Annotated in this window: 92 protein-coding genes and 1 pseudogene (1 of these 93 running past the window's edge); 31 read left to right on the top strand and 62 right to left on the bottom strand. The window is 71.4% G+C overall.

Annotated features, from left to right (window positions below):
- Nucleotides 1-913 carry the final stretch of a 3-hydroxyacyl-CoA dehydrogenase NAD-binding domain-containing protein gene (locus ACFWZH_RS18200; protein ID WP_384431512.1) on the top strand. Its footprint begins 1,223 nt before the window's first position, so 913 of the gene's 2,136 nt are visible here — the last part of the coding sequence; its start codon lies off the left edge, out of view; its stop codon occupies nt 911-913.
- Nucleotides 914-1,007: 94 nt separating this feature from the next.
- A complete protein-coding gene (locus tag ACFWZH_RS18195) occupies nt 1,008-1,397 on the top strand; it encodes an NTP pyrophosphohydrolase (RefSeq protein WP_384431509.1) in 390 nt (129 codons plus the stop codon).
- Between the two features lie 86 nt (nt 1,398-1,483).
- Here the strand turns inward: ACFWZH_RS18195 and ACFWZH_RS18190 are convergent, their stop codons facing one another.
- The 10 genes from ACFWZH_RS18190 to ngcE form a co-directional block, all read right to left on the bottom strand.
- Nucleotides 1,484-2,350: a GyrI-like domain-containing protein gene (locus ACFWZH_RS18190; protein ID WP_384431507.1), complete on the bottom strand. Its 867-nt coding sequence runs from the start codon at nt 2,348-2,350 to the stop codon at nt 1,484-1,486.
- Nucleotides 2,351-2,651: 301 nt separating this feature from the next.
- A complete protein-coding gene (locus ACFWZH_RS18185) occupies nt 2,652-4,130 on the bottom strand; it encodes an amino acid permease (RefSeq protein ID WP_384431504.1) in 1,479 nt (492 codons plus the stop codon).
- 244 nt (nt 4,131-4,374) lie between these two features.
- Complete coding sequence (dxs, locus tag ACFWZH_RS18180; RefSeq protein WP_384431501.1) at nt 4,375-6,336, bottom strand: 1-deoxy-D-xylulose-5-phosphate synthase; 1,962 nt, start codon at nt 6,334-6,336, stop codon at nt 4,375-4,377.
- A 442-nt stretch (nt 6,337-6,778) separates the two neighbouring features.
- Nucleotides 6,779-8,101, bottom strand: coding sequence for a sugar ABC transporter permease (locus tag ACFWZH_RS18175; protein WP_384431498.1), 1,323 nt, complete (start codon nt 8,099-8,101; stop codon nt 6,779-6,781).
- Nucleotides 8,098-8,898, bottom strand: coding sequence for an ATP-binding cassette domain-containing protein (locus ACFWZH_RS18170; RefSeq protein ID WP_384431495.1), 801 nt, complete (start codon nt 8,896-8,898; stop codon nt 8,098-8,100). The genes ACFWZH_RS18175 and ACFWZH_RS18170 overlap by 4 nt, the downstream gene beginning before the upstream one ends.
- Before the next feature lie 178 nt (nt 8,899-9,076).
- On the bottom strand, nt 9,077-10,171 hold the full coding sequence (locus ACFWZH_RS18165; RefSeq protein WP_384431493.1) for a substrate-binding domain-containing protein: 1,095 nt from the start codon (nt 10,169-10,171) through the stop codon (nt 9,077-9,079).
- 140 nt (nt 10,172-10,311) lie between these two features.
- Nucleotides 10,312-11,511 (bottom strand): ROK family protein, encoded by a 1,200-nt coding sequence (locus ACFWZH_RS18160; protein ID WP_384431490.1) that lies wholly within the window; start codon nt 11,509-11,511, stop codon nt 10,312-10,314.
- Nucleotides 11,512-11,766: 255 nt separating this feature from the next.
- The gene (locus ACFWZH_RS18155) at nt 11,767-12,696 is read right to left on the bottom strand and encodes a carbohydrate ABC transporter permease (protein WP_384431487.1); all 930 of its coding nucleotides are present in this window, start codon (nt 12,694-12,696) and stop codon (nt 11,767-11,769) included.
- Nucleotides 12,697-12,707: 11 nt separating this feature from the next.
- Entirely contained in the window at nt 12,708-13,631 is a 924-nt protein-coding gene (locus tag ACFWZH_RS18150) for a carbohydrate ABC transporter permease (RefSeq protein ID WP_384431484.1), read from the bottom strand.
- Nucleotides 13,632-13,670: 39 nt separating this feature from the next.
- Nucleotides 13,671-15,107, bottom strand: a complete 1,437-nt coding sequence (ngcE, locus tag ACFWZH_RS18145; protein WP_384431481.1) for an N-acetylglucosamine/diacetylchitobiose ABC transporter substrate-binding protein — start codon at nt 15,105-15,107, stop codon at nt 13,671-13,673.
- 438 nt (nt 15,108-15,545) lie between these two features.
- On the opposite strand from ngcE, the gene ACFWZH_RS18140 reads away from it, so the two are divergent.
- Nucleotides 15,546-18,953, top strand: coding sequence for a GH92 family glycosyl hydrolase (locus ACFWZH_RS18140; protein WP_384431478.1), 3,408 nt, complete (start codon nt 15,546-15,548; stop codon nt 18,951-18,953).
- A 99-nt stretch (nt 18,954-19,052) separates the two neighbouring features.
- Here the strand turns inward: ACFWZH_RS18140 and acnA are convergent, their stop codons facing one another.
- Complete coding sequence (acnA, locus tag ACFWZH_RS18135) at nt 19,053-21,767, bottom strand: aconitate hydratase AcnA (RefSeq protein WP_384431475.1); 2,715 nt, start codon at nt 21,765-21,767, stop codon at nt 19,053-19,055.
- 431 nt (nt 21,768-22,198) lie between these two features.
- On the opposite strand from acnA, the pseudogene sigJ reads away from it, so the two are divergent.
- Nucleotides 22,199-23,082 (top strand): annotated as a pseudogene (gene sigJ, locus ACFWZH_RS18130) (RNA polymerase sigma factor SigJ).
- Between the two features lie 32 nt (nt 23,083-23,114).
- Here the strand turns inward: sigJ and ACFWZH_RS18125 are convergent.
- The 3 genes from ACFWZH_RS18125 to ACFWZH_RS18115 form a co-directional block, all read right to left on the bottom strand.
- Nucleotides 23,115-23,942, bottom strand: a complete 828-nt coding sequence (locus tag ACFWZH_RS18125) for a hypothetical protein (RefSeq protein ID WP_384431472.1) — start codon at nt 23,940-23,942, stop codon at nt 23,115-23,117.
- A 92-nt stretch (nt 23,943-24,034) separates the two neighbouring features.
- A complete protein-coding gene (locus ACFWZH_RS18120; RefSeq protein ID WP_384431469.1) occupies nt 24,035-24,394 on the bottom strand; it encodes a GntR family transcriptional regulator in 360 nt (119 codons plus the stop codon).
- A 1-nt stretch (nt 24,395) separates the two neighbouring features.
- The gene (locus tag ACFWZH_RS18115) at nt 24,396-25,391 is read right to left on the bottom strand and encodes a DUF1648 domain-containing protein (RefSeq protein ID WP_384431467.1); all 996 of its coding nucleotides are present in this window, start codon (nt 25,389-25,391) and stop codon (nt 24,396-24,398) included.
- Between the two features lie 97 nt (nt 25,392-25,488).
- Between ACFWZH_RS18115 and ACFWZH_RS18110 the strand changes: the two genes are divergently transcribed.
- Nucleotides 25,489-27,018 carry a helix-turn-helix domain-containing protein gene (locus ACFWZH_RS18110; protein WP_384431464.1) on the top strand — a complete coding sequence of 510 codons (1,530 nt, stop codon included), beginning with the start codon at nt 25,489-25,491 and terminating at the stop codon, nt 27,016-27,018.
- 238 nt (nt 27,019-27,256) lie between these two features.
- Here ACFWZH_RS18110 and ACFWZH_RS18105 read toward each other — a convergent pair whose 3' ends face one another.
- Complete coding sequence (locus ACFWZH_RS18105; RefSeq protein WP_384431461.1) at nt 27,257-27,589, bottom strand: hypothetical protein; 333 nt, start codon at nt 27,587-27,589, stop codon at nt 27,257-27,259.
- 312 nt (nt 27,590-27,901) lie between these two features.
- Complete coding sequence (locus ACFWZH_RS18100) at nt 27,902-28,708, bottom strand: VOC family protein (protein ID WP_384431458.1); 807 nt, start codon at nt 28,706-28,708, stop codon at nt 27,902-27,904.
- Between the two features lie 241 nt (nt 28,709-28,949).
- On the opposite strand from ACFWZH_RS18100, the gene ACFWZH_RS18095 reads away from it, so the two are divergent.
- Nucleotides 28,950-29,498, top strand: coding sequence for a hypothetical protein (locus tag ACFWZH_RS18095; protein WP_384431455.1), 549 nt, complete (start codon nt 28,950-28,952; stop codon nt 29,496-29,498).
- Between the two features lie 57 nt (nt 29,499-29,555).
- Here the strand turns inward: ACFWZH_RS18095 and ACFWZH_RS18090 are convergent, their stop codons facing one another.
- The gene (locus ACFWZH_RS18090; RefSeq protein WP_384431452.1) at nt 29,556-30,683 is read right to left on the bottom strand and encodes an acyl-CoA dehydrogenase family protein; all 1,128 of its coding nucleotides are present in this window, start codon (nt 30,681-30,683) and stop codon (nt 29,556-29,558) included.
- A 176-nt stretch (nt 30,684-30,859) separates the two neighbouring features.
- Between ACFWZH_RS18090 and ACFWZH_RS18085 the strand changes: the two genes are divergently transcribed.
- Nucleotides 30,860-32,458 (top strand): AMP-binding protein, encoded by a 1,599-nt coding sequence (locus tag ACFWZH_RS18085; RefSeq protein WP_384431449.1) that lies wholly within the window; start codon nt 30,860-30,862, stop codon nt 32,456-32,458.
- A 174-nt stretch (nt 32,459-32,632) separates the two neighbouring features.
- A complete protein-coding gene (locus ACFWZH_RS18080; RefSeq protein WP_384431446.1) occupies nt 32,633-33,481 on the top strand; it encodes a PaaX family transcriptional regulator C-terminal domain-containing protein in 849 nt (282 codons plus the stop codon).
- Nucleotides 33,482-33,496: 15 nt separating this feature from the next.
- Here ACFWZH_RS18080 and ACFWZH_RS18075 read toward each other — a convergent pair whose 3' ends face one another.
- The gene (locus ACFWZH_RS18075; RefSeq protein WP_384431444.1) at nt 33,497-34,261 is read right to left on the bottom strand and encodes an HAD family hydrolase; all 765 of its coding nucleotides are present in this window, start codon (nt 34,259-34,261) and stop codon (nt 33,497-33,499) included.
- Nucleotides 34,262-34,732: 471 nt separating this feature from the next.
- On the opposite strand from ACFWZH_RS18075, the gene ACFWZH_RS18070 reads away from it, so the two are divergent.
- On the top strand, nt 34,733-35,377 hold the full coding sequence (locus tag ACFWZH_RS18070; protein WP_384431440.1) for a TetR family transcriptional regulator: 645 nt from the start codon (nt 34,733-34,735) through the stop codon (nt 35,375-35,377).
- Nucleotides 35,378-35,424: 47 nt separating this feature from the next.
- Here ACFWZH_RS18070 and ACFWZH_RS18065 read toward each other — a convergent pair whose 3' ends face one another.
- The gene (locus tag ACFWZH_RS18065; RefSeq protein ID WP_384431438.1) at nt 35,425-36,444 is read right to left on the bottom strand and encodes an MDR family NADP-dependent oxidoreductase; all 1,020 of its coding nucleotides are present in this window, start codon (nt 36,442-36,444) and stop codon (nt 35,425-35,427) included.
- A 149-nt stretch (nt 36,445-36,593) separates the two neighbouring features.
- On the opposite strand from ACFWZH_RS18065, the gene ACFWZH_RS18060 reads away from it, so the two are divergent.
- On the top strand, nt 36,594-37,211 hold the full coding sequence (locus ACFWZH_RS18060; protein ID WP_384431435.1) for a ScbR family autoregulator-binding transcription factor: 618 nt from the start codon (nt 36,594-36,596) through the stop codon (nt 37,209-37,211).
- Between the two features lie 246 nt (nt 37,212-37,457).
- Nucleotides 37,458-38,372, top strand: a complete 915-nt coding sequence (locus tag ACFWZH_RS18055) for a ScbA/BarX family gamma-butyrolactone biosynthesis protein (RefSeq protein WP_384431432.1) — start codon at nt 37,458-37,460, stop codon at nt 38,370-38,372.
- 75 nt (nt 38,373-38,447) lie between these two features.
- Here the strand turns inward: ACFWZH_RS18055 and ACFWZH_RS18050 are convergent, their stop codons facing one another.
- Entirely contained in the window at nt 38,448-40,772 is a 2,325-nt protein-coding gene (locus ACFWZH_RS18050) for a bifunctional salicylyl-CoA 5-hydroxylase/oxidoreductase (protein WP_384431429.1), read from the bottom strand.
- Complete coding sequence (locus ACFWZH_RS18045) at nt 40,757-41,584, bottom strand: enoyl-CoA hydratase family protein (RefSeq protein ID WP_384431426.1); 828 nt, start codon at nt 41,582-41,584, stop codon at nt 40,757-40,759. The genes ACFWZH_RS18050 and ACFWZH_RS18045 overlap by 16 nt, the downstream gene beginning before the upstream one ends.
- Before the next feature lie 333 nt (nt 41,585-41,917).
- Here ACFWZH_RS18045 and ACFWZH_RS18040 point away from each other — a divergent pair, with 333 nt between their 5' ends.
- On the top strand, nt 41,918-42,382 hold the full coding sequence (locus ACFWZH_RS18040; RefSeq protein WP_384431424.1) for an ATP-binding protein: 465 nt from the start codon (nt 41,918-41,920) through the stop codon (nt 42,380-42,382).
- On the opposite strand, the gene ACFWZH_RS18035 is transcribed toward ACFWZH_RS18040, so the two are convergent.
- From ACFWZH_RS18035 to ACFWZH_RS17990, 10 genes are all read right to left on the bottom strand, one after another.
- Entirely contained in the window at nt 42,342-43,868 is a 1,527-nt protein-coding gene (locus ACFWZH_RS18035) for an amino acid permease (protein ID WP_384431421.1), read from the bottom strand. The two genes, ACFWZH_RS18040 and ACFWZH_RS18035, sit on opposite strands and share 41 nt — an antisense overlap.
- 200 nt (nt 43,869-44,068) lie before the next feature.
- Nucleotides 44,069-45,073 carry an ornithine carbamoyltransferase gene (gene argF / locus ACFWZH_RS18030; protein WP_384431418.1) on the bottom strand — a complete coding sequence of 335 codons (1,005 nt, stop codon included), beginning with the start codon at nt 45,071-45,073 and terminating at the stop codon, nt 44,069-44,071.
- A gap of 178 nt (nt 45,074-45,251) precedes the next feature.
- Entirely contained in the window at nt 45,252-46,487 is a 1,236-nt protein-coding gene (locus tag ACFWZH_RS18025) for an arginine deiminase (RefSeq protein WP_384431415.1), read from the bottom strand.
- Between the two features lie 417 nt (nt 46,488-46,904).
- Nucleotides 46,905-49,760, bottom strand: a complete 2,856-nt coding sequence (locus ACFWZH_RS18020) for a polynucleotide kinase-phosphatase (RefSeq protein WP_384431412.1) — start codon at nt 49,758-49,760, stop codon at nt 46,905-46,907.
- A complete protein-coding gene (locus ACFWZH_RS18015; RefSeq protein ID WP_384431409.1) occupies nt 49,757-51,385 on the bottom strand; it encodes a 3' terminal RNA ribose 2'-O-methyltransferase Hen1 in 1,629 nt (542 codons plus the stop codon). Before ACFWZH_RS18015 ends, ACFWZH_RS18020 begins: the two co-directional genes overlap by 4 nt.
- Before the next feature lie 165 nt (nt 51,386-51,550).
- The gene (locus ACFWZH_RS18010) at nt 51,551-52,474 is read right to left on the bottom strand and encodes an LLM class F420-dependent oxidoreductase (protein WP_384431406.1); all 924 of its coding nucleotides are present in this window, start codon (nt 52,472-52,474) and stop codon (nt 51,551-51,553) included.
- 438 nt (nt 52,475-52,912) lie between these two features.
- Entirely contained in the window at nt 52,913-53,368 is a 456-nt protein-coding gene (locus ACFWZH_RS18005) for a DUF6099 family protein (RefSeq protein ID WP_384431403.1), read from the bottom strand.
- A gap of 408 nt (nt 53,369-53,776) precedes the next feature.
- Nucleotides 53,777-54,136, bottom strand: a complete 360-nt coding sequence (locus ACFWZH_RS18000; protein ID WP_384431400.1) for a nucleotide pyrophosphohydrolase — start codon at nt 54,134-54,136, stop codon at nt 53,777-53,779.
- Nucleotides 54,133-55,557, bottom strand: coding sequence for a biotin transporter BioY (locus ACFWZH_RS17995; RefSeq protein ID WP_384431398.1), 1,425 nt, complete (start codon nt 55,555-55,557; stop codon nt 54,133-54,135). Before ACFWZH_RS17995 ends, ACFWZH_RS18000 begins: the two co-directional genes overlap by 4 nt.
- Before the next feature lie 55 nt (nt 55,558-55,612).
- Nucleotides 55,613-56,002, bottom strand: coding sequence for a cell division protein SepF (locus ACFWZH_RS17990; protein ID WP_384431395.1), 390 nt, complete (start codon nt 56,000-56,002; stop codon nt 55,613-55,615).
- Between the two features lie 220 nt (nt 56,003-56,222).
- Here ACFWZH_RS17990 and ACFWZH_RS17985 point away from each other — a divergent pair, with 220 nt between their 5' ends.
- Nucleotides 56,223-57,386, top strand: coding sequence for a magnesium and cobalt transport protein CorA (locus ACFWZH_RS17985; protein ID WP_384431392.1), 1,164 nt, complete (start codon nt 56,223-56,225; stop codon nt 57,384-57,386).
- A 166-nt stretch (nt 57,387-57,552) separates the two neighbouring features.
- Nucleotides 57,553-58,296, top strand: coding sequence for a phosphatase PAP2 family protein (locus ACFWZH_RS17980; RefSeq protein WP_384431389.1), 744 nt, complete (start codon nt 57,553-57,555; stop codon nt 58,294-58,296).
- Between the two features lie 17 nt (nt 58,297-58,313).
- Here the strand turns inward: ACFWZH_RS17980 and ACFWZH_RS17975 are convergent, their stop codons facing one another.
- The 24 genes from ACFWZH_RS17975 to ACFWZH_RS17860 form a co-directional block, all read right to left on the bottom strand.
- The gene (locus ACFWZH_RS17975) at nt 58,314-59,639 is read right to left on the bottom strand and encodes a glutamate-1-semialdehyde 2,1-aminomutase (protein ID WP_384431386.1); all 1,326 of its coding nucleotides are present in this window, start codon (nt 59,637-59,639) and stop codon (nt 58,314-58,316) included.
- A 7-nt stretch (nt 59,640-59,646) separates the two neighbouring features.
- Nucleotides 59,647-60,198, bottom strand: coding sequence for a dTDP-4-dehydrorhamnose 3,5-epimerase (gene rfbC, locus ACFWZH_RS17970; RefSeq protein WP_384431383.1), 552 nt, complete (start codon nt 60,196-60,198; stop codon nt 59,647-59,649).
- A complete protein-coding gene (locus tag ACFWZH_RS17965; RefSeq protein ID WP_384431380.1) occupies nt 60,195-61,502 on the bottom strand; it encodes a polysaccharide pyruvyl transferase family protein in 1,308 nt (435 codons plus the stop codon). Before ACFWZH_RS17965 ends, rfbC begins: the two co-directional genes overlap by 4 nt.
- Complete coding sequence (locus tag ACFWZH_RS17960) at nt 61,499-62,464, bottom strand: glycosyltransferase family 2 protein (RefSeq protein WP_384431377.1); 966 nt, start codon at nt 62,462-62,464, stop codon at nt 61,499-61,501. The genes ACFWZH_RS17965 and ACFWZH_RS17960 overlap by 4 nt, the downstream gene beginning before the upstream one ends.
- A complete protein-coding gene (locus ACFWZH_RS17955) occupies nt 62,461-63,750 on the bottom strand; it encodes a hypothetical protein (RefSeq protein ID WP_384431730.1) in 1,290 nt (429 codons plus the stop codon). The genes ACFWZH_RS17960 and ACFWZH_RS17955 overlap by 4 nt, the downstream gene beginning before the upstream one ends.
- 5 nt (nt 63,751-63,755) lie before the next feature.
- Nucleotides 63,756-65,030 carry a DUF4910 domain-containing protein gene (locus ACFWZH_RS17950; RefSeq protein ID WP_384431374.1) on the bottom strand — a complete coding sequence of 425 codons (1,275 nt, stop codon included), beginning with the start codon at nt 65,028-65,030 and terminating at the stop codon, nt 63,756-63,758.
- Nucleotides 65,027-66,052, bottom strand: coding sequence for an NAD-dependent epimerase/dehydratase family protein (locus ACFWZH_RS17945; RefSeq protein ID WP_384431372.1), 1,026 nt, complete (start codon nt 66,050-66,052; stop codon nt 65,027-65,029). Before ACFWZH_RS17945 ends, ACFWZH_RS17950 begins: the two co-directional genes overlap by 4 nt.
- Nucleotides 66,053-66,055: 3 nt before the next feature.
- Complete coding sequence (locus ACFWZH_RS17940) at nt 66,056-66,718, bottom strand: PIG-L deacetylase family protein (RefSeq protein WP_384431369.1); 663 nt, start codon at nt 66,716-66,718, stop codon at nt 66,056-66,058.
- Entirely contained in the window at nt 66,715-67,542 is an 828-nt protein-coding gene (locus ACFWZH_RS17935) for a glucose-1-phosphate cytidylyltransferase (RefSeq protein ID WP_384431366.1), read from the bottom strand. Before ACFWZH_RS17935 ends, ACFWZH_RS17940 begins: the two co-directional genes overlap by 4 nt.
- Nucleotides 67,539-68,783 carry a class I SAM-dependent methyltransferase gene (locus ACFWZH_RS17930; protein ID WP_384431363.1) on the bottom strand — a complete coding sequence of 415 codons (1,245 nt, stop codon included), beginning with the start codon at nt 68,781-68,783 and terminating at the stop codon, nt 67,539-67,541. Before ACFWZH_RS17930 ends, ACFWZH_RS17935 begins: the two co-directional genes overlap by 4 nt.
- Nucleotides 68,784-70,004 carry a glycosyltransferase gene (locus ACFWZH_RS17925; protein WP_384431360.1) on the bottom strand — a complete coding sequence of 407 codons (1,221 nt, stop codon included), beginning with the start codon at nt 70,002-70,004 and terminating at the stop codon, nt 68,784-68,786. It lies immediately after the preceding gene.
- 2 nt (nt 70,005-70,006) lie between these two features.
- Entirely contained in the window at nt 70,007-71,338 is a 1,332-nt protein-coding gene (locus tag ACFWZH_RS17920) for an O-antigen ligase domain-containing protein (RefSeq protein WP_384431727.1), read from the bottom strand.
- 1 nt (nt 71,339) lies between these two features.
- Entirely contained in the window at nt 71,340-72,866 is a 1,527-nt protein-coding gene (locus ACFWZH_RS17915) for a right-handed parallel beta-helix repeat-containing protein (RefSeq protein ID WP_384431357.1), read from the bottom strand.
- Nucleotides 72,867-72,875: 9 nt separating this feature from the next.
- Nucleotides 72,876-74,888: an alginate lyase family protein gene (locus ACFWZH_RS17910; RefSeq protein ID WP_384431354.1), complete on the bottom strand. Its 2,013-nt coding sequence runs from the start codon at nt 74,886-74,888 to the stop codon at nt 72,876-72,878.
- Entirely contained in the window at nt 74,885-77,074 is a 2,190-nt protein-coding gene (locus tag ACFWZH_RS17905) for a bi-domain-containing oxidoreductase (RefSeq protein ID WP_384431351.1), read from the bottom strand. Before ACFWZH_RS17905 ends, ACFWZH_RS17910 begins: the two co-directional genes overlap by 4 nt.
- A gap of 17 nt (nt 77,075-77,091) precedes the next feature.
- A complete protein-coding gene (gene asnB, locus ACFWZH_RS17900) occupies nt 77,092-79,026 on the bottom strand; it encodes an asparagine synthase (glutamine-hydrolyzing) (protein WP_384431348.1) in 1,935 nt (644 codons plus the stop codon).
- Nucleotides 79,027-79,029: 3 nt separating this feature from the next.
- Nucleotides 79,030-80,589: a Wzz/FepE/Etk N-terminal domain-containing protein gene (locus tag ACFWZH_RS17895; RefSeq protein ID WP_384431345.1), complete on the bottom strand. Its 1,560-nt coding sequence runs from the start codon at nt 80,587-80,589 to the stop codon at nt 79,030-79,032.
- Entirely contained in the window at nt 80,586-81,974 is a 1,389-nt protein-coding gene (locus ACFWZH_RS17890; protein ID WP_384431342.1) for a Wzz/FepE/Etk N-terminal domain-containing protein, read from the bottom strand. The genes ACFWZH_RS17895 and ACFWZH_RS17890 overlap by 4 nt, the downstream gene beginning before the upstream one ends.
- Entirely contained in the window at nt 81,971-83,251 is a 1,281-nt protein-coding gene (locus tag ACFWZH_RS17885; RefSeq protein WP_384431339.1) for a glycosyltransferase family 4 protein, read from the bottom strand. Before ACFWZH_RS17885 ends, ACFWZH_RS17890 begins: the two co-directional genes overlap by 4 nt.
- A complete protein-coding gene (locus ACFWZH_RS17880; RefSeq protein WP_384431336.1) occupies nt 83,241-84,557 on the bottom strand; it encodes a nucleotide sugar dehydrogenase in 1,317 nt (438 codons plus the stop codon). Before ACFWZH_RS17880 ends, ACFWZH_RS17885 begins: the two co-directional genes overlap by 11 nt.
- A 73-nt stretch (nt 84,558-84,630) precedes the next feature.
- Nucleotides 84,631-86,109, bottom strand: a complete 1,479-nt coding sequence (locus ACFWZH_RS17875; protein WP_384431333.1) for a sugar transferase — start codon at nt 86,107-86,109, stop codon at nt 84,631-84,633.
- A 666-nt stretch (nt 86,110-86,775) separates the two neighbouring features.
- Nucleotides 86,776-87,639 carry an ABC transporter permease gene (locus tag ACFWZH_RS17870; protein ID WP_384431330.1) on the bottom strand — a complete coding sequence of 288 codons (864 nt, stop codon included), beginning with the start codon at nt 87,637-87,639 and terminating at the stop codon, nt 86,776-86,778.
- Nucleotides 87,599-88,534, bottom strand: coding sequence for an ABC transporter ATP-binding protein (locus tag ACFWZH_RS17865; protein ID WP_384431327.1), 936 nt, complete (start codon nt 88,532-88,534; stop codon nt 87,599-87,601). Before ACFWZH_RS17865 ends, ACFWZH_RS17870 begins: the two co-directional genes overlap by 41 nt.
- On the bottom strand, nt 88,531-88,659 hold the full coding sequence (locus tag ACFWZH_RS17860; protein ID WP_384431324.1) for a hypothetical protein: 129 nt from the start codon (nt 88,657-88,659) through the stop codon (nt 88,531-88,533). Before ACFWZH_RS17860 ends, ACFWZH_RS17865 begins: the two co-directional genes overlap by 4 nt.
- Nucleotides 88,660-89,272: 613 nt before the next feature.
- Between ACFWZH_RS17860 and ACFWZH_RS17855 the strand changes: the two genes are divergently transcribed.
- Nucleotides 89,273-90,085 carry a hypothetical protein gene (locus ACFWZH_RS17855; protein WP_384431321.1) on the top strand — a complete coding sequence of 271 codons (813 nt, stop codon included), beginning with the start codon at nt 89,273-89,275 and terminating at the stop codon, nt 90,083-90,085.
- A 104-nt stretch (nt 90,086-90,189) separates the two neighbouring features.
- Entirely contained in the window at nt 90,190-90,723 is a 534-nt protein-coding gene (locus ACFWZH_RS17850; protein WP_384431318.1) for a hypothetical protein, read from the top strand.
- A 17-nt stretch (nt 90,724-90,740) separates the two neighbouring features.
- On the opposite strand, the gene ACFWZH_RS17845 is transcribed toward ACFWZH_RS17850, so the two are convergent.
- The 5 genes from ACFWZH_RS17845 to ACFWZH_RS17825 form a co-directional block, all read right to left on the bottom strand.
- Complete coding sequence (locus ACFWZH_RS17845; protein WP_384431315.1) at nt 90,741-91,343, bottom strand: CGNR zinc finger domain-containing protein; 603 nt, start codon at nt 91,341-91,343, stop codon at nt 90,741-90,743.
- A gap of 207 nt (nt 91,344-91,550) precedes the next feature.
- On the bottom strand, nt 91,551-92,675 hold the full coding sequence (locus ACFWZH_RS17840; RefSeq protein ID WP_384431312.1) for a 12-oxophytodienoate reductase: 1,125 nt from the start codon (nt 92,673-92,675) through the stop codon (nt 91,551-91,553).
- A 103-nt stretch (nt 92,676-92,778) separates the two neighbouring features.
- The gene (locus ACFWZH_RS17835) at nt 92,779-93,747 is read right to left on the bottom strand and encodes a zinc-binding alcohol dehydrogenase family protein (RefSeq protein ID WP_384431310.1); all 969 of its coding nucleotides are present in this window, start codon (nt 93,745-93,747) and stop codon (nt 92,779-92,781) included.
- A 62-nt stretch (nt 93,748-93,809) separates the two neighbouring features.
- Nucleotides 93,810-95,027: a PP2C family protein-serine/threonine phosphatase gene (locus ACFWZH_RS17830; RefSeq protein ID WP_384431307.1), complete on the bottom strand. Its 1,218-nt coding sequence runs from the start codon at nt 95,025-95,027 to the stop codon at nt 93,810-93,812.
- Between the two features lie 105 nt (nt 95,028-95,132).
- A complete protein-coding gene (locus ACFWZH_RS17825) occupies nt 95,133-95,942 on the bottom strand; it encodes an S-methyl-5'-thioadenosine phosphorylase (protein ID WP_384431304.1) in 810 nt (269 codons plus the stop codon).
- A gap of 385 nt (nt 95,943-96,327) precedes the next feature.
- Between ACFWZH_RS17825 and ACFWZH_RS17820 the strand changes: the two genes are divergently transcribed.
- The 5 genes from ACFWZH_RS17820 to ACFWZH_RS17800 all read left to right on the top strand — a co-directional run bounded on the left by ACFWZH_RS17820 (nt 96,328) and on the right by ACFWZH_RS17800 (nt 102,503).
- Nucleotides 96,328-97,533 carry a cytochrome P450 gene (locus ACFWZH_RS17820; protein WP_384431301.1) on the top strand — a complete coding sequence of 402 codons (1,206 nt, stop codon included), beginning with the start codon at nt 96,328-96,330 and terminating at the stop codon, nt 97,531-97,533.
- A 189-nt stretch (nt 97,534-97,722) separates the two neighbouring features.
- Nucleotides 97,723-98,787 carry a type III polyketide synthase gene (locus ACFWZH_RS17815; protein ID WP_384431298.1) on the top strand — a complete coding sequence of 355 codons (1,065 nt, stop codon included), beginning with the start codon at nt 97,723-97,725 and terminating at the stop codon, nt 98,785-98,787.
- Nucleotides 98,788-98,960: 173 nt separating this feature from the next.
- Nucleotides 98,961-100,853 carry a molecular chaperone DnaK gene (gene dnaK / locus ACFWZH_RS17810; RefSeq protein WP_384431295.1) on the top strand — a complete coding sequence of 631 codons (1,893 nt, stop codon included), beginning with the start codon at nt 98,961-98,963 and terminating at the stop codon, nt 100,851-100,853.
- A complete protein-coding gene (gene grpE, locus ACFWZH_RS17805) occupies nt 100,850-101,491 on the top strand; it encodes a nucleotide exchange factor GrpE (RefSeq protein ID WP_384431292.1) in 642 nt (213 codons plus the stop codon). The genes dnaK and grpE overlap by 4 nt, the downstream gene beginning before the upstream one ends.
- A 247-nt stretch (nt 101,492-101,738) precedes the next feature.
- Nucleotides 101,739-102,503, top strand: a complete 765-nt coding sequence (locus tag ACFWZH_RS17800; RefSeq protein ID WP_384431289.1) for a GNAT family N-acetyltransferase — start codon at nt 101,739-101,741, stop codon at nt 102,501-102,503.
- Between the two features lie 95 nt (nt 102,504-102,598).
- On the opposite strand, the gene ACFWZH_RS17795 is transcribed toward ACFWZH_RS17800, so the two are convergent.
- Nucleotides 102,599-103,360, bottom strand: coding sequence for a thioesterase II family protein (locus ACFWZH_RS17795; protein WP_384431286.1), 762 nt, complete (start codon nt 103,358-103,360; stop codon nt 102,599-102,601).
- Nucleotides 103,361-104,462: 1,102 nt separating this feature from the next.
- Here ACFWZH_RS17795 and ACFWZH_RS17790 point away from each other — a divergent pair.
- From ACFWZH_RS17790 to ACFWZH_RS17745, 10 genes are all read left to right on the top strand, one after another.
- Nucleotides 104,463-105,200, top strand: a complete 738-nt coding sequence (locus ACFWZH_RS17790) for a thioesterase II family protein (RefSeq protein WP_384431283.1) — start codon at nt 104,463-104,465, stop codon at nt 105,198-105,200.
- Complete coding sequence (locus ACFWZH_RS17785) at nt 105,191-105,322, top strand: hypothetical protein (RefSeq protein WP_384431280.1); 132 nt, start codon at nt 105,191-105,193, stop codon at nt 105,320-105,322. The genes ACFWZH_RS17790 and ACFWZH_RS17785 overlap by 10 nt, the downstream gene beginning before the upstream one ends.
- Nucleotides 105,322-106,692: a crotonyl-CoA carboxylase/reductase gene (gene ccrA / locus ACFWZH_RS17780; RefSeq protein WP_384431277.1), complete on the top strand. Its 1,371-nt coding sequence runs from the start codon at nt 105,322-105,324 to the stop codon at nt 106,690-106,692. The genes ACFWZH_RS17785 and ccrA overlap by 1 nt, the downstream gene beginning before the upstream one ends.
- A gap of 102 nt (nt 106,693-106,794) precedes the next feature.
- The gene (locus ACFWZH_RS17775) at nt 106,795-107,778 is read left to right on the top strand and encodes a response regulator transcription factor (protein ID WP_384431274.1); all 984 of its coding nucleotides are present in this window, start codon (nt 106,795-106,797) and stop codon (nt 107,776-107,778) included.
- A gap of 152 nt (nt 107,779-107,930) precedes the next feature.
- A complete protein-coding gene (locus tag ACFWZH_RS17770; RefSeq protein ID WP_384431271.1) occupies nt 107,931-108,398 on the top strand; it encodes an acyl-CoA thioesterase in 468 nt (155 codons plus the stop codon).
- Nucleotides 108,399-108,421: 23 nt separating this feature from the next.
- Entirely contained in the window at nt 108,422-109,975 is a 1,554-nt protein-coding gene (locus tag ACFWZH_RS17765; protein ID WP_384431268.1) for a class I adenylate-forming enzyme family protein, read from the top strand.
- An 84-nt stretch (nt 109,976-110,059) separates the two neighbouring features.
- Nucleotides 110,060-111,277, top strand: coding sequence for an MFS transporter (locus tag ACFWZH_RS17760; RefSeq protein WP_384431265.1), 1,218 nt, complete (start codon nt 110,060-110,062; stop codon nt 111,275-111,277).
- A 30-nt stretch (nt 111,278-111,307) separates the two neighbouring features.
- The gene (locus ACFWZH_RS17755) at nt 111,308-111,943 is read left to right on the top strand and encodes a disulfide bond formation protein DsbA (protein WP_384431262.1); all 636 of its coding nucleotides are present in this window, start codon (nt 111,308-111,310) and stop codon (nt 111,941-111,943) included.
- Nucleotides 111,944-112,078: 135 nt separating this feature from the next.
- On the top strand, nt 112,079-113,539 hold the full coding sequence (locus ACFWZH_RS17750; protein ID WP_384431259.1) for a lyase family protein: 1,461 nt from the start codon (nt 112,079-112,081) through the stop codon (nt 113,537-113,539).
- Nucleotides 113,540-113,659: 120 nt separating this feature from the next.
- Nucleotides 113,660-114,649, top strand: a complete 990-nt coding sequence (locus ACFWZH_RS17745) for a LysR family transcriptional regulator (protein WP_384431256.1) — start codon at nt 113,660-113,662, stop codon at nt 114,647-114,649.
- A 2-nt stretch (nt 114,650-114,651) separates the two neighbouring features.
- Here the strand turns inward: ACFWZH_RS17745 and ACFWZH_RS17740 are convergent, their stop codons facing one another.
- Nucleotides 114,652-115,134: a flavin reductase family protein gene (locus ACFWZH_RS17740; protein WP_384431253.1), complete on the bottom strand. Its 483-nt coding sequence runs from the start codon at nt 115,132-115,134 to the stop codon at nt 114,652-114,654.
- Nucleotides 115,135-115,343 lie beyond the last annotated feature (209 nt).

Here is a 115,343-nt window from a genome sequence, read left to right as displayed (position 1 = left end):
GGTGACCGGTGTGCTGGACAAGGCCGAGGGCTTCTCCGACGCGGACTTCATCATCGAGGCCGTCTTCGAGGAGATCGGCGTCAAGCAGCAGGTGTTCGCCGAGGTCGAGGCCGTGGCTCCGGCGCACGCGATCCTCGCCACCAACACCTCCTCGCTGTCGGTGACCGAGATGGCGTCGAAGCTCAAGCACCCCGAGCGGGTCGTCGGCTTCCACTTCTTCAACCCGGTCGCGATCCTCCCGCTGCTGGAGATCGTGCGCGGCGAGAAGACCGACGACGCCTCGCTGGCCACCGCCTTCGGTGTCGCCAAGAAGCTGAAGAAGACCGCGGTGCTCGTCAAGGACGCCCCGGCGTTCGTCGTGAACCGCATCCTGACCCGCTTCATGGGCGAGATCCAGAACGTCATCGACGAGGGCACCCCGGTCGAGGTCGCCGAGAAGGCCATCGAGCCGCTCGGTCTGCCGATGTCTCCGCTGGTGCTGCTGGAGCTGGTCGGCCCGGCGATCGGTCTGCACGTCTCCGAGACGCTGCACGGCGCCTTCCCGAACCGCTTCACGGTCTCCCCGAACCTCGCGGCCGTCGTCAAGGCGGGCAAGCGCGGCTTCTACGTCTACGACTCCGGCAAGCCGGAGCTGGACCCCGAGGTCGTCGCGCTGCTCAAGCAGGGCGACTCGGTGCTGACGGAGGAGCAGGTGCGCGACCGCGTCCTGGACGCCGTCGCACAGGAGATCGGCCTGATGCTGGACGAGGGCGTGGTCGCCGAGGCGCAGGACATCGACCTGTGCCTGATCACCGGCGCCGGCTGGCCCTTCCACCTGGGCGGCATCACGCCGTACCTGGACCGCGAGGGCGTCTCCGAGCGGGTGACCGGCAAGAAGTTCCTGGCCCCGGGCGTGGCGAGCGTGCCCGCGTAAGGGTGCGCGACTGACCGCGAAAGCGCGGGCCGGCTCGGCGGAGCCGGCCCGCGCTTTGGCGTTGCCGTCGAGCGCCCCATGGCAAGGTTGCGCCATGGATTCCTTGGTCATTGTCGATGCCGCGAATGTCGTCGGCTCGGTGCCCGACGGCTGGTGGCGGGACCGGCACGGCGCGGCGGAACGGCTGCGCGACGCGCTGCCGGGCTTCGCCGCCGCCGGGCTGCCGGGACTGGCCGAGCCGCCCCTGGAGATGGTCCTCGTCGTCGAGGGCGCGGCACGCGGGGTGGCCTCGGTCGAGGGCGTACGGGTGGTGCCGTCGCCCGGCAGCGGCGACGACCGGATCGTTCAGCTCGTGGCGGACGAGGGCGGCGGACGGGACTGCCTGGTGGTCACCGCCGACCGGGGGCTGCGCGAGCGCGTCCGGGCGCTGGGCGCGCGGGTGACGGGCCCGCGGGCGGTGTGGGGGCGGCGCGGCGGGGCGTAGGGGCCCGTTTCGGCGCGGAGGCGCGAGGAGCCCGTGCGGGGGTGCGAGGAGCCCGTGCCCCGGGTGGGACACCACCGCGCCGCCGCTCAGACCTCGGTCCGCTCCACGGGGATCCACAGCTCCGCGTCCGCCCGTGCCGCGTCCGGGGACAGGCGGACGCGCAGGATCTCCGGTCCCGGCCTGCTCTGGTACGGGTTGGACGGGAACCACTGCGTGAACACGTCCCGCCACAGGTGCTGGAGCGCCTGCGGGAACGGTCCGGAGTCGTCGAAGACGGCCCACGTCCCCGCCGGGACGGTGAGCGCGTCCAGGTCCTCCGGGACGGCCGCCCGGGTCACCACGCCGTGGTAGTAGTCGAGTTCGGTTCCCTCCGCCCTGCTCGGGTCGAGGTCGTCGCTCACCGCGACGATCCCCTCCGGCTCCTGATCGGACAGCGCGCCGATGCGCCGCACCGTCTCCTGGTCGATGCTCCGGATGAAGTCGGCGATCGCCGGGTTCGCCCCCTCGTGTACGAGCGGCACCCGGGCCTTCTTCCCGACCACACGGAACTGCTCCTTCTCCACGACCCGGTATCGCATGCTGCTGCTGCCTTCGATGATGAGACGGAAGGACATCCGCGGTTGGGAGCGCAGCGCGACACCGGTGCGCCGGGCCTCGCCCGGCCCCACCCCGTGCACGGCCCGGAACGCTCGCGCGAACGCCTCGCCCGAGCCGTAGCCGTAGCGCACCGCGATCTCCAGCAGCGTCCGCTCGCCGGTGAGCACCTCGGCCCCCGCGATGGTCAGCCGCCGGCGCCGGACGTACTCCGACAGCGGCATCCCCGCCAGCGTGGAGAACACCCGTCGGAAGTGGTACTCCGACGTCGTCGCGATCCGCGCCAGCTCGGACACCTCGATCCGCTGATCGAGGTGCGCCTCGATGTGTTCCAGGGCCTCGTTCAGCCGCTCCAGCACCTCGGTTCTCCTTCTCCTACGTCCAGCACGTTAGGAGGCCGCGCCCTGATCGGACCCGACATCCTGTGCCCGGTCCGATCAGGTCCGATCAGGTCCGACGGTCGCCGACGATCCCCCTGCACACGAACGCTACGCGGCTGCGGGCCACGACGCGGGGGCGGGCGGTGGGCCCCGTCCGGCGCGCACCGCCGTACGGGCCGACACCGCCGCACGGAAAGGCCCCGTACACCGCGGCCTGCGGGTGTACGGGGCGAGCGGAGGGACAGGAGCACGGGCGCGCGGCCGGGGCGGGGGCGGAGTCTCAGCCCTTCTCGGTCCGCCGGTTGCGGATGCCGAGGCGGCTGTGCGACCGCCCGTACAGGAAGTAGATGCCGAAGCCGGCCACCATCCAGACCGCGAACCGCGCCCAGGTCTCGGCGGGCAGATTGAGCATCAGCCACAGCGAGGCGGCCACCGACAACAGCGGCACCACGGGCACGAACGGGGTGCGGAACGAACGGGGCAGGTCCGGCCGCGAGCGGCGCAGCAGGATGACGCCGACGGCGACCACGACGAAGGCGAACAGCGTGCCGATGTTGACCAGTTCGGCCAGCTCGTCGATCGAGGTGAAGCCGGAGACCACGGCGACGACGACGCCCAGCGCGATGGTCGCACGGTAGGGGGTGCCGTAGCGGGGGTGGGCCCGCGAGAAGACCCGCGGCAGCAGCCCGTCCCGGCTCATCGCGAAGAACACCCGGCTCTGGCCGAGCAGCAGGATCATGCAGACCGAGGTCAGACCGACGGCAGCGCCGAAACTGATCACCCCCGCGAAGTAGGGCTGGTCGAGGTCCTTGAAGGCATCCGCGAGCGGGGCGTCGGTGGACAGCCTGCTGTACTTCTGCATACCGGTGACGACCACCGACACCGCGACGTAGAGGATCGTGCAGATGGCCAGCGAGCCGAGGATGCCGCGCGGTACGTCGCGCTGCGGGTTGCGGGTCTCCTCGGCGGCGGTGGCGACGATGTCGAAGCCGATGAACGCGAAGAAGACCACGGCCGCCGCGCCGAAGATGCCCATGACGCCGAAGTTGGACGGGGTGAAGCCGAAGAGCAGCTGCGCCAGCGGCGCGCCCCATCCGCCGCCGCCCTCGGTGGGCTGGCTGGGCGGTACGAACGGTTCGTAGTTGGCGCCGTTGATCAGGAAGGCACCGGCGATGATGACCAGCAGGACGACGGTGACCTTGATCCCGACGACCACCGCCGTCACCCGCGAGGACAGCTTCATCCCCAGCACGAGAATGCCGGTCAGCACCAGCACCAGGACGCAGGCGAGCAGATCGAAGCCGAACCGTCCCTCGTGGGTGCCGGACAGACCGACGGGCAGATGCCATCCTGCGCTGTCCAGCAGGGAGCGGATGTAGCCCGACCAGCCGACGGCGACCACCGCGCAGCCCAGCGCGAGTTCCAGGATCAGGTCCCAGCCGATGATCCAGGCCGGCAGCTCCCCCAGTGAGGCGTAGGAGAAGGTGTAGGCCGATCCGGCGACCGGCACAGTGGAGGCGAACTCCGCGTAGCACAGCGCCGCCAGCGCGCAGACCACGCCGGCGGCGACGAAGGACAGCGCGACGGCGGGACCGGCCTGCTCCTTGGCGATCTTTCCGGTGAGGACGAAGATGCCGGTGCCGATGACCACGCCGACACCGAAGACGGTCAGATCGAGGGCCGACAGGGACTTCTTGAGTGTGTGCTCCGGTTCTTCGGTGTCCAGGATCGACTGCTCCACAGTCTTCGTCCGGAACATACCGCTCTGTCGACGTGAATCATGTGGTGTGCCGTGCTGTGTGCTCATGGGCGAACCTCCGCCTGGACGACCCTCGCAACTCTCCTGAACTGACCGAGTCTCCGCAATGTCTGGAAACAGTCAGCTTTGGCGGGCCTCCAGGGGACGGTGATTCACCCGATGGGGTGTGGCTGCGGGTATGCCGATGGGCCGGGCGGAACATCCGTACGGATGACCGGCCGGCCCATCGGCAGGGTCTGCGCAATCAGTCGCGGGCGACCTCGGCCTGCGCGCGGTCGGGAGCGTCCGCGGTGGCCGCGGCGTCCTCCAGATCGGTCCGCGACAGACCGTCGATCTTGGAGACCAGGCCGGTCACCTGGCGGGCGATGTCCGGAGCGGTGAGCCCGATCTCCGCCAGGATCTCCTTGCGGGAGGCGTGGTCGAGGAAGCGCTCGGGGATGCCGAAGTCGCGCAGCGGCAGGTCCACACCGGCGTCCCGCAGCGCCTGGGCGATCGCCGAACCGACGCCGCCCGTACGGGAGTTGTCCTCGACGGTGATGACCACGCGGTGCTTGGCGGCCAGGCCCGGCAGCGCCTCGTCGACCGGCTTGACCCAGCGCGGGTCCACGACGGTCGTCGAGATGCCCTGCTTGTCGAGGAGGTCGGCGATCTCCAGGCACATCGGGGCGAGCGCACCGACGGAGACCAGCAGGACGTCGGGCCGCTTGACGCTCTCGTCGGGCGCACGGAGCACGTCCATGCCGCCGACCCGGTCCACGGCCTCGACGGCGGGACCGACCTTGCCCTTGGAGTAGCGCACGACGGTCGGGGCGTCCTTGACCTCGACGGCCTCGCGCAGCTGGGCGCGCACCTGGTCGGCGTCGCGCGGCGCGGCGATCCGCAGGCCCGGTACGACCTGGAGCAGGGACATGTCCCACATGCCGTTGTGCGAGGCGCCGTCGTCGCCGGTGACACCGGCCCGGTCCAGGACGAAGGTGACCCCGCACTTGTGCAGGGCGACGTCCATGAGGACCTGGTCGAAGGCGCGGTTGAGGAAGGTGGCGTACACCGCGAAGACCGGGTGCAGTCCGCCGGTCGCCAGGCCCGCCGCCGACACGGCCGCGTGCTGCTCGGCGATTCCCACGTCGTAGACCCGCTCCGGGAACGCCTTGGCGAACTTGCCCAGGCCCACCGGCTGCAGCATGGCCGCCGTGATCGCCACGATGTCGTCGCGCTCCTGGCCCAGCTTGACCATCTCCTCACCGAAGACGGAGGTCCAGCTGGCGCCCGACGCCGCCACCGGCAGCCCGGTGTCCGGGTGGATCACCCCGATGCCGTGGAAGCGGTCCGCCTCGTCCTGCTCGGCGGGCTTGTAGCCGCGGCCCTTCTCGGTGAGGCAGTGCACGATGACCGGGCCGCCGAAGCGCTTGGCGCGCTGCAGCGCGGACTCCAGGGCCTCCATGTCATGGCCGTCGATCGGTCCGACGTACTTCAGGCCCAGGTCCTCGAACATGCCCTGCGGGGCGATGAAGTCCTTCAGGCCCTTCTTCGCGCCGTGCAGCGTCTCGTAGAGCGGCTTGCCGACGACGGGGGTGCGCTCCAGGAGGTCCTTGCCGCGGGCCAGGAAGCGCTCGTAGCCGTCGGTGGTGCGCAGGGTGGCGAGGTGGTTGGCCAGGCCGCCGATGGTCGGCGCGTAGGAGCGCTCGTTGTCGTTGACGACGATGACGAGCGGGCGGTCCTTGGCGACCGCGATGTTGTTGAGCGCCTCCCAGGCCATACCTCCGGTCAGCGCACCGTCACCGATGACGGCGACGACGTGGTCGTCCTTGCCGCGCACCTGATTGGCCTTGGCCAGGCCGTCGGCCCAGCCCAGGACGGTGGAGGCGTGCGAGTTCTCGATCACGTCGTGGTCGGACTCGGCGCGCGAGGGGTAGCCGGACAGCCCGCCCTTGGCCCGCAGCTGGGAGAAGTCCTGACGGCCGGTGAGCAGCTTGTGGACGTAGGACTGGTGCCCGGTGTCGAACAGGACCCGGTCCTTGGGCGAGTCGAAGACCCGGTGCAGGGCGATGGTCAGCTCGACCACGCCGAGGTTCGGGCCGAGGTGTCCGCCGGTCTTGGAGACCGCGTCGACAAGGAAGGTACGGATCTCCCCCGCCAGCTGCTCGAGCTGCTCCGGGCCCAGTCGGTCCAGATCGCGCGGTCCCCTGATACGGGAAAGCAACGCCACCCCTGCCTCCTTGCTGCTGCTGTGTTCGAGCTTGCTGCTGTGATCGAGCTTGCCGATCAGATGAGTCTAATGTCGCCCCCGCTGCGCCGACGCGCGGGCCTCGCGATGTATGTCACTCGGGTGACGACGGCTTTCGGCCGGTCGGTTGCGCGGTGTGACACACACGGCACCGGCCCCCACCGGATCATGCCCGGTGGGGGCCGGTGCCGTCGAAGCGGCCGGGGCGACGCTGCCTCGGCCGAGTGACGAGCGGAGGACTTACGTGCGCCGGGAGCGCTGCCGCGGCCAGACGACGTCCCGCGCCCTACGTGCGCCCGGAGCGCTGCCGCGGCCAGACGACATCCCGCGCCCTACGTGCGCCGGGAGCGCTGCCGCGGCCAGACGACATCCCGCGCCTTACGTGCGCCCGGAGCGCTGCCGCGGCCAGACGACGTCCCGCGCCCTACGTGCGCCCCGCGGTCTTCTGCGTCCGCCGCGAAACCGAGTCGATCACGACCGCGGCGAGCAGCACCGCGCCGGTGATCATGTACTGGATCTCACTGGCCATGCCCAGCAGGTTCAGACCCTGCTGGATCGACTGGATGACCAGCATGCCCAGCAGCGCGGACCAGATCTTGCCGCGGCCGCCGAAGAGGCTGGTGCCGCCGATGACGGCCGCCGCGATGACGTTCATCAGGGTGTTGCCGGAACCCAGGTTCTTGGTGGCGCCACCGGAGAGGCTGGCGATGAACAGTCCGCCGAAGGCGGCGAGCATCCCGGAGATCGCGAAGACGCTGATCCGGATCTTGTTCACGTTGATGCCGGCCCGGCGGGCCGCCTCGGCGTTGCCGCCGACCGCGAAGATCTGCCGTCCGTAGGTGGTACGGCGCACCACGAAGTCGGCGATGACCAGCACCGCGAGGAACAGCACCAGGGCCAGCGGCAGACCGCGGGCACCGGCCGGCTCGTTGAGCACATAGGCGACCACGAAGCTGATCAGCGCGACCACGCCGGTGCGCAGCAGGACCTCGCTGAGCGGCCGGGAGGGCAGTGCGGCGGCCTTGCGGCGCTTGCTGTCCAGCAGGAGCGACGCGGCGTACGCGAGGACCGCGACCAGCGCGAGACCGTACGCGGCGGCCTTGTCCTCGAAGTAGTAGCCGGTGAGGCTCTCCACCACACTGCCGCTCGGCGTGTTGATGGAGCCCTCCTTGCCCATCATCCAGATCTGCAGACCGCTCCAGCCGAGGAAACCGGCCAGAGTGACGACGAAGGCCGGCACACCGATCTTGGCGAAAAAGAACCCGTGCAGGGTGCCGATGGCCACACCGGCAACGATCGCGATCAGGACCGCGAGCCAGTCGTTGACGCCGTTGGTGACGCTGAGCACGGCCCAGACGGCCGCGCCGACACCGGCCACCGAGCCGACGGAGAGGTCGATCTCGCCGAGCAGCAGCACGAAGACGATGCCGACGGCCATGATGCCGAGGCCCGAGGTGTAGACACCGATGTTCGCGAGGCTGTCCGCGGACAGGAAGCTGCTGTTCTTGAGCTGGAAGACGACCGCGATGACGATCAGGCCGATGATGACCGGCAGCGAGCCCAGCTCACCGCCGCGCACCCGGCGCTTGAAGTCGTTGAGGTAGCCGGCGATGCCCTGCTCACGGACGAGCAGACGGGGGTCGACGGCGGCCGGCTGCGGGGTGTCGACGGCGGCCGGGGCGGCCTCGGTCTCCTGCGGCGCGGCCTCGGCCTCCTGGCCCGCCGGCTCCTTGGTCAGGTCACTCACGCCCCGACCTCCTTCTTCACCTGGTCCGTGCGCGCCTTGCGGCGGGTGACGGCGTTGTCCGAGGCGCCGGTGATCGCGGCGATGATCTCTTCGTGGGAGGTGCCCTCGACGTCGAAGACACCGTTGTTGCGGCCCAGCCGCAGCACCGCGACCCGGTCCGCGACGGCCTGCACATCGGCCATGTTGTGGCTGATGAGGATGACGCCCAGGCCGCGCTCGCGCAGCCGCTCGACGAGGTCGAGGACCTGCGCGGTCTGCTCGACGCCGAGGGCTGCGGTGGGCTCGTCGAGGATGACGATCTTGGGGTCGCCGATCAGCGCACGGGCGATGGCGACGACCTGCCGCTGGCCGCCGGAGAGCGCGGCGACGGGGATGCGGACGCTGGGGATGCGGATGGACAGGGTGTCCAGCAGCTCCTTGGCGCGCTTCTCCATGGCGATCTCGTCGAGGACACCGGCGGTGCGGGTCTCGTTGCCGAGGAAGAGGTTGGCGACCACGTCGAGGTTGTCGCAGAGCGCGAGGTCCTGGTACACGGTGGCGACGCCGAGTTCCTGGGCGTCGTGCGGCTTGTTGATGCGTACCGCGTTGCCCTCCCACTCGATGGCGCCGTCGTCGACCGGGTGGACGCCGGAGATGGTCTTGACCAGGGTGGACTTGCCGGCGCCGTTGTCGCCTACGAGGGCGACCACCTCACCGGGGTGGATCTCCAGGGTGACGTCCGTGAGTGCTTGGACGGCGCCGAACCGCTTGGAGACTCCGCGCAACGCCAGCACAGGCGTAGCGGACACGTGAATCATCTCCTTCGCCGCCGTCACAACGGCGGGGATGGTGCGAAGAGCGGGGGGGCTCTGCGAGGGCATGGGGGTGGTGCGGGTACGGTCCCGCGCCCGCGCCCGGGACAGGTCGGCGCGGGCGGGGGAACCGGTACGGCCGGTGGTCGGCGGCCGGGAGGCCGGCAGCCGGTGGCCGGTGGCCTTACTTGATGCCGGCCGCCTCGCAGGCCTTCTTGACGTCGCCGGTGCAGATCTGGCTCGCCTTGTAGACCTTGTCCTTGATGATCGTGGAGGCGATGTTCTCCTTCGTCACGATCTGCGCGTCGTAGAGCTTCGCCGGGATGCCCTTGACCTCGCCGCTGAGGCTGTCGACCTTGGCGTCGGTCAGGGAGTCGATCTTCTCGCCCTTGAGCAGCTTGACGGCGATCTCGGCCGTGGAGTCGGCCTGCGGCTTGATCTGCTTGTAGATCGTGAACGCCTGCTCGCCCTTGAGGATGCGCTGCAGGCCCGCCAGCTCGGCGTCCTGGCCGCCGACCGGGACCTTCACGCCCTTCTGCTTGAGGGCGGTGATGATGCCGCCGGCCATGCCGTCGTTGCCGGAGTAGACGCCCTGGAAGCCGTCCTTGCCGAGCGAGTCGAGGGCCGCACCCATCTTCCGGTTGGCCTCGTCCGGCGACCAGTCCGGGATGTCCTGCTCGTACGCGATCTTCTTGACCTGCTTGTCGAGGACGCTGTGGGCACCCTTCTTGAAGAACGGCATGTTCGGGTCGGTCGGCGAACCGTTGACCATGACGACATTGCTGTCCTTGGCCTTGTCGCCCAGAGCCTTGACCAGCGCCTGTCCCTGGAGGCGGCCGATCTTCTCGTTGTCGTAGGAGACGTAGGCGGAGATGTTGCCCTCGGCCAGCCGGTCGTACGCGATGACCTTGACGCCCTTCTTGGCGGCCTGGTTCACCCACGACTTGGTGGCCTTGAAGTCGACCGCGTCCAGAATGATCACCTTGACGCCCTGGGTGATCAGCGCGTCGAACTGCTTCTTCTGGGTCTCGGTCTCCTGCGCCGCGTTGTTGTACTTCACCGTGCAGTCGCTGCACAGCTCCTTGATCTTCGCCTCCATCAGCGGGCGGTCGAAGGTCTCGTAACGCGTGGTCTTGTTCTCCGGCAGCAGCAGGCCGATGGTCTTGTTGTCGCCACCGCCGCCCTTGGCGCCGTCACCGGCCTTGCCACAGGCGGCCACGGAGAGCGCCATCGATACGGCGGCGGTTCCTATGACGACGCGACGCGTCCAAACGTTCATTGGGGTTGCCTCCCTGACGAGGCCGCGTCGTTGCGGCCGAGGTGGCTGGAAGTCAACTCGGCCGCCAGCCGACCGTCAAGAAGTAAATCCTTAACGAGATGGCAACGGTGCCATGCGTTAGCTGTGTGAACTCAGCGCGCTCACGCTATAGCGGGCGCGTCCACGCCCTGTACGCCGTCGAGCAGGGTCGAATCACCCATTTCGCTCAGCACCAGAGCCAGCGCGCCCAGCACCTCCGCGCGGCCCCCGAGCGTGCCGGGGACGATGCCCAACTGCCGTGCCGCGCTGGGGATCGCGTACCGCGACACCGACTCCCGGATCGGCGCGAGCACCAGCTCACCGGCCTCGGCGAGATCGCCGCCGAGTACCACTCTGCTGGGATTGAGCAGATTGCACAGATTCGCCACACCACTGCCGATATGGCGGCCTACGTCCGCAATCACCCGACGGCAGCCCGGGTCCCCCTCGCGGGCCAGCTGCACCACGCGCGGCATGGTCAGATCGGCGCCGTGGCTCGGCTGCAGCAGCGGCAGGACGTACCGGGCCGCGGTGAAGGTCTCCAGGCACCCGCGGTTGCCGCAGCGGCACACCGGGCCGGACTCGTCCAGGGTGATGTGCCCGATCTCGCCCGCGGTGCCGCCCGGCCCGCGGTAGATCTGCCCGCTGATCACCAGGCCGGCGCCGACACCGCTGGCGACCTTGATGTACGCCAGGTCGGAGGCTCCGCGACCGCCGCCCCACACCAGCTCGCCCAGCGCGCCGAGGTTGGCGTCGTTGTCGACGTAGACCGGCACCCCGAGGCGCCCGGAGAGCTCCTGGCTGGGGTTCGTCCCCGACCAGCCCGGCAGGATCGCGGTCGAGCCCAGCGTCCCCGATTCGACGTCGATGGGGCCGGGCACGCCCAGGCCAACGCCGATGACCTTCCCCGGGCTGATGCCGGTCGCCGCGATCAGCCGGCTGACCAGCCGCTCCGCCCGGTCGAAGCCCTCGGCGGCGGAGGCGTCCACATCGATCGGCTCGGCCTCCTCGGCGAGCACCTGGTGGGCCAGGTTGCCGACCGCCACCCGCAGATGGGAGTGCCCGAAATCGACGCCCACGACGATGCCCGCGTCACCGGAGAGCGAGACGCTGCGCGCCCGCCGCCCGCCCGCCGAGGTGGGGGTCACCTCGACGGTCCCGCCGTCCTTCAGCTCACGGACGATGTTGGAGACGGTGGCCGCGGACAGCCCCGTGCTCCGGGCGATCTCCGCCTGTGTGAGTGAGCCCGCCATACGCACCGCGCGCACGACCCGCTCCAGATTGGCCCGGTGCAACGAGGACTGCGACCCCGGAGTCTCCATCGACTCATCCACTCCTGTCTCGGGCCGGGGGTGCCTCCCCGCACAGCTGGGGAGGGCACGACCGCCCGCCGACCGCACCCACACCTTCGGGGGGCGGCTGTCGATTCAACATGTGAACTCTAAGCAGAACGCCCGTCGGGAAGTCTCGTCAAGACGTTGAGTCCGGGATGATCGGGAGGCGGCTCAGATGTGCGCGCCTCGGGGGCGGCTCCGCCGCGGCGGGGCCGCCCCCGAGGGCGGGGCACGTGCCGGGGTCTACTTGATCGCTCCGGCCGTCAGCCCGGCCTGCACCTGCCGCTGGAAGATGAAGTACACCAGCAGCACCGGCAGCATCGCGATCATCATGCCGGCCATCAGCCCGCCCCAGTCGCCCTCATAACCCTGCTGCAGCGCGATGTTGGCGAGGCCCTGGGTCAACACGTACTTGTCCTCGTCCTGGTTGAGGACCATCGGCAGCAGGTACTGGTTCCACTGCCCCAGGAAGTTGAAGATCCCGATGCTGATCAGGCCGGGCTTGGCCATCGGCAGCATCACCTGGAAGAACGTCCGCACGTGCGAGGCGCCGTCGATCATCGCCGCCTCCGCCACCGACGTCGGCAGGGTGCGGAAGAAGGACGTCATGAAGAAGACGGTGAACGGCAGCGAATAGGCGATATAGACCGCGATCAGGCCCTGGTACGTCGCCAGCAGCGGAATCCCCGGAAAGTCCCGCATCACGAAGAACAGCGGGATGACCAGCATGAACACCGGGAAGGACATCCCGGCCACGAACAGGTAGTAGATGAAGCGGTTCCCGGGGAACGTGAACCGTGCCAGGACGTAGCCGGCCATGGAGCCGAGCACCATCGTCCCGATGACCGAACCACCCACCACGACAAGGGTGTTGAGGAAGAACCTGCCGATGTTGGCCTTGTTCCAGGCGTTGGCCCAGTTCTCGAAGTGCAGCACGTCCGGCAGTGACCAGGGCGTGGTGAGAATGTCGCCGCTGCTCTTGAAGGAGCTCCACAGCACCCACAGCAGCGGCATTCCCACCATGAGCGCCCATACGATCAGCATGCCGTGCGAGAAGACATGGAGTATGCCGCCCTCGGCGCCCCGGCGCGGCCTCCCCGCGCTCTTCCCGCTCTCGGCCCGCCGCCCGGCCGTCGCCGGCAGCTTGTCCACCGCGTCGGTTTCCGTCGTCATGCGCCCTGCCCCTAGAACTCGATCCGCTCACGGCGCGCGAAGCGCATCGTGAGGACGGCGAACAACAGCGTGACGATGAGCATGGCGACACCCATCGCCGCCGCGTAGCCGAACTGACTGTCACGGAAAGCGGTTTGGTACAGCCGGAGCGGTACGACGTCGGTCGCGCCGTCCGGGCCGCCCATGTTGACCGACATGATCTGCACCAGTGCGAAGGCGTCCATCGCGATGATGCCCATATAGACCCAGCCCGTCTGCACGGTGTCCCACAGCAGCGGAAGGGTGATCCGGAAGAAGGTGTGGAAACGGTTGGCGCCGTCCAGCAGCGAGGCCTCGTAGATCTCCCGGGGAATGGAGGCCATGGCGGCGGAGAAGAGCACGACGTAGAAGCCGACGTTCGCCCAGACCATCACCACCATGATGCAGGCCAGGGCGAGGCTGCGCTCACCGAGCCAGGAGCTCTGCAGCGAATCCAGACCCACCGCGCCGAGCAGCGAGTTGAGCATGCCGTCGTGCGGATCCGGGTTGTAGATGTTGAACCAGATCACCGAGATGATGGTGATCGAGATGACCTGTGGGAAGAAGTAGACGAACTTGTAGAACGACGCTCCGCGGACGCCGGTGATGACCGCGCCGCGGCGGGCGCGTCCCCCGACGTTGAGCATGAAGGCGAAGAACAGCCCCAGTGCCAGCGTCGCGATCGGCACCAGCACCAGCATGACGACGTTGTGCCGCAGCGCGTTCCAGAACTCGTCGCTGTGCAGCAGCTTGTCGTAGTTGTCCAGACCGATGCTCTTGGCGGCGCCGCGCAGGCCGCTCCATTCCGTGGTCGAGATCTGGAATGCCTGGATGAACGGCGAGATCACGAAGATCGCGTAGATCAGCAGAGGCAGGGCCAGGAACCCCACGATGAATCGGTACTTGCCGTGTTGCATGCGCTCCCCGGCCCTCCCTCGTCAGCGGTGGCGGTGTGCTCAGGCCTCGCGGCGGAACTTGGTGACGGAATCGTCCTTGGCGAATTCGTCCGCGTACTGCTGGGCCTTTTTGATCCACTCCGCGGCCTTCATGTCACCGGTCAGCAGCTGGCTGGTGAGCCCGCCCAGCTTCTCGTCCGTCAGCTTCGGGTACCACTCCTGGAGCTGGATCATCAGCAGGTTCTCGCCACCCTTCTTGACGACCTCGGCGGCCGAGGAGAGGCCCGGTGAGAGCTGCATGCCGTCGGTCGCGCCCTGGACCGAGGTGAGCGACTTGACCTTCGTCGCGAAATTCTGCGCGTGCTTCTTCGACAGCAGAATGCGCAGCAGCTCCATACCGCCGACCGGGTTCTCGCCGCCCTTGGCCACGATGAACGGCTCACTGGGCTCGGCGCGTACGGTGCCGTGCGGCAACTTGTCGCCGCTGCCGCCGTCGAACAGCGGGCCGACGGCCATACCGAAGTCCTTCGGGGTGGTCGGCGCGGCCTCGTTCTCCACCCAGGATCCGTTGGGGATGAAGACGGCCTTCCCGCGGGTCCAGGCGGTCTGGGACTGAATGTGCGTCAGCCCCTGGCTGCCCTGAAGGAAGTACTTCTTGGCGGCGAGTTCCTCATAGTGCTCGACGACCTGCTTGACCGCGTCGTTGGACGTCCAGGCCTTCGGCTCCAGGTTGTCGATGGCGATCCACTTGTCGAGCCCGCCGATCTTGGCGATCTGCGCGAACATATTGAAGTGGACGTAGTAGGGGTACTTTCCCGGGTACGTCCAGGGCGCCACGTTCGCCTTCTTGATCTCCGCACAGAGCTTGATCATGTCGTCGAACGAGGTCGGGTACTCCCAGCCCCGGTCCTTCAGCAGCTTGCTGGAGTACCACGTGCCGTAGACCGTGAACGCGTAGTAGAGGACATCGAAGGCGTCCTTGTGCTTACCCTTCTCCAGAGTGCTGGGGTAGAGCGTGTCCCGGACCTTCTTCTTCGGGTCGTCCAGCGAAGGCGCGTCGAGCAGCGTCGTCAGATCCTGCAACTGGCCCTGCGAGGACAGCTTGTTCATGTCCAGGTGGTCGGATCCGGAGTTGTCGATGACGTCCGGGGGATTTCCGCCGGCGAACCGCGGCTGCAGCTTCGGGCCGACCTGCTGGGTTCCGGTGTGCTTGACCGTGACGCCATAGGTCTTGTGGTAGTCGGCCTCGGCGTCCTTCGCGTACTGGTCGCCCAGCCCGCCCTTGAAGATGAACGCCTCCATCGGCACGCCCTTCTTCACGCCGAGCGGGTTCTTCGCCGAGGTCTCGCCCTTGTTCTTGGTGCCGTTGTCGGTGTCCCCGCCACCGCCACCGGTGGCACACGCCGAAAGCGTCCCCATTGCCGGGACGGCGATGATGCCCAGAGCCGCGGCCCGCTTGACCAGATCGCGACGGTTGAATTCTGAGGTGGATCCCATGCTCAAGTCCTCGCCTTCTTCAGGACTCAGGCGGTGTACCGGAGCCACCCCGGCACCGCGGGTCAGATGAAGCTGAGTTGTACGGGATGTGCACCGGGCGCGCTAGGGATATGCGGGGAAATCATCCGTTCCCCGCCCTCCCCCCGGCTCCCCGCGGCCTTGGTCGTACGGCCGCTCGGACGCCGACAGGTATAGTCCACTTCCGGCCGAAGGGGCAAGATCGAATGCAGGGTTGGACAGCAGTCTTTCCCTAGTTGAGACCTCCCCGGTATGCGGACGATCCGACCGCCGTCACCCCGCCGGATCACCTTGGGACCCGGCCGGCCCATCGATCGCAGCGGCACCCTTGACACCAAAGTGCCCACGCACCTTACTTATCTCTGTTTATCGTCGCGTCGTTCAACTGACAACGATGTCAATCTGGTTGAGAGGGACCGCGTGCGGCTCAGACACCGGCACAGTCCACTGCGGGGCCTCCCCCGCCCGGTCGCCCTCGTGGCGGCCGCTCTGCTCGTCATCACCGCCCACGGCCCGGCCCTGGCCGCGCCGCCCCAAAAGCCCCTGGCGGCACCGGACTTCCGCTCCTCCTTCGAGTCCGGCGACCCCCGGCCCGACTGGACCGACGGCATCGAGACCGGGCCCGACGGACGGCCCCGGACCTCCGGCATCACCCCGCCGACCACCCCCGCGGCCCCCGGAATGAGCACCGCGCCCGGCACCGGCCCCGCCGACTCCCCCACCGCCAAGGCGCACGCCGGCTTCTCCGGAGGCCATGCGCTGCGCTACGCCGGCACCCACACCGGGGACGGCCGCGGCTACTCGTACAACAAGATCTTCGACGTCGACACTCCGGTCACCGCGTCGACGGCGCTCTCGTACGCGATCTTCCCGGAGATGGCGACCACCGACCTGGCCTACCCCGCGACCCATGTCGCCGTGGACCTGGCCTTCACCGACGGCACCTACCTCAGCGAGCTGGGCGCCGTCGACCAGCACGGCGCCGCGCTGACCCCGCAGGGCCAGGCCTCCTCCAAGACGCTCTACGTCAACCAGTGGAACCACCGCGAGTCGCGGATCGGCGCGGTCGCCGCCGGCAAGACCGTCGACCGGATCCTGGTCGCCTACGACGCACCCGAGGCGCCCCGGACCGCACCGGCCTTCCGCGGCTGGGTCGACGACCTCGCCCTCGGCCGCAAGGCCCCGGACAAGCCGCTCGCCCACCTCTCCGACTACGCCGTCACCACCCGCGGCACCCTCTCCAGCGGAAGCTTCTCGCGCGGCAACACCTTCCCCGCCACCGCCGTCCCCAACGGCTTCAACTTCTGGACGCCGGTCACCAACGCGGGCTCCTCCGACTGGCTCTACGAGTACGCGCGCCGCAACAACGCCGACAACCTCCCCACCCTCCAGGCCTTCAGCGCCAGCCATGAACCCAGTCCCTGGATGGGCGACCGGCAGACCTTCCAGGTCATGCCGTCCGTCGCGGCCGGCACCCCGGACGCCTCGCGCACCGGCCGGGCGCTGCCCTTCCACCACGCCAACGAGACCGCGAAGCCGCACTACTACGGCGTGACCTTCGACAACGGCCTCAAGGCGGAGATCACCCCGACCGACCACGCCGCGCTGATGCGCTTCACCTTCCCCGGCGACGACGCGAGCCTGATCTTCGACAACGTCAACAACAAGGGCGGCCTGAGCCTGGACACCGAGCGCGGTGTCGTCACCGGCTTCTCGGACGTCCGCAGCGGGCTGTCCGTCGGCGCCACCCGCCTCTTCGTCTACGGCGTCTTCGACGCACCGGTCACCGGCGGCGGCAGACTCCAAGGCGGCGGGGGCAAGGACGTCACCGGCTACCTCCGCTTCCGGCCCGGCGCCGACCGCACCGTGACGATGCGCATCGCCACGTCCCTGATCGGCGTGGACCAGGCGAAGGCGAACCTCTCCCGCGAGGTCCCGGCCGGCACGGCATTCGGCGACGTCAGGCGCCGGGCGCAGTCGCAGTGGGACGACCTGCTGGGCCGTATCGAGGTGCAGGGCGCCAGCCGCGACCAGCTCACCACCCTCTACTCCAGCCTCTACCGCCTCTACCTCTACCCCAACTCCGGCTTCGAGAAGGTCGGCTCGCGCACCCGCTACGCCTCCCCCTTCTCCCCGCAGACCGGCCCCGACACCCCCACCCACACCGGCTCCAAGATCGTCGACGGTGCGGTCTACGTCAACAACGGCTTCTGGGACACCTACCGCACCACCTGGCCCGCCTACTCCCTGCTCACCCCCGAGCGGGCCGGGAGGATGGTCGACGGCTTCGTCCAGCAGTACAAGGACGGCGGCTGGATCTCCCGCTGGTCCTCGCCCGGTTACGCGGACCTGATGACCGGTACGAGTTCCGATGTGGCCTTCGCCGACGCCTACGTCAAGGGCGTGGAATTCGACGCCGAGGCGGCCTATGCCGCGGCCGTCAAGAACGCCACCGTCGCCCCGCCGAACCCGGGAGTCGGCCGGAAGGGCATGAACACCGCCCCCTTCCTCGGCTATACCAGCACCGACACCCGCGAGGGAATGTCCTGGGCGCTGGAGGGCTACCTCAACGACTTCGGCATCGCCCGGATGGGAAAGGCGCTGTACGCCAAGACGCACAAGAAGCGGTACAAGGAGGAATCGGCGTACTTCCTCCAGCGCGCCCGGAACTACGTCAAGCTCTTCGACGACAAGGTCGGCTTCTTCCAGGGCAGGGACGCCCAGGGCGACTGGCGCCTGCCGCCCGACCGGTTCGACCCCCGCGTCTGGGGCCACGACTACACCGAGACCAACGCCTGGACCTTCGCCTTCACCGCCCCGCAGGACACCCGGGGCCTGGCCAACCTCTACGGCGGCCGCTCCGCCCTGGCCGAGAAGCTGGACGCCTACTTCTCCACCCCCGAGACGGCCGCCAAGGAATTCGCCGGCTCCTACGGCGATGTCATCCATGAAATGACCGAGGCCCGCGACACCCGCATGGGCATGTACGGGCACAGCAATCAGCCCTCGCACCACATCGCCTACACCTACGACGCGGCGGGCCGGCCCTGGAAGGCCCAGCAGAAGGTCCGCGAGGCGCTCTCCCGGCTCTACCTCGGCAGTGAGATCGGACAGGGATATCCGGGCGACGAGGACAACGGCGAGATGTCCGCGTGGTACGTCTTCAGCTCGCTGGGCTTCTATCCGCTGGTGATGGGGCAGGGCGAATACGCGGTGGGCTCACCGCTGTTCACCAAGGCCACGATCCACCTGGAGAACGGCCGCGATCTGGTGATCAAGGCCCCGCGCAACACCCCGCGCAATGTCTACGTCCAGTCCCTGCGCGTCAACGGCAAGCCCTGGAACTCCACCGCCCTCCCCCACAAGCTGCTCGCCCGCGGCGGCACCCTGGAATTCGGCATGGGCCCGAAACCGTCCGCCTGGGGCAGCGGCAAGAAGGCCGCCCCCACCTCCCTGACCCAGGACGACTCGATCCCGGCCCCCGAGGCGGATCTGACCCGTCCGGACGGCAGCGCCCTGTTCGACGACACCTCGGACACCGCGGCGGAATTCACCACCGCCGCGGTCGCGCTGACCGACCGGGAACGGGCGACGTCGTACACCCTCACCTCGGCGGTCAAGGGGGACGCGCCCACGTCCTGGGTCCTGGAGGCCTCCCGCGACGGCCGGCGGTGGACACAGGTCGACCGCCGCCGCGCCGAGTCCTTCACCTGGGACCGCCAGACCAGGGTCTTTCAGATCTCCCGGCCGGGTGCGTACCGGCACTACCGGCTGGTGGCCGACGGCAGGCCGACGCTCGCCGAGATCGAGCTGCTCGGGACGCCGTAGACCCGGTCGCCGGCGCCCGGAACGCGGAACGGGCCGCACCCCCTCGCTTCGGGGAGTGCGGCCCGTTGTGCGTCGTGCGGGACCTGCCTGCGGTGGTGCTTACTTACGGATGAGCGACCGCAGCACGTACTGCATGATGCCGCCGTTGCGGTAGTAGTCCGCCTCGCCGGGGGTGTCGATGCGCACGACCGCGTCGAACTCGACGCCGGTGTCGGTGGTGACCTTCACCGTGCGCGGCGTGGTGCCGTTGTTGAGCTCCTCGACGCCGGTGAAGGAGAAGGTCTCCTCGCCGGTCAGACCGAGGGAGTCGGCGGACTGCCCCTCCGGGAACTGCAGCGGCAGGACGCCCATGCCGATGAGGTTCGAGCGGTGGATGCGCTCGTAGGACTCGGTGATGACGGCCTTGACGCCGAGCAGCGCGGTGCCCTTGGCGGCCCAGTCGCGGGACGAGCCGGAGCCGTACTCCTTGCCGCCCAGGATCACCAGCGGGGTGCCCTGCTCGATGTAGTTGCGCGAGGCGTCGTAGATGAAGGAGACCGGCCCGTCGGCCTGCGTGAAGTCGCGGGTGTAGCCGCCCTCGGTGCCCGGCGCGAGCTGGTTGCGCAGGCGGATGTTGGCGAACGTGCCGCGGATCATGACCTCGTGGTTACCACGGCGGGAGCCGTAGGAGTTGAAGTCACGACGCTCCACGCCGTGCTCGGTCAGGTACTGACCGGCCGGGGTGTCGGCCTTGATCGCACCGGCCGGGGAGATGTGGTCGGTGGTGACCGAGTCGCCGAGCTTGGCGAGCACGCGCGCACCGGCGATGTCCTGGACCGGCGCCGGCTCCATCGCCATGCCCTCGAAGTACGGGGGCTTGCGGACGTAGGTGGACTCGGTGTCCCACTCGAAGGTGTTGCCGGTCGGGATCGGCAGCGCCTGCCACTGGGCGTCGCCCGCGAAGACGTCCTGGTAGGACTTGTTGAACATGTCCTCGCCGATGGCGTTGGCGACGACGTCGTTGACCTCGGCCTCGGTCGGCCAGATGTCGGCCAGGTAGACCGGCTTGCCGTCCTGGTCGGTGCCGAGCGCGTCCTTGGTGATGTCGACCTTCATCGAACCCGCGAGCGCGTACGCGACGACCAGCGGCGGGGACGCCAGGTAGTTCATCTTGACGTCGGGGTTGATCCGGCCCTCGAAGTTGCGGTTGCCGGAGAGCACCGAGGTCACGGCCAGGTCGTGCTCGTTGACGGCCTTGGAGACCTCCTCCGGCAGCGGGCCGGAGTTGCCGATGCAGGTGGTGCAGCCGTAGCCGACGAGGTTGAAGCCGACCTTGTCGAGGTACGGGGTCAGACCGGCCTTGTCGAAGTAGTCGGTGACGACCTTCGAGCCGGGCGCCAGGGTGGTCTTGACCCACGGCTTGCGGGACAGGCCCTTCTCGACCGCCTTCTTGGCCACCAGCGCGGCGGCGACCATGACGTACGGGTTCGAGGTGTTGGTGCAGGAGGTGATGGCCGCGACCGTCACCGCACCGTGGTCGATCTCGTAGGTCGAGCCGTCGGGGGCGGTGACCGTGGTCGGGCGGGTCGGCACGCCGTTGGTGGCGGCCGGGGCGTCGGAGGCCGGGAAGGACTCCTGGCCCGCCTCGTCGGCGTCCGACACGTAGTTCAGGACGTCGCGCTCGAACTGCGACGCGGCCTCGGCGAGGACGATGCGGTCCTGCGGGCGCTTGGGACCGGCGATCGACGGAACGACCGTCGACAGGTCCAGCTCCAGCTTCTCGGAGAAGTCGGGCTCGGCGGCCGGGTCGAGCCAGAGGCCCTGCTCCTTGGCGTACGCCTCGACGAGCGCGACCTGCTGGGCGTCACGGCCGGTCAGGCGCAGGTAGTTCAGGGTCTCGTCGTCGATCGGGAAGATCGCCGCGGTGGAGCCGAACTCCGGCGACATGTTGCCGATGGTGGCGCGGTTGGCGAGCGAGGTGGCGGCGACGCCCTCACCGTAGAACTCGACGAACTTGCCGACGACACCGTGCTTGCGCAGCATCTCGGTGATCGTGAGCACGAGGTCCGTGGCGGTGGTGCCGGCGGGCAGCTCACCGGTCAGCTTGAAGCCGACGACGCGCGGGATGAGCATGGAGACCGGCTGGCCGAGCATGGCGGCCTCGGCCTCGATGCCGCCGACGCCCCAGCCCAGGACGCCCAGGCCGTTGACCATCGTGGTGTGCGAGTCGGTGCCGACCAGGGTGTCGGGGTAGGCCTGGCCGTTGCGGACCATGACCGTACGGGCCAGCTTCTCGATGTTGACCTGGTGGACGATGCCGGTGCCCGGGGGGACGACCTTGAACTCGTCGAAGGCGGTCTGGCCCCAGCGCAGGAACTGGTAGCGCTCCTTGTTGCGGCCGTACTCCAGCTCGACGTTCTGCTTGAAGGCGTCGTTCGTGCCGAACTTGTCGGCGATGACGGAGTGGTCGATGACCAGCTCGGCCGGCGCGAGCGGGTTGATCTTCGCCGGGTCGCCGCCCAGCTCCTTCACGGCCTCACGCATGGTCGCGAGGTCCACGACACACGGGACGCCGGTGAAGTCCTGCATGATCACGCGGGCCGGCGTGAACTGGATCTCCTGGCTGGGCTGGGCCTGCGAGTCCCAGCCACCGAGCGCCCGGATGTGGTCGGCGGTGATGTTCGCGCCGTCCTCGGTGCGGAGCAGGTTCTCCAGCAGCACCTTCAGGCTGTACGGCAGACGGGCGGCGCCCTCCACCTTGTCCAGCCGGAAGATCTCGTACGACTCGTCGCCCACCTGCAGCGTGCTGCGGGCGTCGAAGCTGTTCGCCGACACGACAGTCTCCTTCATGCATGAATTCGCGCGTACCACCGCAATCCTGCCGTCACAGGTCCTTGCCCCATCCGCTAAGGTGAGCCTAAGTTAGGCATGCCTTACTGGCGCGGCAGCGGTACGCCTCTCGGCAGATATCTCGATGTCGAGATAACTCTAGTACATCGTCGCGGCGGGGTCATGCCCTGACGGGCGCCGATGACTCCCCGCGCAATCCGGTCACTGTCTCCTCGAACGCCGTCCAAAAGGACACGCCCGCGCCCGGAGATCTCCGTACTGACCTGGACGACCTGCCGGTAGGCCGCCGGAGCGGCGTCCCGCGCCTGGATGGCGATGTCGCGCACATCACCCTTGTCATGATCGTTGTCAGGTCACATCCGACCCGCCGCATACGTCATGGTGATGACGGATCATGACGGGGAGGCAGCAGACCGGTGAACGATCACGAGTGGCTGGCGGCGCGGTTCGAGGAGAACCGGAGTCATCTGCGGGCGGTGGCCTACCGCATGCTCGGCTCGCTCAGTGAGGCGGACGACGCCGTCCAGGAGGCCTGGCTGCGGCTGAGCCGGTCCGGCGCCGAGAACGTGGAGAACCTGGGCGGCTGGCTGACAACCGTCGTCGGGCGGGTGTGCCTGGACCAGCTGCGGATGCGCAAGGCACGGCGCGAGGACCCCTCGACACGCACGTCCCCGAGCCGGTCGTGAGCCGCCTGGACTCCGTCGATCCGGAGAACGAGGCGGTGCTGGCCGACTCGGTCGGGCTCGCGCTGCTGGTCGTCCTGGAGACCCTCACCCCCGTCGAGCGGCTCGCCTTCGTCCTGCACGACATGTTCGCGATGCCCTTCGACGAGATCGCGCCGATCGTCGACCGCACGCCCGCCGCCACCCGGCAGCTCGCCAGCCGGGCGCGCCGTCGCGTCCAGGGCACCGCCCCGGCCGCGGACACCGATCCCGCCCGCCAGCGGGAGGTGGTGGACGCCTTCCTCGCCGCCTCGCGCGGTGGCGACTTCGAGGCGCTGCTCGCCGTCCTCGATCCGGACGTGGTGCTGCGCGCCGACGCCGGTGCGGGGCCCGGCGGCCTGTCGAAGCTGGTCCACGGGGCACGGTCGGTCGTCGGACAGGCGCTGTTGTTCTCCCGGTTCGCCCCCTTCGCACGGCCGGCGCTGGTCAACGGCGCTGCGGGACTCGTCACGGTGGTGGAGGGCGAGCCGTTCTCCGTCATGGCCTTCACCGTCGCGCACGGGAAGGTCGTCGAGATCAACATCCTCGCCGACCGCGCGCGGCTGCGACGACTGGATCTGACGTCTCTCGACGACTGAGTCACGCGCGACCCATGACAGGCCGGACCGGCTCAGCAGCTGGGGACCGAGCCGCCCTTGGCCAGCGCGCGCAGCGCCTGCACCGCGCTCTTGAGGGTGGTGACGGGGACCAGCCGCAGCCCCTCCGGGGCCGGCCGCACCGCAGCGCACTCCGCTTTCGGCACGAGGAAGACGCTCGCTCCGTCGCGCCTGGCCGCCTGCGTCTTCAGCGCCGCTCCGCCGACCGCGCCCACCGTCCCGTCGGCGTCGATCGTGCCCGTACCGGCGATGCTGCGGCCGCCGGTGAGGTCCCCGCCGCTGCCGTCGCCGTCCAGCTTGTCGACGATGCCGAGCGAGAACATCAATCCGGCGCTGGGCCCGCCCACACCGTCGAGGCGGAGCTCCACCTTCACCCGGCCCGGGTCCTTCCCCAGCAGTCCGAGCGCGGCCGCGGTGGCGGCACGCTGGGAGGTCTTCATGTCCGCGAGGTTGTGCCGCGCTATCTCCGCATCGGACATCCCGGCCGGAAACACGGCGTCCTTGGGCATCACCGCGCGATCCGTACGGAACCAGCCGTCGATCACCTCTCCCCAGCGGACGGTGACCTGCGGCCCGGTCGCCTGGATCGCCGCCATCCGCAGCTGACCGGTGGTCCTGCGCACCGGTGCGCCGGTGATGGAGATGACCTCGCCACCACGGTCCGAGCCCAGCACATCCGTGGTCTGTCCGGGCCGTGCAACGGAGTACGGAAGCGGTGCCAGGCCGACGACGGCCAGCAGCACCACGAGCGGCACGGCGCTGAGCGCGAGGACCCGGGCACGGACGCGCGAGGGGCTGCCTGGGCGGACCGGAGTTCCGTCAGGGGAAAGGCGAGTGATCACGTAGTCAATCTAGGTCAGGGCGTATGACCGGGTTCGCGCGCCCTGAGGGCGAGGCCGGCGGAGACGGCGTACGGACAGGCCGCCGCCCCGGCTCACTTGCCCGCCAGGCCCACCCGTACCACCGTCACGATCTCCTCGTCGGAGAGCCCCAGATGGCGGGCCTGCGCGATCAGGCGCTGGGCGGCCTCGCCGAGGCGGGCGCGCGCGGGGGTGGCGATGCCGGTGACCACCGCGCCGCGGCCGCGGCGGAGTTCGATCAGGCCCTCCTCCTTGAGGCGCTGATAGCCGCGCAGCACGGTGTGGACGTTCACCCCGAGGGACGCGGCGAGTTCGCGGGCGGCCGGCAGCCGCTCCCCGGTGCCCACCGTGCCGTCGGCGATGGCGCCGCGGACCGAGGCGGCGATCTGGTCGCCGAGCGGGACGGACGAGCCGGGGTCCACCCGGAAAAGCACCTCAGCCTCCTTGCCGCGGGCGCGCGCGGTCCGCGTAGGTGTTGAGCAGCGCGGCGGCGGTCGCCGCGTCGTCCACCGTGACGACGAACTCCCGGCCGCTGGTCAGCCGTACCGCGATTCCCTCACCCGAACGCAGCACCAGGCCGCTGCCGCGGCCCCGGACACGGTAACCCCAGCCGCCGAACTCGCCGAAGCAGTCGACCCGGCGGCTGGTGGCCTCGGCCACGCGGTCCGGGCCGATGCGCCGGAACCTGATGCCGAAGGCCTGCGGCAGCGCCGGCGCGAGGGTCAGACCGCGGCGGTCGACGGTCACCCGTACCGACGTGACGGCGAGGCACACCGTCCCGCTGAGGACGAGGATCAGGCAGGAGAACCAACTGCCGAGGACGCCGGTGGCGAGCCCGCCGCAGAGCACCAGCCCGCCCAGCGCCATCAGCGGGGGCGAGCTGATGGTGCGTGACCAGCCGGCCGTCGTGCCCGCCGGGAGGTCGAGCCGGGGCGCGTCGCCCGCCGGCCGGCGGGGCGGGCGGGGTGCGGCGCCGGCGAGCAGACGGCCCAGCACGCCGGCGAGCAGGGCGACCGGGATCGTCAGCAGCACCTGCCACAGCGGCAGCCGTACGGCCGAGGCGTCGGCGGCGCCCGCGTTGCCGAGCAGGGTGAGGCAGAGCGCGTAACCGATACCGGCGGCGACGGCGTATCCGGTCGCGATCACCCACGGGGCCGCCGTGGCGAGCTTGGGCACCTCGCCGAGCAGGGTGAAGACGACGCCCAGGGCGAGCAGGGCGAGGAGAGGGCCCGTCAGAAAGCCGTGGGTGGCGGAGAAGCCGTCGGCCCGGCCGGCGGCGTCGAAATGGGTGGCGAGCGGGTCGGGCAGCCGGGTGGAGACGGAGGCGTGGACCGCGGTGGCCGTCGCGGCGGCGACGACGAAGGGAAATGCGGCAATAAGCGGACGAAGTATGGCCTTTAACGGCAGAGACGGACGAGGAGCGCGCTTCATATGCGTGGTGACCACCCTTCAGTTGTTTGCATATTAGTAGAACAATCTAGCCACCATCAATTGCGCATCCATCTCATATCTGAGATACGGTCGGCCCATGGCAGACGACTACCTCGTACGCATCGGCAAGCTCATCCGCGACGCCCGACAGCATCGCGGCTGGACGCAGACGCAACTCGCGGAGGCGCTCGGCACCAGCCAGAGTGCGGTGAACCGCATCGAGCGCGGGAATCAAAACATCAGCCTTGAGATGATCGCCCGTATCGGTGAAGCACTCGACAGCGAAATCGTGTCGCTCGGCTACGCCGGACCGATGCATCTGCGTGTGGTCGGCGGCCGCCGGCTGTCCGGCAGCATCGACGTGAAGACGAGCAAGAACGCCTGCGTCGCGCTGCTGTGCGCCACGCTGCTGAACGCGGGGCGCACCACTCTGCGCAGGGTGGCCCGCATCGAGGAGGTCTACCGCATCCTCGAAGTACTGGGCAGCATCGGCGTGCGCACCCGGTGGATCAACGACGGCAACGACCTGGAGATCGTGCCGCCCGCGGAGCTCGACCTCGACGCGATGGACACCGAGGCGGCCCGCCGCACCCGCAGCGTCATCATGTTCCTCGGCCCGCTGCTGCACCGGATGGACCACTTCAAGCTGCCGTACGCGGGCGGTTGCGACCTCGGCACCCGGACCGTGACCCCGCACATGACGGCGCTGCGCCACTTCGGGCTGGAGATCACCGCGACCGACGGCACCTACCTCGCCGAGGTCGACCGCAGCGTCGCCCCCAAGCGGGCCATCGTCCTGACCGAGCGCGGCGACACCGTCACCGAGAACGCGCTACTGGCCGCCGCCCGGCACGACGGCGTCACGGTGATCCGCAACGCCTCCTCCAACTACATGGTCCAGGACCTCTGCTTCTTCCTGGAGGAGTTGGGCGTCAGGGTCGACGGCATCGGCACGACCACCCTGACCGTCCACGGCACCGCCCACATCGAACGCGATGTGGACTTCGCGCCCTCCGAGGACCCGGTCGAGGCGATGAGCCTGCTGGCGGCGGCGGTCGTCACCGAGTCGGAGCTGACGATCCGCCGGGTCCCGGTGGAGTTCCTGGAGATCGAGCTGGCGGTCCTGGAGGAGATGGGCCTGGACCACGAGCGCAGCACGGAGTACCCCGCGGACAACGGCCGCACCCGGCTCATCGATCTGACCGTCCGCCCCTCCAAGCTCCAGGCCCCGCTGGACAAGATCCACCCGATGCCCTTCCCGGGCCTGAACATCGACAACGTCCCCTTCTTCGCGGCCATCGCCGCCAGCGCCCAGGGCCAGACCCTGATCCACGACTGGGTCTACGACAACCGCGCGATCTACCTCACCGACCTCAACCGGCTCGGCGCCCAGGTCAAACTCCTCGACCCGCACCGGGTCCTGGTGGACGGCCCGACCCGCTGGCGCTCCTCGGAAATGATGTGCCCCCCGGCCCTGCGCCCGGCCGTCGTGGTCCTGCTCGCCATGATGGCCGCCGAGGGCACGTCCGTACTGCGCAACGTCTATGTCATCAACCGCGGTTACGAGGACCTGGCGGAGCGACTCAACTCGATCGGGGCGCAGATCGAGATCTTCCGGGACATCTGACGAGAGGATTCCGCCGCGCCAGAGGCGGCGGATTCCCCGGTACGTGGCCACCTGACCGGTGCCACCTGCCCCGGGCCCGAACGACGAACACTGACCAGGATTCCCCCGGGAAGCCTGGTCAGTGGTCTTTCAGCTGCCCGTCAGGGGCCGGGCGAGGACGCCCGGCCCCTGACGAAGGGTGAAAGCGGGCCCTGGGCACCCGGCCGGTGACGCGGATACCCGGGGCCGTTGCGGACTCTTAGTAGTCCTTGTCTTCCTTGCCGTCCTTGTCGTCCTTGCCGCCGCCGTCGGCGAATGCGTTGTTGCAGCCCATCGACGAGCCCATGGTGGTGGACTGCGCGCCCGGGGAGCCCTCGCCGCCGAGCGCGTTGCCCAGCACGCCGTTGAGGATGCCGACCTCGCCGAGTACGTCGACGTTCAGGTCGTGCGACCGGCAGGAGCTGCCCTGCTTGATGTTGAACTCGTTGCCGCCCCTGTGCTTCCCGCCGTCGGCGGAGGCCGAGCCGGCGCCGAGGAAGGCGACGCTGCCGAGGACGGCCGCCACGACGGCAGCCTTACGAAGCTTGTGCATGTCATCTCCGGTGTTCTGAACGGATGCGATCAGTAATTGATCAACCTCGTACAGTTACGAAAGGCTAATCGGAAATTCCCAGTCCGCATTGAGCGACGCGCCGAATCTGTGCGCGGCCGCGGCAAGCCGGGCCGCGGCGGCCGGGCTGAACGCCGCTTGCGTCGCGCCGCGTTCGTGCAGCGTGGGATACGGGGGAGGTGCGGCCGGGTGCCGGTGCCTGTGAGCCTTTCGGCGGTGGGGCCTTCGGGGCGCGGTGTGTGAGGAGTCGGGGCGGGAGGGGCGTCGTCGAACGTCGGGGAGGGTGAAGGGCGGTCAGCCCAGCGCGCCCGCCTGCGGTGTGAGGACGACGAACTCCGCGCCCGAGGAGTCGGTGCAGACCGCCAGCCGGCCGACGTCCTCGGCGGTTTCCGGCCCCATCGACAGCGTGCCGCCGTTGCCCGTCACCAGCCCGACCGTGGCATCGCAGTCCTTCGAGACGAACACCGGGTGCCAGTACGGCTTTCCGCCGGGCCCGAGCAGATCGGCGGGGACGCCGATGAGGCCGCCGTGCATCCGTTTCTCGCTGCAGTTCGCGGGGCGGAGCAGGGTGTAGGTGCCGCCGCCCGCGGGGAGCTGCATGTCCTGGGTGTGCCAGCCGAAGACGGTCCGGTAGAAGGTCTGCGCGGCGGCCGGGTCGGTGGTGTACAGCTCTGTCCAGCCCAGAGTGCCCGGGGCGTCCGCGGCCTCGATACCGGGATATCTCGCCGGCTGCCAGACGGCGAAGTCCGCGCCCTGCGGATCCGTGAGCTGGGCGAGCCGGCCGTCGTCCGCCCCCACCGGGGCCGGCGCCGAGCGGACCGAGCCGCCCGCTGCCGCCACCGCCTCGACCGTGGCATCCGCGTCAGGGGTGTGGAAGTAGATCGTCCAGGCGGAACGGGCGCCGTCCTCGGTGAGCGGGCCGACCGCGCCGACCGCCTTCCCGTCGAGCCGGAAGAGGGTGTATCCGCTCGCGCCCTGCTCACCGTGCGGTTCGGCCCGCCAGCCGAACACCGCTCGGTAGAAGGCCGCCGCGACCTCGACATCGGGCGCGCCAAGATCGATCCAGCACGGGGAGCCAGGGACGAAGTCAGTAGTGATCATGACGATTCCCTTCGCGGATCCTTCGTGATTTCAGCCTGACATCCGCCACTGACACTCGCCCGTCGGCCGCCCACCGCCCGGGATTCGGCCTCCGGGCGTCCGCTTGCTAGCCTGACGCGCGCTCGTCAAGGAATTCCGTCGAGGAGACCGGCGAGCGCGTCATCATTCGGCTACGCGTACGGCTACGCGTACGCAGCGGCCGCCCACGGAGGCGGCCGCTTGTCACGGGGGAGAACTCGGGATGAAGATTCGCCATGTTCGCGCTGTCGCCGTCTGCGCACTGGTGGTCGTCGCGCTGACCGGTGCGCGCGGTTCGCACGGTGGCGGCTGCGGCGGCAGCCACAGCTCCAGCAGCAGCTCCAGCAGCTCCGGCGGCGAGTACAGCTCCGGCAGCACGTCCAGCGGCGGATACAGCAGCTCCGGCAGCACCACCAGCGGCACCACCACCACTGGCACGACCACCGGTTCGCCGTCCTCCGGATCCACCACCCCGCCCGAGTCGGACATCCGCATCACCGACTGCCAGGTCGACAGCGCGTCCTCCACGCTGACCGCCAAGCTGAGCGTGACCAACGGCAACACCACGAGCCCCGCGACCTACAACGGCAGCGTGCGGTTCACCGACGCCTCCGGCGGCTACGTCGGCGTCGTGCAGATCTCGTCGCTCAAGGTGGCCGCCGGCCAGACCCTGCCCACCACGGTGACCGGCACGTTCATCAAGAGCCCCAGCGAGCAGGGCACGTTGTCCGGCAAGTGCACGCTGGGCAGCGTGTGGAAGGTCAACGGCTGAGGCCGGCAGCGATCGGGCCGCGCGGCGGAGTCCGGTACCGGCACGGGCGGTTGACGTTCAGTGCCGGTACAGCTCCTTGGCGATGATGGAGCGCTGCACCTCCGTCGCGCCCTCGTAGATGCGCGGGGCGCGGACCTCCCGGTAGAGGTGCTCCAGGAGGTGGCCGCGGCGCAGCGCGCGGGCGCCGTGGATCTGGACCGCGGCGTCGACCACGTACTGGGCGGTCTCGGTCGCCAGCAGTTTGGCCATGGCCGAGCGGCGGGCGATGTCCGGGGCACCGGTGTCGTATGCGGAGGCGGCCGCGTACACCAGCAGGCGGGCGGACTCGACCCGGGTGGCCATCTCGGCGAGCTGGTGGCCCACGGACTGCAGGTCCTTCAGCGGACCGCCGAACGCGGTGCGCGCGCCCGCGTGCGCCAGCGCCGCGTCCAGCGCGGCCTGCGCCATACCGACCGCGAAGGCGCCCACGCTCGGCCGGAAGAGGTTGAGGGTGGCCATCGCGACGGCGAACCCGCCGCCCACCTCGCCCAGCACATCCGCCCTGGTCACCGGCGTACCGTCGCACACCAGCGTCCCGATGGGGTGCGGGCTGAGCATGTCCAGGTGCTCGCCGGTCAGTCCCGGCCGGTCGGCGGGGACGAGGAAGGCGGTGACGCCGCGCGCGCCCGCCGCGCCCCCGGTGCGGGCGAAGACGGTGGCGAAGTCGGCCTCGGGGGCGTTGGAGATCCAGCACTTCTCCCCGGTCAGCCGCCAGGCGTCCGGGCCGTCCGGCTCGGCGGCCAGGGACAGCGCGGCGGCGTCCGAACCGGCGCCGGGCTCGCTCAGCGCGAAGGACGCGACGGCGCGCCCGGCGGCCACCTCGGGCAGCCAGCGGGCACGTTGGGCATCGGTGCCGGCCTGGACGATCGGGTAGGCGCCCAGGCCCTGGAGCGCGAGCGCGGTCTCCGCCTCCGTGCACTCCTGGGCGAGGCACTCCCGCAGCAGACACAGATCCAGGGCGCGCAGCGCTCCGTCGGCGGGGAACAGGCGGCGCAGCAGGCCCAGTTCGCCGAGGGCGGCGACCAGCGGACGGTTGACCCGGCCCGCCGCGCCCTTCTCCGCCAGCGGACTCAGCCGTTCGGCCGTCATGGCGCGCAGCTCGGCGCACCATTGCCGCTCGTCCGGTCCCAGCGCGAATACAGTCACGAGGCGGCTCCCTGGTAGCGGTCCTCTATCGCGGTCTGTTGACTGCCGTCACCAACACGTTACGCTGACGAAGCATCCGAACGGCAGTCCTCGACCACTCGTCGCACCGGCCCCGGCCGGCCGGACGAGCAGCCAACCGAGTCGGCCACCCGGCCGCCCTAGGGGGCGCATCCGCCATGGAGCTACGGTCCTCGGCCCACGCCGACACCTTCGCGCGCGACCGGCTGCCGCCCCGCGAGCAGTGGCCGCACCTCACCGACCTGGGCTACCCCGACCGCCTGAACTGCGGCGCCGAACTGCTCGACGGCACCATCGCACGGCTCGGCGCGGACCGTCCCGCGGTGCGCGACGCGAGCGGGCCGGTGTGGACCTACGGGCAGCTGCGGGCACAGGTCGACGCGATCGCCCGGGTGCTCACCGACCGGCTCGGGGTGCTGCCGGGCAACCGCGTGCTGCTGCGCGGCCCCACCACCCCGTGGCTGGCCGCCTGCTGGCTCGCCGTGATGAAGGCGGGGGCGGTCGCGGTGACCGTCCTGGCCGCGCAGCGCCCGAAAGAACTCGCCACGATCTGCGAGATCGCCCAGGTGCGGTACGCGCTGTGCGACGCCCGCTGCGTCGACGACCTCGCCGCGGCCGGGGTCCCAGGGCTGCGGATCACGACCTACGGCGGGGACGGGCCGGACGATCTGCGCCGGCTCGCCCGGCCCGGCGCGCCGTACACCGCGGTGGCGACCGCGGCCGACGACGTCGCGCTGATCGCCTTCACCTCGGGCACCACCGGCCGCCCCAAGGGCTGCCTGCACTTCCACCGCGATGTGCTCGCCATCGCGGACACCTTCTCGGCACAGGTGCTGCGCCCGACCCCTGACGACGTGTTCGCCGGCAGCCCGCCTCTGGGATTCACCTTCGGCCTCGGCGGGCTGGTGGTCTTCCCGCTGCGGGCCGGTGCCTCGACGCTGCTCGCCGACTGGGGCGGGCCCGGACGGCTGCTCGCCGACATCGCGGCACACCGCGTGTCGGTGCTGTTCACCGCGCCGACCGCCTACCGGGCGATGCTGTCCGAACTCGACGGGCACGACGTCTCCTCGCTGCGCCGGTGCGTGTCGGCCGGCGAGAACCTGCCCACCGCGACCTGGCAGTCCTGGTACGGGGCGACCGGCCTGCGGATCATCAACGGCATCGGCGCCACGGAGCTGCTGCACATCTTCATCTCGGCCGCCGACGAGGCGATCCGGCCGGGTACGACGGGGCTGCCGGTGCCGGGTTTCCAGGCCCGGGTGGTGGGCACGGACGGCACGCCGCTACCGGACGGCGAACCGGGCCTGCTGGCCGTACGCGGCCCGACCGGCTGCCGCTACCTCGCGGACGCCCGGCAGACCGCGTACGTCCGCGACGGCTGGAACCTCACCGGTGACACCTATGTCCGCGAGCCCGACGGCTACTTCCGCTACGTCGCCCGCGCGGACGACATGATCATCTCGGCCGGCTACAACATCGCCGGCCCCGAGGTGGAGGACGCCCTGCTCCAGCACCCCGACGTGACCGAGGCCGCGGTGGTCGGGCGGGCCGACGAGGACCGCGGACAGGTCGTCGTCGCCCATGTCGTGCTGCGGGCCGGCGTCCCCGAGGGAGAGGACACCGTCGCCGCGCTGCGCGCCTTCACCAAGACCCGTATCGCGCCCTACAAATGCCCCCGCGAGATCGTCTTCCACACCACCCTCCCCCGCACCCCCACGGGCAAGCTCCAGCGCTTCCGACTCCGCACGCCCCTCTAGGGTCTGTCCGATGAGCCAGGGCCGGGTCCGCGACGTCTGGCACGGCACCTCGCGGCGTTGCCGAAACGTCCCGAGAGCTCCGCTATCGAGACGCTCCGGCGCCTTGCGATGCACCGCACCAGACGCCGCGGCCTTTCCGACCCTGACCCATCGGACAGACCCTAGAGTGACCCGGTGACCGACCAGCAAACACAGCACACCCCGCGGTCCCTGATCGTCACGTTCTACGGCGCCTACGGGCGCGGCGAGCCGGGCGTGACGGGCGAGACGGCTGTGGTGCCGGTCGCCGCGCTGATCCGGCTGCTCGGGGTGCTCGGGGTGGATCCGCCGTCGGTGCGCTCCGCGGTCTCCCGGCTCAAGCGGCGCGGGCTGCTGGTCCCCGCGCGTACGGCCACCGGGGCGGCCGCCTACGGACTGTCCGACGCGGCCCGCGAGCTCCTGGAGGACGGCGACCGACGGATCTTCGGCCGGCCGGCCGCGCGGACCTCGGACGGCTGGGTACTGGCCGTGTTCTCCGTCCCCGAGCAGGAGCGGCACAAACGGCACCTGCTCCGCTCCCGGCTGGCCCGGCTCGGCTTCGGCACCGCCGCGCCGGGCGTGTGGATCGCGCCCGCACAGCTCTACGAGGAGACCCGGCACACCCTGCAACGGCTGCAACTGGCCCCGTACGTCGATCTGTTCACCGGCACGCACGCCGGTTTCGCCGCCACGGCGGACGCGGTGGCACGCTGGTGGGACCTGGACGCCATCGCCGCGCAGTACCGCGCCTTCCTCGACGAACAGGAGCCGGTCCTGCGGCGCTGGTCACGACGGCGCACGGTGCCGCCGGAGGCTGCCTACCACGACTATCTGCTGGCCCTGGACGCCTGGCGCCACCTGCCGTACGCCGATCCCGGTCTGCCCTCTCCCCTCCTTCCGGAGGACTGGCCGGGTGGCCGCGCGGCAGAGGTGTTCAGCAGGCTGCACGGCATGCTGCGGACCACCGGCGCCCGTTACGCGCACCAGGCGACGGCCGGTCCGTAAGGCGCCGTCCGCGGTTCAGCGGCGGCGCTGCTGGGCCCCCACCGCGACGGCCGGCCGCGGCCTGGCAGCGGCGATCACCGAGACCACGTCCTTGAACGAACTGCACATCCGGGTGCCGGCGACCGCGGCGAGCTCACCGAACGTGCCGACGCCGTAGGTCACCGCGACCGGCGCCATGCGCGCGGTGACCGCCATCCTCATGTCCCCCACGGTGTCCCCCACATACGCGCTCTGCCAGGGCGCGACGCCCAGCCGGCCGGCCGCCCGCAGCACCATCTCCGGGTGCGGCTTGCCACGCCGGACCATGTCCTGGCCGATGACCGGGCCGACCAGGTCGCGGATGCCCATGACGTCGAGCAGCGCCTCGGCACTGCGGGTGGTCTTGGACGTGGCGACGGCGAGCTCGACACCATGGGCGCGCAGCGCGGACAGCCCCGCCGTCACACCGGGGAAGAGCAGCTGCGGCCCCTGGCACAGCACCTCGTAGGCGAACAGCTCGCGGTAGCGGGAGATGGCGGCCTGCACCCGGCCGTCGTCCTCGGGCTTGCCCAGCAGCCGACCGAAGGCCGGGCCGGGGGGTTTGCCGATGGCCGAGGCCGCCTGCCGCGCGGTCACCGAACAGCCCTGCTCCGAGGCAACCTTGACCAGCAGTTTGCTGATTGCGGGCAGGGTGTTTGCCAGGGTGCCGTCCAGATCGAAGACGGCGGCCCTGATCGTCTCGCCTCCTGCGCCCCGTGCGCCTCTCGCGGGACGTTCGCCGACTTCCATTGCTACGCGCATGGCTGGAGACCTTTCCGGATTCCGATGGGGGTGCGGGGTGCGGGGTGCGGGGATTCGGGTGACGTGGCCGGCTCTGCTGGTTGGGCGGCCTGCGGTCGGCGACGGGTAAGGGGCAGAGGCGGTCTCGCCATGGCGCACACGCTGTCCAAGGGCGGTACGCGACCGTCGCGGCGGCTACATCGGAACGGATCGTCCCGTTTACCGCCTTCGGAGATTTAAAAACCGCCTGCGCTGTTTGTCAATGTGCCTTTGTCACATCCTGACGGGTCGACAACGCTTCCCCGCAAGGCCAGACTGGCGACACAGGGCCCGCAGGCGCCACCGGAGGCCCGGAATCCGCGGCCGGACATCAGCTTCTCGCCAGGGCGCACCAGTTCAGGCCATTCACCCCGACCATATCGAACCGCATGGTTGGTTTTCTATGTAGACTGCAATCAGCTTCGCAGCCGTACTAGAGACGGGACGGACACCGTGCCCACCCAGCATCGCGCCATCCAGAGCCGCCAGGCACTCATCCGCTCGGCCGCAGAGACCTTCCTGGAGAAGGGGGTTCCCGCCGCGGGCATGGTCGAGATCAGCCGGCGGGCCCGGCTGAGCAAAGGAGCCCTCTACTTCCACTTCACGTCCAAGGACGACCTCACCCTCGCGGTGCGCGACGCCGCACTCGCCACCCTGCAGGAGATCGAGAACGGCTTCGCCCGCTCCCCGCGGCCGCTGGCGACCGCCGTGCAGGACTTCGCCGTCGAGCTGTTCAGCCGGGTGGAGTCGGACGCCGTACTGCGCGCCGGTTTGCGCCTGCGGCCGGAGACCGCACCGGGTCTTGGCATCTACGCCCTGGAGCAGCGCTGGTACGCGCTCTTCCTCGACAAGGCGGTGACCTGCGGGACCGGCGAGCCGGGCCGGCCGAGCGCGGCGGAGGCACCGGACGCCGAACCGCGCCGCACCGCCCAGCTGCTGACCTCGATCGTGGTGGGTCTGCTGCATCTGGGCGGCGAGGACGGGACGTGGTGGGACCGGGAGGCCGTGGTCGGCCTGTGGGGGCTGCTGTCGGCCTCGGCGGAGCGGCTCCCGGCCGCCGGCGTCCCGGAGCCGGCACACGCCCCGGCCGCCGGCTGACCCGGCGGGCCGTCAGGGGCCGTACGCCACGAGCGGGCGCGGGCGGATCACAACTCGACCAGCACGGCCCCGATATGGCGGCCCTCGGTGAGCTCGCACAGCGCCCGCGGGGCCTGCTCGATGCCCTTCAGCAGGGCGTGCGGGAAGACCAGGGAGCCGTCCCGCAGGCCCTGACCGAACTCCTTCGCCCACTCCTGCGGCAGATCCGGGTGTGCATGCAGCCCGAAACCGCGCAGCGCCACCCGCCGCGTGATGATCAGCGCCGTGTCCAGCTCCACCGGGGCGGTGCTGCCGCCGGTCGCGCCCAGCTGGCTGGAGAGCGCGCCGACCAGCGCGAAGCGGGCGTCGGGGCGGGCCACCGCGAGTGCCGCGGTCAACTGCTCGCCGCCCACGGTGTCGAGCAGTACGTCGATGCCGTCCGGGGCCGCCCGGCGCAGCTGCCGCTCGATCGGGCCGGCGCCGCGCACGATGGTGTCGTCGTACCCCAACTCGGCGCGCAGCCGGGCGGCCTTGCGCTCCGAGCCGGTGCTGCCGACCACCCGGGCGGCGCCCAGTCGGCGCGCCAGCTGCCCGGCCATACTGCCCACGCCGCCGGCCGCGCCGGAGACGAACACGGTGTCCCCCGGGCGGACTTCGGCGGCCCGGCGCAGCGCGCCCCAGGCCGTCGCGCCCTGGGAGAGGTGCGCGGCGGGATCCGGTAGCGCGTCCAGGTCGAGCCGGCGTACCTGCGACTCGTCGACCACCGCGAACTCCCGCCATCCGTAACGGTGGTGGACCAGTTCGCCGGGCGTGAAGCCGCCGCCGGGCGCCGCCACCACCTGACCGATCGCGGAGCCCCACAGCGCCTGACCCGGTACGAAGGGCGGCATCGGCTTCGAGTCGCCGGACATCTGCATCCGCATCGCCGCGGTCACCGCCATCAGGCGCGTACGCACCAGGACCTGCCCCGGCTGCGGTTCGGGCAGCGGCACCTCGGCCACCACGAAGTGCCTGCTGGTCAGCTCTCCTTCGGCGTGGCGGGCGAGCCGGATCTCGCGCTGCGCGGCAGGCAGAGCGGTGGGGGACATCGGACAGCTCCTAGAAGTCGTCGTACACGCCACGGCGCGCAGATTCAATACCGCCTGGTTGGCTTCTTTATGATGCCGAAAGAGACTGCGCGGCCAAGGCGACGGGTCGCACTCGGCGCAACTCCAAGAGAGCATACGGAGGCTGTTCGGTGGTCAAGCAGGAACGTGCAGTGCGCACCCGGCGCGCGGTCCTCGAAGCCGCGGCTCACGTCATCGGCAGCCGGGGGTACCAGGCCGCCACCATGGCCGAGATCATCCAGCGTGCCGGGGTCACCAAAGGAGCCGTGTACTTCCACTTCACCTCCAAGGGCGCACTGGCCCGCGCGGTCATCACCGAGCAGGCCGACCCGTTCCTTCCGCAGGTCAGCGACTCCCGGTTGCAGGACGCCATCGACTTCACCCACCGGGTGGCGCTGGCGCTGCGCAGCGACCCGCTGCTGCAGGCGGGCACCCGTATCGCGGTCGAGACGACGTTCAGCGACGAGCCGCTGGTCCCCTACCAGGCCTGGACCGACATCATCAGCACGATGTTCCGCGAGGCCCGGGACAAAGGGGAGTTGCTGCCCGGTGTGGTGCCGGACCGGGCCGCCGAGTTCTTCGTCGCCGCCTATATGGGCGTGCAGTTGTTCTCCCGCGCCGCGACCAACCGCGCCGATCTCCCCGAGCGGGTCACGGCGCTGTGGAAGCACACCCTGCCGGGTCTCGCCTCGCCGGGCGCGATGAGCCATCTGGACCCGCACGGCCGCGCGGCACGGGTCTCCGTCTGACGTCCGCCCGTCCGGTTTCGCCGCCCTTCCGAGCCTGGCCGAGGAGCGCCCCTTAGCACTGGTGAACCCACCGCATGGTCCGTATCTTGGAGCCGCGGGGACCGCCAGCGCGGCTCGGCCCTTCCGGGCGCCGGGAGCCGCACTTCAGAGAGGACACCTATGGCCAGAGCCATCCTCGTGCCGTCGTCTCCGGATCAGCGCCACGACGGCAGAGGCGGGTTCGCCGACGAAAACCGAACGTCCCCTTTGAGTACCACCGCACCGCAGGGGTACGGCCGTCGTGCGGCGGTACCCGAGGTGTTCCTGACCAACTGGCGACGGGACACCGCCGACGGCTGGGTCGTCAGCGCCCGATGGCCGCGCGCACACGGCTTCTACGGACCGGTCGACGGGCGTGAGCGGCTGCACGACCCGCTGCTGCTGGTCGAGACCGTGCGGCAGGCCGGGATACTGCTCAGCCATCTCGCCCACCGCGTACCGCTCGACCACCCGATCACCTGGCAGCGGATCCACTACGACCTCGCGCCGCAGGCGCTGAGCACGGCCGCCGCGCCGGCGGAGGTGGAACTGCACGTCACCGACCATGAGGTGGTCCGCCGCGGCAAGCGGCTGCTCAGCGCGCGCCAGGAGTTCCGGGTGCGGTGCGACGGCGCCGAACTGGCCTCCGCGACGCTCGACTACGCATGCCACAGCCCGGCGGTCTACCGCCGGCTGCGCGGCAGGTACAGCGAGCTCACGCCGGCCAACGCCCGCAGGCTGCCGCTGCCCGCGCCCGTCTCCCCGCAGCTGGTCGCCCGGGCCCGCGAGCACGACGTGGTGCTCTCGCCCACCGGCCGCCCCGACCTGTGGCGCCTGCGGGTGGACACCTCTCATCCGGTGCTCTTCGACCAGCCCGCCGACCACGCCCCCGGCATGCTGATGATCGAGGCCGCCCGCCAGGCCGCGCAGGCGGCGACGCCGGGGGTCACCGTGCCGATAGCGATGGAGTGCACCTTCGAGCGGTACGCCGAACTGGACGCGCCGTGCTGGGTACGGGCGCGGACCGCCACGGAGCCGGCCGCGGCGCAGGACCGTGACGGCCGCATGCCGGTCGACGTGGCCGTGGAACAGCACGGCAAACCGGTGATCGCGGCGCGTGTCACCAGCCTGCCGATTCCCTGAGGCGCCGCCGTAGGGACGCCGGAGGTCCACCGTGTCCTCCACGGACGGCCCCGCCCCGCTGCCCGTGTCTCCCCGTCACCGCAGCGTGAGGCGGGGCTTCGGCGCGTCGGTACGACCGGTGGGCGGGGTACGGCTGCCCGCCTGGTACGGCGGCGGCCACGGGGCGCCCGGCCCGGTGTACCCCTGCTCCGCGGCGGCGTGCAGCGTCCAGTGCGGGTCGTACAGATGGGGCCTGGCCAGCGCGCACAGGTCCGCGCGCCCGGCGAGCACCAGGGAGTTGACGTCGTCCCAGGAGGAGATCGCGCCGACCGCGATGACCGGCACCCCCAGGGTGTTGCGGATGCGGTCGGCGAACGGCGTCTGGTACGAGCGGCCGAAGTCGGGGCGCTCGTCGGCCACGACCTGCCCGGTGGAGACGTCGATGGCGTCGGCACCGTGCTCGGCGAAGGCCGCCGCCATGGCCACGGCGTCCTCGGCGGTGGTGCCGCCCTCCGCCCAGTCGGTCGCGGAGATGCGGACCGTCATCGGGCGGTCCTCCGGCCACAGTTCGCGGATCGCGTCGAAGACTTCGAGGGGGAAACGCAGGCGCCGGGAGAGGGAACCGCCGTAGGCGTCGGTGCGTTGATTGGTCAGCGGGGAGAGGAATCCGGACAGCAGATAGCCGTGGGCGCAGTGCAGTTCCAGCAGATCGAAGCCGCAGTCGACGGCGCGGCGCGCGGCGGAGGTGAACTGGCTCCGGATCGTGGTGAGTTCGCCCGCGGTCAGCTCGTGGGGGCGCTGGCTGCCGGGCTTGTACGGAAGGGGGGATGCCGCCACGAGAGGCCAGTTGCCGTCGTCGAGGGGTTCGTCGATGCCGTCCCACATCAGCTTGGTGGAGCCCTTGCGGCCCGAGTGGCCGAGCTGGAGGCCGATCGCGGTGCCGGGCGCCTGGGTGTGCACGAAGTCGGTGACGCGGCGCCAGGCGGCTGCCTGATGAGGGGTGTAGAGCCCGGCGCAGCCCGGTGTGATGCGCCCCTCTTCGCTGACGCACACCATCTCGGTCATCACCAGGCCCGCCCCGCCCAGGGCCCGGGCGCCCAGGTGGACGAGGTGGAAGTCCCCGGGGACGCCGTCCCGCGCCGAGTACATGTCCATCGGCGAGACGACCACGCGGTTGCGCAGGGTCAGCGAGCGCAGCCGGAAGGGCGTGAACATCGGCGGGGTGCCGGCGGGCGTGTCCGCCTCGCCCTCGACGGCCGCGACGAATCCGGGGTCGCGCAGCCTCAGGTTGTCGTGGGTGACCCGGCGGCTTCGGGTCAGGAGGTTGAAGGCGAACTGGCGGGGCGGCTGGCCGATGTAGGTGGCCAGCTCCTCGAACCAGGCCAGGCTGGCGCGGGCGGCGCGCTGGGTGGAGGCGACGACGGGGCGGCGCTCCGCCTCGTAGGCGGCCAGCGCACCGGCGGTGTCGGGCTGCTCCTGGAGGCAGGCGGCCAGCGCCAGCGCGTCCTCGACGGCGAGCTTGGTGCCGGAGCCGATGGAGAAGTGCGCGGTGTGCGCGGCGTCGCCGAGCAGCACCGTATTGCCGTGTGACCAGCGGTCGTTGACGACCGTGCGAAAGGCGGTCCAGCTGGAGTTGTTGGAGCGCAGCGGTCTGCCGCCGAGCGCGTCGGTGAAGGTCTTGGCGCACCATTCGGCGGATGCGCGCGCATCGCAGCGGTCCAGTCCGGCCGACCGCCAGACCTCCTCGCGCATCTCGACGATGACGGTGCTGGCGCCGCTCGGGCACGGCGTTCCGGAGGGCGGGAGGTCGGCCGGCGGGCGGGCGTAGGGGTAGGCGTGCAGCTGGGCCACACCGTGCTCGGTCTCGGCGATCTCGAAGCGGAAGGCGTCGAAGGCGAAGTCGGCGGCGAGCCAGATGTAGCGGCAGCGGTGGGTGGTCAGCCGCGGCCGGAAGGCGTCGGCGTGCGCGGTGCGGGTCGCGCTGTGCACCCCGTCCGCGGCGATCACCAGGTCGTGGGCGCGGGCCAGCTCGGCGGCGGGCGGCGCCTCGGTGCGAAAGCGCAGGTCGATGCCGAGGTCGCGGCAGCGCCGGTGCAGTACGGCCAGCAGCCGGCGCCGTCCGAGCGCCGCGAAGCCGTGTCCGCCCGAGGTGAGGGTGCGGCCCCGGTGCACGATGTCGATGTCGTCCCAGCGTACGAACTCCGCCTGGAGTGCGCGGTAGACCTCCGGGTCGGCGTGCTCGATGCCGCCGAGGGTCTCGTCGGAGAGCACGACGCCGAAGCCGAACGTGTCGTCGGGGGCGTTGCGCTCCCATACGGTGATCTCGCGGCGGGGATCGAGCCGTTTGAGGAGCGCCGCCGAGTACAGCCCGCCCGGTCCGCCGCCGATGACGGCGACCCGCACGGCTACTTCCCCTGCCACTTGGGCGCCCGCTTCTCCATGAAGGCGGCGTGGAACTCGGCGTAGTCGGCGCTGTTCATCAGCAGCGCCTGGGTGGCGGCGTCCATCTCCACCGCGGCGGCCAGCGGCAGATCGAGCTCGGCGGTGAGCAGCGCCTTGGTCTGGGCGTGCGCCAGCGCGGGCCCCTCGGCGAGCCGGCGGGCGAGCGCGGCGGCCGCCTGGTCGGCGTGGCCCTCCTCCGCCAACTCGCTGATCAGGCCGAGCCGTTCGGCCTCGGGCGCGCGTACGGCGTCGCCGAGCATCAGCAGCCGGGTGGCGTGGCCCAGCCCGATGACGCGGGGCAGCAGATAGGCCGCGCCCATGTCGCCGCCGGACAGTCCGACCCGGGTGAAGAGGAAGGCGAAGCGGGCCGAGGGGTCGGCGACGCGGAAGTCCGCGGCCAGCGCCAGCACCGCGCCGGCGCCGGCCGCGACGCCGTGCACGGCCGCGATCACCGGGAACGGGCACTCCCGCAGCGCCCGTACGACCTGGCCGGTCATCCGGTTGAAGTCCAGCAGCTGTGCGGTGTCCATGCCCAGGGTGGCGCCGATGATCTCCTCGACGTCACCGCCGGAGCAGAATCCGCGGCCTTCCCCGGCGAGCACCAGGGCGCGTACGGAGCGCTCCCTGGACAGCTCCGTCAGCAGGTCGCGGAGGTCGGCGTAGGCCTCGAAGGTGAGTGCGTTGAGCTTCTCCGGGCGCGCCAGGGTGACCGTGGCGATCCCGTCCTTCCTGGTCACGCGGATGTGCTGCCAGGAGTCTGTGCTGCGGGCGGATCCTGTGAACGGGCTCATCGGACTGCCTGCCCCCTTTGGCGGGTCGGCCGGTGGATGCTCTTCCGGATGCCCTTCGAAGTTATCACCGCTTTGTGACTGTCGTCACGATGGCGCGATACGCCGTTTCTCGGCCATGGACCGGCCGAAGGTCCCGTCCGCCATGGGCCATAGGTCCCGCCGACTCCGGCCGCTCGCCTCTGCCCCGGGCTTGCCCGCGCTTCCTACGGTGGACGTATCGGATCCGGCCGGCAGGCACCCGGGCGCGGGCCGCGGCCACCCGGCGCGGGCCTTCGGCACCCGATCCGGTCCCAGGTATTCGATCCGGCCTTCCGCGAACGGAACGTACCGCTCATGTTGGCACCGCCCACCCCCACGACCTGGCATATCGCCCTGCCGCGGGGCGCGACCGCGGTCCCCATCGCGCGGGCGATGGTCCGATGCGCCATGCAGGACCTGCAGGCCACGGCCGACCGGACCACCGCTCAGCTGCTGGCCGCCGAGCTGGTCGCCAACGCCCTCAAGCACACCCGCGGCGCCGACCCCGTCGAGCTGGTGGTGGAGCTGGGGGCCGGGGGCTGCCGGGTGGAGGTGCACGACGGGGACGGCAGGCACCTCGACGGGCTCGGGGCGCCTCCCCCGGCTCCGTCCGCTCCCCCTCCCCCGGGCGACGGCAGCGCCGCCCCGGCCTGTGCCCGCGGCCGTGGTCTGCTGCTGGTCCGGTCCCTCAGCTCCGCGTCCGGCTGCCGCCCGACGCCGCGGGGCAAGGCCGTCTGGTTCACCCTTCCCGAGCTGCGGCAGCGGCGCCGGAGCCGCTGACGGCCGGTTCACCGGTCGGCTGCGCGGCCGCCGCGAGCCTGGAGTGGCGCCGCCCGTAGAGCGCGTAGACCAGCGCGCCGACCACCAGGAAGCCGGCGAACTGCAGCCAGGTCGCCGGGCCGGTCCCGTACATCAGGTAGAGGCAGAAGGCGATGCCCAGCAGCGGGCTGGCCGGGAAGAGCGGGACGCGGAAGCGGCGCGGCAGATCGGAGCGGGTGCGGCGGAGCACCATCACACTGAGGTTCACCGCCGCCATGACCGCCAGCGTCCCGATGGTGGTCAGGTTCATCACCACGTCCAACGGGACGACCGCCGCCGGCACGGCGAAGACGGCCGCTACGATCCAGGTGTTGGCGACGGGGGTGGACGTACGGGGCGAGACCCGCTCGAAGACCCGCGGGATCAGGCCGTCCCGGGACATCGACATCAGGATGCGGGTCTGGCCGTACATCACGGCGAGGACGACGGAGGCGATGGCGACGACCGCGCCGAAGGCGATCACCCCGCCGCCGAGCGCCGAGTCGGTGACCCGGTTGACGATCAGCGACAGCGCGGCGGGCCGGCCCGCGACCTGGTCGGAGGAGAGCGCACCGATGGCGGCGAGCGCGACCAGGCAGTAGAGCACGGTGACCACACCGATGCAGACCATGATCGCGACGGGGATGTTGCGGCGCGGGTTCTTCACCTCTTCGCCGGCCGTGGTGATCGCGTCGAAGCCGATGTAGGAGAAGAACGCGAGGGAGGCACCGGAGGTGATGCCCGCGATGCCTTCGGGCGCGAACGGCGAGAGGTGGCCGGCCCGGAAGGCGCTGAAGCCGATCGCGCAGAACAGCACCAGGATCGCGAGCTTCAGCACGGCCATCGCGGCGGTCGCCCGGGCGCTCTCCCGGATGCCGCGGACGAGAAGCAGGGCGGCGAGCAGGATCACGACGACGGCCGGGATGTTGACGATGCCGCCGTCGCCGGGCGGGTTGGCGAGCGCGGCCGGCAGCTGCCAGCCGATCAGGCTGCCCAGCAGCTCGTTGAGGTACTGGCCCCAGCCGACGGCGACCGCCGAGACCGAGACGCCGTATTCGAGCAGCAGGCACCAGCCGACGAGGAAGGCGGTGCGCTCGCCGAGGGTGGCGTAGGCGTAGGAGTACGAGCTGCCGGACACCGGTATCGCACCGCCCAGCTCCGCGAACGAGAAGGCGGTGAACACGCAGGTGACGGCCGCCAGCACAAAGGAGACCAGGACCGCGGGGCCGGCCTCGGCGACGGTGTCGGACAGGCCGACGAAGATGCCGGTGCCGACGATGGCGCCGATGCCGAAGCACACCAGCTGGAAGAGCCCCATGCTGCGCTTGAGGCCGTTGCCTTCGAGGTCCGCGCCCGATTCGGCGACGAGGACGTCGGGGGACTTGATGCGCGGTCCGGACGGACCTGGCGCGCCGGGTGCGGCGCGCAGCGCCTCCTGGAGACGGTGGCGGGAGACGGGCGGGCGCATGCGGGTGGTTCTCTTTCTGGTGGTGCGGTGCGCGCGGCGGGGTGGGCCGCACACAGGAGCGGGGTCCGGACCGGTGGGTCCGAACCCCGCGAGCGGCTCGATGGTAGCCGCTCCATCCGCATGATCGCCCATTCGGACGTATGCCTATGCAACGTGATCTTTCATGCGATGCCACCGCACACGGCGGATACCGCCGCCGCTCAGCGGGCCAGCGTCGCCACCAGCACCGCCTTGATGGTGTGCATCCGGTTCTCCGCCTCGTCGAAGACGACGGAGTGCGCGGACTCGAAGACCTCGTCGGTGACCTCCAGCGACGTAAGGCCGTACCGGGCCTGGATCTCCCGGCCGACCGCCGTACCGAGGTCGTGGTAGGCGGGCAGGCAGTGCAGGAACTTCACGTCCGGCTTGCCGGTGGCGCGCAGCACGTCCATCGTGACCGCGTACGGGGCCAGCAGCGCGATCCGCTCGCCCCACACCTCCTTGGGCTCGCCCATGGAGACCCAGACGTCGGTGGCGACGAAGTCCGCGCCGCGCACGCCCTCGGCGACGTCCTCGGTGAGCGTGATCCGGGCACCGCTGCCCTCGGCGAGCGCCTGCGCCCGGTCGATCACCGACTGCTCGGGCCACAGCTGCCGCGGGGCCACGATCCGCACGTCCATGCCGAGCAGGGCTCCGGTGACGAGGTAGGAGTTGCCCATGTTGTTGCGGGCGTCGCCGAGGTAGGCGAAGGCGGTCTCCTCCAGGGGGCGGCCGCCGCCGTGCTCGACCATGGTGAGCACGTCGGCGAGCATCTGGGTCGGGTGCCAGTCGTCGGTCAGCCCGTTGAAGACCGGTACGCCGGCGTGGGCGGCCAGCTCCTCGACGTCGGACTGCCGGCTGCCGCGGAACTCGATCCCGTCGAACATCCGGCCCAGGACCCGGGCGGTGTCCTTGACCGACTCCTTGTGCCCGATCTGCGAGCCGGACGGGTCGAGGTAGGTGGTCGAGGCACCCTGGTCGGCGGCCGCGACCTCGAAGGAGCAGCGGGTCCTGGTCGAGGTCTTCTCGAAGATCAGGGCGATGTTCCTGCCCTGGAGGCGGGGGACCTCGGTGCCGGCGCGCTTGGCCGCTTTGAGCTCGGCCGCCAGGTCGATCAGTCGGCGGAACTCCTCGGCGCTGAAGTCCAGCTCCTTGAGGAAGTGGCGGCCCCTGAGATCTATCGCCATGGGTGGGCTCCTGGTTCGCGGCGGTGGGACGGGGGTGCGTACGGAAGGCGTACGGTCGCACGACGGGAGGGGCACACGGCCCCACACCCTGGAAGTGTATACGAACAACCGTATCTATATACGGAGCGCCCGGCGTTCCCTCCGGACGCGCGGCCGGTCGCGTCGGCGGGTGCCACGCTCAGGCTGCCCCGGGCACCGCGTCCCTCGCCACCGGGCAGCTCATACAGCGCGGGCCGCCGCGGCCCCGCCCCAGCTCACTGCCCGGGATCGTGATCACCTCGATGCCGCGCTTGCGCAGAAACGTGTTCGTGGTGACGTTCCGCTCGTACGCCACGACCACCCCCGGCTCGACCGCCAGCACATTGCACCCGTCGTCCCACTGCTCGCGCTCCGCGGAGTGCACGTCCTGGGTCGCGGTCAGCACCCGGATGTCCGACAGGCCCAGCGAGGCCGCTATGGCGCGGTGCATATGCTCCGGCGGATGGTCGGTGACCTTCAGGTCCTGGTCGCCCGAGCCCGGCTCGATGGTGTACGAGCGGAGCATGCCGAGCCCCTCGTACTGGGTGAAGGTATCCCCGTCGATCATGGTCATGACGGTGTCGAGGTGCATGAACGCGCGGCGCTTGGGCATGTCGAGCGCCACGATCGTGCGCGCGGAACCGGCCGCGAACAGCCCGCGCGCGAGCAGCTCGACCGCCTGCGGGGTGGTCCGCTCGCTCATCCCGATCAGCACCGCGCCGCTGCCCAGCACCAGGACGTCGCCGCCCTCGATCGTCGACGGGAAGTCCGCCTGCCCCTCCGACCAGACGTGGAAGTTTTCGTCGCGGAAGAGCGGATGGTGGCGGTAGATCGCCTCGTAGTGCACGGTCTCGCGCTGCCGGGCCGGCCAGCGCATCGAGTTGATCGACACCCCGTCGTAGATCCACGCGGAGGTGTCGCGGGTGAAGAGGTGGTTGGGCAGCGGCCCCAGCAGGAAGTCGTCCAGATCCATCACATGGAAGCGGACCGAGGTCGGCTCCGGGTGGCGTTCGAGGAACTCGCGCTTGGTCATGCCGCCGACCAGCGCCTCGACGAGTTCCGGCACCGGCAGCTCGTCGAAGGCGGCACGCAGATGGTCGGTGGCCAGCGGCCCGTACTCCTTCTCGTCGAAGACCCGGTCCAGGACCAGCGTCCGGGCCTCGGGGATCTGCAGGCTCTCGGCCAGCAGGTCCCCGAAGAGGTGCACCTCCACACCCCGGTCGCGGAGCACATCCGCGAACCCGTCGTGCTCGGCCCGCGCCCGGCGCACCCACAGCACGTCGTCGAAGAGCAAGGTGTCCTTGTTGGACGGTGTGAGCCGCTTCAGCTCCAGGTCGGGTCGGTGCAGGATGACCCGGCGCAGCAGCCCGGCCTCGGAGTCAACATGGAATCCCATCCACCCATCTTGGCCGCTTCCGGTGCCCGGGGAAGGGAGTCGGACGATCTCGGCTCGGTCGGGTCCGGGGCGGCGGAGCGGTGGCGGGGCCGCCCCGCGCCCCGGGGTCGAAGCACTGGGCGGGCCCGGGGCACCGGGCGGACCGTCGTAGATCACCAGGTCGGACCACCGCAGGGTCGGCGCTGCCACGACCGCGGCCGCCGAGGTCACCGCGAAGGTGAGCCGGCAGCCCCGCAACCCCCCGATACCCGGGCTCTGCTGACCACCCCTCACAGCGCTCGCCACGGTCACGCCGAGCGCCGTACCGACCCGCCGGGCGACCATCGCGAGAGCCGACGCCGCGACGGGCGGCACGGGCGGCATGACGGAGGAGGCGGAGGGAGGAGCGGCAACCACCCCTCCCCCGCCGCGGCCGGCCTACAGCCTCGGGTCCACCGGCTCCGACTCCAGCGCCAGCACCGCGAAGACCGCCTCATGCACCCGCCACAGCGGTTCGCCCTCCGCCAGTCGTTCGAGCGCCTCCAGGCCGAGCGCGTACTCCCGCAGGGCCAGCGAACGCTTGTGCCCCAGATGGCGTACGCGCAGACGCCTGAGGTTCTCCGGGCGGGTGTACTCCGGACCGTAGATGATCCGCAGGTACTCGCGGCCACGGCACTTGACGCCCGGCTGGACCAGCCGCCCGTCCGCCGTCCTTACCAGCGCCTGCACCGGCTTGACCACCATGCCCTCACCGCCGTCCGCGGTCAGATCCAGCCACCACCGGACACCGGCCGCGATCGACGCCTCGTCCTCGGTGTCGACGAGGATGCGCCGGGTCGTGGCGAGCAGCCCCGGACGGCCCCCCGCACCGTCCCGTGGCGCGGCACCGCCGCGGGAGGCCACCGCGTCCTCGGCCGCGACGATCCGGTCGATCAGCGCCAGCTGCTCGGTGTGCGCTAGCCCCGCGAGGCTGCGCCCCTGCACGGCGAGGATCTGGAACGGCGCGAGCCGGACACCCTCCAGATCGCCGAGCCCGCCGGACGGATCGGCCGCGGCCGCCTCCGTGCCGCCGCCCGCCGCATCCGCCCCGGCCGCCGCCCCCTCCGCTGCGCCTTGCGCCGTCCCCTCCGCTGTCCCTTCCACCGCTCCGACGCGCCAGCAATAGCGCCGGTACGCCTCGGTGAACGCCGCGGCGTCCGCCGCCCGGTCGCGCTGCCGGTCGAGCAGCGGCCCCACCTCGACACCGCGGGCGGCGGCCGCCTCCAGCGCGCCGAGCACGCTCGGGAAGGCCGCGCCGGACGCCGCGCCGACCGCGGCGTACTGCTTGCGCAGCAGGCCCGTCGCCTTCAGGGACCACGGCATCAACTCCGCGTCCAGCAGCAGCCAGTCCGTCTCCAGCTCCGCCCAGAGGCCGGCCTCCTCGACGCACGCCCCGATCCGCCGCAGGATCCGCTCGGTCGTCTCCGGGTCGTCGAAGAACGGCCGGCCGGTGCGCGTGTACAGGGCGCCCGACACGCCCTTCGGAACGCCGATGGGGGTACCTCCCATGCCTTTAGGGCTATGGGGGAGCTCGCCGGCCACCGACTCGTCACGGCACACCAGGACCACCGCGCGCGATCCCATGTGCTTCTCCTCGCACACCACTTCCCGTACGCCGTCCGCCCGGTATCCGGCGAACGCCTCCACCGGGTGCTCCAGGAAGCCCTCGTCACCGGCTCCCTCACGGGTCTGCCCCGTCGAGGTCGCGCAGGGCGCCATCGTCGGCGGGAGGTACGGCAGCAGCCGCGGGTCGACGGCGAAGCGGCTCATGACCTCCAGCGCGGCCGCGGCGTTCTCCTCCCTGACCGCGAGCCGGCCCATGTGACGGGTCTCCACGATCCGCCGGCCGGCCACGTCCTCCAGGTCGAGGGGACGGCCGTCCGCCCCGCCCGGCGCCTCCGTGGCGAGCGGCTTCGCGGGCTCGTACCAGACCCGCTCCGCCGGGACGTCCACCAGCTCACGCTCCGGCCAGCGCAGCGCGGTCATCGCGCCGCCGAAGACACAGCCGGTGTCCAGGCAGATGGTGTTGTTGAGCCAGGTGGCCCGCGGGGTGGGCGTGTGGCCGTAGACGACGGCGGCGCGGCCTCGGTAGTCCTCGGCCCACGGGTAGCGCACCGGCAGGCCGAACTCGTCGGTCTCGCCGGTCGTGTCGCCGTACATCGCGAAGGACCGCACCCGGCCCGACGTCCGGCCGTGGTACTTCTCCGGCAGCCCGGCGTGGCACACCACCAGCCCGCCGCCGTCCAGGACGTAGTGGCTGACCAGGCCGTGGACGAACGCCCCGGCCTCGGCGCGGAAGGCGTCGTCCTCCTCCCCCAGCTGCGCGACGGTCTCGGCGAGCCCGTGGGTGTGCTGGACCTTGCGGCCCTTGAGGTAGCGGCCGAGCTTGTTCTCGTGGTTGCCGGACACGCACAGCGCGTGCCCGGCCCCGACCATGCCCATCACCAGGCGCAGCACTCCGGGGCTGTCCGGTCCGCGGTCGACGAGGTCGCCGACGAAGACGGCCGTCCGGCCCTGCGGGTGCGCCGCGTCCACGGCCCTGCCGAGCTCGTCGCGCACCAGCGCATAGCCGAGCCGGCCGAGCAGCGTCTCCAGTTCGGAACGGCACCCGTGGATGTCGCCGACGATGTCGAACGGGCCGGTCAGATGGCGCAGATCGTTGAACCGCCGCTCCAGGACGACCTCGGCGGACTCCACCTCCGCCTGGCCGCGCAGGACGTGCACCTTGCGGAAGCCCTCACGCTCCAAGTGCCGCAGGGAGCGGCGCAGTTCGCGCTGGTGGCGCTGGATGACACGGCGCGGCAGCCCGGCCCGGTCGGCGCGCGCCGCGTTGCGCTCGGCGCAGACCTGCTCGGGCACGTCCAGCACGATCGCCACCGGCAGCACATCGTGCTCCCGGGCCAGCCGCACCAGCTGCGCCCTCGCCTCGGACTGCACATTGGTGGCGTCGACGACCGTCAGCCGCCCGGCCGCCAGCCGCTTGCCCGCGACGAAGTGCAGTACGTCGAACGCGTCGCCGCTCGCGCTCTGGTCGTTCTCGTCGTCGCTGACCAGCCCCCGGCAGAAGTCCGAGGAGATCACCTCGGTCGGCTTGAAGTGCCGGGCGGCGAAGGTGGACTTACCGGAGCCGGTGGCCCCGATCAGCACCACCAGCGAGAGGTCGGGCACGCCGAGCGTGCGCCGCACCGCCTCCCGGCTGTCACCGTGCCCGTGCGCCTTCCCGTCCTGGTTCTCCGTACGATCCGCGTCCGTCATGCCGCGACCTCCTTCCCACTCACCGAACCACCGTCACCACGCGCACCGCTCCCCGGCGCGCCACCGTCCCGTGCGCCGCCGTTCCGTGCACCACTGCCATGTGCACCACTGCCAGGTGCACCACTGCCACGTACGCCGCTGCTGCGGGCGCCGCTGCCCCCTGCCGCCTTGCCGTCATCGGCGTCGTCGCCGGAGATGCGGAAGTGCGCGAGCTGGGTGGGCGGGCCCACCTCCGGGTCGTCCGGCCCCACCGGGCCGAAGACCACCTCGTAGCCGTGCCGCGCGGCAACCCCCTGCGCCCACTGCCGGAACTCCTCGCGGGTCCACTCGAAGCGATGGTCCGCGTGCCGCACATGACCGGCCGGCAGCGACTCCCAGCGCACGTTGTACTCGACGTTCGGCGTCGTCACGACCACCGTCCGCGGCCTGGCCGACCCGAACACGGCGTACTCCAGGGCCGGCAGTCGCGCGGGATCGACATGCTCGACGACCTCGCTCAGCACCGCCGCGTCGTACCCCTTCAGCCTGCTGTCCGTGTAGGCCAGCGACCCCTGTACGAGCCGCACGCGCCCGGCCTGCCGCTCGGACATCCGGTCCAGCCGCAGCCGGCGGCGCGCCTCGTGCAGCGCCCGCATCGACACGTCCACGCCGACGACCTCGGTGAACTGCCCTTCCTTGAGCAGCGCACCGATCAACTGGCCCTGTCCGCAGCCCAGATCGAGCACCCGTGCCGCCTGATCCCCGCGCAGCACGGCGAGGATCGCCTCCCGCCGCTGGAGGGCGAGCGGCACCGGCTTCTCCTCGGTATCCGCCTCCTCGTCCACCGCGTTGTCCATGTCCTCGGCCGCCACCCCGTCCGACTCGGCCAGCCGCTCCAGCTCCAGCCGCTCCATGGCCTGGCGCGTCAGCGACCAGCGCCGGGCGAGATAGCGTCCGACGATCACCCGCTGCTCCGGGTGGTCCTCCAGCCAGCCCTCGCCGGCCCGCAGCAGCTTGTCGACCTCGTCCGGCGCGACCCAGTAGTGCTTGGCGTCGTCCAGCACCGGCAGCAGCACATACAGATGCCGCAGCGCCTCGGCGACCGTCCGCTCGCCCTCCAGGACGAGCCGGACGTAGCGGGAGTCACCCCACTCCGGGAACGTCTCGTCCAACGGCACCGGCTCGGCCAGCACCGTCCAGCCCAGCGGCCGGAACAGCTTGCGCACCAGCTCCGCACCGCCCCGGGCGGGCAGCACCGGCACCTCGACGCGCAACGGCATGGCCCGCGCCACCAGCTCGGGCCGCGCCGTGCACTGTCCCTTCATCGCGCTCGCGAAGACGCTTCGCAGCGCCACCGCCAGCAACGAGGAGGCCGCGTACGGTCGGTCGTTCACGTACTGCCCGAGCGCCGAGTCCGGAGCGCCGCCGCGGCCCTTCCCCCGGCCCCGTCGGACCAGGGCGATGGGATCGACCTCCAACACCAGCGCGGCCGTGCACCGTTCCGCATCCGCCTCCGGGTAGAGGACGTGTGCGGTGCCGTGCGACGTCGAGAACTGCTGCGACCTGTCCGGATGCTTGTGCAGCAGAAACCCGAGGTCGGTCGCGGGACGGTCGGCGCTGCCGGTGGTGGTTATCGTCAGGAACACACGTCCGAGTATTGCCGCAATCCCTCCCGTTTCCCCACCGGTTTTCCCACAGCACCGCCCACCGCCCCGGCCCCGGCTGGCCCGGCCCGGCCGGCCTCACCAGCCCTGGCCCGACACGCCTCACCTCACCTCACCTCGGCTCACCTCACTTCACTTCATCTCATCTCACCTCACCTGCGACTGGACCTGCTCCGAGATCAGCTCGAGGTGGTCGAGATCATCGAGGTCCAGGATCTGCAGGTAGACGCGGGAGGCACCGACGGCGGCATAGCGCCCGATCTTGTCGACGACCTCGGCGGGTGAGCCCGCCAGGCCGTTGGCCTTCAGTTCGTCCACGTTCCGCCCGATGGCGGCGGCGCGGCGTGCCACCTCGGCGTCGTCCTTGCCGACACAGGCGACGAGGGCGTTGGAGTACACCAGCTCATCCCCTTTCCGCCCGGCGGCTTCGGCGGCCGCCCGCACCCGTCCGAACTGGGCTTCGGTGTCCTTGAGCGAGGCGAAGGGAATGTTGAACTCATCGGCGAACTGCGCCGCAAGGCGCGGGGTGCGCGTCTTACCGTGTCCACCGATCAGCACCGGCACCTTGCCCTGAGCGGGCTTGGGCAGCGCGGGCGAATTCTCCAGCTGGTAGTAGGCCCCGTGGTAGTTGAACTCCCTCCCTGCGCCTGTGGCCCACAGCCCGGTGATGACTTCCAGCTGTTCCTCCATTCGCGCGAACTTCTCCCTGGGGAAGGGGATGCCGTACGCCTTGTGCTCCTCCTCGAACCAGCCCGCGCCGAGGCCGAGTTCGACCCGCCCGCCGGACATCTGGTCGACCTGTGCGACCTGGATGGCCAGGACGCCCGGCAACCGGAAGGTGCCGGCCGTCATGAGCGTGCCGAGCCGGATGCGTCGGGTCTCACGGGCGAGGCCGGCCAGTGTGATCCAGGCGTCCGTCGGGCCGGGCAGCCCGTCGACGTTGCCCATGCTCAGGTAGTGGTCGGATCGGAAGAACGCGTCGAAGCCGAGATCCTCCGTGGCCTTGGCGACCGTCAGAAGGGTGTCGTAGGAAGCCCCCTGCTGGGGCTCGGTGAAGATTCGTAGGTCCATACCTCCATCCTGCACACCGAACGGCAAACCAACCGTTAGGTGTGTCGAGGCATCAAGTCGCGACGTCAGTTCGGGTCAGAGCTGGTCAGGGCCCGGGTGAATTCGGGTCAGCCTCTGTCACGGTGATGGCGTGGGCGGCGCGGCGGCCGTCGACGCGGGGTGGCGCGACATGGCATGGCGCGCGGCACGTTGGGGGCCGGCCCCCAGTACGTAGGGCGGCTGCGAGGGCGCGAAGGCGGCGATCACTGGCATCAGTGGCAGATGAGACGGAAGCGCAAGCAGCCGCGCAGTGGCAGTGGCAGTGGCAGTGGCAGTGGCAGTGGCAGTGGCAGTGAGGACGGTAAGCACGGCGGTGGGCCTGCCGTCACCTGTCGGCGGGCGTGACGTCGCACCGTCGACGTGTTGGGCGTGAGCATTCCTGTCTTGTCCGATCCCCGCTCAGGCCGGGTTCCGGTCGCGCACCTCCAGCTTCTCCAGGATTCCGGCGACGCGATCCCTCGCTTCGTCGACCGTGTCCATCGCCTCGACGCAGGTCCAGTACGCTCCCTCCTCGTCTGCGAGCAACACCACTCCCACCAGCGCCTCGCACACCTCTCGCAAGAGCCGACTCAGGCTCGTCAAGGCGGCTCTGACGTCGCGCACCTCGGTCAGTTGAGCCGCTCGCAAGCCGCCGGTGACCGATGCCGGGCACAGCAGTCCCCCGCTGAACCGCCCGCCCGCGTCGCCCAGACTCTGAGCCCTGGACCGCACTTCGTGCGGCCCGAATATCGCGAGATGGCTTCCTATCGCCTCCGCCAAAGCTTGCGCCTGCCACGCCTCGACGATCACGTCCTGGACCGTCGTCGCCTCCGCCAGACCGCGTCGACCGGCCGCGATGATCCGCACCGCATCCATCCGTTCCCCTCCTTCCCGCTTCATTCGCTTGCACCCTGCACTTCTTCCACTACCCAGAGTGAGGGTGAACGCCCAAAAAAGCCAGGGGAATTCGCAAATCTGTGGACAACCAAGGCGCTGTGGAGAGATCAATCACTCCGGAGAGTGACGACTGGCGGGTACGGACTCTCCGCCCTCCCCTCCCGCCACAGCACTCCCACCTCTCACACGACGGACATAAGTCACGTAAAACACCCGAACGGCCTGAATCGCCGCGCCGGTACGGACCGAACGAGCCCGGAGCCCGCCGGGGTGAAAAGGCGGGGGTGGGAACGGATGCCGCTCCCACCCCCGCCCCGGCCCGGCTCCGGCCCGGCTCCGACCCGGCTCCGACCGGCGCCCCCTACTCCGCCGCGACGACTCCGCTCCCTACTCCTCGCCCTCCCGCGGCCGGTCCGGCCGCGCCCTGCGGACCGCGGGGAACCGCGACTCGTTGCGCTCGATCTTCGCGGCGAGCGCCGCCAGGGCGTCGATCCCCAGCGCCTCGCAGAACTGCAGCAGATACGCCAGCACGTCCGCGACCTCGTCCTCGACCCGGCCGGCCGCCCGCGGATCGGACATCACCTTCGCCGACTCCTCCGGCGTCAACCACTGGAAGATCTCGACGAGTTCCGCCGCCTCGACGCTCAGCGCCGCGGCCAGGTTCTTGGGGGTGTGGTACTGCTGCCAGTCCCGGGCGGCCGCGAATTCGGCCAGCCGTCGCTGCAGCGCATGAAGATCCTCGCTCATGCCCCTAGGTGTAGCACCTGGACACCGGGCAGCCCCTCGGCGACCGACGGATCCCGTACCGTCCCCAGCAACCGGACATGCCCCCGATCCGCCATGCGGACGGCCAACGACACCAGCTCGCGGGCCTGCCTGCGGTCCATGCAGCGGTCCATGCCGTCCGCCATCACCGTCATCTGCTGCTGGGCCGACGGGACCTCCCCGGCCGGGTCCATCGCCAGCACCCCCGGCCCGGTGAGCAGTACCAGCGCCAGCGCCAGAAAACGCAGCTCCCCGTCACCGAGCTGCTCGACGGGCATCTCCCCCAGGGCACCGCGGTCAAGGACGGCCCGTACGCCCGGTGCCCATGCCTCCTGCTCCTTGTGCCGAACGGCCGCCGGTCCACCTCGGCCGGGCACCGACGGGGCGGCGGGCGCCACCTCCATCGCGGCGCCCTCCTGGCGCGGCACGGCACGCAACCCGTCGACGGGCCCCGTACAGGCCTCCCTCACGGCCGCGACCAGCACCGCATGCCGCCGCGCGCACTCGCGGCTCGTACGCTCCAAGACCGCAGGCAGGTTGTCGCAGGACGACCGCAACCGTCCCTCGTCACGCTCCTCCTCCGCGTCCCGGCCCCAGCCACCGGCCTCGCCGCCCCCTCCGTTCCCCCTGCGCCCCCGTGTGCCCCCGCCGGCTTTGGTCGCACACCCTCCCGCGCTCCCCGCCCGGCCGCCCCGGGCCCCGCTTCCCCGCCCCGCGGCGCCGTCCGGACCCCGTCCACCGGAATCGCCGCCCCCGCTCGTCTCGCCCACCCCCGCCCCCCGCATGGCCTCCGGTCGCGGATCGCACACGAACGCCGACCGGAGCGCCACCACGACCTGTTCGGCCGCGGCCAGGACCAGCCGCTGGCCTTCCGTCTTCCCCGCTACGCGCAGCGGCAGCAGCGACGTGCCCAGCCGGTCGTCGGGCAGCGGCGCGCGGGTCACGGGGGTCGCGCCCGCGGTGTGCCAGGCCGCCTGGACGGCGGGGCGGGTGGGGTCGGTGAGCGCGGTGGACAGCAGCGTCTCACCGCCGCCGGTCAACCGCTCGCCGACGATGCGCAGTTCGGGCTCGGCCTGTACGGCGAGATCGAGGCTGACCGGACCGGCCGGGCCGTCGACCGTGCAGCCGATGCGGAACCCGCGCCGCCCCTGTCCGTCGGGGCGCGCCCCCGCCGGCACACAGGCCGACGGGCCGCCCACCACCTCCTGTACGGCACGTGCGAGCGGCTCCCCGCTACCGAGCCGGGCGAGCATCTCGTACGCCTGCAGCACACTGGACTTGCCGCTTCCGCTCTCGCCGCTCAGCAGCGTCAGCGGACCGAGCGGCAGGGTGACGCCGCGATGCGTCTTGAAGGCGGACAGCCGTAACTCGGTGACGGCCGGCCGCACACTGTCGGTATTCATGCGTGGACGCTATGCAGCAGCCCGGCCGGAGAACCGTTACGCCCGACAGCTCTTCCTACGAACGGGGGACGGCCCCCGTAGCGGCCTCGTCGACCTCCGTGCCCACCGGGGCCAGCAGGAAGACATTGGTGTCCACCCGGTGCATCCCGCTGCCGAGCCCGAAGACGACGCCGCTGGAGAAGTCCAGGATGCGCTTGGCGACATCGGTGTCCGCGCTGCTGAGGTCCAGCAGGACCGGGATCTGCGCCATCAAGTACTCGGCGACCTCACGGGCGTCCGCGAAGGTCTGGACGCGGATGACGATGAACCGCCGCATCTCCTCCGCCGGCTCGTCCTCGGGGAGAGCGCGGTGGTCGGGCCAGGAAGGCCATTTACTGCTGCTGCGGAGCGGGACGACCTCGGCGAGCCCTTCCCACTGCTCGTCGGTGGCATCGGGGCCGTTCACCGAATCACCTCACTCAGAGGAGCGCTGGCTATCTGCGGTATCTGCATCGCACAATTCTAGAGATAAACATACAAAGCCTGATGGACGCGACACACACCGCGCCGCGCCCGTTCCATCCTGCACCATGCCCCCTGACCTGTGCTGACATCCTCGGCAGATATCCTGCGTCGAGATTCTGTGTGCCCGTTCATCCCCCCTTGTGACGGAGGTCGGTTCTGTCGTGAGCACTGAACCTCCCGGTCGCCGGCCACGCGGCCTGCGCGGCCTGCGCAAACCCGCGAAGAAGAAGGGGGCCGCCGCGCCCCCGCCCGCCGAGTCCACCGACGGCGCCGAGATCCCCGAGCCGTCGACCGAGAACAACAACAGCAGCATCATCAGCGCCGCCCTGTATCGGGACGGACACCGTGTCAGCACCCACGACACCCTCGCCGACGCCTTCCGGCAGCAGCGCGCCACCGCCGACACCCTGGCCTGGATCGGGCTGCACCGCCCCACTCCGTCCGAACTGGTCACCCTCGCCTCGGAGTTCGACCTCCACCCGCTCGCCGTCGAGGACGCCCTGGAGGCCCATCAGCGCCCCAAACTGGAGCGCTACGGCGGCACCCTCTTCGTCGTACTGCGTGCCGCGCGCTATCTGGACGACCCCGAAGAGGTCGACTTCGGCGAGCTGCACGTCTTCGTCGGCCGCGACTTCGTGATCACCGTCCGGCACGGTGGCGCCCCCGACGTCTCAGCAGTGCGCCGCCGCATGGAGGACACCCCCGAACTCCTCAAGCGCGGCCCCGAAGCCGTGCTCTACGCCATCCTCGACGCGGTCGTCGACGGCTACGCACCCGTCGTCGCCGGCGTCCAGAACGACATCGACGAGATCGAGACCGAGGTCTTCGGCGGCGATCCCCGGGTATCCCGCCGCATCTACGAACTCTCCCGCGAGGTGGTGGAGTTCCAGCGCGCGACCCGCCCCCTCAACACCATGCTGGAGAGCCTCACCGCCGGCTTCGAGAAGTACGCGATCGACGCGGAGCTGCGCCGCTACCTGCGCGACGTGGCCGACCACGTGCTGCACACCACGGAGCGTGTGGACGGGTTCCGGCAGGCCCTGCAGGACATCCTCACCGTCAACGCGACGCTGGTGAACCAACAACAGAACGCCGAGATGCGCGCCCTGGCGGAGGCCGGCTTCGAACAGAACGAGGAGATCAAGAAGATCTCGTCGTGGGCGGCCATCCTGTTCGCACCCACGCTGGTGGGGACGATCTACGGCATGAACTTCGAGAACATGCCGGAGTTGGGGTGGGCGTTCGGGTATCCGTTCGCGATTCTGCTGATGGGCGTGGTGTGCGTGAGTCTGTACTTCGTGTTCAAGCGGAGGGACTGGCTGTAGCGGGGAACCGGGAGGCCTGGTCGACTTCACGTACGTGAGGGGCGCTCAACGCTTCGTCGAGCCTCTCGGGAGCGCGGCATCGCGGTAGCGTCGGGTGATACGGCGTCAACGGCCCCGGGGGGAGCGGAAGGTGCAGCGAAGGTCGACCGGACGCGGTGTTGGGCGGGTGACCGGTCGGCCGGTGCCCGCGGTGCTGCCCCCAGCGCTGCGCGCGTGGCTCGGGCTGATCGCGGTCCTCGCCGCGCTGGTGGTCGTCGTGCTCGGGGTCCGGTATGCCGACGCCGGCGAGCCCGGCAGGGTGGACGCGCGGATCTCGGCGGCGCTGGACGAGGTGGGGCCGCCATGGCGGTACGTCGCCCTGGTGACGGACTTCCTGGGGGAGCCCGTGGGAGCGGCGACGCTGGTCGTGGTCGCCGTGACGGGCTGCCTGCTGCTTCGGCGTCCGCGCGCGGCGGTGCTCGTCGTTGCCGGTGCCGGCCTGGCCGTGGGGGCGGCGACGCTGCTCAAGCACCTGGTAGGACGCACCATCCACGGCGCCGACAACCTGTCCTACCCCAGCGGGCACACCGCCTTCCTCACCGCGCTCGCCCTCATGGTGACGCTGCTCGTGACGGGGCGGTTCGGGCTTGGCCGGACGGCCGGGTTGTTACTCGTGCTCGCCGCGGCGCTGGTCGCCGGCGCCGCCATGGGCTGGGCGCAGGTCGCCCTGGGCGCGCACTACCCGACCGATGTCCTCGGCGGCTGGTGCACCGCGCTGGCGGGGGTCCCGGCGACCGCGTGGCTGGTCGACCGGATGGCCGACCGGATGGCCGATGGGCCGGTCCACGGGCCGGTCCACGGGCCTGTCGATGGACCGGTCGACGCGCCGGTTGATCGAACGGCCGACACCGGGCGGGGAGAGCTTCGCTGACGTTGCGTCAGGGCACGTCACGCCAAGCGGCGGAAGACGGGCTTCACCGGTCGCCCGGCCAGCCAGGGGGTGGGGTCGGCGGCGTCCAGTGCCTTCCGGTACACCGCACACGCCTGGGCCACCACCTCGACGGTGCGGTCGATGTCGGCGTCGTCGAGCGCGCTGCTCACCACGAACGACGGGGCCAGCACTCCGCCCGCGAGGAGTCGGCGCAGGAACAGGGTGCGGTACTGCTGCGACGGCTGCCGGTTCTCGTCGAGGGTGGCGAAGACCAGGTTGCTGGCCCGGCCCCGGACGACGACGTGGTCGCCGACGCCCATGCCGGTCGCGGCGTCGCGGACACCGGCGGCCAGCCGCTCGCCGAGGGCGTGCAGCCGCGCGGTGACGCCCTCCTCGACGTAGGTGGTCTGCACGGCCATCGCGGCTGCCAGGGAGTGTGTTTCCGCGCCGTGCGTGGTGGACAGCAGGAAGACGCGTTCGCCGGAGTGGCGAAGACCGCCCCGCTCCATCAGTTCGCGGCGCCCGGCGAGCGCGGAGACGGCGAAGCCGTTGCCCAGCGCCTTGCCGAACGTGGAGAGGTCGGGGACGACGCCGTACAGGCCCTGGGCGCCCGCCTCGGACCAGCGGAAGCCGGTGATCATCTCGTCGAAGACCAGTACGCAGCCGTGCCGGTCGGCCAGCTCGCGCAGGCCGGCGAGGTATCCGGGCGGGGGCTCGGTGTGGGTGGCGGGTTCGAGGATCAGGCAGGCGATCTCGTCCTGGTGGCGGGTGAGCAGGTCCTCGGTGGCGGCCAGGTCTCCGTACGGGAAGGAGACCGTGAGTTCGGTGGTCGCCGTCGGGATGCCTGCGGACAGCGGTGTCGTGCCGATGAACCAGTCGTCGACGGAGAAGAACGGGTGGTCCCCGCAGAGGGCCACCCGCGGGCGCCCGGTGACGGCGCGGGCGAGGCGCACCGCGGCGGTGGTGGCGTCGGAGCCGTTCTTCGCGAACTTCACCATCTCGGCGGTCGGCACCGTGGCCAGGAAGCGCTCCGCGGCCTCGGCCTCCACGATGGACGGCCGGACGAAGTTGCTGCCGCGGTCGAGTTCCCGCCGCACCGCCTCGATCACGCGTGGGTGGGCGTGGCCGAGGCTGACCGACCGCAGGCCGGAGCCGTACTCGATGTAGCGGTTGCCGTCGATGTCCCACACGTGGGCGCCGCGGCCGTGGCTGATGACCGGGGCCAGGTCCTCGGGGTACTGGTCGTCGCCCTTGGCGTAGGTGTGCGCGCCCCCGGGGATCAGGGCGTGCAGCCGCTCGTTCGCCGTCCGCGACCGGGGCAGGCTGAACTCTTCGGTTTCCACGCTGACTTCAGCTCTCCTTCTGCTTCAGGACCTCGGCGAGGCTCGGTGCCTCCCGGTCCCGCTGGGACATGAGGGTGGGCGGGAGCGGCCAGGGGATGGCGAGTTCAGGGTCGTCGAAGGCGATCGTCACGTCCTCGGACGGATCGTGCGGGCGGTCGATCCGGTACGAGGTGTCGGCGGTCTCGGTCAGCGCCTGGAAGCCGTGCGCGCATCCCGCCGGGATGTACAGGGTTGTCTGTGTCTCGCCGGACAGTTCGAAGGAGGCCATGTTGCGGTAGGTCGGTGAGTCGGGGCGCAGGTCGACGACGACGTCGAAGATCCGCCCGTACGAGCAGCGCACCAGCTTGGCCTCGCCGGCGCCGGAGCGCAGGTGCAGGCCGCGCAGCACGCCCCGGGCCGAGCGGGACACGCTGTCCTGGATGAAGGTGTCCGGGTCGAGGCCCACCGAGCGGACCACGTCGGCGTCGAAGGTGCGGCAGAAGAAGCCGCGCTCGTCGGCGTACGGGGTCGGCTCGAACAGGTACGCGCCGGAGATCTCCGGGACCGCGATCGCTTTCATGAACTCTCCTGCCGAGCTTGGGCATTGGCGGTGATGTCGGCGCTGGCGTCGGTATTGGTGTTGACGTTCGCGTTGGCGCCGGCTTTGGTCTTGGCGTTGGTGGTCGGTGGGAACAACGCCGTGGTCAAGGCCGTGAACTGGTCGTCGAGTTGTCGGGCCGCGGCCCGGTTCCGCTCGGTGAGGGTCTGCCGCAGCTCCGCCGATCGCTTCTCCAGCGCCCGGAACTGCTCAAGGAGCCGGTCGGCGTCGACTTCGCGGGCCGGATGGCAGTACGCGGCAAGGCCCATCCGGTCCATGAGGGCGTCGCTCTTCGCCGCGTAGGTGAGGGCGAGCGTCGGAGTTCCGGTCTTCAGCGCGCAGACCAGGTTGTGATAGCGGGTCGCCACCACGGTGTCGGCGGCCGCCGTCTCCTTCATCAGGTCGGCCAGTGAGGACGTCTCGGCCGCGGTGACCAGCGGTGAGTCCACCGCGTCGAGGATCGCGGCGACCACCGGCGCGTCGCACGTGTCGCCGGTGAGCAGCCGGACCGGCCTGCCGTCCTCGACCAGCGTGCGGACGAAGCGGGTCGTCCCGTCGAGGTAGCGCCGGTGGATCTCCTCGGCCCGGGCGCGGTCGTCGTTGCCGCCGTGGAAGGCCATGACTCCGACGCAGACCGGGCCGCCCGGGGGACCCGAGGGCGGGCTCGCCGGCGGCGTCGGCAGGGCGAAGGCGAGGTCCGGGTAGACCTCGTCGCGCGCGGTGTCCACGCCCATCGCCCGCATCGCGTCGCGGGACAGGGCGTCCCGGTACGACCGGTACGCGGCCAGCCGGGCCGACCAGCGCACCAGGACGCGGGTGGGGCGGTTGCCGATCTCGGCGGCGCCGACGCTGACCAGCGCGACCCGGGTGCGCAGCAGCCGACCGCTCGCGCAGAGCAGGAACAGCGCGTACGGGAAGCCCCACGGCCGCAGCGGCAGTGTGGCCTCCAGGACGCCCATGCCCGGCACGATCACCACGTCGTGCCGGCGCACCCAGGCGGCGGTGCGCACGGCGTCGACGAGTTTGCCCAGCCCCTTCGCCGCGATCGCGCCCGCGCGTGACGCGGTCCGGTACTCCGCGCGGTTCCAGTGCAGCCGCGTGGCGGGGATCCCGTACCGGGCCGCGACGACGTCGGGCCCGCCGCACAGCGCGTCCACGACCGCTTCCGGGTGCTCGGCGCGGAGGTAGCCGAGCACGGCCTCCAGCGACCCGTCGTTGCCGAGGTTGCCGGAGCCGAGCAGGCCGAAGACCCCGACGCGCACCGGGGTTTCGTCCGCGGACGTCATGTCTGCCTCCCTGTACGACCCTCACGTCCGGCGACGAGGTCGTCGACGGAGAGGCTGAGCAGTCCCGGGTCGACCGGTGCGCGGTCCTCGACCCGCTCCCCCGCGCCCGGCCGGGCCCGACTCGTCATCCACGTGAGCAGGTGCCGGTAGCACGCGCGCCGGTCGGCCGCGGAGAGCGGCGCCCGCTGAATGGCCGAGGCGAAGCCCCAGACGTACTCGGCGAGCAGCCGGGGCGTCGGGTGCAGCGGGCCGGCCCGGCGCGGGTCCAGGTTGACGCACCGGGAGCGCTTGGAAGGGTTCGCGCGTTCGGCGCGGGTGGGGTGGTCGCGGCGGAAGTACAGCAGCTCCGGCACCTGGTGGAAGGGCCCCTGGAGGACGAGCTGGGCGACGAACGTGCGGTCCGCGTGGTGGTAGCTGTCGTGCGGCTTCACCCGGCGCAGCACGTCGGCGCGCATCACCCCGTAGAAGTCGTCGCCGCCGGGCTCGAACAGGAAGCTGCGGAAGCGCTCCGGCGCGTGCGGCGAGGCGGTGGCGAGACCGTACGCGTACGGGACCTTCACCTGCCCTGCGCCGTCGATGACCGCCTGGTCGGAGTGCGCGAGGACCACGTCCGGCCGCTCGTCCAGCGCCTCCACGCAAGTCCGCAGCAGGTCCCGGGCGTAGAGGTCGTCGTGCGAGGCCCACTTGAACAGCTCGCCGCGGCACCGGGTGAACACGTAGTTGTGGTTCGGTGCGGCGCCGATGTTGCGGGGCAGCCGGAGGTAGCGGATGCGCGAGTCCTGCGCGGCGTACTTGCGGCAGATGTCCTCGGTCCCGTCGGCCGAGGCGTTGTCGGTGATGACCAGCTCGAAGTCCTCGTAGGTCTGGCCGAGCAGGGCGTCGAGCGACTCGGCCAGGTACTCCTCGCCGTTGTACACGGGCAGGCCGATGCTCAGCCGGGGAGGGCGGGGATGGTCGGTCATGACGTCCTCACTTCAGGAATGGGTTCTTTCAGACGCTGGCGCAGGGCGGACCGCAACTGGAGCCACCACACGGCCGAGCCGACCAGGGTCGCGGTGGCGATCCCCCAGGCCGAGCCGACCGGGCCGGCCAGGGCCGCCCCGCCGAGGCCGCCCGCGACGTAGCAGGCGGAGGCGAACAGCTGGCTGCGCAGGCTGCGCCGGGCCGCGGCGAGCGCGCGCAGCCCCGCCGCCGCGCCGGTGCCGAGGCCGGCGCCCGCGACGCCGAGGGTGACCGGCACGATGAGCTGTGCGGCGGAGTGCCAGACGTCGCCGAGCACGAGCTCGCCGAGCCGGTCCGGGATCAGCAGCAGCGCCCCGCCCCAGAGCAGCGCGGCGACGGCCTGCCCGCCGCCCAGCAGGAGGCAGAACGTGCCGAGGCGGTGCGGGTCCCGCCGCAGCACCCGCGCCGCCTCCGCGACCGTGACCAGCGACAGCCCCATCAGCACGGCGAGGAACGGGCCGAGCAGGAGCTCGGCGCCCCGGACCGCACCCACCGCACCGACCCCGGCGATCGCGCCGAGCCCGTACGCACGCAGCTGGCTCGCGCCGCTGAGGCTGACGTTCTCGACCAGGTACCGGTAGCCGAGGTCGCGTTGTTCGCGCAGCCACGCGCGTGCCCGGGCCGTCCGGGGCAGGATGCCGGACTGGACGTAGCCGTACCCCGCGGCCACCGTGGCGGACGCGCCCCAGGCGAGCACGAAGGCGGCCACGCTGCCCACGCGGGCCGCCACCACCATGGCCGGGACGAGCGCGACGCCCCAGACGACGTCGTTCACGAACGCCTTCCGCCCGGCGCCGGCGGCGAAGAACGCGTACCGCCAGGCGTCCTGGAGCAACAGCCCCGGCAACATGACACCGAGACAGGCGAACGCGGGCCCCACGCGCCCGCCGAGCGCGAGGCCGACCACCAGGCACGCCGCGCCGATGGCGGCTCCGAGGCCGAGCGCGGTACCCGACGACCGGGCCACCGCCCCGCGCCAGGACGCGTCCGACACGCCGCTGAAGCGCACCACGAGCGGATCGGTGGCAAGCCCCCGGGAGACGTTGAGCACCACGCCGTACGTCACCCAGGCGAGGCTGAACACGCCGAACGCGGTCACCCCCAGCGAGCGCGCGACATAGATCCCCACCGCGAAGTTGCTGATGCTGGAGGCCGCCTGGTCGGCCAGCCCCCAGGACAGCCGGCCGACGAAGGCGCGCCGGACGGATCCGGCCGGCGCCGTCGTCTTCTCCCCCTCGATGGCCATCGGCGTCATGCCTTGATCAGCCCGGCGCCGTGCAGGGCGTCGGCCGCGGCGGCGACGGTGTCGAACGGCAGGCCGGACCGCTCGGCGACGTCCAGCAGACCGTGCTCGCCGTCGGAGAGGTTGAGCACCCAGAGCATGGCCATCTGGGCCTGCTGGGTGTCGCTGCGGCCGCCGAGCGCGTCGTACAACCCGCGCCGGCCCAGCTGCGGTTCGCCGTAGGGGCTGAGGTTGACGTACCGCCGGTTGCGGTCCAGGACGGCGAAGGCCTCGCGGCAGACGGCGAGGGTGTCCGCCATCGCCTCCGGGGAGACGAAGTCCGGGTTGTCCGCCGAGGTGTGGTACTCGGGGTAGCCGGCGTAGGGGGTCCGGGTGAGCGAGCCCACGCCGAGGTCGAACCCGGGCGAGCAGTACTGCCGCTCGTCGTAGCCGTACGGAGTGAACTCGGCGATGCGGTGCGGGCGTTCGGTGGCGGTCAGCACATGCCGCAGCACCCGGTCGATCTCCGCGTCGCCGCGTCTGCTCTGCTTGTACGTCAACTGGCCCCGGTCGCCGGCGCAGGCCAGCACCAGACCGTGCTTGACCTGGTCGATCCGCTCCGCGTTGCGGGCCAGCCAGGTGATCGCGCCGATGGTGCCGGGTGCGTAGACGAACCGGTAGGTGTAGTACGGCGTCGTCTCCGCCAGCGCGCGGGCCAGGAAGGTCGCCACCGCGATGCCGGCCAGGTTGTCGTTGGCCAGCGACGGGTGGCAGACGTGGCAGGAGACGATCACCTCGTCCGGGACCTGCCCGGGGATCACGTGCTCGGCGTAGGTGAGGTGGCCGTCTTCGAGCGTGGAGTCGATGCGCACCTCGTACGCGCCGTCCGGTAGCGCGTCCAAGGTCTCCTGGGCCAGGCAGAACCCCCATTCCGGCTTGTAGTAGCTGGTGCGGTACGGCACCCACGTCGGGTGGTCCGGAAGGGTGTGCAGGTGCCCGCGGAGCTCGGACAGCGGCATGGTGGCCGACACCGGCACGCTGTAGCCGAGCACGTGCAGGCTGGACGCGGCGAAGTCGACGACCCGGTGGCCGGTGGGGTCGGCGATGTACGCGTCGCGGATGTTCCACTCCTGCGGCACCGTCCAGTCGAGCACCTGCGTCCCGGTCGGCACCTCGTGCACCTGCAGCGGGAGGTACTCGCCGACGATCTCCAGGGTGGCGCGCACACCGTCGCCGGTGATGCTCCGGCAGAGCGGGTACAGCCGCTCCACCAGCGCGTGCATCTCCTCGCCGGTCGCGGTCATCGGCGCCGCCGCAGGGTGTCGTCGACGGCGCCGGCGTCGGACGCCGCGCGCAGCACGGCGAGGCGAGTGAAGCGTCGCTCGAAGTCCTCCCGGGTCAGGTCGAACTTCCGGTAGGCGTCGGCGAGTTCGAGCGCGCCCTGCTTCACAGTCCACGCGCAGTCGAAGCCGGGGATCGCGGCGCGGAACCGGGAGAAGTCCACCCGGTAGGACCGCGGATCGGCACCGGTCTCCCCCGTGATCACCACCTTCGCGCCGGACACCGCCTCGGCGACCTGTTCGGCGATCTCGGCGACCGTGACGTTGTTGATCTCGCTGCCGATGTTGAACGCCCGGTCGTGCACCGCGTCCCGCGGCGCGGTCAGCGCGGCCGTGAAGGCCCGCGCGATGTCGGCGGCGTGCACCAGCGGGCGCCAGGGCGTGCCGTCGGAGAGCACCAGCACCTCGCCGGACAGGAGCGCGTGGCCCACCAGGTTGTTCAGCACGATGTCGGCGCGCAGCCGGGGCGAGTAGCCGAAGGCGGTGGCGTTGCGCAGGAACACCGGGGTGAAGTCGCCGTCGGCTAGCGCGTGCAGGTCGTCCTCGACCCGCACCTTGGACTCCGCGTACGGCGTCACCGGGCGCAGCGGGGCGTCCTCGGTCACCAGGTCGTCACCGCCTGCGGCGCCGTAGACGGAGCAGGTCGAGGCGTACAGGAAGCGCCGTGCTCCGGCGTCGCGGGCCAGCCGGGCCAGCCGTACGGAGGCGTGGTGGTTGATGTCGTAGGTGAGTTCCGGCGCCAGCGATCCCAGTGGGTCGTTGGACAGCGCGGCCAGGTGGATCACGGCGTCCACCCCGGCCACGTGCTCGGCCGTGACGTCGCGCAGGTCCACCCGGTGCCCGGACGGGTCCGCGGGCGGCTCGCCCAGCACGCAGTCGGCGAACAGGCCGGCGTCGAGGCCGACGACCTCGTGCCCGGCGGCCTTGAGGGCCGGGGCCATCACGGTGCCCAGGTAGCCCTGGTGTCCGGTCAGCAGTACGCGCAATGTTCAGTCCCCCACAGTGAAAGTGCCCAGGTTGAGCATGAGTTTGGTGACGGCGAACGCCTCGGCGTAGCGGGCGTGGCATTCGATACCGCGGATCCGGGCAAGGCCGAGGAAGGCCTCCCGGCCGTACCAGGGCCGGTGCCGCTGCGAGGGGTAGTGCTCCTGCAGCAGCCGCACCTTCTGTTCGGCGGTCTCGGGCGTCAGCGGCTGGTAGGCCGACGGGCGGCCGAGATCGCCGTCCCACTTGACGATCTCGTAGCCGAGGACGAGGTGGTCGCGGAACGCGGTGGGCAGCAGCTGCGCCAGGCCGCGGTGGTCCTGGTGCGCGTCGTCGGTGCGCGGGGCCAGGATCAGGTCCGGCTCGGTCCGCTCGCGCAGCTCCTCGACCGCTGCCTTGGCCTCCTCCCAGTGCGCGGGTATCCGCCCGTCCGGCAGCTTGAGCACGGTCAGCCGCAGGTCGGCGCCCGGGCAGAAGGCGGCGAGCGCGGCCTGCTCCTCCTGCTCCCGGTCGCTGCCGCCGCCGGAGAGCACCAGCGCGTCGACGCGGATACCCGGCCGCGCGCGGCACAGCGTCAGCAGCGTGCCGCCGGCGCCGATGGCGATGTCGTCGCAGTGCGCGCCCACCGCGACGATCCGGTCCAGGGGCCCGGCCCCGAGCCGGATCACGCGCCCGCTCCGACGCCGTGCCTGCTGCCGGTCGCGTGCGCCCCCGCGCCGTCCCGTTCCCACACGGCCCACGGGCGGTCGCCCCGGGCGTAGGCGTCGTCGAGCGCGGCCCGCTCCTTCACGGTGTCGGTCGGCTTCCAGAAGCCGCGGTGCTGATGCGCCACCAGCCGCCCGCGCTTGGCCAGTTGGGCACATCCGTCGGCGACCAGGTCCCCGTTCTCCGGTATGTGGTCGAAGACCTCCTGGCGGAGCACGAAGTAGCCGCCGTTCTCCCACAGCGGCAGTTCGCTCACCGCGGTGATGCCCCCCACCAGGCCGTCCTCGCCCAGCTCCACGCAGTGGAAGGAGGACTGCGGCGGTACCACCATCATCGACGCGCCGGCGTCACGCGCGGCGAACCGGTCGATCATCTCCGGCAGCGGGGCGTCGGTGAGCACGTCGGCGTAGTTGGCGAGGAACATCTCGTCGCCGTCCAGGTGGTGGCGCACCCGGCGCAGCCGCTCACCGATCGGTGACTCGATGCCGGTCTGCGCGAACGTGATCGTCCAGTCGGCGATGTCGGTGGACAGCAGCTCGGTCCTGCCGCCCCGCAGCACGAAGTCGTTGGACGTCGTCTCCTCGTAGGTGAGGAAGAAGTTCTTGATGTGGTGGGCCCCGTAGCCGAGGCACAGGATGAACTCCGTGTGCCCGAAGTGCGCGTAGTAGCGCATGACGTGCCAGATCAGCGGCCTGGGGCCGACCATCGCCATCGGCTTGGGCACATCGTCCGCGGCACCGCTGCGCATCCGCATCCCGTAACCGCCGCAGAACAGGACGACCTTCATCGCTCTACCTCGACAATGCTCAGTTCCGGGATGGGGAAGACCAGGCGGCCGCCCCAGTCGTGGACGAAGGAAAGCTGCTCGACCAGTTCGGTCCGCAGGTTCCACGGGAGGACAAGGACGTAGTCCGGTTTGTCGGCGGCGATCTGCTCGGGCGGCAGGATCGGGATGCGGGTGCCCGGGGTGAACCTGCCGTGCTTGTAGGGGTTGCGGTCGACCGTGTACGCGAGCAGGTCGGGCCGGATGCCGCAGTGGTTGAGCAGGGTGTTGCCCTTGCCCGGGGCGCCGTAGCCGACGACCGTCTCGCCGCGCTCGGCCGCTGTGACGAGGAACGTGAGGAGGTCCCGGCGCACCTTGGCCACCCGGGCGGAGAACTCGGTGTACCCGGACAGCTCCTGGAGCCCGGCGGCCTTCTCGCGGGCCAGCACGTCGGCCACCCTCTGGGACGGTTCACCGGCCGCCTCGGCCGGTCGGGCCCACAGCCGGATGGAGCCGCCGTGCGTGGGCAGCAACTCGACGTCCACGAGGGCGAGTCCGCCGCTCGCCAGGGCGCGGATCGCGGACGCGACCGTGTAGTACTGGAAGTGCTCGTGGTAGATCGTGTCGTACTGGTTCTCCTCGATGAGGGTCAGCAGGTGCTGCACCTCGATGGAGACCCAGCCGTCGTCGGCCACCAGGGCGCGCAGCCCCTGGGTGAACCCGACCACGTCGGGGATGTGCGCGTACACGTTGTTGGCCACGACCAGGTCCGCCGGGCCGTGCTCGGCGCGGACGGCCGAGCCGGTGTCCGGGGAGAGGAACTCCGTGAGCGTGGGCACACCCGCTTCCCGTGCCGCGGCGCCGACGTTCACCGACGGCTCGATGCCCAGGCAGCGGATCCCCCGGTCCACCACGTGCTTCAGCAAGTACCCGTCGTTGCTCGCGACCTCGACGACGAAGGCCTCGGAGCCGTCGGTGCCGAGACCCACCCGCTCTACGGCGTCGGCGACGAACGTGCGCGCATGCTCCACCCAGGAGGTCGAGTACGAGGAGAAGTACGCGTACTCCTTGAACGTCTCCTCCGGAGTGATCAGCGGCGGGATCTGCGCGAGCCAGCAGTCGGTGCAGACCCGCAGGTGCAGCGGGTACGCGGGCTCCGGCTCGTCCAGTTGGTCCGCGGCGAGAAAGCTCTCGCAGGGTGGTGTCGCCCCCAGATCGACGACGCTCGCCAGCGTCGCCGAGCCGCAGAGTCGGCAACTTGTCATTTACTGCCCCCCATTGATTCGGTCCCCGATTGATTCCGTCCGCCCCGCGATCGCGGTGCGGTACCCCTCCACCAGGCGCTCCAGCCCGACCTCCGGGCTGAAGCCCTGCTCGTAGCGGCGGCGGGCCGCCCGGCCCATCTCCCGGTTGCGGGCCGGCTCGGCCGCGATCCGGCGTAGGCAGGACGCGAGCGAGGCGGGCTCGCCCGGTTGGTGCAGCAGCCCGGTCACCCCGTCCTCGACGAGTTCGACGAAGGCGCCGTGACCGGCGGCGACGGTCGGGACCCCCGCCGCCATCGCCTCCACGACCACCAGGCCGAACGCCTCCAGCCACGTCGAGGGAGCCACCACGGCGACCGACCGCGCGACGGCCCGACGGCATTCCTCCGCGTCGTACAGGCCGACGTAGCGCACGTCGTCCCGGCCCGCCGCCCACGCGGTCACCTCCCGCTCCAGCGGCCCCGCGCCCGCGAGCACGAGCGGCACGCCCACACCGCCGCCCGCCGCGATCTCGTCCCAGGCGGCCATGAGCAGCCGCACGCCCTTGGCCTCCGCGAGCCGGCCGAGATAGAGCAGATGCTCGCCGGCGCCCGTTCGGCGGGCGTCCGGGTCGGGCACGAAGTTGTGCTTCACCGCCAGCCGCTCGGCCGGCATGCCGGCCCCCACCAGGACGTCGCGCTGCGCCGCGGAGATGCAGAAGAACCGCGCCACGCCGGACCACCAGCGCCGCCGGTTGACCGACAGGCTGACCGCGAGCGGCACCGTCGCCAGCCGGGAGCTCCGGTAGCAGCCGTGCCGGACGGCGGGCAGCGGCGCCGAGCCGACGCACTCGGTGCACGGCCGGCCGTCCCGCTGCAGCGTGCCGGGCGGGCAGACCTGGGTGTAGTTGTGCAGCGTGGCGACGGCGGGCACACCGGCGTCGGCGCAGGCCGCCAAGACCGCGGGCGACAGGAGCGGGAAGACGTTGTGGACGTGGACCACGTCCGGCCGTTCGCTGCGCAGCCGGGCGCCCAGCTCCTTGCGGACCGCGGGGTTCCACGGCACCAGCAGCGGTACGGCGACCTTGCCCGGCAGGGACCGGGCGGCGATGTCGTCGCTGCGCCGCTCGAACACCTCGACCCGGTGGCCGGCCCCGCGCAGCAGCGCCACCTCCTGGTCGACGACCTTGTTCTCCCCGCTCGGCTGCGCCGAGGCGTAGCGGTTGTGCACCACGAGGACGTGCATGCTCAGGTCACCTCCGATTTCCGGGCCCATCGCGGGATGCGTCGTCGGGGGACCTCGGGTGTCGAGAGTCGAGGGACCTCGGGCGTCGCACGGGGCGTGGCCGCGGCGGGTGCCGCCAACAGCGAGGCGGCCACGGCCAGATGCAGCAGATACGGCGAGGCGTCGCCCAGCCCGGCCTCGGTGTACGACGCGATCGCGCAGTAGCTGATCAGGAAGATCGCGCAGGCCCTCGGCAGCGACGGTGGCCGCAGCAACGCGACACCGCCGAGGACGATGATGATCGCCGCCACCAGGGCGACGCCGGTCAGCCCCTGCTCCTGGTAGACGGCCAGCCAGCTGTTGTCGATCGGCAGCCCGCCGAAGGACTTGTCGCCCAGACCCACGCCGAACAGCTGCTCCGCGACCGTCCGGGGGGCTGCCAGCAGGGCGTCCCAGACCTTTTGCCGACCGGTGAGGCTGGTCAGGTACTCCTGGCTCTGTCCGCGCAGGAACCACGCCCGTAGCGCGGAGCCGAACCCCACCGCGGCCACCGCGGCGCACAGCACCGCCCAGACGAAGAAACGGCGGGCGGCGGCGCTGGTCAGGACGAGCGAGCCGATCGCCAACGCCAACCCGATGAGCAGGCCGAGCGTGGCCGTCCGGGTATGGGTCAACGTGAGCAGGACGAGGGACGGCACGATGATCACCGCCGCGCCGGCCCTGTCGGCCCGGCGGCCCAGTACGAGAAGCACGGTGAGCCCGATGATCACCGCGGCGTACTGTCCGATCTGCGGCGGGGTGAGCGGCCACAACGCGCCGACCAGCCGCCCGCCGTAGAGCTCGGGCATGGCCGCGCCCGGTGAGACGACCGCGCCGGCGGCGACCGACCCGAGCACCGCGAAGTACATCCGGATGTGGTGCCGGACGAACGTCGGGCTGCCGTCCCACCAGCGGCTGAGCAGCCACAGCGTGCCGACGAAGAGCGCCAGCCGGGCGCAGCGGAACAGCGCGCCGAACCCGGACGTCAGGTGCACGCTGGAGAGCACGCTCGGCACCAGCAGCAGGGTGAGCAGGAACACGAAGGCGCTGGCCCGGATGCGCAGCCGGGGATTGAGCGCGAGCGCCAGTGCGAACGCGGCGGCCAGCGCGCCCATCGTGACCAACTGGATGAGGGAGCGGGGCAGCGGGATGATGGTCTTCGCCCCGGCGGAGCCGAGCGTGTTGAGGACCAGCAACCCCCAGACGATCCCGACGATCTTCGGTGTGCCGGCAGGGCGCGGTTCGGCGCCGGGCTGCGTGCCCGCCGTCGTGTCCGGTCCGCCCGGCAGCCCCCCGCGGCGCAGGTCCCCGCCCATCTCAACCACCGGCCCGTGGGTCGAGGGTGCTGCCCGCGTCCTGCTGGTAGGGCGTGCCCCGCCACTGCCCGAAGTCGAGCACCCGGCTCGGGTCGTGGGCGACGAACGTCCAGGGTCCGAGGTAGACGTTGTCGTGCCAGCGGTTGTGCTGCTCGTGGGTGATCGCCTCGGCCACCCGCTCGCCCTGGTACGGCGACCAGTCCGGATAGGTGCCGTAGTTGGCCAGCACCGCCATGCGGTCGCACTTGACCGTGCACTCGACGACGGACTTGTCCAGTACGAAGCGGTTGCCGTGGATGTCCACCCGCTGGGTCTTCCACCGGCAGTCGGCGTAGAGCGGCGCGGTGGCGATCGCCGGCCGCGCGCAGCGGTCGGAGTGCCGTGCCAGCAACGTGCAGTCACCTGACGAGGTGTTGGCCGGACTGTTGCAGAACCGGTCGGCGTTCTCCCACAGGGTGATCCCGGACCAGTTGTTCTCCAGCACGTTCCGGTAGATCTCGATCTTGTCCGTGCGGGCGCGGATCCGTGGTTCGCCGCCGGCCTCGGACAGGTAGACGGTCGCGAACGGGAAGCTGTCGCCGCGGTCGGCCGCCTTGCGGCCCTCGACCCAGTTGTTCCGCCGGATGGTGTTCTTCCGGACGACCGCGTTGTAGCTGGTCTCGTAGATCAGCGCGGCACCGTCGTTGGCCTCCAGCACGTTGTCCTCGATGCGGAAGTCGTTGTTGTTGGTGTCCGCCCACAACCCGGCTCCACGGTTGTCGTGCACCCAGTTGCCGCGTACGTCGGCGCCGTTGACGGCCCAGAACTTCACGCCCGCGGTGCAGCCGCAGCCCGGCCGCCGCCGCTCCCAGTCATCGGTGTTGTTGGCCACGATCTCGTTGCCCTCGACCACCAGGTCACTGAGGGGGTCGCCGGCCTTGTACGCGTTCATTCCGTACTGTCCGTTGCCGCGCAGGCAGCTGGCGCGGACCCGCTGGCGGGCCCCGGCCATCAGCCCGGCACCGGAGTTGTGCTGGATCGTCGCGTGCTCGATCACCCATCCGTAGGCCGAGTCATGGTTGACCACGCCCTCGTTGTGCGGTGCGACGAAACGCTGCACGGTCAGGTAGCGGATGGTGACGTCGCGGGCGGTACCGCCGAACGCGTACTGGTTGGTCTTCCGGCCGTCGAGCACCGCGCCCGGCGCGCCCAGGTAGCGGTCCCCCTTCTTGGGGATGACCTGGGAGTAGCGGTCCGGGTCGAGCCGGTGCCTGCCCGGTCGAAGCCAGAACGTGGTGTTCGGGGGGCTGCTCTTGGTCTTCGTAGCCAGGTCACCGACCACCGCGGGGTCGACCGTCACCGCGCCCGCCGGCGCCTTCGCAGGACCGGCCGCGGGCTTGGCGCACACCCGGGCCACGGACCGGGCCACGGACGTGGAGGGTGCGACGGTCGGCTCCGCCGCCGGGGTGCCCGGCGCGTTCACACAGCCGGTCGCCAGCAGGGCCAGCGCCGCCACCGGTAACGCCCAGTGCCGTCTCTTGATCACCACGCGTCCTCCCTAGCCGCGGAACCTGAGTACGGTGGTGAACCCCTGCGCGCCGTCGGCGCTGTGCTGTCCGAGGAGGGCGGTGCCGACCAGCGTGGTGGTGGGTTCCTTGCGCCCGAAGCCGGCGGAGTACCAGCCCAGGATGGGGTATCCCCTGCTCGAAGAGCTTGGGGAAGGGTCGCTCTCGCCGCGATGCGCCCGCCAGGACAGCTCCCCGGGCAGGTCGAGCACCGCGGAGCGGTCCTCGCCGTCCCGGGTCCAGGTGAGCGCCGCCCGGTTCCCCACCAGCTCCGCGGCGATCGCCGGGCCGAGGTGGAACGCCAGGCGCACGGCCCGGCGCGGGCCGCGCACCTCGTCGACGACCCGCAGCTCCCGGCTCGCGGCGGTCAGCTCCACCCGGCGGCGGTGCACGGAGCCCTGGTAGCCGTCGTGCTCGGCACACCAGCGGGCCGTCCCCTCGCCGGACGTCTCCGCGACCAGGACGCGGCTGCGGGCATGCCGGGTCCACAGGAACGGGCCGCCGGAGACGGACTGGTCGACGCCGTCCAGTTGCAGGGTGTTGTGGCCGAGCGTCGACCGGAAGTACTGCCGCCACTCGGGCTGACCGTGGTAGCAGTACGTCCCCGGGTCGGCGAGCACGTCGACCCCGTCGTGCCGGACCTCCACGGACAGCGCGTCCGCGTGGGCGTGCGCGGCGATGGACAGGAAGCCGTGCGGACCGCCGTCGCAGCGGCACCAGATCTCCCCCGTCCCTTCCGGACCACGCAGGATGGTCATCCCCGCGTCGGCGAAATGGGCCGGTCGGCTCGCCGGTCGGGTCACGGCCGGTGCGGTGGTGTCCTTCGCGTACGGCCGGATGAGCGCGGCGAGGAGCGGGGTGCGCACATCGGTGCCACCCGTCGCGGGCCACCAGTCGAGCCGGCCGAACACGGCGTCCCCGGTGGCCAGCAGCGAGGCCCAGCGGTCGGTGCCCGCGCCGTCCACGACCAGACCGTGCCCGTCGTCCGCGTCCCCCTGGCGCGGCGGCCGCAGGTGGCCGTCCACGACGGCCGCGAGCGCGTCGGTCATCCGCAGCAGCACCAGCCGGACCGACGCGGGTACCGGCACACCGGCGGTGTCCGCCTCGGCCACCGCGGCCAGGCCGAGCTCCAGCACCAGTCCGTGGTACTCGGTGGCCAGCTCGCGGTTGAGGCCGGAGCCGAAGGTGTTGCCGCGCAGATGCCGCTCCAGCGACCGCAGCGCGTCGGCCCGCCAGCGCGCCGAGGAGGGGAACCAGTCGAACGCGCAGGCCGCGGCGAACTGCCCGGCGGCCTCGGCGATGACGTGGTTGTTCGCCGAGGACCCCCGGCTGGGGAAGGCGGCGAGCCAGCGCTGGTGGTGCCAGATCTGGTTCCGCGCCACCGGGTTGCCCTCGAACAGCCCGGCCGCGCCCGGCCAGTCGTCGAGCAGCCGACGGATCCACACCCAGGACAACAGCCGGATCCCCAGCTCGATGCCGCTGATCCAGTGCACTCCGCGCAGCGGCGCGTTGGCCGCCCACCACAACCGCAGGTGCTCGGCCACGCGCTCGGCGTACCGCTCGTCCCCGGTGATCGCGTAGGCGGCGGCGAGCTGGGTGAGGTACTGATGCCGGGACGGCTCCCAGATCTGCTTGATGTCCCCCACCGCGTCCTCGCTGCGGTACGGCACGTCGAAGGCGTAGCCCCACGGGGCCCGGCGCCCGGTCTTCGGGTCGTACCACCAGTCCGGGTCGACCAGGTCGTCGCGGACCACCCCGAAGTACTCGGCGTGCCCGGCCATCAGGCGGTCGGCCTCGGCGAGGAGACGCTTCGCGGCGTCCGGTGGCACCGCGTCGACCGTTCCGGCCGGCAGTGCCGCGGTGAACCGTGCGCCGGTCACCCTCGGGCAGTCCGGCAGCGCCGACCGCCACCGCCGTCTGCGCACCGCGTCGCCCGCCCGGCCCGCGACCTCCCGCGGTCCCATCCGGGACAGCCGCCGCAGGTACCAGCCCGCGTTCATGGTCATCGCGTCCTCGCCAACGTCACCGGCGCGCCGCCGGCCAGGCCGGCCTGCACGGCGAGGGTGGCTGCCGTGGTGGCGACCAGGGACGAAAGCGGCACCGGCATCGGCCCGCCGGTCCGTACGGCCTTGATGAACGCGGCCAGTTCGGCGTTCTGGCCCTTGTCCCGGGCCTTGGGCAGCCGCGAACTGACCCACCGCTTGTGGCTGTACACCGAGGCGCGGACGAAGTCGTCGAGGCGCAGCACCTTGCCGTCCGCGACCAGGTCCAGCGTCTCCTTGGGGAAGCCGGGCGCGCCGGTGGTGACGTAGCTGAGGGTGGCGGTGGACCCGTCCGGGTAACGCAGGACGATCTGCAGGTCCTCGTTGCCGGCCGTGGCGACCGCGTACACCGAGACCGGGTCGGCATCGAGCAGCCAGCTCGCCGTGTCGATGAAGTGCCCGCCCTCGCCGGCGAACCGCGAGCCCTCGGTGCCCTGTTGGAGGTACCAGCTACCGTGCTGCAACCGGCCCGCGTTGACCAGGTAGCGCAGGCTCGCCGGACCGGTCCGGGCGCCGAACCGCTTCCTGGCCTCCTGCAGCAGCGGCGCGAACCGGCGGTTGAAGCCCACCTGCAGCCGGTCGTTGCCGGACTCCTCCACCGCGGCGAGCACACCGGCCAGCTCGTCCTCGGTGAGGGCCAGGGGCTTCTCCACGAACACCGCCTTGCCGGCGAGCAGCGCCTTGCGGGTCAGGTCGGCGTGCGAGCTGTGCCGGGTGACGACGAACACCGCGTCGACGGACTCGTCGCCGAGCACGGCGTCGAGGTCGGTGGTCGCCTCGGCGAAGCCGAACTTCCGCTGCGCGTTGGCCGCGGACAGCGCCGTCGTGGTGACGACGGTCGACAACTCGACGCCGTCGCGCCGGGCCAGGTGCGGCAGCAGCATCGACGTCGCGTAGTTCCCCGCGCCGACGAAGGCGAGGCGCACCGGCGTCTTGGCGGCCCGGGCCGGGGTGGGCGCCGCAGCACTGGGTCGCTTCACCGCGGGCACGGCCACCGCCGGGGCCTGCGCTTCCCCCGCCTCCGCGTGTGCGGGGTAGCGGAACAGTACGGCCACTGCCTTCAACTCGCCGTCCTTCAAGCGCCGGTAGGTCTCGACGGCGTCGTCGAAGTCGGCGATGTGGGACACCAGGGGCTCCACGTCGACGCGGCCGCGGGCGGCGAGGTCGAGGAAGCACGCCAGGTTGCGGCGCTCGGTCCAGCGCACGTAGCCGATCGGGTAGTCCCGCCCTTCGAGCTCGTACTCCGGGTCGTAGCGCCCGGGGCCGTAACTGCGGGAGAACCGGACGTCGAGCTCCTTCTCGTAGTACGCGTTCCACGGCAGGTCCAGGCGGCACTTGCCGATGTCGACGACCCGGCCGCGGTCCCGGCAGAGCCGGGCGGCCAGCTCGACGGGCTGGTTGCTGCCGCCGCCCGCGGCCAGGTACACCTGGTCCACGCCGTGACCGCCGGTGAGTTCGGCGACGGCGGCCTCCACGGCCGTGGACGCCGGATCGCCGCAGGCCGCGGCGCCCAGGCGCTCCGCCAGTTCGCAGCGCGTCGGGTCGGGGTCGGCCCCGACGACGCGGACCCCCGAGGCGGCGAGGAGCTGCACCACCAGCTGCCCGATCAGCCCGAGGCCGATGACCAGCGCCACGTCGCCGAGTTGCGGCTCGCCGCGGCGGACGCCCTGCATCGCGATCGACCCGACGGTGCCGAAGGCCGCGTGCCGCGGCGCGAGGCCGTCGGGGACGGGGGCGTAGAGGTTCTTCGGCACCCAGTTCAGCTCGGCGTGCAGCGCGTGCTCGTTGCCGGCGCAGGCCACGAGGTCGCCGACCTTCACGTCGTCGATGCCGGAGCCGACCTGCTCGACCACCCCGCACAGCGAGTAGCCCAGCGGCGTGTAGGAGTCCAGCTTGCCCATCACCTTGCGGTAGGTGGCGGGCAGCCCGTTGGTGGCCACGCTCTGCATGACCTTGGCCACCTGGTCCGGCCGGGAGCGGGCCTTGCCCAGCATCGACATGCCGGCCTCGGACACCTTCATCAGCTCGGTCCCGGTGGAGATCAGCGAGTAGGCGCTGCGGACCAGCACACCGCCCGCCTTGCACCCCGGCGCCGGTACGTCGAGCACCGCCAGCTCGCCGCTCTTGTAGTTCTGCACAACCTGTTTCACCCGAAGTCCCCTTGTTTCTACGCCGTCACGTGAGCGTTCTGGCCGGACCCGGAGGTCGCGCCGCGATACCAGTACTCGAGGGTCAGCACATGCCACAGATGCTTGGAGAAGTCCCGCTGCCCGGCGGCGTCCTCGGCGACCATGCGCACCAGCGCGTCGCGGCGCAGGAGCCCGGAGCCCACGAGCACGCCGTCGTTGACCACCTCGCGCACCAGCGGTGCCAGATCCCGGCTCATCCAGGCCCGCAGTGGGGCGCTGAACAGGCCCTTGGGCCGGTACACGATCTCCCGGGGCAGGATCGAGGTGGCCGCCTCCTTGAGGACGGCCTTGCCCTGCCGTCCGACGATCTTGCGGTCACCGGGCACGGCGAACGCCGCCTTCACCACCTCGACGTCCACGTACGGCACCCGCACCTCGGTCGACGCGGCCATGCTGGAGCGGTCCGTGTACGTGAGGTTCAGGCCCGGCAGGAACATCCGGGCGTCTCCCAGGCACATGCGGTTGACGAAGTCGTCGAGGTCGTTGTCCTGGTAGACGTCGGCGTGCTCGGTCAGCACGTCCTCGACCGTCCCGGCCAGGTCCGGATCGACCAGGGCGAGCAGCTCGTCCTGGTCGTACATGGTGTAGCTGCGGCGGAACGCGGTCTCCTCCGGCAGCTCGGCGAAGGAGAGGAACCGCTTGGCGAAGCGCACCGACCGGTACCCCCGGCGGGCCGTGGCGACCGGCAGCCGGTCCACGGCCGCGGACACCCCGCGCCGCAGGGGCCGCGGGACGCGCTGGTAGCGCAGCGCGAGCAGGTTGGCCAGGTGCTTGCGGTACCCGGCGAACAGCTCGTCGGCGCCCATCCCCGAGAGCATCACCTTCACCCCGGCCTCCCGGGCGGCCGAGCAGATCAGATACGTGTTGATCGCGGCGGGGTCGCCGATCGGCTCGTCCAGGTGGTACGTCATCTGCGGCAGCAGGTCGAGCACGTTCGGGGCGATCTCGATCTCCCGCAGGTCGACGCCGAACCGCTCGGCCACCTGCCGGGCGTAGCGCAGGTCGTCCGGCATCGCCTCGAACTTCGCGTCCTCGGCGCGGAATCCGATCGTGTACGCGGAGATACCGGGCTGGTGGCGGGCCGCGAGCGCGGTCAGGTAGCTGGAGTCCAGCCCGCCGGAGAGGAAGGTCGCCACGGGTACGTCGGAGAGCAGGTGCCGCCGGGTCGACTCCTCGACGATGGCGGCCAGGTCCGGCCGCTCGCCGCCGCGGGCCCGCTCCCGGCCCTCGGCGGCGACGTCCTTGAGGTTCCAGTAACTGCCGCGCTCCACCCGGCCGTCGGGCCGGCACCGCAGCCAGCTCCCGGGCGGCAGCTTCTCCGCTTCGCGGTACGCGCACCGCGAGTCCGGCACCCAGTAGTACAGCAGCGAGGCCACCAGCGCCGCATGGTCCACCTCCAGCGTCCCGCCGGTGGCGGCGGCGAGCGCCTTGAGCTCGGAGGCGAACACCAGGCCCTCGCCGCGCCGGAGCAGGAACAGCGGCTTGACGCCCAACTGGTCGCGGGCCAGGACCAGTTCACCGGTCCGCTCGTCGAAGATCCCGAACGCGAACATGCCGCGCAGCCGGGGCAGGCAGTCCGTGCCCCAGCGCCGCCAGGCCTCCAGCAGCACCTCGGTGTCGGAGGTGCCGCGGAAGCGCACCCCGGCGGCCGCCAGTTCGGCACGCAGCTCGGGCGCGTTGTACAGCTCGCCGTTGTACGTCAGGGCGAGGCCGCCCGAGACCATCGGCTGGGCGCCGGTCCCGGACAGGTCGATGATGGCCAGCCTCCGGTGCCCGAGGTGCACTTCGCCGTCACCGGCGGGGTGGCCGTACCGGCCCGCCCCGTCCGGACCGCGGTGGGCGAGGGTGTCGGTGAGCCGGTCGGTCACGACCTTCCCGTCCGGCCACCGGTAGGTGCCTGCGATGCCACACACGTCTTACCGCGCCTCCTGGTCGGTGTCCGGGACGCGTACGGCCCAGGTCGGCCGCTCCGTCCTGAGCTGGCCCTCCCCCACTGCCTGAACGGCGTGGGAGGTACCCCCACCGTTCTGCCGGGTGAGGTGCTCGCTGTGGCCGCGCAGCGCGATGTGCAGCCCGTCCCACAGCGTGCCGTCGGTCCGGTCCCGCGGATCGGGGTCGATCAGCACCACGCCGACCACCGCGATGCGCTGGTCCGCGAGCTGCCGCGCCACGGTGTGCAGCCATGTGGCGCTGCCGTGCCCGGCGCGTACGACGAGCACGGTCCGGCTGCCGAGGTACCGCAGGTCGGTCCACGCCGTGCCGGGCGCGACCGAGCCGACGCCGAGCCGGCGCACCTCCTGCGGTACGGCCGCGGCACGCTCGCCGCTGACCACGGCCGGGTCTCCCGGCTTCTGGCGGCTGTGGGCGAGCTGCGGGCCGGGCAGACCGTCGACGACGACCACGGGACCCTCCGCCGCCAGTGCCCTGGCGACGTTCAGGGCGATCACGCTCGTGCTGCGCGCACAGCCCAGTTCCAGCAGCGACACCGGTTCCGTGGAGCCGCGCACGGTGCGGGCCAGGGTCGTGGTGAGCCGTTCGCGTGCCGCCCGGGTCCGTCGGAGCCGCCACGGCCACATCGGTCGGCGGGGCAGGCGGCGCAGCTCCGCGATGACCGAGGCGCCCAGGTTCGCCGCGATCTCCCGGCGCAGCACGGGGCGGTCCGCCACCACCGCGCCGACCGCGGCCACCGCGAGCCCGAGGGCGAGCCCGAGGAGGAGGCCGATCCCGGCGTTGGTGACAGCCGCCTTGGGCAGGGAGTGCCGCACCGGGCGCGGGGCGTCCACGATCTGCGTGCCGGCGACGAGCTGGGGCGTGCCGACGCGCGCGTCCTCGGCGCGCTGGGCGAAATCGGTGATCCGCGCGTTGAGTTCGGCCCGGCGGGCGAAGAGCGACTCGATGCTCGCCGACGCCTTCGGGTCGTTGCCCGGCGATCGGTCACCTATCGCCTTGTTGACCTCGGCGAGTTCGTTCCGCATGCGGTCACGCTGGTCGAGCAGGGCCTTGGCCTCGGCTTTCGCGGCTTCCCGCATCCGCTTCACATGGTCCGCGACGAACGCCTCGGCCAGCGCCCCGGCCCGGGCCACCGCCTCCGCCTCGCTGTCGCCTGTCACCTCGATCTGCAGCAGGTTGTTGGTCAAGCCGGTCCCCTGGTATTCCCGCATGAAGTCTTCCGGTTTTTCCGGTGACTTGAGGATCCGCAGGGCCCGCTCGGCGATCCGCGTGGTCCCCAGCAGCTCGACGTCGGTGCGGATCAGCGTTCCGGTGTCGTTGGGCTGGTCCTCCTGGTGCGCGACCAGCACCTTGGTCGCCGCGGTCGGCGGCGGCAGCAGTACGACCGCCATCGCCGCGCCGACCAGCAGCCCCAGCAGCGCCACGGAGCACCACAGGCGGCGGCGCCGGCGCACCGCCACCACCAGCCCCTGCAGGTCCAGCAGCGGGGCGGCGGCCGACGACTCCGAAGTCGTGCTCGTCGTCACACCGAACCTCCCGTCGCGTGGCCTCGGACCGCGAGCGCCAGAGGGGCGTCCTGCACAGGGCCGCCGGCAGACCGCGTCGGACGGGCCCGGACCGTGCCGGCGACGACGATGCCGACGACCTCGTGCCCGCCGTCCGCACACGCCTCGGCGATGCCGGCGAGCTCCCCTGCGGTCCAGCTGCCGGCGCTGAGCACGACCAGGGCACCGGACTCGACGTCGCGGTCCGGCACCATCGGCTGGGAGACCGAGACCCCCACCACTCGCAGCATGGGGTGTCCCCTGTTCGAAGAGCTTGCGGAAGGATCGTTCTCGGCCTCGGCGACGAGCTGCCCGGCGGCCCGGCGGGCGATGTCGTCGCCGTCCGGTACGACGACCAGCAGCCGCCGGGGGGCCGGCAGCCTCTCCCGGAGGCGGGCGCACACCCGCCGGTAGCGGATCCGCCGGCTGGCCTCGTCGCCGGACGTCCGCGGGGTCGGCAGGTCCCACCGGGTGTCGACGCCCAGCAGCCGGCGGATCCAGGCCCGCGGGCCACGTCCTTCGGGCCGGTGCGCGGGCGGTTCTCCCGGCACGTCGACGGTCCCCAGCAGCGTCGAGCCCAGCGCCGCGGCGATCTCCGGTTCGGTGCGCAGCCGGCGGCTCATCCGTGCGGCGGCGAGATGGCCGACGACCGCGAGCAGGAGGAACAACAGCGCCCCGGCGGCGATGAGTTGCCTCCTCGTCGGCGGTGCCTCGCCGGTCGGCCGGGCCGCCGGCCCCATGACGACCAGGTTGGCCTTGCTGGTCGCCGGGTCGGCCTCGTCCAGCTTCTTCATGGCCGCCTGCAGGGTGGTGCGCAGCTTCTCCAGCTCGGTGCGGGCCTGCACGCTCTCCACGGTCCGCCCCGGATCGGCCGCATTGGCCAGGTCGGTGATGCGGCGGTTGGTCTGCACCACCTTCTGCCGCAGCGCCTCGGGCTCCGCCGCCGCGTCGGGGTCGGTGTCGTCGCCCGCGATCCGCGCGGCGAAGGTGACGAACTGCTGGGCCACCTGGTCGGAGAGCCGCTGCGCGCCCTCCGGGGTGTCGGCCGTGCCCGAGATCTTGATGATGTTCCCGTCGGCGGCCTTGGCACCCACCAGATCCCGCAGCTCGCTGCCGGTGCGGCCGAGCGCGGCGGCCGCGCGGTCGACCACCGCCGAACTGGCCGCGATCTCCGCCTGGGTCAGCAGCTCGCGCTCCTCCCACTGCCCCGCCAGCAGTACCGACGTCGACGTCGTGTATCGCGGCGGGAACAGCACGGAGGCGCCGTAGCCGACGAGCGCGCCCACCACGGCGACGACGGCGAGCAGCCGCCAGCGCCGACGGAAGATCCGCCCGATCGTGACCAGGCGTATCGCATCCTCGCTCAACGCCGCTGCCTCCTTCGTGCCCGGACCGGGGCGCCCTGCGACACGGGAGCGCGGTCACGGCAGGCGGCGGCGTAGGCGGCGAGCAGCGACGCTTGCGAGTTCCGCCAGGAAAGCTGCCCGCCGATCCGCTCCTGGCCGACCTTGCCCATGCGGGCCCGCTGTTCCGGATCGTCCAGCAACCGCGCGATGAGCCCGGCGAATTCGGCCTCGTCGTTGGCGGGCGCGTAGAGGGCGGCGTCACCGGCGGAGACTTTCGCCTCCCGGAGGTCGAACGAGACGATCGGCCGGCCCATCACCATGTACTCCAGGACCTTGTTCATGGTCGACACGTCGTTGAGCGGATTGCGCGGGTCGGGAGAGAGGCACACGTCCGCGGTGGACAGGTAGCGCACCAGGTCGGCGTCCGGAACGCGCCCGGTGAACTGCACCTGCTCACTGAGCCCGAGCCGCCGGGACAGCTCCACCATCGCGTCGAAGGCGTCGCCGGCGCCGACGAACACCGCATGCCAGTCGGTCCGCCCGAGCTCGTCGCGCAGCTTCGCCAGGGCCCGCAAGGCGTAGTCGACGCCGTCCTGCGGGCCCATGACGCCGAGGTAGCACAGCAGATGAGGCTTGCCGCGCTTCAACTCCGGCTCGGGCGGCACCGGGTGGAACCGGTCGATGTCGGGCGCGCTGCGCACCACGAAGACGTCCTCCGGCCGCCGGCCGCCGCGGCGCATCGCGACGTCCCGGTAGCTCTCGTTCGTGGCGAGCACGATGTCCGCGGCCCGATAGGTCCGCCGTTCCAGCGCGCACACGGCGCGGTAGAGCAGGTCCTTGCCGCGGTCGAACCGGGAGAGGTACAGCTCGGGCACCAGGTCGTGCTGGTCGAAGACGAACCGCGCACCGCGCCGCTTCAGCCACAGTGCCGGCAGGAACAGCAGGTCGGGCGGGTTGCAGGCGTGGACGACGTCGACCGGGCCGACCTTGCGGGCCAGCCGGACCGTGTGCCACAACGCCGATCCGTACTCCCGCAGATAGCCGGCCGGCCCGCCGGTCGCCGCGCGCAACGGGTAGCGGTGGATCCGCACCCCGTCGATCACCGCCTCCGGCTCCGTGTCCCGCTTCTCTCCGCGGGGACAGATGACGTGCACCTCCCAGCCCGCGTCGCGCAGCGTCGTGCACTCCTGCCACACCCGCCGGTCGAACGGCACCGACAGGTTCTCCACCAGGATCAGCGCGCGACGGGCCGGCCCGTCGCCGCTGACCGTGTCACCGAACGATGTGTCACCAAGCAAGGCCCACGTACCCGGGTTCGGCCCGGCGCGCGTCGGCGTCGGGGAGGTGGATGAGGTCGACGATCATCGGGCCGTCGCCGTGCGGCAGCGCCGACAGGACGGCCGGATCCCTGGTCCCGACCAGGCACACCTCGGCATGCTCGAGCACCTCGTCGACGGACTCCGCGAGCAGCTGCGCGAGGTGCGGCAGCCGGGTCTCGATGTACTCGCGGTTCGCGCCCATCAGCCGGGAGAGGCTCACATTGGCGTCGTGGATCCGCAGGTCGTAGCCCTTGCCGAAGAGCCGCTCCGCCAGCTCGACGAGGGGGCTCTCGCGGAGGTCGTCGGTGCCGGGTTTGAAGGAGAGCCCGAACAGGCCGACCCGACGCCTGCCGGTGCGCTCGACCAGCTCCACCGCGCGCTGCAGATGGTCGGAGTTGGAGGGCAGCACATGGGACAGGATGGGCACCGAGACGTCCGCCCGCTTGGCCGCGTAGACCAGGCTGCGCAGGTCCTTGGGCAGGCAGGAGCCGCCGAAGGCGAAGCCGGGCCGCAGATAGGCGGGGCTGATGTTCAGCTTGCGGTCGGCCAGGAACACGTCGATCACCTGGTGCGAGTCCACCCCGAGCGCCTGGCACACCGCGCCCAGCTCGTTCGCGAAGCCGATCTTGAGGCCGTGGAACGCGTTGTCCGCGTACTTGATCGCCTCGGCCGTCGGGACCGGCACCCGGAACACCTCGCCGGGCAGGCCGTCGTACAGCGCCGCCACCACGTCGCCGCTCGCCGGATCGAGCTCGCCGATGACGGTCTTTGGCGGGTCGAAGAAGTCCCGCACGCTCGTGCCCTCGCGCAGGAACTCCGGGTTGACCGCGACCCCGAAGTCCACCCCGGCCGTGCCGCCGGCGTACTTCTCCAGGATCGGCACCAGCAGGTTCAGGCAGGTGCCCGGGAGCATGGTGCTGCGGAACACGACGGTCTGTCGCCCACCCCGCTCGGCCACCGCGGCGCCGATCTGCTCGGTGACCCGCTCCAGGTACGTGGTGCACAGGCTGCCGTTGGGCTCCGAGGGTGTGCCCACGCAGACCAGCGACACCTCGCTGCCCATGACCGCCTCGCGGACGTCGCCGGTGGCGCGCAACGCTCCGGTCCGCACGACCTCGGCGACGAGCTCGCCGATCCGCTCCTCGACCACCGGGGCCCTGCCGTCGTTGACCAGGTCGACCTTCACCTGGTTCACATCCACCCCGATGACCTCGTGCCCCAGGCTGGCCAGGCACGCGGCCGACACACAGCCCACGTAGCCGAGCCCTAAGACGCTGATCCTCATGACCCGCTCCTCCCCCCAGGCAGGCCCTTTCGGCCTGCGGTTCCTGTGCCGACCGATCGACGATCCCCGCGCATCAGTAGGCCCCCTGTCCCTGGAGCACCGCACGCAGCGTCTTCCACAAGATCACTGTGTCCAGGGCGAGCGACCAGTCCTCCACGTACCGCAGGTCGAGGCGGACCGCCTCCTCCCACGGCAGGTCGCTGCGTCCGCTGATCTGCCACAGGCCGGTGAGCCCGGGCTTGACGAGCAGCCGCCGCCGGATGTCCGGGCCGTACGCGGCGGACTCCTCCGGCAGCGGGGGCCGCGGACCGACCAGCGACATCGAGCCGGTGAGCACGTTGAAGAGCTGCGGGAGCTCGTCGATCGAGTACCGGCGCAGCACCGCTCCCACCCGGGTCACCCGCGGATCCCGGCGGAGCTTGAACAGCAGGCCGGCGCCCTCGTTGCGCTCGGCCAGTTCGGCGCGTGCCCCGTCAGCCCCGGCGACCATGGTGCGGAACTTGACGATGGTGAACTCGCGGCCGTCCTTGCCGACCCTGCGCTGGCAGTAGAACGCCCCACCCCGGCTGTCCATCAGCACGAGCAGCCCGACGCACACCATCAGCGGCGCGAACAGCATCAGCAGGACCGCCGCGCCCATCCGGTCGACGACCTCTTTGACCGCCCGGCGGCCCCCGGTGAAGATCGGCATGCTGACCCGCAGCAGCGGTATCCCGAGCACCGCGTCGACGTGCAGCCGCGGACCGGCCACCTCCATCAGCACGGGGGCCACGACCATCTCGGCATCGCTGCCTTCGAGGTTCCAGGCCAGCCGCTGCAGCCGGTCCGGTGACCAGTGCGGGTCCGGTGTGACCGCGACGACCCGGTAGCCGTCGCGGTGGACGTGGCTCGCGACGTCCACCAGTCGGCCCACGACCGGCACTCCGTCCAGTCGGTCCCCGTCGAGCCCGAGACCGTCCGGCGTGCACACCGCCTCCACCCGCCAGCCGAGGTGCGGGAACTTGCGGGTCCGGGTGATCAGGTCGCGCACGGTGGCCAGGCTCCCGGCAGCGAGCACCGGGCGCAGGCACCGTCCTTCCTTGCGCTGTTTGTGCAGCCAGAGCCGCAGCAGATACCGCTCGGTCATGGTGATGAGCGCGATCGCCGGGATCGCGACGAAGATCCAGAGCTTGATGTTGCGCGAGGTGAGGGCGATCCCGCCGAGCGCCAGTACGACGGCCGCCGTGAACAGTGAGCGCCCGAGCCGGCGGAATTCCTCGGCGCCCTGGCCGAGCACGGCCGGCGCCCACGACCGGCTCACCGCGAGCGCCGCCAGCACCAGCAGCTCGGTGCCGAAGGCGAGAATTCTCCACTTCTCATGCCAGTTGGCCGCGTCCCGGACCCCGAAGAAGCCGCCGATCGCCGCCACCACGAAGGCGGTGGCCACCGTATCGCTGGTGATCACGGTACGGCGGTAGCGCTGCTCCCAGTCGATCGCGGGCTGGCCGATCGGCCCGTTCTCCAGGCACCCGCGCGCCGATGGAAACGGGCTGACCAATTCCCCCTGCTGCACGGACCCCCCCAGGTCGCCAGCGGGCTCGACGTGTTCGCCCCACACGGTTCCTCCCCCCGGGAGGCCCCCGCCCCCCGCACTGTTCCACCCCTCGGGAGGCCCCCGCCCCCCGCGCCGCGCTGTTCCTCCCCTTGGGAGGCCCCGCCTCCCGCGCATGACATCCCGACCGTTGCCGCGCCATGTGAACAACCCGCCCTGGTGGCAGCGGACTTGCCTGCCCTGCCGGAGCTTCGAGGTACACGGGGACCGTCGAAACCTCGGGTGCTCCCCGCACCCGAGACCCCCTCGCGGACCCCTTGAATTGACCACCCCCACGTCTGACGTCGGGGACGCGACGGCCCACTGCCCGTAGCGCCGGACCTATAGATCATTTTGGTCGCCACGTGACCGACCGGCCGAAGCACGGTCAATCTAGACCATCGGGGCCCAGTATGTAGAGGGGATGTGTGCAACTTGTGCCCAAGCTTTGAGGCCGGATTCCTCGACCGGTGACTCCTACGGGGGCCTTGGCGACGAAGACATGCCGTGTGACCTGTGAGGACATGAGTTCTCCGGGCCGCCGAAACCGGCAACTCCCAGGCATCGTAAGCAAGTTCGGGGCGCTTCCATGGAAGCGGAGGGGCGCGCAGACCACCCGGTGCGCGCGGTCGGGGCGGGCCGACGCGGTCAGCGGGCCAGGCGCCCCAGGAGGGAGGACGCGGCGGCGATACCGAGGGCCGCGGCCACCACGAGGACGGCGTAGTCCAGGGCAAAGTGGGCGTGGGTGCCGAGCAGGAGGCCGCGCAGCGCGTCGATCTGGTAGCTCAGGGGGTTGACCTTGCTGACGGTCTGAAGCCAGCCGGGCATGACCGCCACCGGATAGAGGGCGTTGGAGGCGAAGAAGAGCGGCATGGTGATGGCCTGGCCGATGCCCATCAGACGGTCGCGGGTGAGCACGATCCCGGCGATCGTCATGGACAGGCAGGAGAAGAAGGCCGAACCGAGGACCACGGCGACGGCCACACCGATCAGCCGCAGCGGGTTCCCGGTCATGGCCACGCCGAGCAGCGCCGCGATGACGATCACCACCACGGCCTGGATCAGCGCCTTCACCCCGGCGGCGAAGGCCTTGCCGGCGATCAGGGCGGCTCGTGGGGTGGGCGTGACCAGCAGCTTGGTGAGGATACCGGCGTCCCGCTCCCAGATGATCATGATGCCGTAGAAGATCGCGATGAACATGGCCGACTGGGCGATGATGCCGGGCGCCAGATAGTCGATGTACGGGGTGCCGCCGGTGGGGATGGCGTTGATGCGGGTGAAGGTCTCGCCGAAGACCAGCAGCCACAGGGCCGGCTGGACGGCGCGGGTGTACAGCTCGGTGCGGTCGTGGCGCAGCTTCTGCACCTCGACCACGCACATGGCGACGACTCGGGCGGGCAGCACCCGCCAGCCGGTGCGGGAGCGCGGCGGGACCAGCAGCAGATCCAGCCCGTCGGCGCCGGTGGCGGTGTCAGCCGACCCGGTTGGCCGTGCGGCGGGTGCTTCGGACATCGCGGAAGTCTCCTGACTGCTCGTCGAGGCCGCTGCCGGCGACGTCCCGGAAGACGTCCTCCAGCGTCGGCGCGGCGTCCGATGAGCGCGATGCGGTGGAAGGGCCGGGTGCGGTGGAGGTGTGCGCGGCGCGGTCCGTGCGGCGGCGGGCGCGCAGGGCGGACTTGAGGGCGTCCGGTGTGCCGAGGGCGCGGATGCGGCCGTGGTGCATCAGGGCCACGCGGTCGCAGTACTGCTCGGCCTCGTCCATGTAGTGCGTGGTCACCAGCACGGTCATGCCGGTGGCCGCGCGTACCGCGTTGATGTGCTCCCAGACGCTGGTGCGGGCGACCGGGTCGAGGCCGACCGTCGGCTCGTCGAGCATCAGCAGACGCGGCGCGCTGACCAGCGCCTGGGCCAGTTCGAGGCGGCGGATCATGCCGCCGGAGTACGTCTTGGCGAGCCGGCCGGCGGCGTCGGTGAGGCCGACCGCCGCGAGCGCCTGGGTGACGCGTGCGGCACGTTCGCGGCGGGGGACGTCGAAGACGCGGGCGAACAGGGCGACGTTCTCGCGGCCGGTCAGTCCGGCGTCGGCGGAGAGCTGCTGCGGTACGTAGCCCAGCAGCCGGCGGACCGCCATCCGCTCCCTCGCCGCGTCGTGACCGAAGACCCGCACCATGCCGGCCGGGACGGGCAGGAGCGTGGTGATACAGCGGATGGTGGTGGTCTTGCCCGCGCCGTTCGGTCCGAGCAGGCCGAAGACCTCGCCGGCGCGTACGGAGAGGTCCACCCCGTCCACGGCCCGGGTCTCGCCGAAGGCGTAGTGCAGGGCGCGGCAGGTCACGGCGTCGGGAGTGGGGGTGGCGGGCGCCGCTGCGGCGGCCGGTCCCGGACTGCGCCCGTCGTCGGTGGTCATGTGCCCGCCAGTTCCTCGCGCAGCAGGGGGCCGGGCCGCAACCGGCACCGGATCGGCCGCCGGACACCGGCCGGGCCGTCGGCCAGGACGTCGGCGAGCGAGTCGGGGCACTCCCCTGCAGCCATGCCCCGATTTTAGTTCCGGGTGAGAGGCGGCGGCCAGGAAGCGCGCGGGAGCACGGACGAGCGGCACGCCCATGGCCCGGCCAAGGGGGTTCGACCCGCTCCCCCGGGGAGAAGATCGCTCAGCGCCGCCCTGGCAGGGACGCCACCGACGCGCGGGGGGCCACCGGCAGTGGTCCGGAGGCGGAGTTTCCGGGCGGCCGTGCGTTGTCCACAGCCCCAACCGACGGCCTTGACAGTCATGTTGTAGGCGGAGAAGTCTGGTTGTTCCGGCGATTGCCGGAAGTCGGGGGAATCCGAAGGTAGCGGGAGTACCTGAGGTATCGGGGGAATCGGGGGGCTCATGCCGGGATACACGTCTGTGCGCCCGACGGGCGGGACGTCGACGCACGGGGACGAGACGTCGACGTACGGGGACAGGACATCGACGTACGAGGGCGGGGCACGCACCGCGAGCGCACCGCGAAGGCCATGGCGGCGGTGGGCGCGCCGGACCGCCGGCCCCGGCGCCACGGCCCTCGCGCTCTGCTGCGCGCTGGCGGCCTGTGCGTCGGAAGGCCGCGGCGCGGACAGGGCGGGCGGCCCCGGCAGCTCGCCGGCCACCGCAACGTCGTCGATGCCGCCCCCGACGCCCTCCGTCGCCCCCGACACCTATCGCAAGGCTCTGGCCAACGCCCTCGCGCCGCTCGACGCCGCGCTGCGCGCGGTGGACCGGGCGCACGAGGGCGGCTCGCTGGACAAGGCGCTGGGCGCCGCCGCCACCAAGGCCGACGCCGCCGCGGACGCGCTGCAGACCACCCGCACACCGGACAACGCCGGGACGGGCAACGGTCAACTCGCCACGGCCCTGCGGGCGTTGGGGCAGGACCTCAGGAGCGCCCGCGGCGAGGGCGGCCGCTGCGCCACCTCACCGCGGGTCGAACTCGGAGCGGCCCAGAGCCCGAAGAGCGTCGAAGCGGCCGGTCGCACGCTTCGTACGCTCGGCTATGACGCCGCGCTGCGGCTGCCGCGCACGGAGCGGGCGCAGCACCGCAGGCTCGCCAACGGCGCCTTCGTCCGCGACGGCAGCCGGGGCGGGCTGGGGCGGCTGACGGTCAACAACGGCACCGGCACGGATGCGGTGGTGACGCTGACCCGCGGCCGGCGGCCGGCGTTCTCGGTGTATGTGCGCGACGGCTCGAACACGACCATACGCAGCGTCGACAGCGGCGCGTACACGGTGTACTTCACGACCGGCGAGGACTGGAACGGCGCCAAGAGCTCCTTCACCCGCGAGTGCAGCTTCGAGAAGTTCGACGACAAGGCGAACTTCCGGACCGTCCGGGTCGCCGGTGGGACGCAGTACACCGTGCTGACGTTCACCCTGAACAAGGTGAACGGCGGCAATGCGAGCACGAGCACGGTGCCGCCGGGCGAATTCCCGTCGTAGCGGGGACCGTGGGGCGCACGGTCGGACCGCCCCGGCTCGGCGCCCCGTGCACGCAAGCGGCTCGGCGTCGGGCGCGGCACAGCGGCTGGGTATTGTGGCGCCACGTGGGTGACAGCACATGGTGGACTCTGGCGATCGCGGCGGTGACCGGTGGCACGGCCGTGCTCGCCAGTTGGGTCACCAGCCGCGGCAGCACGCAGGCCGCGAGGATCCAGGCCGAGATCGCCGCGCGCTCGCAGCGCGCCGAGCGACTGCGGGAGAGCCGGCGCACCGCCTATCTGGATCTGATCGAACAGACCCATCGGATGGGCGAGTTGTACTGGGAGATCTCCGCGGCGCTGCGGCTGCCCGGCTCCGATGCCCGTACGGCCACGCTCGGCGAGCTGCACGACCGGGAGGTCGCCGAGTACGCGAAGATCCGCCGCTGCGCACGCGTCGTCGAGCTGGAGGGCCCGCCGTCGGCCGCGGCCGCGGCGCTCGCCCTCCAGAAGGCGACCGGCCCCTTCTACGTGGCCGTCAAGGCCGAACTGGACGGTGACACCGACCGCCGCGGTGCGTTCGACGCCGCCTACAGCCCCTTCTGGGCCGCGCTGGAGCGCTTCGTGGACGCGGCGCGGGACGCGCATCAGACGGACTGAGCGCGCCCGCACGGCCGTCAGGCGTTCTCGGCCTTCCGGCGGGCACGGTAGGCGCGCAGGTTGGCGGCGTTGCCGCAGATCCTGACGTCGTGCCAGACGCCGCTGTTGTTGCGCGAACGGTCGTAGAAGGCCACCCGGCAGCGGGGGTTGCGGCAGGTCTTGAGACGGCGACGGGTGTCGGCCTGCTGCGCCTGGAAGGCGGCGGTGAGGATCAGCGAGACCAGCTGGCGCCAACCGCTGCCGCGCGGCTCCAGGCGGACGAGTCCGTCCTCCCCGATCTGGAGCGCGGCGCTGGCGCTGTGCAGCACGGGTGCGACGGCGGTGGCCGCTCCGGCTGCGGTGCCCTGCGCCGTGGCGGTCAGTTCGTGCAGGTCGTCCCGGAAGGCGCGGAGCCCGTCGAGACCGTCGGCGTCCAGCGCCACAGGGGGAACGGGCTGCCCCGTGACCGCCGACCACTCAGCGATCGCCTGGTCCGCCCAGCCCTGCGCGTCCTCCGGGGTGGCGAGGAGGTCCGGCCTGCGCGGGGCGCCCGCGGCGACGGTGTTGAGCAGGTCCTGGACGAGGGCCAGCCCACCGGGTGCGGGGTCCAGGCGGTAGCGGGCGGTTGCGGGCCAGGTCATCGCGTCACACCTCCTGGCTGGACGTCGGTCGGGCGGTCGGGCGGTCGGGCGGTCCATCTTTTCACAGGGGCGGCGGGCACGCGCCCCTGCGATGAGAACAGAGCTGTAAGGGAATCGCCCCTTACGCCACCGCCCCAGGAGGTACGGGCCCGCCCGTGACCGCGGACACCTCCCGCGGCTACCGGCCCCCGACCGCCGCCACGGGACTCACCACAGCGTGTCGAGCAGGGCCGCGTCGTACGCGATCGCCTCGTCGAGCCGGCCGCCGAGGGCCTTGGCCGGCCAGTCGGGGTCGGCGACGAGGGCACGGGCCACGGCGACCAGGTCGAACTCGTCGCGCTCCAGACGGTCCAGCAGGAGGTCGATCCCGGTGGCCCCGGACCGCTGGGTCCGGCTCCGCGGGTCGGAGAACTCCTTGTCGAGGCCGACGGATCCCACGGTCAGCACGGCCCGGCCGGTCAGCTTCTTGACCCACCCCGCCAGGTTCAGCTCGCTGCCGCCGAACTCCGGCAGCCAGTAGCGGCGGGTGGAGGCGTGGAAGGCGTCCACCCCGGCCGCGGCGAGCGGGGTGACCAACTGCTCCAGCTCTTCGGGGGTCTCGGCGATCCGGGCCTGATAGTGGCCGGTCTTCCACTGGGAGAGCCGGAAGACGACCGGGAAGCCGGGCGAGACGGCCGCGCGCACCGCGGCGACGACCTCGGCGGCGAAGCGGGCGCGGGAGGCCGGGGCGCCGCCGTAGCCGTCGGTACGGCGGTTGGTGCGCGACCACAGGAAGTTGTCTATCAAGTAGCCGTGGGCGCCGTGGAGTTCGATGCCGTCGAAGCCGGTGCGCTCGGCGGCCGCGGCCGCCTCGGCGAAGGCCCGGATCACCGCGTCGATGTCCCGCGGCGTCATCGCGGTGCCGTGGGGGCGGCCGTCTAGACCCACCGCGGACGGGCCCTCGGCGGGGACGCCGGCCGGCAGGCTCCCGGGGCCGCGCGACACCCCCGTGTGCCACAGCTGCGGCATGATGCGGCCGCCCGCACGGTGGACCTCGTCGACCACCCGGGCCCAGCCGGCCAGCGCCTCCTCGCCGTAGAAGTGCGGTACGTCGTGGTAGGCGGCCGCGGCCTCGCGGCCGATGAAGGTGCCCTCGGTGATGACCAGCCCCGCCCCGCCGGCCGCCCGGCGCGCGTAGTAGGCCGCCACGTTCTCGCCGGGCACCCCACCCGGTGAGAAGCACCGGGTGACGGGCGCCATGGCGATCCGGTTCCGGAGGGTGAGAGCCCCGAGGGTGAACGGTCGTCCCAGCAGCCGTGCGGCTCGTGAGTCCTCGTACGTCGTCATCGCCATGGCGCGCTCCTCAGGTGCGGCAACTCATCGTCTCGAAATAAGCATAAGCCAAACACCTCTTTCTTGATCGTATGTCGTTCCGCACCCCCCGCACGGCCGCGAGTCACCTTCGAGGACGGAGGACCAACTTCCCCTTCGTCCGGCGGGCGAGCAGGTCCTCATGCGCGTCGCGGGCCCGCGCGAGGTCGTACTCCGCACCGACCAGCGGCCGCAGCCGACGCCGCGCCGTGAGGTCGAGCAGTTCCTCGAGTGCCGGGCCACCGGCCCCGTCGCGGGCGAGGAGCGGGATGAGCCAGAAGCCGGCGACGGTGAGGCTCTCCAGCGCGAGGCGGCCCGGCGCGATGGCGGAGGCGGCCTGCCGCGACGAGGCACCGTAGGTGACCAGCCGCCCGAGGTACCCGAGCGCGCCCAGGGCGGAGTCGAGGACCGGGCCGCCGACGGCGTCCAGGACGACGTCGACCGGGCGGCCGCGATTGGCGTCGAGGACCCGCTCGCGGTAGCCCTCCGCCGCACCGTCGATCGCCACGTCCGCGCCGAGCTCCAGGGCGAAGGCGCGCTTGTCCTCGGACGACGCCGTGGCGATGATCCGCCCCGCCCCGAACTCCCGGGCCAGTTGGACGGCGAGGCTGCCCGTTCCGCCCGCGGCGGCATGGACCACCACGCTCTCGCCGGGAGCCATACGAGCGGCCGACCGCAGCAGGTGCCATGCCGTCAGGCCCTGTACGAGCAGGGCCAGCGCCTCACCCGCGGTCACCCCCTCCGGCACCTCGACCAGGTCACGGTCGGCCACCACCGCCTTCTCGGCGTATCCCCCCTGCGGCAGATAGCCCAGCACCCGCCGGCCGTCCGGGGTCCGGCCGACGACCTCCAGACCGGGAATGCGCGGGAGCGACCCCTTCGGCGCGTACGGGCCGTCGGTGTGCTCGCCCGCGATCTGCTTGATGTCCCCGAAGTTGACGCCCGCGGCGGCCACTTCGACCAGCGTCCGGCCCGGCCCCGCCACCGGGTCCGGCACCTCGGCCTCCGCCAGGACTTCCGGACCGCCGAACCGCTCGAACCGCATGGCGCGCATGAGTGCCCTCCCAGATGTCGGACTGACCGCCGTTCCGTCGCCAAACTACGTGGCGTACGAAATCAGTGCGGTCGGCCGTCGCTCCCGGCGGTGTGCGGTGCGATCGTCAGGATGGCGACGTCGTCGTGGAACACGCGGGTGTGCAGCGGCAGATCCGTGTTGAGGAAGTCGACCACGTCGCCCGGGCCGGGCGCGGGCCGGTCGGCGAAGCCGTGGCGGAGGCGGTCGAGGAGCGGGTAGAAGGCGCCGGTGTGGTCACGGGCCTCGATCAGGCCGTCGGTGCACAGCAGGAGGACGTCACCGGGGGCGAAGGGGTGGGTGTAGGCGACGGGTGCTTCGTCGGCCAGGGTGGCCAGCCCCAGCGGCAGGGCGGGCGGTCCGGTGAGGGCCGTCACCGCGCCGCCGGAGATCAGGACCGGTTCGATGTGCCCGTGGTTGACGATCGTCACCAGGCCGGCGGGCGCGTCGTACTCGACCAGGGCGGCGGTGACGAACAGTTCGTCGTCGCGGATCTCCTGGGCCTCGCGGGCCAGGCGCCGTTCCAGACGCGCCGCTACGGACAGCAGGTCCCCCTGGTCGTAGGCGGCCTCGCGGAAGCTGCCGAGGGTGTCGGCGACGGTGCGTACGGCCTTGAGTCCCTTGCCGCGGACGTCCCCGATGATGGCGCGCTCACCGGCCGACGTGGCGAGGATGTCGTAGAGGTCGCCGCCGACCATGGTGCCGACCTCGCCGGCCCGGTAGAGACCGGCCGCGAGGACGTTGCCCACCTGGTGCGGCACGGGCCGCAGCAGGGTCCGCATCAGGGCTTCGGCCACCGAGTTGGCGCGGACCAGATGCCGCTCCTGGCGCTGGCGGTGGGCGGCCAGCGCCATGCCGAGGGCGCCGACCAGCCCGGTGGCGACATACGCGGCGACGTGGTGGTTCTCCCACAGCTGGTGGAGGTTGTGGCCCGTGCAGCACGGGGTGCCGGCCACCACACCCAGCAGCACGACGGCGAAGACCGTGACCAGGCCGACGCCGACCGGACCGAGGGTGTAGGCGGCGACCACCGGCAGTGCGATCAGCAGGAAGCTCACCGCCCACTTCGTGGGGGTCACCGTTTCGAGGAGCATGACGAACACGACGTAGGCGAGCGGCAGCCAGCGCATCCACGCGGGCGGGCGGGGCACCTCGAAGCCGCTGTTCTCCACCATCGGCGCGCAGCCGTCGGCCGGCCGGTCGCGGTCCGGCCGGCGGTCGCGGTGTATCCGTTCGAAGACCGTCTCACCCGATCTGTTCACTCACGGACTCCCGGTACGACCGTGCACAAGGGCCACAGCCTCGCGCGCCCGAACGGCCCCGCCCGGCCATTACGCCATCAGCGGCATGTCACACGGCGTGTCCCGTCAGGGCAGCGGGAAGGGGAGGGTCATGCCGGTGAGCGAGCCGGGGCAGGCGCAGGAGCGCTCCTCGGGGAGGCGGCCGAGGGCTTCGAGGACGAGGCCGCGCAGGCGCTCGGTGTTCTGGGCGAAGACGGTGAAGACCTCCTCCTGGGAGACGCTCCGGCGGGCGTCGACGCCCGCGTCGAGGTCGGTGACCAGGGCCACCGCGGTGTAGCAGAGCGCGAGTTCACGGGCGAGTACGGCCTCGGGGTGCCCGGTCATGTTGACCAGCGACCAGCCCGCGGCGGCGTACCACTGCGACTCGGCCCGGGTGGAGAAGCGCGGCCCCTGGACCACGACCATGGTGCCGCCGTCGGTCGCCTCGGTGCCGGTCGCGGCGGCCGCCGCCAGCACCGCCCGCCGGCCGTGCGCGCAGTAGGGGTCGGCGAACGAGACATGCACCGCGCCCTGCTCGTAGAAGGTCTGCGCACGCCCGCTCGTGCGGTCCACCAGCTGGTCGGGGACGACGACGGAGCCGGGACCCAGTTCAGGACGGAGCGAGCCGACCGCGCACGGGGCGAGGATCCGCCGGACGCCCAGCGAGCGCAGCGCCCACAGGTTCGCGCGGTAGTTGATGCGGTGCGGGGGTACGGCGTGACCGCGTCCGTGGCGGGGCAGGAAGGCGACCCGGCGGCCGCCGGCCGGGCCCAGGGTGATCGCGTCGGACGGCGCGCCGTAGGGGGTGTCGACGGTGACGCGTTCGGCGTCCGCGAGCAGCTCGTAGAAGCCGCTGCCGCCGATGACGGCGAACTCGGCGGTGGGGGTGGTGGTCATATGTCCTGTCCCGCTGCGACATGAAGTCGCTCCACATTAGTGGAGCACATGCGCCGGGAGGTCGTATCGCAACCTCTCTTGGGGCATCGGGGCCCGCGGGCGCCGGGAGCGGATCGGCACCCTTTGGTACTCCGCTCGGTAACCGGCCGGCGGGCGAGGCAGAAATCAGCACGGCCGGCAACTCGGCAAAGAATGTGAAAAACAAGGAGTGCGAAGGGTTTCGTTTCCGGCCGGGACCCGGTGTCGGCGGGAAAAGGGACCCACCACCCGTTCGGCGCATCGGAACCGACGCCGGGCCGCCCCGGCATCTCACGCTTCACGATAATGAGATCGCAAGTGGTGTCAAAAAAACTGGTGTCAAAACCTCTGACGTCGGGAGTTCAACATGGAATCCGGATCCAAGGTCTGGAACTGTCCCTTCGACTACGCCGAGGCCCTTGAATTCGATCCGACGCTCAAGCGTCTGCTGACCGAAGAACCCGTCGCACGCATCAAGCTGCCGTACGGGGAGGGCGAGGCCTGGCTCGTCACGCGGTACGACGACGTCCGCACCGTGACGACCGACCGGCGCTTCAGCCGCCATGCCGTCATCGGCCACGACTTCCCCCGCATGACGCCGGAGCCGATCGTCCAGGACGAGGCGATCAACGTGATGGACCCGCCCGCCAGCAGCCGCCTGCGGAGCCTGGTGTCCAAGGCGTTCGCCCCGCGCCAGGTGGAGCGCATGCGCGCTCGTACGCAGCGGGTCGTGGACGAGCTGCTGGACGGGATGGAGCGGCACGGGTCGCCGGCCGACCTGATGGAGTCCCTGGCCTCCCCGCTGCCCCTGACGACGATCTGCGAGGTCCTCGACATCCCCGAGGCCGACCGCGCCCAGCTGCGCGCCCACGCCCGGACGATGATGGACGTCGGCCTCGACAACAAGGACAACGCCGTACGGGCCAAGGCCGAGATGCGGGCGTACTTCGCGACGCTGACCGCGCAGCGGCGCCAGAACCCCGGTGACGACCTGATCAGCGCCCTGGCCACGGCGCGGGACGGCGACGAGCTCCTCGACGAACGGGAACTGACCGTCATGGCCATGGTGCTGCTCATCACCGGCCAGGACACCACCACCTACGAGATCGGCAACCTCGCCTACACGCTGCTCACCCGGCCCGCGGAGCTGGAGAGGGTGCGCTCGAACCCCGAGACGCTCCCGCAGGCGATGGAGGAGATGCTGCGGTTCATTCCCTTCCGCAAGGGCGTGGGCATCCCGCGGGTCGCCCTGGAGGACGTGGAATTGAGCGGGGTGAAGATCCGGGCCGGGGACATCGTGCATGTTTCGTATCTGACGGCAAATCGGGACGCCGCGAAATTCGAGCGGCCCGACGAGCTGGACCTGGAACGCCAGGGACCGTCCCATATGACGTTCGGCTGGGGCGGGCACCACTGCCTGGGCGCCCCGCTGGCCGTCACGGAGCTCGAAGTCGCCCTCAGCGCCCTCCTGGAGCGTTTTCCGGAGCTGCGGCTGGCCAAGCCGGCCGACGAAGTGCCCTGGAACAAGACCTCGATCTGGCGCTATCCGGTGGAGCTGCCGGTCAGCTGGTGACGGTGCGCCACAGGCGGGCATGCGGATTTTGCCCGCCTGGCTTACCGTTGGTGTTCGACCAGTTGGCCCATCTGGACAAGGAGAGTTCATCCCTCGGGGAGAGTTCCTTCTTCGAAGGCAGGCCCGCCGAATCGAATTGAGCACAGGGATGTGCACTGGCGGACCACGGTCTGCAAGGAGTGGAATCCCATGGCAGTTCTGTGCAAACCAGCGATAGCCGTCCCCGAATACGTCATCACCCAGGAAGACACCCTCGAACTGGCCCGGCGGCTGCACAAGGACCATACGCAGCTGAAACTGGTGCTCCGACTGATCGAGCACACCGGCGTCCTCACCCGGCATCTGATCCAGCCGATCGACAAGGTCCTCAAGCACCCGGGTCTCGACGCCCGCAGCGAGGTCTACGAAGAGGAGTCCAAGGCCCGCGTCCCCGCCGTGGTGCGCCAGGCACTGGACCAGGCCGAGCTGGAGGCACGGCAGATCGACCTGATCGTCTACGTCTCCTGCACCGGCTTCATGATGCCGGCGCTGACCGCCTGGCTCATCAACACGCTGGGCTTCAGGTCGGAGACCCGCCAGATGCCGATCGCGCAGCTCGGCTGCGCGGCGGGCGGCGCGGCGATCAACCGGGCGCACGACTTCTGCACGGCGTACCCGGACGCCAACGTGCTCATCGTGGCCTGCGAGTTCTGCTCGCTGTGCTACCAGCCCACCGACCTGGGCGTGGGGTCGCTGCTGTCGAACGGCCTCTTCGGTGACGCGGTGGCCGCCACCGTGGTCCGCGGCAAGGGCGGCAAGGGCGTCCGCCTGGAGCGCAACGGCTCGTACCTCATCCCGCACACCGAGGACTGGATCTCCTACGCGGTGCGGTCCACCGGATTCCACTTCCTGCTGGACAAGCGGGTGCCGGGCACCATGGAGCCGCTCGCCCCGGCCCTGCGCGCGGTCGCGAAGGAGCAGCAGTGGGACGCGGGCAACCTGGACTTCTACCTCGTCCACGCCGGCGGCCCGCGCATCCTGGACGACCTCAGTCGCTTCCTGGAGGTGCCGCCTGAGGCGTTCCGCTTCAGCCGGGCGACGCTGACCGAGTACGGCAACATCGCCAGCGCGGTGATCCTCGACGCCCTGGGCAGGATGTTCGACGAGGAGTCCTCCCGTGAGGGCCACCGCGGCCTGCTGGCCGGCTTCGGTCCCGGTATCACCGCGGAGATGTCGCTGGGCACCTGGACCTCGACTCCGGAAGCATCGGAGTGACCGTCACGGCCGGTCACCGCGCACACCGCGAAATCCGCCGTCGGCCGCGTGTCCAGATGTCGCAAACCAGGACATCTTGACACGCGGCACGGCGCGATCTATCCAGAGGGTGGAGGCGGTGCTCTCTCCATACCAGCAGGTGAGAGGGCCTGCGGCCAGGTAAGGAGAGGACCATGACACGTGCAGTGGGTATCGACCTCGGGACGACGAACTCGGTGGTCAGTGTGCTGGAGGGCGGTGAGCCCACGGTCATCGCCAATGCCGAGGGCGCCCGCACCACTCCGTCGGTGGTCGGGTTCTCCAAGGGCGGCGATGTGCTCGTGGGGGAGATCGCCAAGCGGCAGGCCGTGACCAACATCGAGCGCACCGCGCGGTCGGTCAAACGCCACATGGGCGACGCCGAGTGGCGCTTCCCCGAAGGAGGCGGGGACATCGACGGCCGGCGCTTCACCGCCCAGGAGATCTCCGCGCGGGTGCTGCAGAAGCTCAAGCGCGACGCCGAGCAGTACCTGGGCGAGGACGTGACGGACGCCGTCGTCACGGTGCCGGCGTACTTCAACGACGCGCAGCGCACCGCCACCAAGGAAGCGGGCGAGATCGCCGGGCTGAAGGTGCTGCGGATCGTCAACGAGCCCACCGCCGCCGCCCTGGCCTACGGCCTGGACAAGGAGAACGACCAGACGATCCTGGTCTTCGACCTCGGTGGCGGCACCTTCGACGTGTCGCTGCTGGAGATCGGCGAGGGCGTGGTCGAGGTGAAGGCCACCAACGGTGACACGCACCTGGGGGGCGACGACTGGGACCAGCGGATCGTCGATCACCTGACCAAGCAGTTCAAGAACGCGTACGGCATCGATCTGTCCCAGGACAAGATGGCCACCCAGCGGCTGCGGGAGGCGGCCGAGAAGGCCAAGATCGAGCTGTCCGCCGCCACCGAGACGACGATCAACCTGCCGTACCTGAGCGCGTCGGCCGAGGGCCCGCTGCACCTGGACGAGAAGCTCACCCGCTCGCAGTTCGAGCAGCTGACCGCGGACCTTCTGGAGCGCTGCAAGACGCCGTTCCACAACGCGGTCAACGATGCCGGGATCAAGGTCTCCGACGTCCATCATGTGATCCTGGTCGGCGGCTCGACCCGGATGCCGGCGGTGACCGAGCTGGTCAAGGAGCTGACCGGCAAGGACCCGCACAAGGGCGTCAACCCCGACGAGGTCGTCGCCATCGGCGCCACCCTCCAGGCCGGTGTCCTCAAGGGCGAGGTCAAGGACGTCCTGCTGCTGGACGTCACCCCGCTGTCCCTCGGTATCGAGACCAAGGGCGGCATCATGACCAAGCTCATCGAGCGCAACACCACGATCCCGACCAAGCGCTCGGAGATCTTCACCACCGCCGAGGACAACCAGCCCTCCGTGCAGATCCAGGTCTTCCAAGGTGAGCGCGAGATCGCGGTCTACAACAAGAAGCTCGGGATGTTCCAGCTGACGGGTCTGCCGCCGGCCCCGCGCGGCGTCCCGCAGATCGAGGTCTCCTTCGACATCGACGCCAACGGCATCATGCACGTCACCGCGAAGGACCTGGGCACCGGCAAGGAGCAGAAGATGACCGTCACCGGCGGCTCCTCGCTGCCGAAGGACGACATCGACCGGATGGTCCGCGACGCCGAGCAGTACGCGGAGGAGGACCGCCGCAGGCGGGAGGCCGCCGAGACCCGCAACCAGGCCGAGCAGCTGGTCTACCAGACCGAGAAGTTCCTCAAGGACAACGAGGACAAGGTCCCCGGCGACATCAGGACCGAGGTCGAGGCGGCCGTCGGCGAGCTGAAGGAGAAGCTCAAGAGCGGGTCCGCCGAGGGCGAGGGCACCGCGGAGATCCGCACCGCCACCGAGAAGCTCGCGGCCGTCTCCCAGAAGCTCGGCCAGGCCATGTACGCCGACACCCAGGCCGCGCAGGCCGCCGCGGGCGGCACCGGGGGCGCTGCCGCCGGCGGGCAGCAGGCCGGGGCCGAGGACGACGTCGTGGACGCCGAGATCGTCGACGACGACAAGAAGGAGGGAGGCTCCCGATGAACCGCCCGCCCCACGTCCACGGCCCTGCCCGCCCGCGGCTGGCACTCGTCGGACGCGGGCCGCAGGACGGCCCCGCCGTGCTCCCCTCGCGCACCGCCACCACCGGCGAGGAGCGGACCGCCACCGGGCCGCCAGCTTCGTCCGACGCCGCGGCGAGCGCCGAACTGCGCGAACGCACGGCCGACCTGCAACGGCTCAAGGCCGAGTACGACAACTACCGCAAGCGGGTCCGCCGCGACCGCCAGGCCGTCGCCGAGATCGCCGTGGCCAATGTGCTGGGCCGGCTGCTGCCCGTGCTCGACGCGCTCGCCGAGGCCGCCGAGCGGGGCGAGGTGACCGGCGGCTTCCGGCGCGTCGCCGACGCCCTGGAGACCGAGCTGGCGGCGCTGGGACTGCAGCCCGTCGCCCGGCCCGGCGCCCCCTTCGACCCCCACGTCCACGAGGCCCTCACCTGTACCCGCACCGACCGGGTCGGGGGCCCCACCTGCTCCGCGGTCGTCCGGCAGGGCTACCGGGTCGGCGGGCAGCTCCTGCGCCCCGCCCAGGTGACCGTCGCCGCACCACCGGACCGGGACACGTCCGGCAGGCCGGGGCCGGGTCCGCGGGGCGGCAACCCGCCCTGTGCCAGGGTGCGTTGAGATCCGCCGGGGCCGCGGGCGGTGCGGGGCGGACCGCCCGCGCCGCTGTGTGAGCGTCCGGCCCGCGAGCGGCGCATTTGCCCCGGACCTGGGGCGGTGTGCGACAGTGGTCGGCCCGGTCGGCCGGGCCCGCCGCGCGCGCAGCCGCTGCCGGGCTCCCCTACCGCATACCGACGGCTCCGGCCGCGCCTCGTGCGCGGCGGGAACCGGCTCCCGTACGTGTCCCCTACGTCCTTCCCAGAGAGCGATGCAGGCAACGACCCTCGTCCCCCGGACCGCCGACCTGTTCGACCAGGGGCTGGAGCGCCAGGCCGGCTCCGCCCTGCTGCGTTTCGGCGCCGCGCGGCAGCGCCCGGCCGACCGGATCAGCTGGTCCGGCGACGGCGCCGCCGCCTGGCTCGACGGCCCCCGCGGCCACGTATGGAGCGTCGGCTCTCCGGACGCCGCCGCCGGACTGGTCCTGCGCGCCGCACACGGGCTCGCCGGCGGTGTGCGGGAGTTCACCGGCCCGCGCGGCACCGACGCCCTGGTCGGCCGCCACCTGGCGGTGGCCGACGCCGTCGAGTGGGTCTTCCGCTGGACGCTGGAGGAGCCGCCGGTCCAGCGGGGCGAGGAGCGGGTGGCCGCGCTCGACGAGACCCACCACGAGGAGCTCTTTTCCTTCCTCACCGAGCACAGCCCGGCCCACTCCACCGGCCCCGGCTCCTCGGGGGTCAGCCTGTGGGCCGGCATCCGCGACGACGCCGACGGGCGGCTGGTGGCCTGCGGCGCCCTGAGCAGTCTGCGGGACAGCGGCGCCCCGCTGATGGCGTCCGTCGCCACCGACGCCGCGTTGCGCGGCCAGGGCCTCGGCGCCGCGCTGACCGCCTGGCTGACCCGGCTCGCCGTACGACGGCACGGGTTCTGCACCCTGTGGCAGCTCGCCGACAACGCCCCGGCCGAACGCCTCTACACCCGCCTCGGATACCGCAACGAGGACCCCTGCGTGGCCGCCCGCATCGGCACGCCCTGAGGCTGTCCGACGTACGCGACGGCCACGACGTCGCACGGGAGCACCCGCGCGATCACGCCCGCCTCCCGACCCGGTCCCGCAGTCGGTGCGGCGCGCTACGCGCCTGCGGTGGACAGCAGTTGGCCGGATATCTCGCGGACGACGGCGTCGCTGTGCTCGTTGAGGTAGAAGTGGCCGCCGCGGTAGGTCTTGAGGTCGAACGCCCCGGTGGTGTGGGTGGCCCACGCACGGGCCTCCTCGGCCGTCACCCGGGGGTCGGCGTCACCGATCAGGGCGGTGACCGGGCAACTGAGGCCGGGGCCGGGCACATAGCGGTAGGTCTCGGCGGCCTTGTAGTCGCCGCGGAGGGCCGGCAGGACCATGCTGCGCATCTCGGGATCCCTCAGCAGCTGCGCGTCGGTGCCGCTGAGCTCCTCGACGTCGCGGATCAGCCGGTCGTCGCTCTGCCGGTGCACGAACTCGTCCCGGTGCGCGGACGGCGCCCGCCGCGCGGAGGCGAACAACACGACCGGGACGACGCCGTGTTCGTGCTCCAGCGTCCGGGCGACCTCGAAGGCGACCGAGGCGCCCATGCTGTGCCCGAACAGGGCCAGCGGGCGGTCGGTCCACGGGAGCAGCCGGGGGACGACCTGACGGGCCAGCTCGGGGAGGGAGTCGATGCACGGCTCCTTGCGGCGGTCCTGGCGGCCGGGGTACTGGACGGCCAGGACGTCGACACGGGGGGCCAGGGCCGCCGAGACCGGGAAGTAGAAACCGGCCGCGCCACCGGCGTGCGGGAGGCAGACCAGGCGGGTGCCGGCTCCCGGTGCCGGGTGGAAGCGCCGCACCCACAGGCCGTTGTCCTCGGTGGTGTTCATCGACCGCAACTCCTTTGTTTCTTCGCTCACTCGGACTGCTCGGGTCAGCCAGGTTGCCGACACGGCGCACGGTGGAATTCGTGTGCGCCGGGCGCCTGGGCGGTGTCCGATGGTTCAAACCCTAGAGGGGGATCCCGGAAGGCCGCGGTGAGCGGCGTACAAGGCCGCGCCGTGGAGTGTACGTTCCGTGCATGAGTGGCGCGCCGTGTTTATCGAAACCGCGCACGCCGCGGCCGGACACCCACGCCGCATCCGGCATCGCGCGGGGTGTCCGCCGACCCTCCGGTATTTTTCGAAAGCTTGACTGCAATTTTTTGCACATCGTCCGGCGGATAAACGCCGTCGGGCGTGAGGTGAAATTTTCTGCAGATGCATCGGAGTGCAATTCTCTGCAGGTGAGCAGCTTCACCACGGCTCCCACCTGCTGCGTTCCGACTGACAATGCATCAGGCCGCAATAATCTTGACGACATTACGGAGCCGAAGATAACTTCGGGGCTGCCGCAAGCCGCACGATCTTGTGGGGCGGCGCGGCCGATGGGGGTGGCTGACGTGAAGCCGGCCCGGGCGCGCGCGCTCGGGCCGGCCCGCGCGGCCCAAGCGGCGAGTCCGTGGCTACGGGGTTAATGGGGGAAGGCGTGACGGGGGTGCGGGACGGGGTGGACACCCCGCTGGCGTGTGTGCCACAGGGCATGGCCCACCACTACGGAAACCGCTTTCCACTCAACGGGTTTCTGCACGTTACACATTTCTTTTCCACGCCTGATGCGGCCGCCTTTTCGACCGTCGCCGCAATTTCCGCACCTGGCCGCGCCGCCGGTGGCCGGCGCACCTGATCACCAGAACTCGACGGGGGATTTGAAATGAACTCGGCCGACTGCTGACACCTGCGAGAAGCGCTGCCCTGCGAGGTAACCGAACTACCCCGCAGCATGTTCCCCCCTACCTCCCCTGAGCGGCGACGCCGTCCTGGTCACCAGGCTCGCCGCATGGCTGCGGGAGACCTGTCGGATCCCGCTGGAGGCCCGGGAGGTCTTCACCGCCCCGACCGTGCCGGGCCTGGCCGAACCGACCGACCTCCGACTGAAGGAAGGCGAGCACTGATGGCTGCCACCTCACCCTGGCTGGTGTGCCGGCAACGGCGCCCGGAGGCCTACCTGCGCCTGTACTGCTTCCCGCCCAGCGGCGGTTCGCCGGGCGAGTACGTGCGCTGGGCCGACGACCTGCCGGACGCGGAGGTCTGGGGCATCCAGCCTCCCGGGCGCGGGATGCGGGTGACGGAGAGGGAGCCGCCGCCGGCCTCGATCACCGAGTTCGTCGACGGGCTCATCGCATCGGTCGACTTCACCGGTCCCTTCGTGTTCTTCGGGCACAGTCTCGGCGGGCTCACCGCCTTCGAGACCGCCCGCGCGCTGCGCGCCGCGGGCCGGCCGCTGCCCGAGCGCCTGGTGCTGTCCGCGTACCCCGCGCCGCACCTGCCGCACCCCCGCAGCCCGCTGCACAAGCTGAGCGACGACGAGCTGCTCGTGGCCGTCAGCAAGCGCTACGGCGGACTGCCGGCGGCCCTGCTGGAGGACCCCGAGCTGGTGCGGCTGGTCCTGCCCGCCTACCGGGCCGACTTCACCATCTTCGAGACCTACCAGCACGTCCGTCAGGAGCCGCTGGACATCCCGATCCACGTCCTGGGCGGGGAGAGCGACCTGGCGTCGCCGTTCCTTCCCCAGTGGCAGGAGCACACCACGGCGGACTTCACCGTGGAGCTGTTCCCCGGCGGACATTTCTACCTTCGCGACCAACCGCAGGAATTCCTGAACACGCTGAGGAAGCTGATATGCCCTTGAGTGTCCTGATGGAGATGAGCCGCGGCCGGCTCCCCTGGGACCGGTTACGCGCCCTGGACACCCGTGCCCGGATCGGTGAGGACCGCCTGCAGGCCGTCCGCGCCGCGGACGGGGGCAGGTGATGGAGCAGCTGGCGGCGGCTCTCCTGGAGTCCGGCGAGCCGGGTGGCCCCGAGCTGTCCGCGCGGGACGTCGCGGCGCTTCCGGTGCCCGGTTCCTACCGTGCGGCGACGCTCCTGAAGTCGGACGCGCAGCTGTTCGCCGGGATGAGCAGCGAGAGCAAGGACCCGCGCAAGTCGCTGCACGTGCGGGAGGTGCCCACGCCCGAACTCGGGCCGGGCGAGGCGCTGGTGGCCGTCATGGCCAGTTCCGTCAACTACAACACCGTATGGTCGTCGATCTTCGAGCCGGTGCCGACGTTCACCTTCCTGGAGCGGTACGGGCGCAGCTCACCGCTCGGGCGCCGGCACGACCTGCCCTATCACGTGCTCGGCTCGGACCTGGCCGGCGTGGTGCTGCGCACCGGGCCGGGGGTCAACGCCTGGAAGCCGGGCGACGAGGTCGTCGCGCACTGCCTGTCCGTCGAGCTGGAGTCGCCGGACGGGCACGACGACACGCTGCTCGATCCCGAACAGCGCATCTGGGGGTTCGAGACCAACTTCGGCGGGCTCGCCGAGCTCGCGCTGGTCAAGTCCAACCAGCTGATGCCCAAGCCCCGGCATCTGACCTGGGAGGAGGCCGCCGCTCCGGGCCTGGTGAACTCCACCGCCTACCGGCAGCTGGTCTCCCGCAGCGGTGCCGACATGAAACAGGGCGACAACATCCTGATCTGGGGTGCGAGCGGCGGGCTGGGCAGTTACGCGACCCAGCTGGCGCTCGTCGGCGGCGCCCACCCGGTCTGCGTGGTCTCCAGCCCGCAGAAGGCGGAGCTGTGCCGCTCGATGGGGGCCGAGGCGATCATCGACCGCGCCGCCGAGAACTACCGGTTCTGGGAGGACGAGCACACCCAGGACCCCAAGGAGTGGCGCCGGTTCGGTTCCAGGATCCGCGAGTTGACCGGCGGGGAGGACGTCGACATCGTCCTCGAGCACCCGGGCCGGGAGACCTTCGGCGCCTCCGTCTACGCGGCCCGCAAGGGCGGCACCATCGTCACCTGCGCGTCGACCTCGGGCTACCGGCACCAGTTCGACAACCGCTACCTGGGGATGTCGGTGAAGCGGATCATCGGCTCCCACTTCGCCAACTACCGCGAGGCGTGGCAGGCCAACCGCCTGGTCTGCAAGGGCCGGATCCATCCGACCCTGTCGCGGGTCTATCCGCTGGAGGAGGCCGGGCAGGCCGCCTACGACGTCCACCGCAACCTCCACCACGGCAAGGTCGGCGTCCTGGCCCTCGCCCCTCGGGAGGGACTGGGGGTGCGGGACCCGGAGACGCGCGCGCGTCACCTGAGTGCCATCAACCGCTTCCGCACCCCCACCGCCGCGCCCGTGTGAACCACTGCTTTCCGCTCAACTGAACAGGACCGCCGGGCCCCTGTCCGCCGGCTGACGGACGGTCCGGACTGTCGCTCTGCGCACGTTGAAGAGAGGTATCCAGTGACTGGCAGACAGCAGGTCAAGGAATTACTACGCCATCCCGAACGCCGCGTCGGCCCGACGATCGAGAGCATCGCCGGACCGCCCACCAGAGGAGAACTGGCCGACCAGCACCCCGGTGCCGAGTACTTCGAGCTGGCCGAGAGCCTGTTCCGGACCGCCCGCAAGGAAGTGCTGCTGGTCAACGGCCAGATGAACGGGTTCCGCCGGGAGGACATCGATCGCTTCCGGGGAAGCATCGCCGCCCTGGGCGAGCGGTCGATCGCCCTGTCCGTGATCTGCCACCCCGACGAACTCGACGGGCACGGCCGGCAGGAGTTCCTGCGGCGGATCGGCCGGGAGCACGGGGCGCAGACCCGGATCAGCACCGTGGACCTGCGCGGGATGCTGGTCATCGACCGCAGGCGCGCCCTGATGTGGCCGGCCAAACACGGCCGCGACTGCCTCCTGGTGCACTCCCCCGTCATCGTCGAACCGCTGCTGACGCTGCTCGACGCCAGCTGGGACAGCGCCTGCGACCTGGAGACGTTCGTCCGCTACCACCAGAACATCCTGGACGAGAAGACCCCGCAGATACTGCGGCTGCTCGGGTCGGGGCGCAAGGACGAGGTCGCCGCCCGCCAGCTCGGCGTCTCGGTGCGGACCTACCGCCGGCATGTCGCGAGCCTGATGGAGATGCTGGGGGCCGAGTCCCGGTTCGAGGCGGGGGTGAAGGCGGCGGCGCTCGGGCTCATCGACGTCGACATCCGCGGTGGCACTCCCAGTGGCACTCCCCGTCCCGCCGCGCCGCCGGGGCGCGGGGCCGTGCCGGTGGTCCCCCACCAGCGCAGCGTCCTCGGCTCCGGTGCCGCCCCGGAGGTCGGCGGCGACCGCGACCCGGCCGACGAGCAGCTCGGCTGCGCCGGCGCGCCCCTGGCCGTGGGGCGGCCCCGTCGTGGTGGCAGCCCGACGGCGCCCTGGGCGGCCCGCTGGTGCCCAAGGTGATCCCGCCCCGCCCCCGCCCACGGCGATGGCAGCTTGCTGCCTTGCGGGCGGGGGCGGGGCGGGCCCGGCCTACGCTTCCCTGGAGGTGTTCCCCCGAGGGGTTTCCCCTGCGGGGCAGGGCGCAGACGACGCGACGGAAGTGATCCGGGACCGTGCACACCACAGCTGCCGACGATGCGACGCCGATGTTCGCGCGGGACAAGACCATCTGGTTCCACCACTGCGACCCGGCCGGCATCGTGTTCTATCCGCAGTACCTGCTGCTGATGAACGAGATTCTCCAGGAATGGTTCGAAGCCGGACTGCGGACCGACTACGCGGGGCTGTTCCAGAAGCGGCGGCTCGGCATTCCGACCGTGCGGCTGGAATGCGACTTCCTCGCGCCGAGCCGGCTGGGTGACACCGTGCGCTTCAGCCTCGCGGTGCACCAGATCAAGACCAGCTCGTTCCACCTGGCGTTCTCGTGCACCGGCGCCGACCCGGCCGACGTACGCGCGCGGATCAAGGCCGTTCTGGTGTGCATGTCGCTCGATTCCCACCGGCCGGTGCCGATTCCCGACGACATCCGGACCGCGATGCGGGACTGGCTGGTCCCGGCGGCCGACGCGGCGACCACGTGACAGGGGAAGGACGAGAGCGAGAGATGGCAGACGAACTGATGCTCACCGAGGGCATGGGAGCGGGCAACTTCTTCCGCACCGCGGCCGCCGCCGGCACGATCGCCGGCAAGAGCGTCATCGAGCTGGACAAGGACTACCACCACCCCGAAGGCCACACCGTCCGGGCGTTCACCCTCGCCGAACTCGACGCGCTGACCGACCGGGTGGCCGCCGGGTTCCAGCGCGACGGCATCGGGCCCAAGGACCCGGTGGCGCTCTTTCTGGACGAGAGCGTGCGCTATCTGATCCACTACATCGCCCTGACGAAGATCGGCGCCATTCCGGTATTCCTCAACAGCCTGCTTCCGCCGGACATCGCGGCCACGTTCATCACCCGGGTCGGGGCGGTGGCGGTGGTCTGCGACGGCAGGCTCGACAAGGGGGCACTGGACCTCCCCTTCTACGACGCCGACCCGTATGCCGCCGAACCCTTCCGGGTGTTCACCCACGCCGACAACGACCCCGTCCTGATCGCGCACACCTCCGGTACCACCGGTGTGCCGAAGGCCGTCCAGTTCAACCACCAGGGCTTCTTCTTCGGCATCAGGCAGCAGATCGGCGCGGAGCTCGGCGCGCGCGTGCTGTCCGCGCTCCCGCAGAGCCATGCGTCGGCGATCTCGGTGCTGATGTCCTGCGTGGCCCGCGGCTGCCGGGTGCAGCTGAGCACCGGGCGTGAGCCGGAGGGCCTGGCGGGACGCATCGAGGAGTTCCGGCCTGAACTGGTCGCCGCCTTCCCGAAGGTCTTCGTCGACCTGTGCCGGCTGGACCTGGACGACTACGACTTCGGGTCGGTCGCCCGCTGGATGTCCACCGGTGACGCCAACCACGAACGGCACATCCGACGGCTCGTCCGGCTGGGCAACCACCGCGACCGCAGCGGGACCATGACCCCCGGCTCCCTGTTCATCGACAACTTCGGCTCCTCGGAGTTCGGCTTCGCGATGTTCCGGCAGGTCCACTCGCCGGCCACCGACCGCTACGGCCGGTGCATAGGGCGGCCCTTCGACTGGATCGACGCCCAGGTCTTCGACGACACGGACACGCCGGTGGCGCACGGCACCGTGGGGCGGCTCGCGCTGAAGTCCCCCACCGTCACCGCGGGTTACTGGAACAACTCGCTGCTGAGCGAGAAGAACCGGGTGCGGGGCTACTGGCTCACCGGTGACCTCGCCTACCGCGACGAGGAGGGCCGCTTCTACCACGTCGACCGCACCTCCGACAGCATCACCACTCCACGCGGCACGATCTACAGCTGCCAAATCGAGGAGTTGATTTTGCGTCAGATTCCGGAGGTCTTCGACTGCTCCCTGGTGCACACCTCCGCGACCGGCTCGGCGCCGCGGCGCCTGGTCCTCACCGTCGACCTGTCCGAGGCCGGCACCGACCTGGAGGAGCTGCGCACCCGGATCAACGCGGCGCTGTCCCAGGCGCGGTTCCCGGTCGTCGACCGGCTCGTGGTCAAGGAGTCCGACGACCACGTCGGCATGACCGGCAAGGCACTCAAGCGCACCATGCGGGACGCCTACCAGAGCGTGTGACACCTCCGCCCGCCCGGGCGCGCCGCCCACCCCCCTACGGCGCGCCCGGGCCATTTCCGTAAGCCAGGTAAGGAAAGAAGCACTATGCCGACACCCAAGCTGCGCACCCGGGTGGGCAGCGCGCACGCCAGGCCCGCGCCCCGGACGGCGGCGGCCTGGACGGTCACGTACATCGTGTTCACCTTGCTGCTCGGGGGGACCGTGCCCACCCCGATGTACGCGCTGTACGCGCAGCGGCTCGCGCTGTCGCCGGTCACGGTCTCGGCCGTCTTCGCCGCCTTCGCGGTCGGCGCGCTGTCCTCCCTGGTGCTGTTCGGCTCGCTGTCCGACCAGATCGGACGGCGGGCGACGATCGCTCCGGCGCTGTGCCTGGCCGTGTGCAGCTGTGTGACCTTCGCGCTCTCCCCCACGCTTCCCGGGATCATCGCCGGGCGCCTGCTGTGCGGCCTGTCGGTGGGCCTGGCCAACGGCGCCGCCACCGCCTACCTCGGCGAACTCCTCCAGGACCGCGGGCGGGCGGCGCTGACGTCGTCGGCCGCCAACATGCTGGGCCTGGGTGTGGGGGCGCTGCTGTCCGGGGCGCTGGTGGAGTACGTCCCCGCGCCGCTGACCGTCTCCTACCTGGTGCTGGGCGGCCTGCTGCTGCCCGGCTTCGCGCTGCTGCTGCTCCCCGAGACGGTGCGGCGGGAGGGCAGGGCGCGCTTCCGGCCACAGCGGCTCGGGGTTCCGGCGGAGATGCGGTCGGTGTTCACCGCCATGGCGGTCGCGGTCTTCGGGGCCTTCGCCCTGCTGGGGCTGCTCGCGGCGCTGGCCGGCAAGTTCCTCACCAGCGGGCTGCACATCGACAGCCATCTGATGGTGGGGGTGGTCGCCTTCAGCGCGTTCGGCTCCGCGGGGCTCGCCCAGCTGCTGGGCGCCCGGCTGGCGCCGCGGGTGGGCTCCGTGCTCGGCATGGTGGCGGTCCCGGTCGGGCTGGGGCTGTTCGTGGCCGCGCTGCCGGCGGCCTCCCTCGCCCTGTTCCTGGCGGGGTCGGTGATCGGCGGTGCGGGCAGCGGTCTCGCCTTCCGCGCGGGCCTGGCCCTGGTGTCCCACCAGGCGCCGCCCGACCGGGTGGGCCAGGTCGTCTCCAGCTACTTCGCCGCCGCGTACCTGGGCCTGACCCTTCCGGTCCTCGGCATCGGCGTGCTGGTCACGGAGCTGCCGATGCTCACCGCGGCCGTGGTCTTCGCCGTCATCATCAGCCTGCTCGCCGCCCTCAGCATCACGGTCACCGTCGCGACCCGGACCAGGGCGGTGGCCTGACCGGACCCCGAGCATCAGAGAGGACACCTCATGTCTGACAGCGGCACGACCACCGTGGACTTCTGGTTCGACCCCATCTGCCCGTGGGCGTGGATGACCTCACGCTGGATGCGGGAGGTGGAGCGGCTGCGGCCGGTGCGGGTCCGCTGGCGGGTGATGAGCCTGTCGGTGCTCAACGAGCACCGGCTCGACGATCTCCCGGAGCGCTACCGCGAGATCGTACGGACGGGCTGGGGCCCGGTGCGGGTGTGCACCGCCGCCGAGCAGAAGCACGGCGCCGAGGTCCTGGGGCCCCTGTACACCGCGCTGGGCACCCGGCTCCACCCCGGGGGAATGCCGCGCGACCGGGCGACGCTCGCCGCGGCGCTGGAGGAGGCGGGCCTGCCCGCCGACCTGGCGGACGCGGCGGACACCGACGCCTTCGACGGCGCGCTGCGCGCCTCCCACCGCGAGGGGATCGAACTGGTGGGCCAGGAGGTGGGCACCCCGGTGATCGCGGTACCGGGCGCGGACGGCGGGCGGATCGCCTTCTTCGGGCCGGTGGTCACCCCGGCGCCCAAGGGCGAGGCGGCGGCCAGGCTGTGGGACGGAACGCTGCTGGTCACCTCGGTACCGGGCTTCTACGAGATCAAGCGGAGCCGGGAGGCCGGCCCGGTCTTCGACTAATGCGAGAGGTATGCAACAGCAACTTGACACGTTTGACCGGAAACCGGCAACAAGCTGCCGCCCACGGCGATCACACCGCGCACGGCGCGCACAGTGGGATCGACCAGTGCACGGATCCCAGGGAGGGCGCGGCGCATGACCGACACCACATCCGTCACCGCGGGCGCCGCCGCGGCGGCGCCCGGCGAGACCGACGCGGGGCTGCTCTCGCCGGTGCGGGCCGGCACCCCCGTCGAGGGCGTGGTCGGCGACCGGGCCTGGCTGCAGGCGATGCTGGACGCGGAGGCGGCGCTCGCCAGGGCCCAGGCGAGCGTCGGCGTGGTACCGGCCGGCGCCGCCGCCACGATCACCGACACCGCGCGGGCGGAGCTGCTGGACCTGCGCGCCATCGCCCTCGCGGCGCGCGAGACCGCCAATCCGGTGGTGGGTCTGGTCGCCGCCTTCACCCGTGAGGTCGCCGCCAGGGACCCACAGGCGGCCGAGTACGTACACCGCGGCTCGACCAGCCAGGACATCCTCGACACCGCGTGCATGCTGGTGGCACGCCGGTCCCTGGGCCTGATGCGCGCGGACCTGCGGCGCGCGGCCACGGCGCTCGCCCGCCTCGCGCTGCACCACCGCGCCACCCCGATGGCCGGCCGCACCCTCGCGCTGCACGCGGTGCCCACGACCTTCGGTCTGAAGGCCGCCGGCTGGCGGCAGTTGCTGCTGGACGCCGACGAACGCCTGCGGCGGCTCGTGGAGGACGGCGGCCTGCCGGTGTCGCTCGGCGGCGCGGCGGGCACCCTGGCCGGATACCTGGAGTACGCGCGGATCGACACCGCCGAGGCGGACGCGCGCCCGGGAATCCGGTCGTACGCCGGTGAGCTGACCGAGGCCTTCGCGCGGGAGACCGGTCTGGCCCGGCCTGCGCTGCCCTGGCACGCGCTGCGCACCCCCCTGGCGGATCTCGGCGCGGCGCTGGCGTTCACCGCGGCGGCCCTGGGCAAGCTCGCCGTCGACGTGCAGACCCTCACCCGGACCGAGGTCGCCGAGGTCGAGGAGGCGCCGGTGGCGGGCCGCGGCGCCTCCTCCGCCATGCCGCACAAGCACAATCCGGTCCTCGCCACGCTGCTGCGGTCCGCGGCCCTGCAGGTCCCGCCGATGGCGCTGGGGCTGACGCAGAGTCTGCTGTCGGAGGACGAGCGCTCCGCGGGCGCCTGGCACGCCGAATGGGAGCTGCTGCGCGAGTGCCTGCGGCTGACCGCCGGTGCCACGCACACCGCCGTCGAACTGGCCGAGGGCCTGCGCGTCAAACCGGAGCGGATGCTGCACAACCTCGGCCTGACCGGCAGCCGGATCGTCTCCGAACGCGTCGCGGCGGTCCTCGCGCCCCACCTCGGCAAGGCCGAGGCCAAGCGGGTACTGACCGACGCCTCGCGGCTGGCCGCCGAACGCGGCTGTTCGCTCGCCGCGGCCTTGATGACCCTCCCGCAGGTCGCCGACCACCTGGACCGCGCGGAGCTCACCGCGCTCACCGACCCGACCGCCTACACCGGTGCGGCCGCCGTCCTGGTGGACGGCGCGCTGGAGACCGGCCCGGCGGCAGCACGGTAGGGCGCGGCGCGACCTGCCGCACCGGCCGTGCGATGCGCCCCGCGCCCTTCGCCCCCCAAACCCCCAACCCCCCAACCCCCCACGACGACCATCTGCCCGGCTGAACACAGGGAGCCCCTCATGCCCTCCGTACGCGTCTCGGGACCGAACCGCCGCACCTCGCACGCCTCGCGCACACCGCAGGGGGCGGTGTGCAAAGAGGAGTCGGGGCCGCTCAACCCCGCGCTGCTGCGTACCTTCGTCGAGGTCTACCGCGCCGGTTCCTTCGGCAAGGCCGCCCACCGGCTGCACATCTCGCAGCCCGCCGTCACCCAGCAGATCCGCATGCTCGAGGAGCGGGTGGGGGTAGCGCTGTTCGTCCGGCACGCCACCGGATCGCGGCCCACACCGGCAGCCGAGTCCCTCGCCCGCGACGCCGAGGGCGCGGTCGACGCCCTCGACTTCGTCTTACAACGCTACTTCGGCACCGAAGGACCGGCCCGCCCACTGCGGCTGGGCGCCCCCAGCGACCTGATCAGCGACCGGATCCTGCCGGCCCTCGCCGACATGCTCAGGGACAGCGTGCAGCTGCACACCACGCTGGCGCTCTCCGACGCCCTGCTGTCCCAACTGGCCGCGGGAGAGCTGGACATCGTCATCGCGCGGGTGCGCCCCCGCCTGAAGGGGATCACCGCACTGCCCTTGTACGACGAGGAGTGCAGCCTGGTCGCCTCCCCCGAGACGGCGCGGGACCTGGCGCCGGTCCTCACCGCCGGCGAAGCACCCCACGTGCTGTCCGCCTACCCCCTGGTCGCCTTCGCCGAGTCCGTGCCGCTCATCGACCACTACTGGTGGTCGGTCTTCCACGCCCCGCGGTCCGCCGCACCCGACGTGGTGGTGCCCGACCACCGCGCGGTGCTCTCCGCCGTCCGGGCGTCGGTCGGCATCACCGTGGTCCCGACGTACCTGTGCGCCGACGACTTCGCCCGCGGCACGCTCGTCCCGCTGCTGAAACCCGAGATCCCGCCGATCACCACCACGTACCTGGCCACCCGCGAAGGGGACGTCTCCCGTCCGCAGGTCTCCGCCGCGCACGGCAAGCTGATCGCCTGCGGACGTACCTGGAACTGACCTCACGGGGCGGTCAGCCGCCAGTCGAGGGCGCGCCGGAAGTAGACCAGCGGCTCCCCCGGTCCGACGTCGCAGCCGGCGACGTGCCCGACCAGGATGGCGTGGTCACCGTGCTCGACGACCTTGGCCCGTACGCACCGCAGATACACCAGCGCGCCCTCCAGGCGGGGCACCGGTCCGTCCCACGACCAGTCCTGCCCGGCGAACTTGTGGTCGCCGCGGCCCGCGAACACCGAGGCGATCTCACCCTGCGCCGAGTGCAGCAGGTGGACCGCGAACTCCGGTGCGGCCAGGAGCGAGGCGTAGGAGCGGGCCCGCTGGCCGACGGCGAGCATGACCGACGGCGGGGCGGCGCTGTAGGAGCACAGTGAGGACACCAGCAGTCCGCACGGTGCGCCCGAGCGGTCGGCGGCGGTGACCACGGCGACGCCGGACGCGAGGCTGCTCATCGCGTCGAGGAACGTCTCGGGTGCCACGGCGGACATCCGGGAATCAAGCATTTTCACCACGCATTTCGTCGGCGGGAAAACCATGCGGCGCCACTTCGTGTATCGCAGGAAAAGGCGACCGCACCGGGGCGGGTCCACCGAAAGGCACCTTCACCGAAGGCACGTGCACCGAATGGCACGTTCACCGAATGGCACCTTCGCCGAATGGTGCCGCCGGCGGCCGCCGCTGCCGGGCGAGGAATCCC

The sequence above is a fragment of the Streptomyces sp. NPDC059008 genome, from assembly GCF_042749045.1.
Lineage (GTDB): Bacteria > Actinomycetota > Actinomycetes > Streptomycetales > Streptomycetaceae > Streptomyces.
The sequence above is the reverse complement of the archived record's forward strand: the minus strand, read 5'-3'. Positions and strand labels throughout refer to the sequence as shown.

Coding starts and splice junctions, on each gene's coding strand:
- ACFWZH_RS18195 (WP_384431509.1), top strand. CDS start 1,008: ATGGATTCCTTGGTCATTGTCGATGCCGCGAATGTCGTCGGCTCGGTG.
- ACFWZH_RS18185 (WP_384431504.1), bottom strand. CDS start 4,130: ATGTTCCGGACGAAGACTGTGGAGCAGTCGATCCTGGACACCGAAGAA.
- ACFWZH_RS18170 (WP_384431495.1), bottom strand. CDS start 8,898: ATGATTCACGTGTCCGCTACGCCTGTGCTGGCGTTGCGCGGAGTCTCC.
- ACFWZH_RS18165 (WP_384431493.1), bottom strand. CDS start 10,171: ATGAACGTTTGGACGCGTCGCGTCGTCATAGGAACCGCCGCCGTATCG.
- ACFWZH_RS18160 (WP_384431490.1), bottom strand. CDS start 11,511: ATGGAGACTCCGGGGTCGCAGTCCTCGTTGCACCGGGCCAATCTGGAG.
- ACFWZH_RS18155 (WP_384431487.1), bottom strand. CDS start 12,696: ATGACGACGGAAACCGACGCGGTGGACAAGCTGCCGGCGACGGCCGGG.
- ACFWZH_RS18150 (WP_384431484.1), bottom strand. CDS start 13,631: ATGCAACACGGCAAGTACCGATTCATCGTGGGGTTCCTGGCCCTGCCT.
- ngcE (WP_384431481.1), bottom strand. CDS start 15,107: ATGGGATCCACCTCAGAATTCAACCGTCGCGATCTGGTCAAGCGGGCC.
- ACFWZH_RS18115 (WP_384431467.1), bottom strand. CDS start 25,391: ATGAAGCGCGCTCCTCGTCCGTCTCTGCCGTTAAAGGCCATACTTCGT.
- ACFWZH_RS18110 (WP_384431464.1), top strand. CDS start 25,489: ATGGCAGACGACTACCTCGTACGCATCGGCAAGCTCATCCGCGACGCC.
- ACFWZH_RS18105 (WP_384431461.1), bottom strand. CDS start 27,589: ATGCACAAGCTTCGTAAGGCTGCCGTCGTGGCGGCCGTCCTCGGCAGC.
- ACFWZH_RS18100 (WP_384431458.1), bottom strand. CDS start 28,708: ATGATCACTACTGACTTCGTCCCTGGCTCCCCGTGCTGGATCGATCTT.
- ACFWZH_RS18095 (WP_384431455.1), top strand. CDS start 28,950: ATGAAGATTCGCCATGTTCGCGCTGTCGCCGTCTGCGCACTGGTGGTC.
- ACFWZH_RS18085 (WP_384431449.1), top strand. CDS start 30,860: ATGGAGCTACGGTCCTCGGCCCACGCCGACACCTTCGCGCGCGACCGG.
- ACFWZH_RS18075 (WP_384431444.1), bottom strand. CDS start 34,261: ATGCGCGTAGCAATGGAAGTCGGCGAACGTCCCGCGAGAGGCGCACGG.
- ACFWZH_RS18065 (WP_384431438.1), bottom strand. CDS start 36,444: ATGTCCCCCACCGCTCTGCCTGCCGCGCAGCGCGAGATCCGGCTCGCC.
- ACFWZH_RS18045 (WP_384431426.1), bottom strand. CDS start 41,584: ATGAGCCCGTTCACAGGATCCGCCCGCAGCACAGACTCCTGGCAGCAC.
- ACFWZH_RS18040 (WP_384431424.1), top strand. CDS start 41,918: ATGTTGGCACCGCCCACCCCCACGACCTGGCATATCGCCCTGCCGCGG.
- ACFWZH_RS18035 (WP_384431421.1), bottom strand. CDS start 43,868: ATGCGCCCGCCCGTCTCCCGCCACCGTCTCCAGGAGGCGCTGCGCGCC.
- argF (WP_384431418.1), bottom strand. CDS start 45,073: ATGGCGATAGATCTCAGGGGCCGCCACTTCCTCAAGGAGCTGGACTTC.
- ACFWZH_RS18025 (WP_384431415.1), bottom strand. CDS start 46,487: ATGGGATTCCATGTTGACTCCGAGGCCGGGCTGCTGCGCCGGGTCATC.
- ACFWZH_RS18020 (WP_384431412.1), bottom strand. CDS start 49,760: ATGACGGACGCGGATCGTACGGAGAACCAGGACGGGAAGGCGCACGGG.
- ACFWZH_RS18010 (WP_384431406.1), bottom strand. CDS start 52,474: ATGGACCTACGAATCTTCACCGAGCCCCAGCAGGGGGCTTCCTACGAC.
- ACFWZH_RS18005 (WP_384431403.1), bottom strand. CDS start 53,368: ATGGATGCGGTGCGGATCATCGCGGCCGGTCGACGCGGTCTGGCGGAG.
- ACFWZH_RS18000 (WP_384431400.1), bottom strand. CDS start 54,136: ATGAGCGAGGATCTTCATGCGCTGCAGCGACGGCTGGCCGAATTCGCG.
- ACFWZH_RS17995 (WP_384431398.1), bottom strand. CDS start 55,557: ATGAATACCGACAGTGTGCGGCCGGCCGTCACCGAGTTACGGCTGTCC.
- rfbC (WP_384431383.1), bottom strand. CDS start 60,198: ATGAAAGCGATCGCGGTCCCGGAGATCTCCGGCGCGTACCTGTTCGAG.
- ACFWZH_RS17965 (WP_384431380.1), bottom strand. CDS start 61,502: ATGACGTCCGCGGACGAAACCCCGGTGCGCGTCGGGGTCTTCGGCCTG.
- ACFWZH_RS17960 (WP_384431377.1), bottom strand. CDS start 62,464: ATGACCGACCATCCCCGCCCTCCCCGGCTGAGCATCGGCCTGCCCGTG.
- ACFWZH_RS17955 (WP_384431730.1), bottom strand. CDS start 63,750: ATGGCCATCGAGGGGGAGAAGACGACGGCGCCGGCCGGATCCGTCCGG.
- ACFWZH_RS17950 (WP_384431374.1), bottom strand. CDS start 65,030: ATGACCGCGACCGGCGAGGAGATGCACGCGCTGGTGGAGCGGCTGTAC.
- ACFWZH_RS17935 (WP_384431366.1), bottom strand. CDS start 67,542: ATGAAGGTCGTCCTGTTCTGCGGCGGTTACGGGATGCGGATGCGCAGC.
- ACFWZH_RS17930 (WP_384431363.1), bottom strand. CDS start 68,783: ATGACAAGTTGCCGACTCTGCGGCTCGGCGACGCTGGCGAGCGTCGTC.
- ACFWZH_RS17925 (WP_384431360.1), bottom strand. CDS start 70,004: ATGCACGTCCTCGTGGTGCACAACCGCTACGCCTCGGCGCAGCCGAGC.
- ACFWZH_RS17920 (WP_384431727.1), bottom strand. CDS start 71,338: ATGGGCGGGGACCTGCGCCGCGGGGGGCTGCCGGGCGGACCGGACACG.
- ACFWZH_RS17910 (WP_384431354.1), bottom strand. CDS start 74,888: ATGACCATGAACGCGGGCTGGTACCTGCGGCGGCTGTCCCGGATGGGA.
- ACFWZH_RS17880 (WP_384431336.1), bottom strand. CDS start 84,557: ATGAGGATCAGCGTCTTAGGGCTCGGCTACGTGGGCTGTGTGTCGGCC.
- ACFWZH_RS17870 (WP_384431330.1), bottom strand. CDS start 87,639: ATGTCCGAAGCACCCGCCGCACGGCCAACCGGGTCGGCTGACACCGCC.
- ACFWZH_RS17865 (WP_384431327.1), bottom strand. CDS start 88,534: ATGACCACCGACGACGGGCGCAGTCCGGGACCGGCCGCCGCAGCGGCG.
- ACFWZH_RS17860 (WP_384431324.1), bottom strand. CDS start 88,659: ATGGCTGCAGGGGAGTGCCCCGACTCGCTCGCCGACGTCCTGGCCGAC.
- ACFWZH_RS17855 (WP_384431321.1), top strand. CDS start 89,273: ATGCCGCCCCCGACGCCCTCCGTCGCCCCCGACACCTATCGCAAGGCT.
- ACFWZH_RS17845 (WP_384431315.1), bottom strand. CDS start 91,343: ATGACCTGGCCCGCAACCGCCCGCTACCGCCTGGACCCCGCACCCGGT.
- ACFWZH_RS17840 (WP_384431312.1), bottom strand. CDS start 92,675: ATGGCGATGACGACGTACGAGGACTCACGAGCCGCACGGCTGCTGGGA.
- ACFWZH_RS17835 (WP_384431310.1), bottom strand. CDS start 93,747: ATGCGCGCCATGCGGTTCGAGCGGTTCGGCGGTCCGGAAGTCCTGGCG.
- ACFWZH_RS17825 (WP_384431304.1), bottom strand. CDS start 95,942: ATGACCACCACCCCCACCGCCGAGTTCGCCGTCATCGGCGGCAGCGGC.
- ACFWZH_RS17820 (WP_384431301.1), top strand. CDS start 96,328: ATGGAATCCGGATCCAAGGTCTGGAACTGTCCCTTCGACTACGCCGAG.
- ACFWZH_RS17815 (WP_384431298.1), top strand. CDS start 97,723: ATGGCAGTTCTGTGCAAACCAGCGATAGCCGTCCCCGAATACGTCATC.
- dnaK (WP_384431295.1), top strand. CDS start 98,961: ATGACACGTGCAGTGGGTATCGACCTCGGGACGACGAACTCGGTGGTC.
- grpE (WP_384431292.1), top strand. CDS start 100,850: ATGAACCGCCCGCCCCACGTCCACGGCCCTGCCCGCCCGCGGCTGGCA.
- ACFWZH_RS17800 (WP_384431289.1), top strand. CDS start 101,739: ATGCAGGCAACGACCCTCGTCCCCCGGACCGCCGACCTGTTCGACCAG.
- ACFWZH_RS17795 (WP_384431286.1), bottom strand. CDS start 103,360: ATGAACACCACCGAGGACAACGGCCTGTGGGTGCGGCGCTTCCACCCG.
- ACFWZH_RS17790 (WP_384431283.1), top strand. CDS start 104,463: ATGGCTGCCACCTCACCCTGGCTGGTGTGCCGGCAACGGCGCCCGGAG.
- ACFWZH_RS17785 (WP_384431280.1), top strand. CDS start 105,191: ATGCCCTTGAGTGTCCTGATGGAGATGAGCCGCGGCCGGCTCCCCTGG.
- ccrA (WP_384431277.1), top strand. CDS start 105,322: ATGGAGCAGCTGGCGGCGGCTCTCCTGGAGTCCGGCGAGCCGGGTGGC.
- ACFWZH_RS17765 (WP_384431268.1), top strand. CDS start 108,422: ATGGCAGACGAACTGATGCTCACCGAGGGCATGGGAGCGGGCAACTTC.
- ACFWZH_RS17760 (WP_384431265.1), top strand. CDS start 110,060: ATGCCGACACCCAAGCTGCGCACCCGGGTGGGCAGCGCGCACGCCAGG.
- ACFWZH_RS17755 (WP_384431262.1), top strand. CDS start 111,308: ATGTCTGACAGCGGCACGACCACCGTGGACTTCTGGTTCGACCCCATC.
- ACFWZH_RS17750 (WP_384431259.1), top strand. CDS start 112,079: ATGACCGACACCACATCCGTCACCGCGGGCGCCGCCGCGGCGGCGCCC.
- ACFWZH_RS17745 (WP_384431256.1), top strand. CDS start 113,660: ATGCCCTCCGTACGCGTCTCGGGACCGAACCGCCGCACCTCGCACGCC.
- ACFWZH_RS17740 (WP_384431253.1), bottom strand. CDS start 115,134: ATGTCCGCCGTGGCACCCGAGACGTTCCTCGACGCGATGAGCAGCCTC.